Here is a 114,433-nt window from a genome sequence, read left to right as displayed (position 1 = left end):
CCTTGGCGCGGCGCTGGTGGTGTGGTTCACCCCGCGCCGGATCTGGCCGGAACAGGCGCTGGAATGGTTCGACGGGATTGGGCTGGCGGCCTACAGCGTGTTTGGCGCGGCCAAGGCGCTGTCCTTTGGCATACCGCCCTTGCCCGCCGCGATCATGGGGGTGGTGACGGCCTGTATGGGCGGGATTTTCCGCGATATGCTGGCGGGGGTTCCCTCAATCGTGCTGCGGCCAGAGATTTATGTAACGGCGGCCGCGCTGGCGGCCGGGGGCTATGTCACGCTGATCAGTCTGGGGCTGTATGACGGCATGGCCATGGCGGCGGGTTTTATGGGCGGGTTGATCCTGCGTTTTGCGGCCATTCGCTGGCAATTGGGGCTTCCGGCCTATCGCGATATTTAGACGCTTGCCTGCACGCTCTATTGGGCGCAAACAGTAACCTATGCGGCACAAAGAGCTTCGTCTCGCTCTGGTCTGTTACGGCGGGATCAGCCTTGCGGTTTACATGCATGGCGTGACCAAGGAAGTGTGGAAACTGGCCCGCGCCAGCCGGTTTCGCGACAATCCCGACCTGCTCTTGCCCAGTGAAAAGATCTATGCCGACCTGCTCGACCTCTTGGCGCAGCGCAGCGGAACGAGGCTGTCGGTTCTGCCCGATATTGTCGCGGGGGCCAGCGCGGGGGGCCTCAATGGCGTGTTTCTGGCCCAGGCTATTCACAGCGGTCAATCGCTTGAGCCATTGACCCGGTTGTGGCTGGATCGGGCCGATATTGATTGCCTGCTCGATCCCGATGATCGCGGCTGGACCGGATTTGCCAAACAATGGGCGGTGCCGTTGGTGCGCATGTTGTTGACGCGCACATCGCCGGTTTCGGCAACATCAAGCGATATTGACGCCGAAATCCGTGCCAAGCTCAACCGCCTTGTCCGGTCGCGATGGTTCGATGCGCCCTTTTCCGGCATCGGCTTTTCCCGCCTGATCGCCGAGGCGCTGGATGCCATGGCGCAGGGAGCATCTGGTACACCGCTCTTGCCCAAGGGCCACCCGCTCGACCTGTTCACCACGGCCACCGATTATGCGGGCCACCCCGAAAAGGTCGCATTGCACAGCCCGCCTTGGGTCGAAGAACGCGAACATCGCGTCGATATCAGCTTTCGCGCACACGCGGGTGAAGGCCATCTTGCCGCCCTGCCCGAACTGGTCTTTGCCGCACGCGCATCGGCCAGCTTTCCCGGTGCTTTCCCGCCTCTGCTGCCCGTGGAAATCGACCGCCTGATGGTGGAACGGCAAGAGGAATGGACCGGGCGCAGCGCCTTTCTCGCCCGCGTCCTGCCCGCGCATTTTACCGCCGGGACGGTGAATGAGGCCGCGTTGATGGATGGCTCAATTCTGGTCAACGCCCCCTTTGCACAGGCGATTGCTGCCCTGCCATCCCGCCCGGCAGAGCGCGAAGTGGATCGCCGCCTGCTCTATATCGACCCGACGCAAAATACGCCCGCCACATTGCGCCCGTCGGGCGCGCCGGGTTTTTTCAGCGTCATTTTCCGCGCCATTTCCACCATCCCGCGCGAACAACCGATCCGCGACAATCTGGAAGCTCTGGCCCGGCAGTCCGAGGATATGGCCCGCGTGCGTCAGATCATGGCCGCGATCCAGCCAGAGGTTGAGGATTCGGTGCGCATGGCGCTGGGGGCAGATGTTCTCAACACCTGTCCCGACGGGATGCAGATGGCCGCGTGGCGCCATGCATCCCATCATGCCGCCATGGATCAGGCCGGATTTGCCTATCAGGCCTATGCGCGGATGAAGCTGGAAATCACGCTGGATGCTCTGGCCGATGTTCTGGCGCACGATGGCACGGGACGTGATGATACAAGGCGTGACGCGATCCGCGCGGCGCTGGGCCGCTGGGCACAGGCCAATTTGCGGCCAAGGGGCACCGATGGTCAGGCGATATCGAGCGAGATGCTGGCGTTTTTGCGCAGCCATGATGCCGGATTTCGCCTGCGCCGGATGCGCCACCTGATCCGCCGGTTGGAGGAAGCGCGCGAGGAATTGTCCGATGTGCCCGCCCACCACCATGACACCGCCCGCGACGCGGCATGGCAGGGGCTGTCCCTCGCGCTCAGCACCGGGCCGGTGGCGCCCGCGATCCCCGAACGCGTGCTGTCCTATCCGGGCGAAGTGCTGCGCGATATGGCGGCGCCGGGGACATTGCCGCATATGGACGGGCGCATCGACGCCATTCTGGTCGAGGCGATCCGCCATGTTCCGGCCTCGCTGGGGCGGGTGATGCTGCTGGCCTATCTGGGCTTTGCCTTTTACGATGTGGCGACATTGACCCTGACGCGCGGCATGGGCGAGGCGGAGATGAACCCGGTCAAGATCGACCGCATATCCCCCCGCGACGTGCCCGGCGGCACGCCCGACATCGGCCTGTCACGCCGGTTAAAGGGCGAGGAGTTCCACCATTTCGCCGCCTTTTTCAGCCGCGCCTATCGTGAACATGATTACCTGATGGGGCGGTTGCATGGCGCATCGCGCATGGTCGATCTGTTGACATCCACCGCGCCGGGCGTGTTGACGCCCGATGATTGCAATCGATTCGTCCAGAATATGCTGCACACCATTCTGGACGAAGAATCGGACAAACTGATGGCCGATTCGCAGTTAATCGTTAATCTGCGCCATGAGATCGGGAATCGCCATCATTAAGGAATTGAGAGCCCAAAAAGCCCGTTTTCCTAAGAATCTGCGCCCTGAAACAAACGAAACTTAGTGTTTGTTAACCATTTGCATGCAGGATTATAGGTGAACAAACCTAGGGGTCTATGCATGCGTAAGGACGTCGCCAATCTGCTGGCCAAATTGGGCAAGCGGGAATTCCATTATCAGGAATTTGCCGATCGCTTCAGCGACGTGGAACTGTGGCCCCTGTTTGAAACGCTGATCAATGATCCGCGCATTCTGACCGCGCCTCTGGCCGAAGACAATGGCGAAGCTCTGGTAACGGCCAATGCGCCCGCCCCGGTTGCCGTTGCCGCGCCCAAGCCGGTCGCCCCCGTTGAACCGGCCGCCGAACAGGTGCCCGCGCCCGCGCCCTCCACGGCCAAGGACTTGAGCAATCTGTTTGCCCGTTACGGCGGCCAGAATGCCGATGAAGCCCCCGGTGATGTCCACGCCTTGCTGCAAAAGCTGGCCCAGCAAATCGAACAAGGAAAGCTCTGATGCCGCTGATCCTCTGTCATTCGCCCAAGGGCGGCGTCGGCACGACCTTTGTGGCCGCCCACCTTGCCATGGCTCTGGCCGATATGGGCCTGCGTACCAAGGCGGTCGACATGACCCGCCAGGACAGCCTCAAGCTGTATTTCGGGATCAAGCCGATCAACGCCATTCCCGACCTGCATGCATCGGACAGTGAACGCCTGCTGATCGGCGGCGTTTCGCTGCGTCAGGGCTATCGTGCGGCGCATGACCCTTCGTTTGCCGATGCGCTGGACAATGGCGACCTGCCTTTTAACAGTGAAACCTATGTGGTGGCCGATATTGCCAGCGACGACAGCGCGCTGCGTGACCAGCTGCTGCCCCATGCCGCGCTGATGGTGGTGCCGGTTTCGCCCACGGGCCTCGGCCTTGCCTCGTTGACGCAGGTGATGCCCGGTACGCCGCTGATCGATCTGGATTACACCGCCTTTGTCATCAACCGGCTGGATGAAACCCGCCGCTTTGCCCGCAACGCGCACAGCTTCCTGCGCGAACTGCTGGGCGGCAAGTTGATCGGGTCGATCCTTGAGGACGAATCGGTCAACGAGGCCGTCGCCATGGGCAAGCTGCTGCCCGCCCAATCGGCCGCCAGCGGCGCGATGGCCGACATGCGCAAACTGGCCAAGACCATCGTCAGCGTCTGCGCCCCCCCTCAGGCAGAGGAAGAAGCTGCGTGATCGACATCGCCCCTAAATTGACCCGTTGGGCCGGATGGGCGGTGTTGGCGATGATCGCCATGGCCGTCATCACCGTGCCTCTGGATGCCAAGTCGCAGTGGCAATTTGCCGGCGCCACGATCGTTGGGGCGTTGGTCATCAACCGTTGGAAATCGCAAAAGGGCATGCTGGCTATCGGCCTGCTCTCGCTGATCGTTTCGACGCGTTATCTGTTCTGGCGCACGACCCAGACGCTGTCCTTTGGCGGCCCGCTCGAAGCGGCGCTGGGCACGGGTCTGTATCTGGCCGAAGCCTATGCATGGGTCATTCTGGTGCTGGGCTTTGTCCAGACCAGCTGGCCGCTCTATCGCCCGGTGGTCGAACCCGAAGGCGATCCTTCGCAATGGCCGACGGTGGATGTGTACATCCCCACCTATAACGAGAGCCTCTCGATCGTGCGCAACACGGTCTATGCCGCGATGGACATGGATTACCCGGCCGATCGCTTCAACGTCTATATTCTGGACGATGGCAAGCGCCCGGAATTCAAGGCTTTCGCCCGCAAGGCCGGATGCGGTTACATCACCCGCGACAACAATCTGCACGCCAAGGCGGGCAATATGAACGCGGCGATGAAAAAGACCGACGGCAAGCTGATCGCGATTTTTGACTGCGACCACGTGCCGACGCGTTCGTTCCTGCAACTCTCGGTGGGCTGGTTCGACAAAGACCCCAAGCTGGCGCTGATGCAGACGCCGCACCACATGTATTCGCCCGATCCGGTCCAGCGCAATCTGGGCGGCGTCCTGGGCGACATGCCGGGCGAAGGCGACCTGTTCTATGGCCCGGTGCAGGGCGGCAACGACCTGTGGAACGCGGCCTTCTTCTGCGGTTCGTGCGCCATCATCCGTCGCGAGGCGCTGGAAATCACCAACGGCTTTGCCGGTGAAACCGTGACCGAGGACGCCCATACCGCGCTCAAGCTTCAGCGCATGGGCTGGAACACCGGCTATCTCGAAGCCCGCCTGTCGGCGGGTCTGGCCACCGAACGTTTCGTTCTGCACGTAGGCCAGCGTATCCGCTGGGCGCGCGGCATGACGCAGATCCTGCGCATCGACTGCCCGCTGCTGGGCAAGGGCCTGAGCCTGACTCAGCGCCTGTGCTATCTCAACGCGATGATGCACTTTCAGTTTCCGCTGCCGCGCATCGTGTTCCTGACCAGCCCGCTGGCCTATCTGATCTTTGGCCAGAACATCATTCAGGCATCAGCCTCGCTGATCTTCGCCTTCTCGATGCCGCATCTGGTCTGTTCACAAATGTTCAGCGGCCGTTCGCAACTGGGCTGGCGCCGTCCGTTCTGGGGCGAAGTCTATGAAACCATGCTGGCTTTCCATCTGGTCAAGCCCACGGTGATGACCTGGTTCCAGCCGCGCAAGGGCAAGTTCAACGTGACCGACAAGGGCGACCTTCTCGATCAGACCTTCTTTGACTGGGCCATTGTCAAGCCGCATCTGGTGGCCATCGCGCTGCTGGCGGGGGCTGTGTCGATGGGCTGGATCAAGCTGCTGTTCTTTCAGTCCAGCTTCAACATCCAGATCGACACGCTGCTGCTCAATACCGCATGGGCCAGCTTCTCGCTGATCATCCTGCTGGCCGCCGTATCGGTGGCGCGTGAAACCCGTCAGGCGCGCAAGGATATCCGTATCCATGCCGAATTGCCCGTCACGCTCTATCTGAAATCGGGCCATGCCATTTCGGGCGTGACTCGCGACATTTCGATGGGCGGCGCGGCCATCGTCCTGCCCGCCGATCTGCCGGTGCGCGACCCTGAATTGACCCACATTGCGTTGGACATGGATGCCGACCGTTTGGTTATTCCTGTGGATACTATTCGCACCGCACGCGGATACGCATTTGTACGGTTCCACACGCTGGACATGGCCATGGGCCGCAAGCTAGTGCGTGCCGTTATGGGACGGGCGGATGCATGGCAAATGTCGGCGCCTGAGCAGGTTGGGGAATTGCGCTCGGTGAAAGATATCCTTTCGGTTGATCTGATGACGCTTAAGCGCATTCTGGGTCTGAACGTGGCGGAACGCCGCCGCATGCGCGCCCAGCGTGAACAGGCCGCCGCCGCCAAGGCCGAATTGCCCACCGTCGCCGTCGCCAAGGAAGAGGTTAAGGCCAAGCCCGAAGCCGTCGATGTGGCCCCCGCCGCGCCGGTGCGCCCGTCGCTGATGGCGCGCCCGACTGTGAAGGCCGCCGCCTGCGCCTTTGCCGTGATGGCCGCCTCGATCCTGGCCCCGCATCAGGAAGCGCGCGCGCAAACACCGACGGTGGCCACCGCCGCCGTCGCCGCGCCGCAAACCGATACGACCACCGGCACCACGCCGCTGATCATTTCGGGCACCACCGGCACGCGCCGCGAACACATGACGTTCAAGGATCTGCGCATCAAGATGCCGATCCGTCTGGCGGGCACGCGCGGCGAAATCGGCATTCCCTTTGGCATGCGCCCCAATGACATCGTCACCGAGGCCATGGTCACGCTGCGCGCGGCATGGAGCCCGGCGCTGTTGGCCGATGTGTCGCAGATGGTCGTGCTGCTCAACGGCGAAGTGGTGCAGACCATTCCCCTGACCCGCGAAAACGCGGGCGGCGTCACGCTCAAGGTGCCGGTTAATCCCGCGCTGTTCCTGCCCGGTGATAATCAGCTCAACATTCGCCTGATCGCCCATTATGCGCGCGATTGCGAAGATCCGTTCCATTCCTCGCTCTGGGCCAATGTCAGCAATGTTCAGTCGGGCTTTGACCTGACCGTGCAATCGCTGCCCAAGGCGCCGGATCTTTCCAGCCTGCCCGGCCCGTTTTTTGACCGCCACGACAATGGCGCGCTGCGCCTGCCCTTCGTCTTTGCCTCGGCCCCCAGCCATGGCGATCTGGAAGCGGCGGCCAGCATTTCCTCGTGGATGGGCAGCCTTGCCTCGTATCGCGGTTTCGCCTTCAAGCCGATGATCGGCCGTCTGCCTGCGGGCAATGCCATCGTCTTCATGAAGACGCCCGCCTTTGGACTGGCCGTGCCGATCAATGGCGCGACCGCCACGATGGTGCGCAATCCGGCCGACCCCAGCGGCATGCTGTTGGTGATTGCCGGTCGCAATGATGCCGAAATCCGCCTTGCCGCCGCCGCTCTGGCCAGCGCGAAAGGCATTCCGGGCGGCGCATTGATGAGCTTTGACAGCGCCCGCATTCCCACCTGGCCGCGCTATTCCGCGCCGCGCTGGCTGACCACCGACCGTGAGGTCAAGCTGGGCGAGATCATGGCGCCTTATGCGCTGCAGGGCATGGGCCTGCCGCCGGGTCCGCTGGCCGCGCGTTTCCGCCTTGCGCCCGACCTGTTCTTCTGGCCGCGTCAGGGTGGTTCGCTCAGCCTTGGCTATCGCTATCCCGACGCCAAGTGGCTGGACCGCGAAGGTTCGCGCATGGACGTGTCGATCAACGGCCAGTTCCTCAAGACCCTGCCCCTGACCGGCATGAGCTGGTGGCAGCGCCTGTGGTATGGTTCGGGCGCCAACAGCGTCAATGGGCGCGGCAGCGTGGGCCTGCCCCGCTATAACCTGTTCGGATCGAATGAAGTCGTCTTCGACTATAACCTGATCATGGCCGACAAGCAGAAGTGCACCGGCACGTTGCCCGACAATGTCCGCGTCAGCCTTGATCCCAATTCGACCATCGACCTGACCGGCGCGTGGCACGGTCTGGAAATGCCCGATCTGGCCAGCTTTGCCGGTGCGGGCTATCCCTTCACCGTGCGCCCCGACCTGTCGGAAACGATCGTGATGATGGACGATCACCCGACCGAGGCCGCCATCGAGGCTTTCCTTGATGTCATGGGCCGTCTGGGCGATTCGACGGGCGTTGCCACCACCGGCGTCACCGTGACGCTGGGCGGCAATGCGGACCAACTGTCCGATCACGACATTCTGGTCATCGGCAGCGCCAATCTGGCCGGAAGCTCACTGTTCGCCAATGCGCCGCTGCGTAACGAAGGCGGCACGCTCAAGGTCATCGAACGCTCTGCGCTGCAATATGTCGAATCGCTGTTGGGCGGTTGGGGCAAGAACAGCAAGGAAGATGTCGAGAACACCGTCTATGCCTCCAAGGGGTTTAACGGCATCACCGCCTTTGAATCGCCCCTGACTTCGGGCCGCAGCGTGGTGGCGATGATCGCCGATGACACCGCCACCCTGCCCCAGTTGGTCGAAGGCATGAATGATGACAAGATCAATGCCCAGATCCAGGGCGACCTTGCCGTCACCACCGGCGATGGCATGACCAGCTTTGCCGTGGGCCCGCGTTATTGGGCGGGCAGCCTGCCCTTCTGGATGAAGCTGGCCTATTGGTTCAGCCAGCGCCCGCTGTTGATGGCACTGAGCGGGGTGATGCTGGCCCTGCTGCTGACCGGCCCCGTCTATCTGGTCTTTGCCCGTCAGGCCAAGAAGCGCCTGCAAGGTGAGGCACCCGCAGATCTGAGCCAAAAAAACAATAAGGGAGACAAGAAGTGAGCCCCGTCTTTAATCGCCGCTCGCTGCGCCGCAATTCGGGCGTGGCTCTGGTCGCGGCCCTGATGGCCACCGGGCTCACTTCGGCACCGGCCCATGCGCAGGCATCGGGGGTCAAGGCCCTGCTGGATCAGGCGCAATATTGGGAAGGCAAGGGGCGCCACGATCTGGCCCAGCAGGCATGGCGTCGCGCGTTGCAGATCGACCCGGCCAATGCGGTGGCCAAGAAGGCGCTCTCGCCTGCTGCTCCCGCTCCGGCCCCCGCCCCGGTGGCCGCGCCCGCGCCCCAGCCGATGCGTGCACCCGCGCCGCGCACCGTTGCCGCCCGTCCGGCACCGGCCCCGGTTGCGGAAAAGCCAGCCCCCGCGCCGCGCACTGCGGCGCCTGCCGGGCCTTCGGCCGCCGACCGTGCGGGCCAGTCGCGAGTGGTGGGTTTCCGCGCCTTGCAGGACAATGACCTTGAAGGCGCCGAGCGTCAGTTCCAGTCGGCCCTGAACCGCAACAAGCGCGATGCCGATGCGCTGGGCGGTCTGGGCCTTGTCGATCTCAAGCGTGGCCGCTTTGCGCAGGCCCGCGACGCTCTGGCCCAGGCCAGCCAGTTGGGCGATGCGTCCAAGTGGAAGGAAGCGCTGGAATCGGCCCGCTATTTCGCCTCGCTGCAGGAAGCGCAGGCGATGGTCACACGCGGCGCTCTGGACGATGCGCGCAAGGCCGCCGAGGCGCTGATCCGTTCGGGCTATAGCCAGAATGGCGGGGCCTATGAATTGCTGGCCGACATTTACGAACGTCAGGGCCGCTATGCCGACGCTGCCGACCTCTATCGTCAGGCCGGCGGCGAGGAAACGCCCAATGGCCAGCGCCTGCAAAGCCGCGCCGCACGCGGGGCCGCCCTGTCGGCGGCGGCACGCGGCGACGATTTCGGCGCGGAACAGGCGTTTCAACAGGGCATCATGCTGGATCAGGACGACCCGTGGATCCGTTATGAATTTGCCCGTTTCATGATCCGTCGCGGTCGCGTGTCGGAAAGCGAAAGCCTGCTCGGCTCGCTGGCCGCATCGACCAATCCCGATGCGCTTTATGCCGCCGCGATGCTGAATGCCGAACTGGGCCGCACCGCCATGGCGCAGGGCCTGATCGACCGCATTCCCGACGAGGCCCGTTCGGCCCCGATCCGCAATTTCGCCATCGGGCTGAAGATCGACACCGCCATCATCCGCGCCAAGCAGATTGCCGCCACCGGCCAGAAGGGTGAAGCGGTCGGCGTGCTTAAGCAATTGAGCAACACGCAGGGCCTTTCGCCGCTCAAACAGGCGGCCATTGCCGAAGCGCTGATCGATATGGGCGACAATTTCGACGCCGCCGCTCTGGCTCAACGTGCAATCAACGGACAAATCTCGGAAATTGCCGGGTTTGAATCGATCCTGCGCGTCGCCGTGCGTACGGGCCGCGATGATCTGGCCCGCACCGCCATGGCCAAGGCCACCGCGCTGGCCGCAGGCGACCCCAATGGCCAGCGCGCCGTGGCCCGCATGGCCGCCAGCGCCGCCGCCCAGCAGGCCGACCGCCTGCGTCAGGCAGGCCAGTTTGCGCAGGCCTTTGACGTGCTGCAAACCGCGTTCAATGCCGCGCCGGACAATAACGAGATCCTCTCCTCGCTGGCGCGCCTGTATCAATCGGGCCGGATGAACGCCCGCGCGGCCCAGACGTTCCAGATGATCCTGGCCCGTGATCCCAAGAACCGCGATGCTTTGTCCGGTCTGATGGAAACCGCGCAGGCCGCCGGTGACAAGCAATTGAGCCAGCAGGCCCAGACGCAATTGCTGCGCGAATATGGCAGCAATTACGAAGTCTGGCTGGCCGCGGCCCGCACCGAACAGGCGCGCGGCAATGCTTCGGCCGCCACGCGCTATTTCAAGCAGGCCCGCGACGTCTATCAACAAAGCAGCGGGACCAGCAATGGCGCCAACCCGTTTGCCGCATCGCCCTTTGCCGCCGATGGCACGGCGCAGGTGGCCGCCCAAGCCCCCGACGGCAACCCCTTCCGCGCACAGCAGGCCCAGCCCCAGCAGGCCGCCGCCCCCGCCATGCCCAATCCCTTTGCACTGGGCGGCGGCACGCGTTTGCAAATGACCGCGCCGCGACAGCAGAACGGTTTTGCCCCCCAAGGCGCCATGGCCAATCAGGCCGGTTTTGCCCCCCAAGGCAATTTCAATGGCGCAGCGGCACAGGGCAATTATCAGGCCCCCAACGGTTTCGCCCCGCAATCCGTCCCGGCCCCGGCCACGTGGGGCGGCCTGCCGGGCAATGGCTTTGCCGGAGGAGCGCAGAACAACGCCGCCCCTTTCGCCGCAACCCCGCAAGCGCCGGTCGATCCGGTTCTGGCGGGAATTGAACGCGACATCGCGGGGCTTGCCGCCGACAATGGTCCGCGCGCCGAGGTCAACGCATCGTTCCGTGCGCGCAAGGGTGAAACCGGCCTGTCGCAATTGAGCGAGATGAAGACCACCGCCCAGCTTTCCACCGGGCTTGGCCGTGGCCGCGTATTTGCCCGCGCCGAAGCGGTGATGATCGATGCGGGGCGCCCGACGGGGTCGTCTCTGGCCCGGTTTGGCCGCAATGCCACAATCGAGGCGCAGGCCATCGTCGACAAGACGGCATCGGCGCTGATCAATGCCGAAACCCAGCGCGCATCGGGCGTCGCGCTCAGCGCCGGTTATGCCGACAAGCTGGTTCAGATCGAAGGCGGCACCACGCCGGTCGGTTTTGGCAACACCCGCGCGACATGGCGCGTGGCCGTAACGCCGCAAGTGTCGCAGCATGCCACCGCGCGCGCATGGTTTGAACGCAAGCCCGTCACCGACAGCGTCGTTTCCTATGCCGGGACGCGCGATCCGGTAACCGGCCAGACATGGGGCCAGGTGATGCGCACCGGCGGCGGCGTTGGCTATTCGTATGAAAGCAACGGCAACGGCGCCTATGGCGATGTCAGCTATAACCGCTACAATGGCACCAATGTCGCCTCGAACCGCAATGTCGAGGTCAATGTCGGCGGCTATATGCGGGCGTGGAGCAACGAGCATTCGTCGATCACGGCGGGCATGAACGTCAATTATCAGACCTATGCCAACAGCCAGAACCAGTTCACATGGGGTCAGGGCGGCTATTTCAGCCCGCAAAGCTTCCTCGCGCTCAGCTTCCCGGTCCGTTATTCCTATGAAAAGGGCAATCTGGACCTCAAGGTTTCCGGCACCCCCGGTTTCCAGAGCTTTTCGCAGAACCGCACCGATCTGTATCCCACCGATCCGGCCGCGCAGGCCCGTCTCAACGCGCTCAAAGCCACCAACAGCGATGTGCGCAACTATTACGACAGCCTGAGCAAGACCGGCTTTGGCATGTCGGCGCAGGGTTCGCTCTATTACAAGATCAGCCCGGCCACCCGTGTCGGCGGCGAAGTCAGCTATAATACATTTGGCACCTATGACGAATTCCGCTCTATGCTGGGCATTCGTCAGGCCTTGGGCAGCACCAAATAAGGGAGAGAACCCATGAGGCTTGCATATGACGGGACAACGAACGGGGGGCGCATAATGGAAGACCTGCCTTTCCCACCAGACACTTCGGATCGCGGATTGGCCGTGATTGCGGCGCTGGCGGTTTCGGAAATCTTTGCCAATGCGGATAAATCGCAGGCCAAGGGCTTCTTTCGTGCGGTGGGCAAGCGGCTGGCCGAACAGAACCCGATTCCGGCGATGCGCGACCTGCGCGAACTTCAGGGTGCGGTAAATGCGGTCTGGGGCCGGCTGGGTCTGGGCGAGGCGGACATCACGCTCGATCTTCAGGGCGTGTTGATCAACCATCACGATGCGCCGGCGGCTATTCCCAACGATCCCGAATTCAACTGGGGCGATGCCTTGGCCTCGCTTCTGGTCGGGGCCTATGACGGGTGGATGCGTGCCATGGGCAGCCCCGACGCGCTGGTCACGCGCATCGTGTCCTATTCCGCCAATTCGATTGAAATCCGCCACGGCGCCGAGATCTGATGCAGAACAAGCCCATGTTGTTTGACCGTCGCCATATGTTGATGGCCGCCAGCGCCGCCTTGATGGTGGGTTGTTCGCGCAAGGGGGAAGGCAAATCTGTGACCCCCGACAAACCCAGCGCGAATGCCACGCCCAAGGTTCTGGACGGCATGTGGACCAGTTTCCGCCAGATCTATCTGGACGCATCGGGCCGCATCATCGACACCGGCAATGGCGGGGTCAGCCATACCGAGGGTCAGGGCTATGGCATGCTGCTGGCCGCGGCGGTGGGCGACCGGGCCGCGTTCGAGGCGATGTACAATTGGACCCAGAGCCATCTGGCCCGTGGCGACATGGCGCTTTATTCGTGGCGTTTTGATCCGCGGTCGAACAATCCGGTGGCCGATCCCAACAATGCGACCGATGGCGACATGCTGATCGCGCTGGCTCTGGCGCGCGGGGCGCGCCGGTGGGGCGTGGCCGCGTGGGAGACCCGTTCGCGCCAGATCCGTCAGGCGATCCGCGAAAAGCTGGTGATCGCGCGCGGTGGGCAACATTATCTGATGCCCGGCATCATGGGTTTCGATCTGGGCGACCGGTTGATGATCAACCCATGCTATTTCATCTTTCCGGCGTTGGACGCCTTTGCGCAACTGGACGGCGCAGGCACATGGGGTCCGGTCATCGCCACATGCGAGGATATCCTGCGCAAGGCCCGCTTCGGCGCCTTTGGCCTGCCCACCGACTGGGTCGTGGTGGGCAATGACGGCATGCCGCAGCCCGCGCCCGACAAGGCGCCGCAATTCGGTTTCGATGCGGTGCGCATCCCGCTCTATGCCGTGGCGGGCAAGCGGGCCCATCTGGTCACGCCGATTGCCGATTACTGGCGCAACAAGCAGGCGTCCGGGCAACCAATCCCGGCGTGGGTCGATGTCTATTCCGGGGCAGAGGCCGGTTTTCCGCTGTCGCCGGGGGGCATCAACATCGTCCAGCGCACGCTGAACCAGCCGCTCAAGACCGAGGCACTGGCGCAGGATTATTATGGCTGCGTTCTGCAATTGCTGGCGCGGCAATTGCGCTGAACCCTTGCGGGGCGGGCGTGTCATCCACATCTTTGCGATGAAGGAGACGTATCGATGACCGCCCCCGTAACGCTCAATTCCGCAAAGCAGCGCTTTGAATTGCCCATTGAGGGCGATGCCATGGCCTTTTGCACCTATCGTGTCGATGACGGCGGGGCCTATCACCTGTTGCATGCCGAAGTGCCGCCCGCCTTTGAAGGGCGCGGCATTGGCGGGGCATTGGCGCGCGGGGTGTTTGATCTGGCGCGGGATCAGGGGTTAAAGCTGGTCCCGCGCTGTTCCTTTATGGTGGCCTGGGCCAAAAGGCATCCCGATTATGCCGACGTATTGGCCTGATCGGCATAGGGCATGACCAGACGGCCATCGGGCGCGGCGGTATAGGTCGTCTGCGTGGGATAGGGGATCGAGATCCCTTCGGCGGCAAAGCGGCGCATGATCGAAACCAGCAGGCGATTGCGCAGATCATGCGCCACCGGCCAGTCATTGCCCGGCACATCGACCAGCACGGCAAAGTCGAGCGAGCTTTCGCCGAACTTTTCAAACCCGGCGCGCGCGGCAATCCCGCCTTCCGCCTCGACCAGTTCCTTGAGGATCCCGGGCAGACGTTCCAGCGTGTCGGGCGGCGTTTCATAGGCCACGCCGATCATAAAGGGCAGCCGGATATGGTCGCGCCCGGACACGTTGAGCACTTCCTTGTCCAGCAGGTTGCGGTTGGCGATGATGCGCAATTCGCCGGTATAGGCGCGGATGCGGGTGGATTTCAGACCAATCGCCTCGATCGTACCGCTGGAATCGCCATAGCTGATCGCATCGCCCCGGTTGAATGGCCGGTCAAAGATGATGGCCAGCGCGGCAAAAAGGTCGCCAAAGATACCCTGCGCCGCCAGACCGATGGCGATACCGCCAACGCCCAGACCCGCGACCATGCCCGTGACATTGACCCCGATATTGCCCAGCAAGACCACCGCCGCGATGGCAAAGATGGTAAAGCTGACCATGATGCGGATCAGGCCCATGGCGTTGAGGATCGTCTCGCCCTGAAAATTCTTGGCCGAGGTGCGATGCTCAATCATGCCCAGCACCAGTTCGCGGGTCCAGATCGCGCCCTGAATCACCGCTGCGATGGCAAAGAACACATACATCCAGTGTTCAAGGCTGTCGGGCATCTGGGCATATTTGCTGACCACGCGAATGGCCAGAATGACGATGAAGAAGGTTTTGGTCCGCATCACCACCTGGGCAATAACCGCGCGCATCGAGGCGGGGCCGACCAAAGGATCGTAATTATGCCGCCCCCACCGCCGCAACGCGAACAACACGAAAATGATCGCCGAGGCCGCCGCCGCCGAAATGGCGATTTGCAGCCAGTAATCGGCAACCCAGTTCAGCGTCGTCTGCGTCAGGTCGCGCAACAGGCCCGGCACTTCGGATGGGCGAAGCGGGTGGCTTGTCGGCATGACCGATGGCGCGGCGGTGGGGGTGGTGTTGCTCATATTATCCTGTCCTGTGGCCGATGCGATCAGGGCAAAAGATCACGCAATTCGTCGGCGTGTTCTTCTTCCTGCGCCAGAATGCCTTCGATCAGCGCGCGGGTGGTGGGGTCGCGATCGCCAATGAATTGAACGAGTTCGCGATAGGAATCGACCGCGATACGTTCCGCGATCAGATTTTCGCGGATCATGCTCTCAATCGATGCGCCGGTCGTATATTCGGCATGTGAACGCTTGCTGAGCGTGGCGGGATCAAGGTCGGGTTCTCCGCCCAGTTGCACGATACGTTCGGCCAATTTGTCGGCATGGGCCTGTTCCTCGACGGCATGTTCAAGGAAATGGGCCTTGATCGGGCCAGAGGTCGGGCCGGTCACACAGTAATAATGGCGCATATAGCGCAACACACAGACCCATTCGGTGGCCAGCGCCAGATTGAGCCGCTGGATAATCACTTCACGGTCGTCCGGATAGGTCGACGTGATCGGCCCATCGGCAATCGCGCGCTTGGCCTGAGCGCGCAGCTGGGTGGTCGAGGTGAAAGCGTCTTCTTTCGAGATTTCTTTGGTTGACATCGGATTTCTCCATTAATTTTGAAAGGTTTCCATGGCCCGCCGGTACAGGCCCCATGGTCATGGAATGGTCCTGCGCCGCCATCGTTCCATCGGTGAATCACAACTCGCCGCGCACCTGCGCATGGGCCAACACCGCGAACAGGCCCGTGCCCCCCAGCACATTGCCCAGCAGCGTGGGCACGATAATGTCGAAAACCGCCTGAAACGCGGTGATCCGCCCGTCCAGCATCAACAGCCATGCCTCACCCGATCCGGCCACCACATGGGCAAATCCGCCCAGCGCAATCAGCCATGTCAGCAGGAGGATGACCCAGAATTCCTGTCCGCGCGTGGTGGGCAATGACCAAGGAATTGCCGCGATCAGAAAGCCCGCCGGAATGCCCATGCGCAAGGTTTGCCACCAATCACGGTCCAGCAGACGCGCCGACAATTCGATCATCGCTTCATGCAACGGGGCCGAAACGATCCATTGCCGCTCAAAAGCCAGCGCAACGATGAAAGTGCCCAGCAGATTGCCGCCCAGCACCAGCCCCCAAAAGCGCAGCAGACGCAGCACATTGGCCCGTTCGGGATGGGTCGCCACCGGGATCACCGCCGAGAGCGTGCTTTCGGTAAAGAGTTGCAGATGGCTCAGGATCACCACCAGAAAGCCGGTGGAATAGCCCATACAGGCCACCAGAGGCCGCCACTTTTCATCGGGCAACAGCAATTCCATCTGCGCCTCGGCCAAAATCGAGGTGCAGATGGCAATGCCGCCCGCCAGCGCCGAGATCAGCAGGGAAAAGGCCGGGCGCTCCATTTCCTCGTCGCCGTGACGGCGCACGACCTCGTGGATCACCTTGGTATTGGCCCCCTGCGCCGATGCGACAGAGGCGCGCTCGCTCTCGGTCAGGGCGATGTCACGCTCGCGCGCTTCAAGCCCCTCGGCAGGCAGTTTGGCTTCGACTGTTTCCATGCTCACCTCCGATCAAATGGCGGGGGCAACCATTGTGCGCGCGGTTTCCACGTCCAGAGCGGCCTGCTCGGCCACGGTGCGGACGGGCGCCATGCGATGCCGCAGGAAAGTGATCAGATCATTGGCCAGATCATCCTGTCGCGTGGCGAACAGGCCATGCGGCGCCCCGGCATATTCGACCAATCCCGCCATGCCCACCGCGTCGGCCACGCGATAGGATGTCGCCCGGATCGGCACGATGTCATCCGCCGTGCCATGGATCAGCAACGTGGGCACATTGATCGCCGCCAGATCGCCGGTGAAATCCGTGTGCGAAAAGGCGCGCATCGCGGCCAGCGTCGGCAACAATCCCGCCTGCATCGCCATGGCGCGGGCGTGGTCCAGCACTTCCTGACTGACCGGGCGGTCGATCAGGCCGACGCCATAGAATTGCTTGAAAAATCGGGTGAAGAAATGGGCGCGGTCATCGACCAGTTGCTTTTCCATTTCGACAAATGTTTCGGGCGCGACGCCGTCAAGATTGTCGTCCGTCTGCATCAAACCGGGCGCGACCGAGCTGATCAGCGCGATTTGCGAAACCGCGCCGCGATTGTGGCGCGACATGTAGCGGACCACCTCGCCCCCGCCCATGGAAAAGCCGATCAGCGCGGCATCATCGTTGACGCCGTGAAAGGCCATCACCTCGGCCAGATCGTCCGACAGCGTGTCATAGTCATAGCCATGCGAGGGTTGATCCGAACGGCCAAAGCCGCGCCGGTCATAGCTGATCACACGGAAACCGGCATTGGCCAGAATCGTCGCAATCGGGTCCCAGCTATCCGCGCTGAGCGGCCAGCCGTGGACAAGGACGACAGGCCGCCCCCATCCCCAGCACTTGGAATAAAGGGCGGTGCCATCACGGGTCAAAACCATAAAGCGCTCCTGTACATGCGGGCCTGTCATCAGGCCGGTGGGGAGGCAGGGCGCAAAGGCCCGGTGCTATACAAAGAGAAGCGCGGGGAAGGTGAAAGGTTGCACGCCCGCGCCGCAACCGCGTTCATCCGTGATCAAAGCGGGGCGAAGATCACAACAGATCGCGGCGCACCCAGACGCTGACGCTCTCGCCATAGACCGGGAAAACACCCTTGCCGCCTTCGTCCAGCACTACTTCATCCGGGTGATGGCCAAGGAAATCGACAAAAGTGGCCCCGGCATGGTCCTGCCCCAGAACAGCCTCACGCGCGGCGTCGCCGGCATTGGACAGGACGACGACGCAGCCCCCCTGCTCGGCGGTGCCATGGCGGATAAAGCCGATGCAATTGGGTTCCTCGAACAGATCGGTCTGGGGGCCATGGGCAAAGGCCTTGCGCGCCTTCACCAGGTCGGGGAGGCAGGGAATCGCGGGCAGGTCGACGTGATGCATCTGTCCATCCCCGCCCTTATCCTCGTACCCCGCGCCATAGAGATCAGGATAAAAAAGGCAGGGCAAGCCGCCCTCGCGCAGCAGGATCAGCGCATAGGCCAGCGGTTTGAACCAAGGCTCAACCGGGCTTTCCAGATCCTGCAACGGTTGGGTGTCGTGGTTGGCGACAATGGTGACGGCATGTTCGGGAATGGCCGCCACCAGCGATCCGTCGAAAATCTGGCGCAGGTCGTAATCGGCATGGGCGCGCCCGGCGTGGTGGAAATTATGCTGTAACCCCACATCGAACAGCGCAAATTGCCGGTTCACCCGGTCCAGATAGCGCGACAGGGCGTTCAGGTCCGGGTTCCAATATTCCGCCACGACAAAAATGTCGGGCGCCACCGTTTCGCGCAAATGCCCCACCCAATCGCGCAGGAACCATGCCGGGATATGTTTGGCCGCGTCCATACGGAACCCGTCGGCCCCGACCTGTTCGACCATCCACCGGCCCCAGAACTTGACCTCTTCATACACCGCATTGTTGCGGAATTCGACGTCGGCCCCCATCAGATAGTCGAAATTGCCCAGTTCCTCATCGACCTCTTCGTTCCATCCATCGCCATGTTCGTTCAGGATCGAAAAGACGCCGGTGCCATCGGGGTTCTCGACATAATCGACGCCAGAGAAACAGGAGGCGTTCCATTCGAATTGCGAATGCGCCCCGCCCCGCCCCGGAAAGGTGAAGCGCGTATAGGCATCGGCCTCGAAGGGTTCGCCGTCCAGCACGTTGCGGTCTTCCTCTCGCACACGCTGGACACGGACACGCTCGGTTTCATCGGCGCCCATCTTGTGGTTGAGAACGGCGTCATGGATCACGCGCAGTCCCGCCTCGCGCGCGGTGGCAATGGCATGCTGCAATTCCTCGCGCGGGCCATATTTGGTGGCGCGGCTGCCCTTTTGGTCAAATTCGCCAAGGTCGAATAGGTCATAGGTGTCATAGCCAACCGAATGGCCCCCGGACGCACCCTTGGTCGCAGGCGGCAGCCAGATGTCGGTGACGCCCATCTGGGCCAGATCAGAAGCCTTTTCCGCCACCTCGCGCCACAACTGGCCGCCCGCAGGATAGTACCAGTGAAAGAATTGCAGCAAAGTGCGGGCCATAATGCCTCCGAATGTTCGATCATCTGCTGAACTAACTTTCGGGCGGACAAATTGTTGCATGTGCGAGGCGGAGATAACCGGCCCTGTTACTCCATCACTTCTTTACCGGACCGACATCCTTGCGCACCTTGCCCTTGACCGTACGCTGGGCCGAGGCGCGGGCACCGGCCAGCACCGGGCCGCAGGCCGCCGATTGCGCATCGCCCGGATCGACAAAGGCGATCAGCGCCGCAAACGGATTGACCGCCGCGCCCAGCGCCGCGCCCGCGCCCATGCGGGTCAGCAATTGCGGGGTGATGACCTTCAAACCCGGCGCCGCGAAATAGCCCTTGATGCCGACCGGCGATTGCAGGGAAAACAGGCTGAACGTCTTGGCGTCGGCGCGCAGGCCCATGTTGATCGACTCATCGCGGAAACTGAATTGGCCGCGCCCGGTGATCACATTCTTTTTCGTGTCGATCAGGATCGGGTCCGCGCTGGAAATGCCATCCTTGACCGTAAAGCCCAACAGGCCGCAACGGATCTGCACCGGCTCCTTCAGCTTCTTGGCAAACATCTTTTGCAGGAATGTGCCAAGGTCGAGTTCAGCCAATTGAATATTGCGCGCCCACATCGTGCCCGCCGGGATGATAAAGGCCATGCGCCCATCGGCATGGGCCAGACTGTCGCGCAAACTGTTGCCCACCCCGCGCATGGCCAGCCGTGCGCCCAATGTGCCGGTGGTGCCCGATTCCTCTACGCCAAAGCGATAGAGAAGTTTGCCCATGGGGGTGGGCGAAAGGTGCATGGCATAATCGGTGATGACCTGCGGCGCGCGGGCGTCCAGCGTGACCTTGGCGTCAAACTTGCCCGTGGCGACCACCGCCGTCACCGGATCAAGCCGCATCAGGCCATGATCGAGATGCAGCGTGGCATCGATATCGCCCACCGGGAAATCCTGCGCCACGATCCGCGTCACACGATAGCGCACATCGGCATCGAAACGGTTGATCGCATCGGAACGCAGCGGCGCATCGGGCAGGATGCGCGGATGGCCATTTTCCTGCGTCACCAAACCCTTGGTGCCCAGCCGGTCGAGCCGTTCGGGATCATAGCCAAGAAAGGGCGCGGCATCGAGCAGGTTGAGCGCGCGGGTTTGCAGATCGGCCTTGAGATAGAGCCGTTCCCCGCGCAGCCCGACGCGGAGCAGACCGGCAAGATCGCTGTCGCCAAAACGCCCGCGGATGCGTTCAAAGGTCCAATCGGCGCTTGGCCGCGACACATCGGCCTCCACCACATAGGGGCGGGTTTCCACCACCGCCACACCGATCAGGTTGAACAGATCGGCCATGTTGCGGCCATGCGCCTCAAGGTGATAGCGCCCATCATCAAAACTGGTGATGCCCGGCATCGTGCCCGTCAGATCGATACGGGTGCGCGCGCCTTCGCCATGCAGCGTCACGCGCGAGGAACCGCCGCGCAGCAGGGCACGGTCGGCCTGGGCAATATTGCCGGAAAAGCGGATCGGGCGGCCGCGCAATCGGCCCGTGCCATCGAACATCAATCCGCCCTGCAACACCGAATTGGCGGCATAGAGCGGCTTGATCGCAATCTGGGCATTCAGTTGCAGCAACGGATCATCATAGGTGATCGACGAATTGCGCAAGCTGGCCTGAATGATGTCGGGGATGGTCAAAGGCTTGGGCGGGCCGGAGCCAAAGGTCCAGTTGTTGCGCCTGTGCGCCTTGTCCCATTGCGCGGCCACCTGAAAGCCATCGGCCTGCATGGTCGAAATCCGGCGCTTGCCGGTCAGCAAAGGCAGGGTTTCAAGGCTAAGCCCCAGATGGTCGGCGTGCAGGAAAGGCTTTGCCCCCGCCCAATCGGCATTGGCGATGGTCAGGCCATCGGCGCGAAAGGCGATGTCGATGGGGGCGAAATAGAGATTGAATTCGCCCGTTACGCCCACTGGTCGCCCAAGAGAGGAACTGGCGAATTTTTCGAAATAGGGCCGCAGAAAACGCCCTTTGGTAAGGAACAGCACGAGCCAGATGGCCGCAACCAGGGCAACCAGCGTCACAAGGATGCCGATACCCCAATTGCGAAGCCGGGCGAGCGATCTGGGGAGTGCTGTGTCTGTCATACGCTATCTGCGGCCCCGACCTGTAAAGGCAAGCGTTGACCCCGCTCTCGCCAGCGAGGCCAACGCCCTGCCTTGCGGCAGCTTATTCGCCCAGCGCGGCCTTGGCCTTGCCGGTGGCGGTCTGAATCTTGCCCTTGGCGTCCTGGGCCGCGCCTTCAGCAGCCAGCTTGGCGTCGCCGGTTTCCTTGCCGATGGCTTCCTTGGCCTTGCCGACCAGCGAGTTGGTGGCGCCCGAAATACGATCGCTGACAGAACCCATGATATCTCTCCTGTGGTTTCAAAGTTTGGAAACTTGAAGGTCAGCCTTCGGAAGGGGGAATGTCCGGACAGGGGCGTGGGTTCCATGAATGAATTATTTTCAAAATTGACGCGCCGCGATGAAACCTTTTGGATTCTGGCGCGTCTAACCTCATGGTTCATGCGTGACACGCGCGGGGGGGTAACTATGAAATTCTGGCCGAAAGGCGCCTTTTTTGCGCTGGCGGCATGCCTTCTGCTTGGCGGTTGCCTTGATGGCAAAACCGATGATGATGTCTGGTACGGCTATTATTATGACGACCTGAGGCAGAATGCCGAAGGCGCCATGTCCCGCCCCTATAAATCGGCCCAGGAATGCCGCGCCGCGATGCAGGATTATACGCTGGAGGCCAAGGTGACCTCCGGCTTTGCCTGTGCCCGTGGATGCGCACCATCACAGGACGGCGTCATCGCCAATTGTCAGGAAGTTGTGCGCTGATATGCCCCAGATGGTCGAAGCCCAAAGCCAGTTTCGCAGCAAGTTGATCGGCATGATCGTGCTGGGTTTTGTCGCTCTGGCCGGGATTGTCGGTTCGGCGGCGATCCTGATGATCATGAACCAGCGCCAGATGGACGGTGTCGCCCATACCTATCAGGTCGAGCGTCAGGTGGCGCAGATGCGCCTGTCCCTGCTGCGTATCGACAGTTTCCGCCGCAAGAAGGAAGCCGAACGCAATGCCGATGATTTGAAAACCTATCGCATGCGGCTGGACAGCGCGATCGACAATTTTGGCGAACTGACCAAGGACAACCCCCGCCAACAGGCGCGCGTTCCAATGCTCGAAGGGCTGGAGGCGCAGGTGCTTTTAGAGGTCGGCGCGATCACCAAAGCCGAATTTGGCGAGGGTATTCGGTTTGAAAACCCGATCAACATGCTCGACGTCTTGACCAAGACGATGCAGGATGAGGAATTGCGCCTGCAGGGATTTCGGGCCGCGGAAATGCGGCGGATCCAATATGGTTTCTATGTCGTGCTGGGCGCGGCGGGGGTGCTGTTGATCGTCGTGGGTCTGCTGACTTTTGCCAGCCTGCGCCGATTTACCCAGGATCTGATGGATTCGCGTCAGGCGCTGCGCGACGCCAACACCGGGTTGGAGCAAGCCGTTCAGGAACGTACATCCGACCTCAAACGCGCCAATGGCGAATTGCAACGCTTTGCCTATATCGTCAGCCATGACCTGCGTTCGCCGCTGGTCAATGTGATGGGTTTTACATCCGAGCTGGAAATCGCCACCAAACGGCTGGGCGAAATGTTGCAGGAGGCGCGCAAGACCCGCCCCGACACGCTGTTTCCCGGCACGGACGAGTTGATCGAGCAGGATTTGCCCGAAGCGATCCATTTCATCCGCTCCTCGACGCAAAAGATGGACCGGTTGATCAACGCCATCCTGCAATTGTCCCGCCAAGGCAATCGCGCGCTCAACCCGACGTGGCTGGACATGAATCGGGTGATTTCCGACGTCGCCGAAAGCCTGAAGGTGCGCGCCGAACAGGCCGATGCCCAGATCATCGTCGGCCCCAATCAGCCCGAAATCTATGGCGACCGGGTGGCGGTCGAACAGATCCTGTCGAACCTGATCGAAAACGCGATCAAGTATAATCACCCCGACCGCCCCCCGATTGTACGTATCGCCGGGCGCCGGATTGGCGATACCGCCGAATTCCGCGTATCGGACAATGGGCGCGGCATCGACGCGCGCGACTTTGATCGCGTATTTGACCTTTTCCGCCGGTCCGGTACTCAAGACCGTCCGGGTGAAGGCATAGGGCTGGCGCATGTCCGCGCGGTGGTTTACCGTCTGGGCGGTTCTATCCTGCTGGAATCCGAATTGGGCGTGGGCACCACCTTCATCCTTTCGATACCCCTGCATTATTCCGAGGAGCAGAGTCAGGTTTCATGAGCAATCCATTGCCTGTGACGATTATCATGATCGAGGACGATCTGGGCCACGCGCGCCTGATCGAAAAGAACATCCGGCGTGCGGGGATTTCGAACCACATCACCCATTTTGACAATGGCACTGCGGCGGTCGAATATCTGTTCTCGCCCGATCATGATCCGGCCACCCATGGCCCGGTGCTGATCCTGCTTGACCTCAACCTGCCCGATATGAGCGGGACATCGATCCTGTCGCGGATCAAGGAAGACCCCAAGCTGCACCGCACGCCGGTGGTCGTTTTGACCACTACGGACGACCGTGTGGAAATTCAGCGCTGCTATGATCTGGGCTGCAATGTCTATATCACCAAGCCTGTGAATTATGAGAGCTTTGCCGAAGCGATCCGCCAATTGGGTCTGTTCCTGTCGGTGATCCAGATCCCGGAAACGGGGGGCTGATGCCGCTTTCGGGATCCCGCATCCTCTATGTCGACGATGATGAAGGCTTGTGTCATCTGGCCAAGCGTCATCTCGAACGGCTGGGCTGCACGCTGACCTTTGCCCATTCGGGCTGTGCCGGGATTGAACTGGCCCGGGCGCAACCCTTTGATCTGGTTGCGCTGGACCATATCATGCCGGGCATGGGCGGGCTGGAGGCTTTGGGCCATCTGATGGCGCTGCCCTCGCCGCCGGCGGTGATTTATGTGACGGGGTCGGATGAAACGGGCGTGGCGGTGGCCGCGCTCAAGGCAGGGGCGGTTGACTATGTGGTCAAAAGCGGCAGCGGTGATTTCTTCGAACTTTTGACCAGCACGCTGCATCAGGCGCTGGGCACGCTGCGCCTGCGCAAGCAGAAAGAGCAGTTCGAGATGCAATTGCGCGAAACCAACGCGCAATTGGAAGCGCTGCTGCATGAAATGAACCATCGCGTGGCCAACAGCCTGCAAATGGTTTCCTCTCTGGTCAGCCTGCAAACCCGCCGGGCGACGGGGCAGGAAGCGCGCGCCATGTTGCAGGACGTGCGCCACCGCATTCAGGCGATCAGCCGCATCCACCGCCAGCTTTATACCGGCGAGAGTTTTCAGGCGGTCAACATGCGCGAATATCTCGAAGGAATGGCGCGCGACCTGACAGGAACCTTTTCCAGCGAAAACGTGGCCCGCTCGATCAAGGTGGTGGCACAGGATGCCACCTTGCCCGCGGCCACGGCGGTCACGCTGGGCGTGCTGGTCAATGAATTGGTCAGCAACGCCTGCAAATATGCCTATGGCAAGGAAGAATCGGGCGAAGTGCGCATCCGTTTCGAATTGGAAGGAACCGACGGCTATCACCTGCGCGTCGAGGATGACGGCGTGGGGATGCAGGATGATGCCAAGCCCCAGGGGACCGGCCTTGGATCACAAATCATCACCGCCATGACCCGTTCGCTGGGCGCCAAACACAGCTTTTCCACCACGGGCAAAGGGTTGCAGGTCAACATCTATCGCGCGCCTGCGTCTGATCAACCGATTGACTTATCCGGCGCACCTGTCACTTTGCCTGCCGTCTCTGCGGCTCCGACCGGCCTCGGGATGAACACCTGAAGCAAGAATGGTCAGCGCTATCTATGAAATCATCTATGAATACAGCCGGTGAGGATGGCACTGTGCTGTTCGGAGCGACAATGCGCGCGCTATCATCAACCGAGCGTGAGCTGTTTGTCGACAGCCTGTTAGAGGTCGATCGCGATGTCCGTGACAAGCTGGACGGCTTGGCGCGGGTGGCGGCGCGGATATGCGGTACGCCGGTCGCGCTGGTCTCTCTGGTCGGGCGCGATGCCCAAACTTTTTTGGGGCGACAGGGTTTCGATGGGGTCGAGCCGCCGCGCGCCGTCTCCTTTTGCCTGCACGCGATGGTGGGTGAAGATACCATGGTCGTGCCCAACGCCACCCTTGACCCGCGTTTTGCGGAAAACCCCCTTGTCACCGGCGACATGCATATCCGCTTTTACGCCGGCCACCCCTTGCGCAACAAGGAAGGCTTTCCGTTGGGCAGCCTTTGCGTGATTGATACCGCGCCCAAGGATGGGCTGACACAGGAACAGCTCGATCATCTCGCGACGCTGGCCGATGCCGCGACGCTCTATCTGGAAAACTGGGCGGAAAAACGCGCCCATGGCGAACGCACCGCACAGGCGCAGCGCGACATTGACGTGATGACGCGCCGCTTCATCACGCTGGCCGATGCCCTGCCCCAACTGGTCTGGTCGACGCCCCCCGACGGGATGAGCGATTATTTCAGCAGCCAGTGGGTCGAATTCACCGGCAAGGAGGCCAGCGCCAGTTTCGGCACCGGCTGGATGGATTTCCTGCATCCCGACGATGTCGAATTGACCAAAACCGCCTGGCGCCAGTCGGTGGAAACCAGCCAGCCCTATCAGATCGAATATCGGATGCAGCGCCATGATGGCGAATATATCTGGATGCTGGCGCGCGGCCTGCCGGTGCTGGACGCCGATGGCCATGTGGCGCGCTGGATCGGGACATGCACCGACATCAACGACCGGGTGGCGACGTCCGAATCGCTGGAAATCATGTCGCGTGAATTGAGCCACCGGATCAAGAACCTGTTCTCGGTGGTGCAGAGCCTTGTCACGATGGGCCTGCGGCAATTCCCCGAAATGACCGAAGTGAGCCGGGCGCTGCAATCGCGCATGGTGGCTTTGGGCCGGGCGCATGATCTGGTGCGGCCGCGGGTGGTCAATGGGCGGCCATCCTCGTCGCAGACCATGTTGCGCGAATTGGCCGAATATCTGATCGCGCCGTTTCAGCCCGAAGGCGAAACACGAGTCGTGATTTCTGGCGAGGATGTGCTGGTCGGCGATTCCGCAGCGACGCCTATCGCTTTGTTCCTGCACGAAATGCTGACCAATTCGGTCAAATATGGCGCGCTCGGCACCGCCGGTGGCCAGATCGCCCTGTCCATCGGGCGCGATGAAGATGCGGTCATTATCGATTGGCGCGAAAGCGGCGGACCGGCGATTGCGGGCGATCCCGCCCCCGGTTTCGGCACTCGCCTGATCCAGATGACGATCGAGCGTCAGTTGAGCGGGGTGATTTCGCGCCAGTGGCACGCCGACGGCCTGATCATGCAGGCGCGCATTCCGATGATCCAGCTTTGCGCTGACTGATAAAAAAATTCGGCCCCAAACGGGTTGCGCCGACGGCTCCCACTTTGGAGAACCGTCGGCGCATTTGCATTGGCTGGCGGGGGGTTAAGCTGCCAATCGCAAAGTCATGTGCGCGGGCGCAATCTGTCGAAATTGGGTGATGAACGCCTCCAACACCTCGCCTTCCAGAACAAAATTGTGGCGGAAGTCGGGGAGGATGCCGCCTTCGAGCACCGCCGACAGGGCGGCACGGGCGCGGGCGATGCGGCTTTTCACGGTACCCACGGCAACGCCGCAGATTTCCGCGATTTCTTCATAGCTGACCGAGCCGACGGCCATCAGGATCAACACTTCACGCTGTGCATCGGGCAGGGTCTGGAGCGCGCGCAGAACGTCGGTGGCTTCCATCTGGCCTTCCTGATCGCCCGGCGTGTTCAGAATGGTTTCGGCCACGCCTTCGTCATATTCGCCGACAAAGCGCTCGCGGCGCAGCTGGCCAAAATAGTGGTGGCGCAGGATCGTGAAGGTCCATGCGCGAAAGCTGGTGCCGGCAACATAACGGTCGCGCGCGGCCCAGGCCTTCATCAAGGTTTCCTGCGCCAGATCGTCCGCCCGGTCGCGGTTGCCGCAAAGCGTGCGGGCAAAAGCGCGAAGATGCGGGATGGCGGCGGTCAGCTCCTTGTGGAAGTCGGCATCACAAAGTGGTGCGCCAGACAGAGTGCCGTGCTTGCTGGATTTGTCGGAACGCTCGGTCATGGGATTTTCCTTTTAAGGTCCTCACTCAGCCTAACGCCCCGCCGCAATGAAGGTTCCATTGGGGGTTGGATTTTCTTCATTATTTATTATTATTATAAATCAATATATTGGCCAATCATCCGGACTCAATCAAAAAAATCTTCGCAATTTGCGTACGCCATGGAACCCTGCGCCGGATAATCTGTTTGGAACGCATGCGGGATTCGTCCCGCGTGCCCGTTTTTCCCAAGTGTATGGTACTCGCCTACACATACTCGCTTCGAGGAATATATGACTTTGACAACTGAGCGTGCCGGTTCTGCCCGGAAGTCCGGCGATCTTGCCTCGTCGCTTCCCTTTTTGCGCCGCTATGCGCGCTCGGTCACCGGGCGTCAGTCCAGTGGCGATGCCATTGTCCGCGCCACGCTGGAGGCTTCGCTCAACGATCCTGCGCTGCTTGCCGAAATTAACGGCGGGGCGGTGGGATTGTTCCGCGCCTTTACCAAGGTATGGACGACATCGGACGCCGGATTTGCCCGCGATGCCGGCGCCTTTGCCGCCGAGACATCATCGCAAATCGCCCGCGTCCCCAGCTTTCCGCGTCAGGCGCTGTTGCTGAACCAGCTTGAGGATTTTTCCATTGCCCAGACCGGCGAAATCCTTGGTGTCAGCGAAGAAGAAGCAGGGCAACTGGTCAAGCAGGCCATTGCCGATCTGGCGCTGGACCGTCCGGCCGATGTTCTGATCATCGAGGATGAGACGATGATCGCCAGCCATCTGGAAGATATCGTCACCGAGGCGGGCCACCGCGTGATCGGCAACGCCACCACCGCCACCGAGGCCCGCGCCATCTTTGCCGACAAACGCCCCGGCCTTGTGCTGAGCGACATGCAATTGGCCGATGGCAGTTCGGGCGCCGATGCGGTGGATGAAATCCTGCGGTTGAGCGACGTGCCGGTGATCTTCATCACCGCTTTTCCCGAATTGCTGTTGACGGGCGAACGCCCCGAACCGGCCTTTCTGATCGGCAAACCGTTCCGCGACGAAACGGTACGCACCGCCATCAGCCAGGCGCTGTTCTTTGGGTCACATGTTGAAAAGTAACAGGAAATAGGTTTTATCGTCGCGGCAGGACATAATTGCCCTTTGGTGCATGGAACCTCGCCGCGAACCGACCATTACACAAATATGCAGCAGGTTGCTGACTTCAACCTGAACAGATGCCTCGATGAATGGATTGGGACAAACCCGTGAAAGAAGTTCCTCCCTCCAGTCCCCCTCTTTCCAGCGTCAATGGGAGCGGGCCGCAATCTGAACTCCCACAGGCGGGAAAGCCTGCGTGGAGCGAGGACATCCGCGCCTATTACCACGCCGCCGCAGAAGAGCCCGTGCCGCCCGATTTCATGGATTTGATGGCCCAGATTGCCAAGCAGATCAAAAAATAAGATCAACCAAAATGTTGGCCACAAGGAAAGATAATGGCGAGAGAAAGATCGGTTGGGAATCATGCGGGGCGGTGACTTGCGCTTATGGTTGCGTCAGGAAACCGGCGCGCTGCATGACAGGTTGGATCATGGAATGTCTGGGCTTGACCTTACGAGCCGCCATGGTCTTGAAGCTTTCCTGATCAGCCATGTTTACGGATTACGCGCTGTGCTGGGCACGGCGCGTCAATTTGCGTTGGGCGACTTGATGGTGGACATGCCGGATTATCTGGCCATGGCGCAGGCGGATCTGCGCGCCATGGGCGTCCATGCTCCGCAATCCAGCCTTGCCGTCGAAACCCGCCCCACCGATGGCCCCGGCGCGTGCTATGTCATCCTCGGCTCCCGCCTTGGCATGAGCGTTCTGCGCCAGCGCGGATATTGGCGCGGGGGCGATTTTCGGCACAGCGCCTATATGGACGACGGCTCGGAAAAGCAGGCGTGGGCGGCGCTGCTCGACTGGCTGGGGGCGCAATCCGATGATCAGGCGGTGCGAGAGGCCGTCCTGACCGGCGCGCAAAACGCCTTTACCGCGTTTGAAGCGGGCCTTCGCCAATCCCTTTATGAAGTACAACAAGGAAGCGTCACCCCATGACCGGACGTTACCCCGATCAAGGCGTCGACCTGACCAGTTGCGACGTTGAACCGATCCACATCATCGGCAGCGTGCAGAGCTTTGGCCATCTTCTGGCATTTTCCAGCGATTGGATGTTGCAGCGCGCATCGATGAATTGCGCGGATTTGCTGGGCATGGCCGAACAATCGGCCATCGGGCGCCATGCCCGGGATTTCCTGACCGTCGCGACGATGGACATGTTGCGCGCACGCATGATGGAATTGGACGCCAGCAAGGTTGAGCGGATCTTTGAGGTCGAATTGCTGCGATCGGGTGGTTTGTTCGATCTGGCGATCTATCGCTCTGGCCGTGCGCTGGTGCTGGAATTTGAACCCTGCCCGCGTGATCAGGGCCGCGATTACCTGTCCATGGTCCGCCCGATGTTCCATGCGGCCCGCACATCCGTCTCGGTCGAGGGCCTGTGTGAAACGGCGGCGCGGCAATTGCGGGCGCTGACCGGCTATGACCGGGTGATGGTCTATCGCTTTGACGAAACCGGCGCGGGCGAAGTGGTGGCCGAAGCGCGTGCCGATGGAATCGACAGCTTTCTGGGCCTGCATTTCCCGGCCTCGGACATTCCGCAACAGGCCCGGCGGCTCTATACCCAGAATTTGCTGCGCATCATTGCCGATGTCGATGCGGTGCCGGCGGCGATCTATCCGCAAATCAATCTGCATGGCGAAGCGCTGGACCTGAGCCAGAGCGGCATTCGATCGGTTTCGCCCATCCATCTGGAATATTTGCGCAACATGGGCGTGGGCGCGTCCATGTCGGTGTCGATCCTGCGCGATGGCAAATTATGGGGCCTGTTTGCCTGCCACCATTATTCGCCCCGTGCGCTGCCCTATTCGACGCGGACGGCGGCGGAACTGTTTGGCGAATTTTTCTCCAGCACGCTCAGCGATATGGAGACGCGGCGCGCGCTCAGCCTGCGCGACACGTCGGTGCGTTTGCATGACAGTTTGATCGGGCAAGTGGCCAGCGGGACCCGCTTCCTCGACAATTTCGACGCCTTTGCCGCGGTCATTCGTGAAGCGATCCCCTGTGACGGCGTGGTGGCCTATGTCGGGGGTGAATTCCGCACACAGGGCCTGACGCCCGATTACGAGGATTTCGTCGAAATCGCCCGCTTCCTGAACACGGCGGGCAATGGCGCCTGTTGGTACACCCAACATATGGCGGGCACATTCCCCCAGGCCGCATCCTATAGCGAGCGCTGTTCGGGCCTGCTGGCCGTACCGGTTTCGCGTGTGCCGCGTGACTATATCGTGCTGTTCCGGCGTGAATTTTCGCGGGTGGTGCAATGGGCCGGCGATCCCGACGCGCCCAAGGCGGTCGGGCCGCTGGGTGACCGACTGACCCCTCGCAAGAGCTTTGCCATCTGGAAAGAAGAGCGCCGCGCCCAAAGCCGCCCTTGGAGCCTTGAAGACCGTTCAATGGCCGAAGGGCTACGCGTATCCTTGCTGGAGGTGATCCTGCAACTGGTGGATTCGGCGGCCAATGAACGGGCGGCCCTGACCCGGACCCAGCAGGATCTGATTGCCGAATTGAACCACCGCGTGCGAAATTCGCTCAACCTGATTGCCGCGCTGGTCAATCAGGCGCGTGATGAAGCGATGGATCAGCAGGAGTTCCGCCGTTCGCTGTCCTCGCGCATCAAGGTTTTGTCGCGCGCCCATGATCTGGTCAATGCCAGCAGTTGGGCGCCCTATCCCTTGGTGCCGCTGATCCATGAATTGATCGAGGGGGCCGATTGCCACCCTTCGGCCCAAGTCATTATCGAAGGCTCCTGCGCACAGATCCGGCCTTCTGCCTTCACCACGATGGTCATCGTGCTGCATGAATTGATCAGCAACAGCAAGGCGCTACGCAGCCCCGATGGCATTGTGAAAATCAGCCTGTCGCGCGATGCCCATAACGATCTGGCGCTGTCATGGCGCGAAGAAGGCGAGGCTTCGTCCCAGCCGTGGCGCGACCCCTTTGCCGTGGCGATTGTGGAACGCACCATCCCGCATGAATTGAGCGGCAAATCATACCTCGATTTCGGCGATGGGTTTATGGAGGCCAAGCTGGTCATTCCGGGCAATTGCATCGTGTTCAATAATGAAACCGTCCATGTGGTGAAGCCGGTTCTGGACGAGGCCGCCAAGGATGCGCCCAAAGCCTTTGGTGATGACGTGCTGCTCGATGGCCGCGTGCTGTTGGTCGAGGACAATGTCCTGATCGGGATGGAGGCGGAATATCAGCTTCAGGATCTGGGCGCGCAGGAAATCGATATGGCGGGCAATGTGGCCGCCGCGCTCGATCTGATTGCCGCGCATGATTACAGCTTTGCCGTGCTGGACATCAATCTGGGCAATGAAACCAGCCAGAAAGTGGCCGAAGCGCTGAGCCAACGCGCCATACCCTATGTCTTTACCACCGGATATGGCGAAGTGCCATGGACCCAGGCGGACGCCTATGGCGCCCCGGTGGTGACCAAGCCGCTGGACCCGGTGGCGTTGGAACGCGCCATTCTGGAAACCCGCCGCAAGGGTTAAATCGCGCAAATCCAAGTCAAAAAGCCCCATTGGCCAAGGCGCCAGTGGGGCTTTTTCTTGTGCCCTTCATACATCCATCACCAATCAATATCGCGATGGAACCTCTTTGCCCGGCAACCATTTCTGTAATGTAACCGCCTTGTGGCGACTACCTCGACATAAAAACAAAGGAGGAAAGCCATGCTTCTTTTTCTTGCCATCCTTCTGGTCGTCGCATGGGTTGGCGGCTTTGCCGTCTTTCATGTCGCGGGCGGATTGATCCATCTGCTTTTGCTCTTCGCGATTGCGTCTTTCGTTTTCCATCTGATTACAGGCCGTTCGTCGGCAACGTAAATCACCGGCGCTGAAACAGCGCTCCATCGTAATGAACATGGCCGCCACCACATGATCGCGGCCCCATAACAGGAGAGTGACATGGGCATTATTCTTTGGCTTATCGCCGGTGCTTTCGTGGGTTGGCTGGCCAGCCTGATCATGCGCCGTGATGGTTCGCAGGGCCTTTTGGGCGACATTCTGGTCGGTATCGTGGGTGCCTTTATCGGCGGCATCCTGTTTACCGGCGGCACGATCAATGATGGCGTGATTTCGATCAACACCATCCTTGTTTCGCTGGTCGGCTCGGTAATCCTGCTGGCCATCGTCAATCTGGCGCGTCGCGGTTCGCTGCGTTAATATACGCTCTGCGCGACCCAAAAGGGCGGCACCCACCGGGCGCCGCCCTTTTCGTTTATGCCCCGTTCCTTTATCCCGGCGTAAGGCGTTGGATGAAATCCAGCTTGGCCACGATCCGATCGGTCAGGTGAAAGGGATAGCAATCGGGTTGCCCCATCGCGCGGTTGATCGTGTTCATTGCAAAGGACAGGGGCGCCATGGCACCGGCCAATTGCCCGGCCCCGGCGCGATAGGGGTCGAAATCCAGCCGCACATCCAGATCGCTCTCCACGCTTAACCCAATGCCCGCCCCCGTGGCCAGAACATCGACGATGTGCAGATAATGGGCAAAAGTTTCGGCAAAATCCTCCCACGGATGGGATGTGGCGTAAAAGCTGATGAAATCATCGCTCCACACCTGCGCAGGATCGGCACTGTAATGCGCGGCCAGCGCCTGCTCATAATCGGCCCGCTCGTCGCCGAACAGCGCGCGAAACTCCTCCAGCCTTTGCGGGTCATGTTCGACCAGGCGGTTCCAGTAATGGTGCCCGATCTCATGCCGGAAATGGCCCAGCAGTGTGCGATAGGGCTCGCCCATATTCTCGCGGATACGCTGGCGCATCGCATCATCGGCCTCGACCAGATTGAGCGTGATGGTGCCGCCATCGTGGCCGGTCATCACCTGTGCATCGGCACCATTTTCGGCCGCCGGATCATACAGAAAGTGAAAGACGAAGCCCTGCTCGCCATCGGGCGCCTCGGCCGGGGTTTCCACCGGCAGGCCCAGTAGCAACAGCGAATGGATCATCCGCCGCTTGGCCGCCTCGATCCTGGCCCAGCGCTGGGCGACGCCTTGGACGTTAAGATCGGGGATCACCTCATTATGGCGGCAGGCCCGGCATAGCGCCTGCGCCTCATCCACCCGCACCAGCCAGTTGCAGATGGCATGATCGGTGTTGTTGGCGCAGACCACCGCGTCAACGGCATCGCCCGCACCATTGCGCCAGCGCGTCGCGTCATCGGCCAGAAAGAGAAAGGCGTTTTCACCGGGATCATAACCCAGCGTGGCCCGGCATTCGGGACAGATCCGCGCCTCGAAATGCACAAGGCGCCGACAATTCGGACATGCAAAGGGTGCCATGATGAATCCTGCCATTTTGCGGATAATCCGGGCCACGACGGCCCGCTCCTGTCACCTGTTGCAATGCCGCGGAGCATCAAGGGTTTCTTCCGCATCCTAATTCATTGGCCCGCGCCGGGATCCAATCACCGCCTTTGCGCGTTGCCTCATGGTGAGATATAAGCAAGTCCTGTCGCCCCTAGCAGCATACACGCTGCATGATCGCATTGTTTCTCGCCCATGACCTATGCACAGGGCCTGTCCTTTGCGCTTTTGTTCGGCGCCATCGCGATGTTTATCTGGGGGCGGTTTCGCTATGATCTGGTTGCGCTGGTCGTGCTGGTCATTGCGATGGCGACGGGCGATGTCCCGGTCAAACACGCCTTTTCCGGTTTTACCAGCGATGTGGTGATCATCGTCGGCTCCGCGCTGGTGGTCAGCGCGGCGATTGCCCGGTCGGGCGTGATCGAATGGGCGATTGGATCATGGCTGGAACGGCTGCGGACGGCCCGCGTGCAGGTTCCGGTGCTGGCGGGCACGACGGCCATCCTTTCGATGTTGACCAAGAATGTCGGGGCCTTGGCGATCCTGATGCCCGTGGCGCTGCGCATTGGCCGCAAGACGGGCACCTCGCCATCCAGCCTGTTGATGCCCATGGCGTTCCTCTCGCTGCTGGGCGGGTTGGTGACATTGGTGGGTACGTCCACCAACATCATCGTCAGCCAGATCCGCGAGCAGGAATTGGGCAGGCCCTTTGCCCTGTTCGATTTTGCGCCTGTGGGCCTGATCCTGACGGGTCTGGGCCTGTTGACGGTCAGCATCGCTTGGCGACTTCTGCCCATCAGCCGTCAGGGCGCGGCCAGTCTGGAGACGGCTTCGGCCCAAACCACCTATTCCACCGAGGCGCGCGTCACCGCCGAATTGGAACAGGCCGGGATCACCATCGCATCCATGCGGTTGCAGGATGATGGCGTGACGTTGCGTCGCCTGATCGGGCCGGATGGGGCACCGCGCCCCGCCCTGCCCGACGCGCCGTTACAGGCCGATTCCAGTCTTATCCTTGAAGGCAATGACGAAGCGCTCGACCGTCTGTTCGCGCGGGTCCATCTGGTCCACGTCCGCGATGATCATAGACCAATAAAACAGGAACCTTCCGAGGAAACCCGCAGCATCGAGGCCGTGGTGCAGGACCACTCGCTGCTGGTCGGGCAAAGCGCGCAGGAGGCGGGCCTTCAGGACCGCTTTGGCGTGCAATTGATGGGCATTGGCCGCAGCCAGGAACGGATCACCGAAAGGCTGCGCGACACCACCTTGCGCGCGGGCGATGTGCTGGTGCTGCGCGGCGGCGAAAGGGCCTTGCCCGCAATCCTGACCGATCTCGATCTGCTGCCCTTGTTCGAACGCAGTGTGAAACTGGGCGACCGGCGGCAAAGGTTCCTGCCGGTCATGGTGCTGGCCGGGGCGATGGCCTTGGTCGTGATGGGCATTGCCCCGGTGGCGGGTGCCTTTTTCGGCGCGGCGGTAATGATGATGGTGGTGGGGGCGCTATCCCCGCGTGAGGCTTATGGCGCGCTGGAGCCTGAAGTGCTGGTTTTGCTGGGCGCGCTGACCCCGATCAGCGAGGCGGTGCACAGCAGCGGCGGATCGGAAATCATCGCCCATATGATGACCGGATTACTGGACAATGTGGCGCCCGTTTTGGCGCTGGGGCTGATGATGTGCGCGGCAATGATCTGTTCGCCCTTTTTGCACAATGCGCCCACGGTTCTGTTGCTGGGTCCGGTGGCGGTCGGGGTGGCGCGGGGGCTGCATCTTAATCCCGATGCGTTTCTGATGGCGGTGGCGACGGGCGCGGGTTCGGATTTCCTGACGCCGGTGGGCCATCAATGCAATACGCTGGTAATGGGGCCGGGGGGCTATCGCTTTGGCGATTACTGGCGTCTGGGCCTGCCTTTGTCGGCCATCGTCATTGTCGCGGGCACGCTCAGCATCGCCTATTTCTGGCCGCTGTAATAAAAAAGGGTGCGCCGCGATACGGACGCACCCTTTTTTAGGTTGAATGTTCCGGCCCGCGCCGCGTCAGCGCAAAGAGCCGCGTCGGAACAAATTGACGATACCCAACAGGACAATCGCCCCGACCAGCGACACCGAAAACGTGCCGATCGTCAGCGGGCTGTTGTTGATATCCCCATGCGAAAACAGCAGGCCGCCCAAAAAGGCGCCCACAACGCCGATCACTATGTTGCCGAAAAGGCCCAGACTTTCGCCCATGATCATGCCGGCCACCGCACCGACCAGCGCGCCGATCACGAGCCACAAAAGGATGCTCATGGAAGGTCTCCTTGGTTGATTCTATAATGAAACAACAAATGCCGCCCGCACAGGTTCCATTTGGCACAAAGCGCCGGGTCCGCGATGCCCAAAAATGCTGCAATCGCAAAAAGAAGTGATTTCGCGTAAATTTCATGCAACCTTCCCCGCTCTCATGACTTTCATGGTCAGAACGCAGGCACGGCTCGCCAACGACAAGGCCCGCGGTTTGAGAAGGAAGGAAAACCATGAGAAAGCTTATTTTGATGGCCGCGCTGGCCACCTCTGCAATGGCGTCCTCTGCCTATGCGGCATCCGGCCCCTATGTGATGATCGAAGGCGGCGCTGTAAAGCAGGAGCGTTCCGACAAGAACGGTCCGACCGGCTTTGAAGGCAGCAACCGTTTCAAGGCCGGCTGGGAAGCGGGCGGCGCTCTGGGCTATGATTTCGGCAATTTCCGTTTGGAAGCGGAAGGCTTCTACACCGAATCGAAAATGGCCAGTTCGGTCCGTGAAACCCGCGCGTATGGCCCGGTCGGCTACTATACCCGCGACGGCGGCACGCTTGCCGGCCATACCTCGACGCTGGCCGTGATGGGCAACGCCCTGTTCAGCGTAGGCCACTGGGGCGGCGCCAAGATGTACGCTGGTGGCGGCGTTGGCTATGCTGACGTTTATCTGTCCGAAGGTCTGCCCGGCGTCAACGCTCCCTATATCGCCGATCACTCGCGTGGTTTTGCCTGGCAGGCATTGGCCGGTTTGACCATGCCGCTCAGCAAGAACGTCGATTTTGGCGTTCGTTATCGCTACTTCCGCCCCGATGGTGCCGACAAGTTCGCGGTATCGACCGGCGGTTTCCGCGAAGCCTCGCTGCGCAGCCACTCGGTTTTGGCCACGCTGACCTATAACTTTGGCCGCGCGGCGGAACCGGTTGCCGAACCCGCCCCGCCGCCGCCCCCGCCGCCGGTTGTCGAAGCTGCTCCCCCGCCGCCCCCGCCGCCGCCCCCGCCGCCCGCCCCGGTTTGCAACAAGGGTCCCTACATCGTGTTCTTCGACTTTGATAAGTCGGACGTCACGAGCGAAGCGGCCGGTATCCTCGACAGCGCCATTCAGGCCTATGGCAATTGCGCCTCGGTGCCGGTGATGGTGGCTGGTTATACCGACAGCTCGGGTTCGCCCAAGTATAACCAGGCTCTGTCGGTCCGCCGTGCAGACTCGGTCAAGGCCTATCTGACCAGCCACGGTATCGGCAGCGGTTCGATCACCACGCAGGGTCTGGGTGAAACCAACCAGCGTGTCCCCACCGCCGACGGCGTCCGCGAATTGCAGAACCGTCGCGTGGAAATCACTTACGGGCCGGGCTCGGGCAACTAAGCCCACCTTCCTTCCCCGCAACGGAAAGGGCCGGAGAAATCCGGCCCTTTTTGCGTGCGTCAATCCATCGGCGTTGAACGGGTCATGGGTTCAACCAATCGGCTGTGATTTGGCCCCGATGCCCTTCGGGCGCCAACGTGGCGCGCAGAGCCTCAAGCAAAGGCGGCAACGCCTGCGTGAAGGCATAGGGCGGATTGACGATAAACAGGCCCGCACCATTATAGATACCGGGCTGGTCGCTGTCGTAGAGCCAATGTTCCACATTCAGAAATTTCGGGATGCCCAGTTTGCGCAACTGGTGCTTCCACTGGGCATGGGTGGGCCGCTCTTTCAACGGATACCAGATTACCGTCACGCCATGCGCCCATTTGCGATGGGCCGCGGCAAGGGTCGCGGTAATGCGCGCGCGTTCGTCCGTCTGCTCATAGGGCGGATCCACCACCACCACGCCGCGCGGCGTTCGCGTCGGCACCATCGCCAGCCACAGTTCATAGGCGTCACGCTGATGCACGGCGGCGGGCGTGGCATGCATCGCAACGCGCAACGTGTGGACATCTTCGGGATGTTTTTCGTTCAGGATCAAGAGGTCCTGTGGGCGCAAAAGCTGCGCCAGAAACGTGGGCGAGCCGGGATAGAGTTGCGGCCCATCCTCCGCATTCACACCGGCATTCACGGCCTGTACGGCGGCGCGATAGTCGTCGAGCAAAGGGTCCGTGTCGGCCAAGGCCCGCACCACGCCCTGCGCGGCTTCGCCGGTACGCTGGGCGTCATTGCCGTAAAGGTCATACAGACCGCAACCGGCATGGGTGTCGATCAGGGTCAGCGCGCTTTGTTTTTGCTGCAACGCCCGCACGAGAGCGATCAGCAGGCTGTGTTTTACGACATCGGCGCTGTTACCGGCATGGAAGGAATGACGATAATTCATTGTGATGCAAAATCCTGACGTTCTGCCTTTATACGAGCTTCGGGGCGCGGAGGCCGAGCGCGAGTCGGTTGAAGCAGCAAATCGGGTGCTCGTATAGAATTGGGCGAAAACCTTCAAAACACTTCTGTGCATGGCCATGGGGTGGCGGGCTGATTGAGGCCCGACGGCATCGCGATGTGCCAAGGCCATGGCGCCGCAGAACAAGCCGCCCTTATGCAGATGGGTATGTTTTTGAAACCTATCAAGAAACGCTCTTAAGCGTCCCGATGGAAATTCCCCCCGCCATCGGATAGTCACCGAACTTGATGAGCGACGCCACCTGCATGTCTGTGAGTTTGTTTCGCGCGCGACCACCATTTCGGCCGCAGCCGCCCCGAAACAGCGCGACCTCCGGCGAACGCAAAATCCGCCTAAAGCCGAGCCTTCGGTGGCCTTTCCAACCTTCGACTTGGTTCGTGATAATCCGTGAAAATTCGGGATCTGGCGGAGCGGGAGGGATTCGAACCCTCGATACGCTTTTGGCGTATACTCACTTTCCAGGCGAGCGCCTTCGACCACTCGGCCACCGCTCCGCATTGCTCTGGAAGGCAGGCCCCTAGCGACGAAACGCGGCTTGCGCAAGAGAGGGCGCGCAGGCAGATTGCATTGATGCGCAAAAAGCTTGTTTTATCCGCCCTGACATTCTTTTCCCTTGGCCTTTCGCTGGGGATAACGGGCGCAATCGCCGCGCCAGACAACGCCGTTCGCCCGAAAACGCGTCCCCATACCCGGCCAAGCGCCGATATCATCAAGGCCGCCCCGGCCAGCGACTGGACCGCGATTGATCCGGGCGATGTGCTGGTCATGACACTCTCGCCCGATGCGGCGGGCAAGGCGCGGCAGGTTATTATCCAGCTTCTGCCGCCGCCTTTCTCGCAAGGGTGGATCGGCAATATGCGCAAGTTGGCCGCCGCCCATTGGTGGGACAATGGCGCGGTCTATCGGGTACAGGACAATTGGGTGGCGCAATTTGGCGATCCCGATGAGGATACGCCGCAGGCCAAACCCCTGCCGCCGGGTTTGGCAAATGTCCCCGAATCCGAATATCTTAAACGCGCCTTTGCGGCGCCCGAATTCATCAATCCGGGGCGTGACGCCTATGCGCCGCGCACCGGGATCGACATGGGCTTTCCCTTTGGCTTTGACGATAATCACGTCTGGCCGACCCATTGCTATGGCTCGGTGGGTGTTGGCCGCAACAATTCGCCCGACACCGGCATGGGCGCCGAACTCTATGCCGTGATCGGCACGCCCCCGCGCCAGCTTGACCGCAACATCGCGGTGGTGGGCCGCGTGATCGAGGGGATTGAATATCTCTCCTCGCTCCCCCGCGCGCCGGGCAATGGCATGTATAATGACAAGGCCAAAAACACGCCGATCCTCTCGATCCGGCTGGGCAATGAATTACCGCCCGAACAACAGCCCCGCTTTGAATATCTCTCCAGCCACAGCGCATCATTCCGCGACTATGTGAATGCGCGGGTCAACCGGCATGATGATTTCATCATCTATGCCCCCGGCAGCGCCGATATCTGCAACATCCCGATTCCCATCCGGCGGAAAGGGTAAAGGCCGGTGATGACGCCTGCGCCGCCCTTGCATGGGCGCAGGCGAAAACCTATTCATAGCGCAAATTCGTATTCAAACCCTAGGAATTCCGCGCCATTCCCGGGCGACGAACTGGCGCAAACCCCATCATCGCGCTAGATCACCCGGGCAAACAGGCCACCCATAAGGGAGCCTGAAGAACCATGGCGCGGAATGCTCCAACCCAAGGAGAAGGCCGTGACAGACGTGACACCCGAGGGGACTCCATCGATGAGCTTTACCGCCGACAAGCTGCTGCTGTTTGGCGCCACCGGCGATCTTTCGCAGCGTATGTTGCTGCCCTCGCTGTGCGCGCTGCATGCCGATGCTCTGGTTCCGGAAAAGCTCAACATCATCGGCACGGCCCGTTCGGACCTGGATGACGATGGCTTTCGCAATTTCGCCGCCGATGCGCTGAACAAGTTCCTGCCGGAATACCGCAAGGACGCGATCCCCAGCTTTCTTCAGCGCCTGACCTATCAGTCGCTGGACGCCAACCAGACCGCGCAATTTGCCGATCTGGCCGCCAAGGTCGGGCCGCGTCAGGATGGTCTGGCGATCTTCCTCTCGACCGCGCCGGGGCTGTTTGAACCCACCATCGCGGGGCTTCAGGCCAGCGGTCTGGCCGACGCCACCAGCCGCATCGGCCTTGAAAAGCCGCTGGGCACGGATCTGGACACCAGCCGTCATATCAATGACGCGGTGGCCTCGGCCTTTCCCGAAGACCGCATTTTCCGCATCGACCACTATCTGGGCAAGGAAACGGTCCAGAACCTTTTGGCGCTGCGCTTTGCCAATATTCTGTTCGAGCCGATCTGGAATTCGCACTATATCGAGCATGTCCAGATCACCGTGGCCGAAACCGTGGGCCTCGAAGGGCGCGTGGGCTTTTACGACGGCGCGGGCGCGCTGCGCGATATGGTGCAGAACCATATGCTGCAACTCCTCGCCCTTGTCGCGATGGAGCCGCCCAGCCGTTTCGATCCGGCCGCCATTCGCGGTGAAAAGACCAAGGTTCTGCGCAGCCTGCGCACCGTGGCCGCGGGCGACACCGTGACCGGTCAGTACCGCGCGGGCGCGATCAACGGCGCTTCGGTCCCCGGTTATGCCGACGAACTGGAAAAGCCTTCGGCCACCGAAACCTTTGTTGCGATCAAGGCGCATATCGACAACTGGCGCTGGAAGGGCGTGCCGTTCTATCTGCGCACCGGCAAGCGTTTGCCCAAGCGCACGACCGAAATCGTCGTCCAGTTCCGCCCCGTGCCCCATTCGATGTTTGCCCAGCGCGGCGCGATCACCCAGCCCAACCGGCTGATCATCGGCATTCAGCCGGAGGAAAACATCACCTTCACCATGAATGCCAAGGTGCCGGGTCTGGATCGCGGCGGCGTGCGCCTGCGCGAGGTGCCGCTCGACATCCGCATGGAAGACGCCTTTGCCGGGCCGACCAAGCGCATTGCCTATGAACGCCTGCTGCTCGACCTGATCGAGGGCGACCAGACGCTCTTCGTCCGCCGTGACGAGGTGGAGGCGCAATGGGCATGGATCGACGGCGTCCGCAAGGTGTGGACCGACAATGGCATCACGCCCAATCCCTATGGCGCAGGCAGCTGGGGGCCGACGGCGGCCATCGCTCTTGCCGCCAAGGATGGCGTGGCCTGGCACGAATAAGATAGGACAAGAACCATGGCCGAACTGCACCCCACTATCGCCCGCGTGACGCAGCGCGTAATCGAGCGATCCAAGGCGACCCGCAGCGCCTATCTCGACCTGATGGCGCGCGAAACCGACCGCCATGGGGACCGTTCGGCCTATGGCTGTTCCAACCTTGCCCATGCCTATGCCGGCGCGGTCGAGGACCAGAAGACGCTGGCCTTCACCCGTGCCCAGAACATCGGCATCGTCACGGCCTATAATGACATGCTTTCCGCGCATCAGCCCTATGCGCGTTTCCCCGATGCGATGAAGATCTATGCCCGCGAAGTGGGCGCCACCGCACAGGTCGCGGGCGGCGTTCCGGCCATGTGCGACGGCGTGACGCAGGGCATGGACGGGATGGAACTCTCGCTCTTTTCCCGCGACACGATTGCGCTTTCGACCGCCGTTTCGCTTTCGCATGCGGTGTTTGACAGCACCGCTCTTCTGGGCATCTGTGACAAGATCGTGCCGGGTCTGGTGATCGGCGCGTTGCGCTTTGGCCATCTGCCCTCGATCTTCATTCCCAGCGGCCCGATGCCCAGCGGCATCGCCAACAAGGACAAGCAGAAGACCCGCCAGCTTTACGCCGAGGGCAAGGTTGGCCGCGAGGAATTGCTGAAGAGCGAGATGGGGTCCTACCACTCGCCGGGCACCTGCACCTTTTATGGCACGGCCAATTCCAATCAGATGATGATGGAAATGATGGGCCTGCAATTGCCCGGCTCCAGCTTTGTGCCGCCCAACACCCCGCTGCGCAGCCAGTTGACCCGCGCCGCCGTCCATCGCCTGACGCAAATCAGCCGCAAGGGCGCCGATCCGCGCCCGATGGGCGAAGTGGTCGATGAAAAGGCGATCCTGAACGCCTGCATCGGCCTGCTGGCCACCGGGGGCAGCACCAATCACGCGATCCACCTGCCCGCGATGGCGCGGGCGGCGGGCGTGCTGATCGACTGGGCGGATCTGGATGAACTCTCCAGCGTCGTTCCGCTGATCGCGCGCGTCTATCCTAACGGATCGGGCGACGTGAACCATTTCCACGCGGCGGGCGGCATGGGCTATGTCATCGGCGAATTGCTGGGCGCTGGCCTGTGCCATGGCGACATCCTGACCGTGGCCGAGGGCGGTTTTACCGCCTATGCCACCGAGCCTTATCTGGACGGCGATGCGCTGTCTTTCCGCCCCGCGCCCACCGTCAGCCATGATCCGGCGATGCTGTCCACCGTGGCGCAGCCGTTCCAGCCCGATGGCGGGATGCGTCTGGTTCAGGGCAATCTGGGCCGTGCGACGTTCAAGTCCTCGTCGGTGGAAAAGGAACGCTGGACCATCGAGGCCCCCGCGCTGGTGTTCAACAGCCAGGAAGAAGTGCAGGCCGCGTTTAAGGCGGGCGAACTGGAACGCGACTGTGTTGTCGTCGTGCGTTTCCAGGGGCCGCGCGCCAATGGCATGCCCGAATTGCACAAGCTGACCCCGCCGCTCGGCGTGCTTCAGGACAAGGGCTTCAAGGTGGCGCTGGTCACCGACGGCCGCATGTCGGGCGCGAGCGGCAAGGTGCCCGCCGCCATCCACGTCACACCCGAAGCTCTGGCCGATGCGTCGGGTCAGTCCGGCCCGCTGGCCTATGTGCAGAATGGCGATGTCATTCGCGTCTGTGCGGAAAGCGGCACGCTGGAAATCAAGGCGGACCTTTCGGGCCGCACGCCTGCCGCCGCGCCGCCTGCGGCCATGGGTGTGGGCCGCGAATTGTTCGCGATGTTCCGCGCCGGAGCCGATGGTGCCGAAAAGGGTGGATCGGCCATGCTGGCGCTCGCCGGCCTTTAACGCTAAAGGCTTGGCGACGGAGGGGATTATGGAATTAGTTTCGGTAGATATTGGTGGCACCCACGCGCGCTTTACCATCGCCACGATCGGCGATGATGGCGCGATCACACTGGGCGAACCGGCCACGCTGAAAACCATCGAACATGCCAGTTTCGAAACGGCATGGGAACATTTCGCCCAGATTTCGGGCCGGAATCTGCCGCGTGCGGTGGCTCTGGCGGTGGCGGGGCCGGTGGGCGGTGAACTGATCCGTTTCACCAACAACCCGTGGGTTATCCGCCCGGACCAGTTGCCCGAACGGCTGGGCGTGGACAAGGTCACCATCGTCAATGACTTTGGCGCAGTGGGTCATGCAGTGGCGCGTGCAGACGAAGAGCATTTCCAGCATCTGACCGGCCCTGACGTCCCCCTGCCTGCCAGCGGGACGATCACCATTGTGGGTCCGGGCACCGGGCTTGGCGTGGCGCATGTGTGGCGCGACGGCAACGGCTTCTATCACGTTCAGGCAACCGAAGGCGGCCATCTCGACTTTCCGCCGCTTGACGCGGTGGAGGACGCCATTCTGGCCCGCCTGCGCCAGCGTCACCGCCGCGTTTCGGTGGAGCGTGTGGTGTCGGGCCCGGCGATTGTCGATATTTACGAAACGCTGGCCGCGCTGGAACAGCGGCCCATCGTGCATACCGACGACCGCACCATCTGGACCAAGGGCGCCGCAGGCGAAGACACGCTGATGGCGGCCGCGATTGACCGTTTCTGTCTGTCGCTGGGTTCGGCGGCGGGCGATCTGGCGCTGGCGCAGGGCGGTTCCTCGGTCGTGATTGCGGGCGGGCTTGGCCTGCGCATCAAGGACACGATCCTCTCCTCCGGCTTTGCCGAAAGATTCCGCGCCAAGGGCCGCTTTGAAAGCCTGATGGCCAGCCTGCCGGTCAAGCTGATTACCCATCCCCAGCCGGGCCTGCTTGGCGCGGCCGCCGCCTTTCAAAAGGAACATGCATGATGAGCGATGCCCCTACCCCCGCCTCCGCCAAGATCGATGCCATCATGCGCACCGCGCCGGTCATCCCGGTGCTGGTGATCGACAATCTGGACGATGCGGTGCCGCTTGCCGAAGCGTTGGTGGCCGGTGGCCTCAAAGTGCTGGAAGTCACGCTGCGCACGCCCTGCGCGCTGGACGCGATCCGCGCGATGAAGCAGGTCCCCGGCGCGATTGTCGGCGCGGGCACGGTGCTGAACCCCGACGATCTGGCCGCCGCGATGGACGCAGGGTCGGAATTCATCGTTTCGCCGGGCCTGACCCCGCGTCTGGGTGAAGCTGCGGTTGCGGCCGGCATCCCCTTCCTTCCCGGCACGGCGAATGCTGCCGACATCATGCTGGGCATGGATCTGGGCCTCAACCGCTTCAAGTTCTTCCCCGCCGAAGCCAGCGGCGGCGTGAGCGCGCTCAAGGCCATTGCCGGTCCCTTTGGTTCGGCCCGTTTCTGCCCCACGGGCGGCATCACGTTGGCCACGGCGCCCAACTATCTGGCCCTGCCGCAAGTGCTGTGCGTGGGCGGCAGTTGGATGGTGTCCAAGGGCGCCGATGCCGCCGCGATTACGGCGGCGGCCAGCGCGGCTGCGGCGCTTAAGGCCTGAATATGATACCCTGCCCGCGCAAGCCATCGGCGCGGGCAGACATTTCCCCATTGCCCATAATCAAACCAAATTCGTCTGCGCCTTTTTGCAGCCCCCTTCCCCTGCCCGCCAATCATGGCATAGTCATGGGCAAAACATAAAAGGGAGTGGCGGCAAAGGCCGGGACAGACGCCTTACTGGGAGTGTCGAGTAAAGATGAGCGAGATTGCCGCCCTTTCGCAGCGTTTGCAGGATCTGCACGCCACCACCGAAGAAACGCCGCTGTTCAATCCGGTGTTCCAGCTCTCGCTGGAACTGTCGCGCCAGATTGAAAATGGCGAGCTTGGCCTGGACAAGGTCGAGACGATGGTGGCCGAACTGGAATGCGAAGGGCTTCAGGCCCGCGCGCGCCGCCTGCACCGCTTGATCGAACCGGTCGAACCGGAAGCCAATATCGCCCGCGTCAAAGGTCACGCCGAAACCGGCGATTTTGCCAGTTTCGCCACGCGCTGGGGCCGTCCGGCGGCGCATATCGTCTTTACCGCCCACCCCACTTTCCTGTTGAACAAGGCCCAGACCGGCACCGTCGCCCAAGCGGCCAGCGCGGGCGATTTCGGCCCGGCCACCTGCGCCGCCAATGCCACGCGCGACACGATCACGCTGGACACCGAACATGACGCCGCGCTGGCCGCCATTGCGCGCGGGCATAGCGCAAGGGCGAAGATCACCCAGACGCTGTTCAACACCGCCCGCGCCCGTTGGCCCCAGCAATGGCGGGCGTTGCGCCCGATGCCGATCCGCTTTGCCTCGTGGGTCGGTTACGACATGGACGGGCGGACCGACATCGGCTGGAACACCTGCATCCGCTATCGCCTGATGGAAAAGGCCCAGCGCCTGTCGGCCTATGCCGCCGATCTGGCCGAGGCCGCGCCCGACATCGCCACGCGCCTGCTGGCCGGGGCCGAGCGGGCCGAGGAAATGGCCGCGTTGTTCGGGCGCGACATGAAAGACCCGGCGACCCTGTCCGAGGCCGCCAACACGCTGACCGCCGATCATCCGGCCAAGATGACCAGCCTGTCGGGCATCATTGCCGAGTTGGAGGCAATGGCCGCCACCGCCGATGATGATGTGGCCGAAGTGCTGCTGACCACCGTGGCCGCGATGCAGGCCGATGGGCTGGGCATGGGCTGGGTGCATTTCCGCGTGAATTCCAGCCAGTTGCAAAACGCCATCCGCCGCCGCATCGATCCTGATGGCCGCCTCGATCTGGCCAGCCAGGCCGCGCTGGTCAAGATGCGCGAGCTGCTGGCCACGGCCAAGGTTTTGCGCACCAATTTTGCCGCACTGGCGATTGAAAACAGCACCGCGATCCGCCTGTTCCTGACCATGGCGCAGATCCTGCACCATGTGGACGCCGACACGCCGATCCGCATGCTGGTCGCCGAATGCGAACAGCCCACCACGATGCTGGCCGCGCTCTATTTCGCCAAGCTGTTCGGGATTGAGGACAAGGTGGACGTGTCCCCCCTGTTCGAGACGGAAACCGCGCTGGAACATGGTGGGCGCTTCCTTGATGCGCTGCTGGCCGAACCGGCGTACCGGGCCTATGCGCGCGGACGTGGCCGTGTGTCGATCCAGACCGGCTTTTCCGATGCCGGGCGCTTTGTGGGGCAAATCCCTGCGGCGCTGGCCATCGAACGCCTTCAGGGGCGCCTGGCCGAGGCGATGACCGCCAACCAGTTGTCGGACGTTTCCGCGCTGATCTTTAACACACACGGCGAAAGCATGGGCCGCGGCGCTCATCCCGCCAGCATGGCGGACCGTCTGGCATGGCCTTTGTCGCCATGGGCACGCCGCCGTTTCGTGCGGGCGGGCATCCGGCTTGAACCCGAAGTCAGCTTTCAGGGCGGCGACGGCTATCTGTTCTTCGGCAGCGAGGAACTGGCGCTGGCCACGCTCACGCGCTTTATCGAACTGGCCCCTGCCGAAACCGATCCCTATGCGCCGACCGACCCGTTCTATCGCCGCACGGACCTGTCCCTCGACTTCTATCGCGCGATCCGCCGGGTCCAGCAGCAGCACCTGTCGAGCAGCACCTACAGCCGTGCGCTGACCGCTTTCGGGCTTGGCCTGCTCAACGACACCGGCAGCCGCAAGAGCCGCCGCCAGAGCGACGTTTCCTCCGACCGCACCATGTCGCTGCGCCAAATCCGCGCGATCCCGCATAATGCGGTACTGCAACAGCTGGGCTATCCGGTGAACATCATCGCCGGGGCGGGCAGCGCGGCCGAGGGCAATTATGAGGAACTGGCCAGCCTCCTTCGCTCCTCGGCACGCGGGCGTCAGATCGTGCGGCTTGTCCGCGCCGCCAATGCTTTGGCCAGCATCAAGACGCTGACCGCCTTTGGCGAACTGTTCAACAGCGCCTATTGGGCCAGCCGCCCCTATCGCGGGCATGAGGATCATATTTCCGAGGGCTGCCTCGCGCTGGCCGAATATCTGACGGGCGATGATCGGGCGGGCGTGTTCCGCCGCCTCTCGACGCGGCTGCGGGTCGATGCGCTGAAATTACACCGTCTTCTGGCGCTGATCCCGGACGAGGCGCCTTTGCCCGACCGCGAACATACCCGCCGGATGATCGGCGTACTTCAGGCGCTGCGCCTGGCGCTGTTCCAGCATATGTTCCTGCGCGTGGTCATGGTGCCGCAATTCAGCCGCGCCAATGACATTGCGCGTGAGGACGTGCTGGAAATGGTGTTCACGCTGCGCATCGACGATGCGCTGGCGCAACTGCGCCGCGCCTTCCCGACCAGCTTCCCCAGCCTGGACGATTTCCGGGTGGATGAACCGGCCGATTACCCCGATGACGCCGCCCATGGTTATGGCGTCATCCGCCGCGACTATATCGAACCGATCGAGCGCGCCTATGGCCTTGCCCTGCGCATCGGCACGGCGATTGCCAATGAATTTGGCGCCCACGGCTGATCTCTGAACAGGATGGGGCGGGTTTGCTGCCTGTCCCATCCTGACACAGGGGCACTCACCCCCCTAGCATTCACGGCCAAGGTAACGCATTTTTAACCATAGCGTTTAACCTTGCTCGTGAGTCTGTCCCCATGCCTGTCGGCGCCCATCCTGAATCTATGCGCGATCCCTATGGGGCGCCGCGTGCGCTGATCGTGGTGGGGGGGCTGGGCCTGGCCGTACTGGCCGGATTGGCGCTGATCGAGGCGGATGAACGCCGCGGCACCGCCCATTTGCCCCGTGATGTCGTCATCGCGGCGCGGCCCCATCTGGCGCATCAATTGCCCGGCCTACCCGATCCCTATGCCTCGGCCAGCGGGGTCAGCTTCGACACGCCCGCCACCACCATCGGCATGCGCAGCCCCGGCAAGGGCGGCGGCGTCATGCCCGCATCAACCCCATCGCCCACCGACCGCCGCTTTGTCATCCGGCGCATACTGCCCATTTCCGGGCCGATCAAATATGGCCAATGGATATGGGACGAGGATGGCGTGCCCCCCGGCGCCTTGGTCATCACCGTCGATCTGGAGGCGCGGGTGCTGTCGGTATTCCGCAACGGGTTTGAAATCGGCGCCACCGCCGTCCTTTTGGGCACGCAGGAAAAGCCGACACCCACCGGCGTGTTTCCGATCAGCCAGAAGGACAGGAACCACGTCTCGAACCTGTATGACGCGCCCATGCCCTATATGATGCGTCTGACCAATGACGGCATCACGATCCACGCCACCAATGTGCGCAACGGTTTTGCCAGCCATGGCTGTATCGGCGTCCCGCTGGAATTCGCGAAAAAGGTATTTGGCGAGGTCCATATCGGCGACAAGGTCTATATCACGCGGGGCAAACAGGTCGGGCTTGGGGACTCGCTTGTTGATTAAGCGCGGCGTTTGGGGGCCTTCATAAAGCTCCACACGCCGGGTCCGGGGCGGGCAATGACATCGCCGATCGACACCGGTTGCCGCGCCAGAAGGCTTTCAAACGCCCGTGCCACCGTGGTCCCGCGTGGAGGGCTGCCGTCGATCTCTTCGACAATCCGGGCGATGACGCGCATGGCAATCGCGCGCGGGGCGGCGGGGCGATAGTTGACGCCCAGCCCTTCGCGCACCACCCGCGCGCCATATTCACGATCCGCCGCCCAATCGAGCGCAGCATCCGCATCGGCCAGATTTTCCGCACTGCGCGCCCACGCGCCAACGTCGATCCAATCCGCCCCCGCCAAGGCCTGACGCACGCGAACACGGTCAAAGGCGGTGTTGCGGTTCGACGGATCATCGGCCGCGCTCCGCCCCGCCTGCGCCACCACAGCCGCCAGATCGGCCCGCCGCCAGCCCAGAACAGGCCGGATCAGCAAATGTTCGCCCCCCGGCACCCAGCCGCGTTCACGCACCCCGGCAAGGCCCGCCACACCGCTGGCCCGGTTAAGGCGCATCACCAGCGTTTCGGCCTGATCGTCGGCATGATGCGCCGTGGCCAGCGCGGCAATCCCCTCCCGCTCCATCCAGCCGGACAGAGCGGCATAGCGGGCGGCGCGGGCCTCGGACTGGACATTGCCGGGTTCAACCGTGACGGAAAGCGTTTGATGCGGCACGTTCAGATCGCGACAGATCGCGGCCACCTGCGCCGCCTCACCCGCGCTTTCCACGCGCAAACCATGGTCGACCGTCGCGGCCAAAACCCCACCGGGCCGTGCCGCCGCAGCCAAGAGCAAAAGCCCCAGCGAATCCGGCCCGCCGGACACCGCGATCCCCAGTTTCAAGTGGGGGTCACGCGCGCCCTCGGGCCAGACTTGCGCCAGGTCTTTTGTGAAACGATCCGCGATCAGTTGCACTTTACCTTGGCACGAATGCCGTCATAGACCGATTTCAAACGCCCCCCCGCATCGGCGGGATAACCATCGGCAAATTCGCCCAGAGCGATACAGGCGCGGTTGATATCCTTCAGCTCAATCATCGCAGCCGACAGATAGAGCAGGCTGTCAGACGCACGGGCGCCCTTCTTGTCGGCCTGATAGTTCTGAAGGAACCAGGGCGCTGCTTCACGCGGCTTGCCATCGTCCAGATAGGCGCGGCCAAGCAGGTTGCGCGCATAGCTCACGCGCTTGTGCTTGGGATACTGGTCCAGATAGAGCTTCAGCTGCTGCTGCGCCTCGGGATAGAATTTGGCTTCCCACAGCTTATAGCCATAGGAATATTCATCCTCGCCCGCGTCACCCGTTGAAGGCTTGGCAATCGCCTTGACCGCCGCAACCCGGCTGGCCGGAGCGGCGGCAGGTGCCGGGGTCGGCGCCGGGCGTGTTGCCGCCGGGCGCGGCGCGGGCGCGGGTTCAGAGGCCACAGGCGGCGCCGGTTCGGGCGCATTGGTGGCCGCGGCCTGTTCCACCGGCGCATTGGCGGCCGCGCGGGCGGCGTCCAATTGACGCACATGGTTCGACAATTCCTCGACCTGCGCGGTCAGGCGGGCGTTCTGCGCCTCCACCGCCGAAAGTCGGGCCAGAATGTCGGTCAGCGCCGTATTGGCCGCCGGGGCCACCGGGCCGGTCGCTTCGGCGGGGCCGGGGGCCGGGTTTACCGGCGTGTTGGCGGCCTGCTGTCCAAACAGCTTGGTATCGCCGCCGGGGAACACCTGCCGCTGAAGCGCCCGTACTTCGGCCTCCAGTTTGCGGATGCGGATTTCGCCCACGGTGCCTTCCTGCGCCTGCGCCGGAATGGCGCTGCCGGTCCAGAGCAAGGCCGCCAGCGCAACGCCGGCCAGCCTGATCCGCTGCTTGTACATCATCTTTCTTCAACTCCCATGGCGCGCCCGATCACAGGCGGCCTAGATCATCGGTTGTTCCATGCCCCGTTCGCACAGTGCCGCAAGCAGCCCCCTGATGTCGAGAGGGGGTCAGGGCGTAACGGTGGATGGCGTGGTTGCGGCCACGGGCGCGGCCTCGGCATTGGCAGAGGGGCGCGGGCGGGGATAGCGGCGAACCGGGCGCGGCGTTGCGGCGACAGGCGTGGCGGTCGCGCCGGGAATCGGGCTGGCCGCCGGGGTTGCGGCGGGCGTTGCACTCGCCTCCACCTTGCCGCGGGCCAGCAGGGCGGCGGCGGAAATCGGCACATTCTTGACGATTTCGGGCACCTTGCTGATCGGAGGCACTTCCTGACCGCCGATGGTGATGGCCAGCTTGTCCGGGCGGCCGGTCCACACGCGAGGCTCGGCGGCATCTTCGGGCAGGGTGTAGGTTTCCCCCATGGCCAGCTGCTTCTGGATCAACTGCTTGCCATTGGCGTCGGACACCTTGATCCACAGCTTGTCCATCTGCGCGGTCAGGACGACCGGGCCGGTGGGCGCGGCGGATGCGGCTTCGCTGGGCGCGGCGCTGGCGGCGGCCGAGGCGGCCTCGCTCGGCACGGCGCTGGGCACTTCATCGGGGATCAGCGAGGGCAGGTTGTCGGTGGGCGTCGAATTGTTCTGCCACCAGATGAAGCCAGCGACCGCCGCCACCAGCAGCACAAAACCGGCCATCCATGCAAAGCGCGACGACGGCACGCGCGCCGGATCGCCCGGTGCAAAGGCCACCGAGGCCGACAGATCAGGTTCGGGCGCCGAGCGCGAATAATCGCGCCCCATCGCGGCGGCCAATTCCGCCGGGTCCAGCCCGACGCTCTTGGCAAAGGTGCGGGTAAAGCCGAAAACATAGGTGCGCCCCGGCAGGGCCGCGAAATCGCCCGACTCCAGCGCGCCCAGATGGCGTTCGCTGATTTTGGTCCGCGCAGACAGTTCCGCCAGGCTCAGCCCGGCCGCGTTGCGTGCGGCCGCCAACCGCTGTCCCGCGGTGACGGGCAAGCTGCTGGTTGGGGTGGTGAAATCTGACTCGTCTGCACTCATGACAATCGTGATATCCTATGCGTCCCGCGCCGGACAGAACGCTGGAAGTTTTGGAAAGTCAACAGGCATGGACACCATGTGCGTCGGTTAACAGGCATATTGCGCCCGATTACGCAGTCCCGCCATGGTGCCGCCCCATTCCGTCAATCGCCGATCAACCCTCGCTGGGCCGCCCATGCGGTCATTTCCTCACGCAGGTTGGCGGGCGGCTGGGCCAGCCAGCCGGCCATGGCGGTCTGGATTTCGGACAAATTGACCCGGCGCACCATGTCCTTGATCGGCGCGACGCCCGCAGGCGTGATCGACAAACGGCGGATACCCACGCCCAGCAAAGCCAGCGCCTCCAGTTGCCGCCCGCCCATTTCGCCGCAAACGGTCATGGGCACATTATGCGCGTGCCCCTGGGCCACGATACGACGCAGGAAACGCAGGATCGCGGGCGAAAGCCAGTCGTAACGCTCGGCCAGTTTGGGGTTCGAACGGTCGGCGGCAAACAGGAACTGCGTCAGGTCATTTGTTCCGATCGACAGGAACGACAGTTTGGGCAGCAAAATATCCAGCACCTCGGCCAGTGCGGGCACTTCAAGCATCGCGCCATATTTGACCGCTTCGGGCAGCGTCTTGCCCAGCTTGCGCAAATGGGCGAGCTGTCCCTCGAACACGGCCTTGGCGGCGTCAAATTCCCATGGTTCGGAAATCATCGGGAACATGACCTGTAACACACGTCCCGCCGAAGCCTCGAGCAAGGCGCGGGCCTGAACCTTGAGCAGGCTGTCGCGTTCGAGAGCAAGGCGCAGCGCGCGCCAACCCATCGCCGGGTTTTCCTCCTCGCCATCCTCGTCATGGCGCAGATAGGGCAGGCTCTTGTCCCCACCGATGTCGACGGTGCGGAACACCACAGGCTTGCCCGCCGCCGATTCCAGCACTTCGCGATAGAGCCGCGTCTGGCGCTCACGATTGGGCAGGGTCGCGGAAACCAGGAACTGAAACTCGGTGCGGTAAAGGCCCACGCCATCCGCGCCCGTCAATTGCAGGTTGGGCATATCCTCGCGCAGGCCCGCGTTGATGTTGACCGCAATGCGTTCGCCATCCAGCGTGATCGGCACAACATCGCGCAAAGCGGCATATTTGGCCTGCTTTTCGCGATTCTTTGCATAGCGTTCGTCAAAGGCGATCGCCATGTCGCGGGTGGGCCGCGCAAAGGCCAGCGCCTGATCCGCGTCGAGCAGGATCTGATCGCCTTCGCGCACCTTGCCCCGCAAAGATTTGACACGGCCCAGCACCGGAATGCCCATCGCCCGCGCCACGATCACCACATGCGCGGTCAACGAACCTTCTTCCAGCACCACACCCTTCAGGCGACGCTTGTCATATTCGAGCAGTTCGGCAGGGCCAAGGTTGCGCGCAATCAGGATGGCGTCCTGACGCAGGCCCATGCTGGCCGCCGTACCCAATTGGCCCGACACGATGCGCAGCAGGCGGTTGGAGAGATCCTCCAGATCGTGCATCCGGTCGGCCAGCAGCGGGTCGTCGATCTGGCGCATCCGCATACGGGTGCGCTGCTGCACGCGCTCGATCGCGGCCTCTGCGGTCAGGCCGGAATCGATCGCCTCGTTGATGCGGCGGCTCCAGCCTTCGTCATAGGCGAACATCTTATAGGTATCGAGCACCTCATCATGCTCACCCCCGCTGCCGAACTCGGCCTGCGACGCCATGCGGTCGATCTGTTCGCGCATCTTGTCAAAGGCGAGGTAAACGCGCTGACGCTCGGCCTCGGTATCCTCGGCGACGATATGTTCGATGTTGATGCGCGGCTGGTGATAGACGGCCACTCCGCTGGCCAGCCCCTTGACCAGCGTCAGCCCGCGCATCTGCTCCGGCCCGGTCAATGCTGCGGCAAGACCGGCGGCCTCTTCCTCGTCCACCAGATCAGCATTGGCGATCAGTTCGGACAGGACCATGGCGACGGTTTGCAACGCCTCGATCTCGACCTCTTCATAGCGGCGCGGATCGACATGCTGGACACAGACCACGCCGACACAACGTTCGCGGCGCACAATCGGAACGCCGGCAAAGGAGTGGAACTTGTCCTCGCCCGTTTCGGGGCGGTATGAAAAGTCCGGGTGCGCGGTCGCCTCGGCCAGATTGAGCGTTTCCGCGCGCGAGGCGATGGTGCCGACAAGCCCTTCGCCAATCGCCATGCGGGTGACGTGGACCGCTTCCTGCGCCAAGCCGCGCGTTGCGAAAAGTTCGAGCATCCCTTCGCGCAGCAGATAGATCGAGCAGACCTCGCTGTGCAGGCTTTCGCCGATCACTTCGACCACGGTGTTCAATTTGGCCTGTGCATGACTGCGTGACGCCATCACTTCGTGCAGACGCGTCAGAATGGTGCGCGCGGCCGCCACCGCGCTGGAATTCGAAGTCGGGCCAAGGGGTGCAGTGGTCATGTATTGGGGTTAGACCAAATGCAGGTTTTTGCAAATGCACCGCGCCTTATTTTTGCGCCGGTTGGTGCAAAATCAGGTCCATCGCCACAGCGCAAAGACCCGACCCGGCGCAAAGGACCGGATCGGGTCGATTGTTGTTTGGGTTGGTTGGGTTTCAGGCGTCAGCCGGGGCCTTCCCGCCCATCGATGCTGCGCCGAAATGCTGCGTCAATGATGCGCGATCTGGTCGCGGATCCGCAGCTTGTGGCGCTTGAGCGCCTGAAGCATGGCTGGGTCGGGATGGGGACTTTTCAGTTCTTCGGCAATCCGGCGTTCCAGACCGGCGTGCTTGTTGTGCAGGGCGTTGATATGGGATGCTTCCATTTTGGACTCTCCTCCATAGGCTGTTAAGCCATTGAAAGTGGTTCAAAACCATCGCGACCTTTTAATCCGGCCCATGTGCGCGGGCCGCAGGAAAAGACCGTGTGGCACGAACCACAGGCTACCCCCTTTTTAACCGGACGCTGCAGACGCCCGCCTGATCGCGGCGACATTGGTCGGTCCAGGCTGTCCATGCCTCCTGCGGTCATGGACGAATCGCTGTCATCGCCGTGATCAGGACGTAAGGGAAACACACTTTTCCCCGCTTGCGAAGGGGCGATTGTGACAATTTTAGGTAAGCCGTTTATGAGCACGGCAAATTGTTTTTCAGCATCGACGACCCGACCCTTGCACTCATTTCATCGCGGATTGATCCGGCCCCTTGCCCCGTGGCCCGCGCGCGATTAGAGCAAGGCACCAAGCGGCTAGATACCCTTGGCGGGAGCGAGTTTTGGTGACCGAAGAGGAAATGCGCAAAAAGCTTGAGGCGCTGCGGATCGAACATCGCGATCTGGACGCCGCCATCGATGCGCTCACCCTTTCGGGCGCAGGCGACCAGATGCAACTGGCGCGACTCAAGAAGCGCAAACTCAAGCTCAAGGATCAGATTTCGTTGATCGAGGATTATCTGATCCCGGACATCATCGCGTAATCGCTATCTTTTTCGACAATTTGGGCCGGATTGTTGTGCCGATTCTGGAATGTCCCAAAACGGGATAGGCGTTACCCCCAAGATGCATTGCGGCCACGTGTAACATTTGATTAACCAAAATCACCATGAAGCACACGAGCAACATAAACCCCCGAATCGTCGAAGGGCTTTATTGCGAGGCCCTTGTCCTGTCGGACGAGGTGCGCGCCGCCTTTGACCTGTCGGGCCGCATCGAGGAAACCGGAACGCAGGAAGATGCGCCCCGGATCGCCCTCTCTTGCGAGGCCTTGCGCACCACGACGCGCATGATGCACGCGGTGGCGTGGCTTTTGAACCATCGGGCCTATTTCATGGGCGAACTGTCCGAATTTCAATTGCGCCGTTATGGCCGACTGGCGCCCGATTTTCCCGCCGCTGATCCCGATCGGATGGCGCTGCTCTCGCCCAAGATCCGCACGTTGATCGCCGCGACCGAGGAATTCTATGCACGCCTGCTGCGCATCGATCGCAGCTGGCGCGAAACCGCGCCCGGCGCGCCGCGCGCCCTTGACCAATTGCGCGCCCGTCTGGCCAGCGCAGTGGCCTGATCCTCCCTCTTGCCGCCACTCTCGACAGGGGGGCGGCAAAACGGCATAGGCTGCGCCATGAATATGCCCCCGCGCCCATGGCCCACCGGCGAAACCGAGCGACTCGAACCGCTGGTGGTGCGCCTTTTGGCCAATAATCCCAGCCCGTTTACCTATACCGGCACGCAGACCTATCTGGTGGGTGATGCACGCGGGATGGCGGTGATCGATCCGGGGCCGGATGATGCCGATCATTTGGACGCCTTGCTGAACGCGATTGGCGATGCGCCGGTTCTGGCCATCATGTGCACGCATACGCATCGCGACCATTCGCCCGGAGCAGCACCTTTGTCCGCCGCCACCGGCGCGCCCATCATGGGGTGCGCCCCACTGACCATGGAGGATGACGGGCCACGCGCCGATGCGGCCTTTGACACGTCCTATCGCCCCGACACGATTATGGCGGATGGCGATATCGTGCGCCTGCCATCTGCAACTTTGATGGCCGTGGCGACGCCGGGGCATACCAGCAATCACTTGTGCTTTTCCCTGCTGGAAAGCGGGGCGCTGTTTACCGGCGATCATGTGATGGGCTGGTCCACCACCGTCGTTTCGCCGCCCGATGGCGACATGACCGATTATATGATCAGTCTGGAAAAGCTGCACGAGCGCGAGGACCGGGTCTATTACCCCGCCCATGGCGCGCAAATTGACAAGCCCAAACAGATGGTGCGCGGAATGATCGGTCACCGCCGATTGCGCGAACGCCAGATCCTTAAACATCTGGAATCAGGCACCAGCTCGATCGAAATCATGGTGACGCAAATGTACCCCGGTCTGGACGTTCGGCTGCACCGCGCGGCGGGGCGGTCGGTACTGGCCCATTTGCTCGACCTGCAAAAGCGCGGCCTTGTATCGCAGGGCGCCTCAGAGGACCTCTGGATTCTGGCTGGCTGAACAGCGCGCCCCTCATCGGTCATGGCGGGTTAAATCCGCCGCCCATTGCAGATTTTCCTTGGGGTCCGGTGCAAGGATCCCTATCTGGACGGCGAGACAATGAACCCCAAGGGGATGTGATGATGACTGCCCTGAGCGCCAGCCTTGCCGGCCTTGACCTGCGCGCCGAAATCGACCGCCTTCGCAAGGAAAAGAATGCGGTCATTCTTGCGCATTATTACCAGAAGCCGGAATTGCAGGATCTGGCTGATTTTGTGGGCGATTCGCTGGAACTGTCGCGCAAGGCGGCCGAAACGGACGCCGATGTCATCGCCTTTTGCGGCGTGAAATTCATGGCCGAAGTGGCCAAGATCCTCTCGCCCGAAAAGACCGTGGTGCTGCCCGACCTCAACGCCGGTTGCAGCCTTGAGGACGCCTGCCCGCCCGAAAAGTTCAAGGCTTTCCGCGCGGCGCACCCCGATCACATCGCGCTCACCTATATCAACTGCTCGACCGAGGTGAAGGCGCTGTCCGACATCATCGTGACCAGTTCCAGCGCGGAAAAGATCCTGGCCCAGATCCCGCGTGACCAGAAGATCATCTTTGGCCCGGACCGTCACCTTGGCGGCTATCTCTCGCGCAAGTTCGACCGCGAGATGCTGCTCTGGCCGGGCGTGTGCATCGTGCATGAGGCCTTCAGCGAAACCGAATTGCTGAAACTGAAAGCCCAGCACCCCGGCGCGCCCATCGCGGCCCACCCGGAATGCCCGCCCACCATCGTCGATCATGCCGATTACGTGGGGTCCACCAGCGGCATCCTGAACTATGCCAAGGACATGGCCGCCGACACGCTGATCGTCGCAACCGAGCCTCACATCATCCACCAGATGCAACTGGCCATCCCGAACAAGACCTTCATCGGCGCGCCGGGCGCGGACGGCAACTGCAACTGCAACATCTGCCCCTATATGGCTTTGAATACGATGGAGAAGCTGTACATCTCGCTGCGCGACCTCTCGCCCCGGATCGAGATCGAGGAAGGGCTGCGTCTGAAGGCCAAGGAAAGCCTTGATCGCATGCTGGGGATGGCGGCCGGTACGGTTGGTATGGGGGATTTGGGGGCAAGGTAATTTTGCCTCCGGCGGGCAAAGGGACCAAAGCATCGCGCCAAAAAGTGGGAACCGGTTTTTGGCATCAGCGATGCGACCACAAAGCCCCCCCCCCCCTTTGCAATCCCGTTACTGGGGTGGCGTGAAATTCGCCATCTCGGGTTTGGACGATGATTTTATAGCCTGCGGCGCGGCGAGGTTACGCCATAAGCGCCGCAGGCTTAATCATTTCAACGCCGCGTCCGACACCCCTTGGCCGAACCCGACATGCAACGCAGACAGTAATGGGAGCGCGAGGGTCTAGACCCTCGCATTTCTCTTTCCTGAAAACACAAAAAAGGCGGAGGAAAATCCCCCGCCCTTTTCAATCGCCAAAACTGGAAGAAGCCTTACTTCACCAGTTCGACATGCTCGAAATCCAGTTCGACGGGCGTCGCGCGGCCGAAGATCGACACCGAAACCTTGACGCGGTTCTTGTCGAAATCCAGCTCTTCGACGATGCCGGTAAAGCTGTTGAAGGGGCCGTCGAGCACCTTGACCGAATCGCCGATTTCGAAATCGACCGAAACGTGCTTCTTGACGGTGGTGGCGACGATTTCGCGGTGGCCGAAATAGCGGGCCGCATCGCGTTCGGAAATCGCCTGCGGCTTGCCATTGTGGCCAAGAAAGCCGGTGACCTTGGCGGTGTTCTTGACGAGGTGGTACACGTCATCATTCATGGTCAGCTTGGCCAGAACGTAGCCGGGCATGGTCTTGCGTTCGACCGAGACCTTCTTGCCGCGCTTGACTTCGGTGACCTGTTCAGAGGGCACTTCGATCTGCTCGACCAATTGGGCCAGACCAAGGCGTTCGGCTTCGGCCTGAATGGCTTCCTTGACCTTGTTTTCAAAGCCGGAATAGGCGTGGATGATATACCAGCGGGCCATACTTACACTTCCTATGCGTTTTTAGGCGAGCGACAGCAGCGTGCGCACGATGTAGCCGAACAGCGAATCGACACCGAGGAAGAAGATCGCAAGGATCAGCATCAGGATGCCGACGAAGATGCCGGTCTGAATGGTTTCCTGGCGGCTGGGCCACACGACCTTGCGCGCTTCAACCTTGACCTGGTTGAAGAACTCTCCGGGAGAGACCTTGGCTTTCTTTTCTTCCATCGAACCGATCCTCGAACAAAGCCCGAAACCTCTTTCACCATTGCCGCCGCGCCGCCCCGGATCAGGTCCGGGAGGGGCTTTGCAAGGCTCCGATGTCGGGAGATAGCGGTGATCTAGTCCCAGTTGCCTTATTTTGCAAGGGGGGCCGGTTTCAGCTTGGCCAGCAAAGTGCCCTCGCCCCGCCAGACGACCACCGCGCCTTCGGGCATGGTGTCGGGTTCGCGGTCGCCGACATACCACAACCAGTCGGCCTTTTGCGCCGGAGCGAAATTGGCCAGATCGATCTTTTGCGTGTGATGCAGCAGCAGGCGCTGTGACGGATCGTCGAAATCACGCCCGCCCTGCTTCAATTGCAGCATATGGACATGGGGCACCGCGAAATTGGCGTTCACCAACGCATGGCGGCGCACCACCGCATAGGCGCCGATATGTTCGAAATGGTTGAGCGGCCATTGCTCGCGCGTCACCAGCACGGCGCTGGCCACGCGGGCGCCTTGCGGCACATGGTCGAGCGCCGCCATGATCTTTTCCATCCGGGCCGAATCATCGTGCCAATCCTGCGTCGTGATCAACAGCCGCGTCAGGTACAGCATCACCACCGGCACATAGACCCAGCGCGGCGCCGAAGGCCAGCGAATCGCCAGACAGCACACCATCAACCCCGTCGTGACCAGCCGGTAATCGGCATAATCCCCGCCGGAAATATGGCGCGGCACGGCAATCGTCATGATCAACAGCATGACCGCCGCCCAGCCCAGCCGCGCATCCAGCCTGCGCATGGCCGCGGCCAGCAGAAAGGCCAGCCCCACGACCACCAGCGACAGATAATCCAGCGCATAGACCGTATCACGCATGGCCTTGAGCCAGATCGCCTGCTTATAGATCCACCAGAACGGGCCATAGGAGAACGTGCCCGCCGTCCCCGGCACCAGCACCATCACCACCAAAGGCGCCAGCAGCGGCCATGGGCGGACAAAGGCCCACCAGCGACTGCGCCCGAAACTCTTGGCCGCGCCCACTTCATAGCCGAACAGCAGAACGCCCAGCACGCCCCACGCCGACAAATGGCACAGCCAGACCACCAGACCGATCGGCACAAACAAAGCCGCCCGCAGCCACCAGATCGTCCGATGCCGATCCAGCATCACCCAAAGCGCAAAGGCCCACAGCGCCAGCGCCTGACCCAGTGCGTAATTGAGCAGGCCGATCAGCATCATCGGCGACCATGCAAAAGGCATGGCCAGCAGCGAGGCAATCGTCACGCGCCCGTGCAATTGCCGATCCACTGCGATCAGCCCCAGCGCGGTCAGCGGCGGAATCAGCCCCGTGATGATTCGCCCGCCCAGTTCCAGACCAAAGATCGCGGCGAAGGGGCGGATCAGGATGTCCACACCCAGATTGCCTGTCCACGCCCAGTGGAACGAGTAATATTGCGAAAGATCCGCGCTGCGTCCGCCGTCCAGCATGACCGCATAACGCGCCAGATGGGCCGGATAATCGCTCATTTGCGGATAATGGGCGACCAGCACCGGCAAGCAGGAAGCCAGCGCCAGCAGAACCGAGAACCAGTAAACCCGCTTCTCACCCGCGCGCGCCGCCGGTGATGAATCCATCACACCCATGTTGAAAAGATGCCCCAAAAGCGACCCTTGCCCACTCCCCTAGCCAACCGGGGGTGATTGGCAAGTCCCCGATGGACGGGACGACAAAATCGGCGGCGATTATTGGGGGATATGGATTTGCCGATGCGGCTAAAATTCCATGAATACCCTGGCAGGAGCGGGGGGACTCGAACCCACGGCCCTCGGTTTTGGAGACCGATGCTCTACCAACTGAGCTACACTCCTGCAGGGTGCAGCGCCTCTAGGGGAGCATGACGCCTTTGGCAAGCGGTCAATGCATGATGATGTTCGATTTTTTCCATGGTGTCCGACCAACGCCGGGGATTGCGCAATTTCTCCCTCTTTCCGCCAAGATGAACAGGATGCTAGACTGTTCATGTGACCACGCAAAATCTTGACCTTATTGATCCGGCCCTGCTGCTGCTTGCCTATCGCGGCGGGGTGTTTCCCATGGCGGATTCGCGTGATGACCCGGAAATTTTCTGGGTAGAGCCCAAGCGAAGGGGGATTCTGCCGCTGGGCGGGTTTCGCGTCTCGCATTCTTTGGCGCGGACATTGCGGCGGGGGCGGTTTACCGTCACCTGCAACGCGGCCTTTGGCGACGTGCTGGAGGCATGCGCCGCGCCGCGCCGCGCCGAATCGGATGATGGCGGCGAAACATGGATCAGCGCGCGAATCGCGGCCTCCTATCGCGAATTGCACCGGCTGGGACATGCCCATTCGATCGAGTGCTGGATCGATGGCGCGCTGGTGGGCGGACTTTACGGCGTTGGCTTTGAACGGGTATTTTGCGGCGAAAGCATGTTCAGCCGCGTGCCCGACGCATCCAAAGTGGCGCTGGCATGGCTGGTGTCGGCGATGCGCCTTGGCGGGGCCGAATTGCTCGATTGCCAGTTCATAACCAGCCACCTTGCCTCACTGGGCGCGGTGGAGATCCCGCAAAAGCGTTATCTGGCGCTGCTGCGCGATGCGATGCGGCCCAAGGAACCGGGGATCCGCGATCTGCGCCCTCAATCAGGAATGGCGGGTTCGACCGGAGCGGGCGTCGGCTCGGCCGCAGGCGGCGCGCTTTCGCTGCCCGATGCCTTTGGCGCGCTCTTGGGCGCGGCGAAATCGGCCGGATTCTCTTCCTCGCCGGGGAAGTTCATCGCGCAATCCTTGACCCAGACGTCATAGACCGGGTGTTGCACCACGTTCAAACCGGGCGAATTGCGGAATAGCCAGCCCGAAAACACCTTTTGCCAGCGCAAGGGTTCGGACACCTGTGCGCGCTGTTCGACAAAGACCTGAACAAAGGCGCCGGTTTCCTGCGGGCGTTCCCAAGGCTGGGTCTTTTCACAGGTGGAGAGTTTCACCACCACATTGCCCACGCGCTTGGCCTCGCCCACTTTCAGGACGATATCCTGCTGCTCATTGTTCCGCTTGTTGAGCAGGCCCAGCGTCGCCACGCGATCCTTGACCGGGGTGCCGAACTGGTTTTCGACGGCCTGCGCCGCGCTGTTGCCGGCAACGGCCTTGGGCACGTCGGTGGCCTGCGCCTCCGGCTCGGACGATCCGCCACAAGCCGAAAGCGCCATGCATGCGCCAGCAACCAACAAAGTCCGGCGCATGATTTCAATCAGCCTTCAGGCGTCCAGGCTTCATAGCCAGCCGCCTTCGCCTTGCCCGCACCGCGCAGTTCGGGGTGCGGCTGGTGGGCCTTGGCCGTGCCGGTGGCGTTGGGCGTATATTCCGTTTCCCAGATGCGGGCGGGCGGCAGATGGCTCTGCGGCACGGCGTCATAGGAATGGTGCAGCCAGCCATGCCATTCGGCCGGAACGCGGCTGGAATCATTGGCGCCGTTATAGATCACCCAGCGGCGTTCCATGCCCGCAAAGGGGCTGTTGGTGCCGGCGGGCACAACCTTCTTCGAGCGGTAATATTTGTTACCCTGAAAATCGGTGCCAACCTGTTCGCCGCCAAACTTGGTGTTGAGCCAGGTGCCGAAAGTGGAGCCGTTCCACCAGGTGAAGAGCATTGCGCAAGTTTCCCTATTCAGGTCTGCCCGCGGACAGAATCCGCCAAGCGAAGGACAGGTTTGCGCCTAGCCCAAGGCAATAGGGCAACGCAAGAGCAAAGGGCGCAACCCAAATCCGCTTTGCCACCGCGATTTTGCGCAGGGCCTACACTTCGTCGCCATCATCCGGGCGCGCTTCATCGACCCAGCTTTGCGCCCCGTCCATATCGCCCGATTCCAGAATGGCCCGCGCCGCGCCCATGCCATGGCCCGCACGCATCATCGCGGCGATTTCCTTTTCCCGCCGCGCGCGGCGCTCGGCCGGATCGTCCGAGGGCGCGCGGCGGGCAAAAGGCCCCAGCCCGCGCCGTCTTGCATAGGCCAAAGCGGCCTCACGCGCGGCAAATTCGCCCGGCATGACTTCGGTGCGTATATCCTCATCAATTCCCGCCTGCCCCAAAGCCTGCGCAATGCGTCGCCCGCCCAGGCCACGGCGCAACAGGCTGCCCGCCTTCATCCGGGCATAGGCTTCGTCCTGAATATAGCCCAGATCGACGAAACGGGCGATGATCGCCTCGATTCGCGCCTCTGCCGGATCCTCGCCCGCCCACCCGCGTTCGCGCAATTTGCGTTTCAGGTAATCCCCCAGTCGCCCCGCGCTGGTGGCGAATTTGGCGACATAGGCCAGCGCCATCTCCTCCATCCGCGCCGAATCGAGCGGTTTGGGGGCCGGTTTGCGGCGATTGGGGCGTTCCATCTCATCCATCGGCCATATTCGTGCCACAGTCCGGCCCCAAAGGGGACCCCCCGCGTCACCCGACTTGCGGGCCAGTTTCTGATGCCCTTTTACCGGGGCGTAGCCCTAGACGGATAAGACCATGACCGACGCCGCCGTGATCGAAGCGACCATTGCCGCCCCGATCCCCACGCCCAACACTTGCGATCTGCCGCGCCGCCTTGCCGATTTCGGCACTTTTGGCGAAGCGCTTGATTATGCGGCGCAGGGCACCCGTGGGCTGAACTTTCATGATCCGCGCGGCAATCTGATCCGCCCCTATCCGTTCCGCGAATTGCGCGAAGACGCCATCGCCATGGCCCAGCGCCTGATCGCGCGCGGCGTCAAAAAGGGCGACCGCATTGCTCTGGTGGCCGAAACGGGGGCTGAATTTGCCGCATTGTTCTGCGGCGTCATCTATGCCGGCGCATGGCCGGTGCCGCTGCCCCTGCCCACCAGCTTTGGCGGCAAGGACAATTATATCGAGCAATTGGCCGTCCAATTGGCCAGCAGCGATCCGCTCTATTTCTTCTATCCACCCGAAATCGCCCATATGGGCCTTGCCGCCGCACAGGCGCATAATGCCAAGGGCGGTGCGTGCGAGGGGTTGAGCTGGGACGTTCTGGCCGCCGATGCTGTGGTGCCGGTCGAATTGCCGCAGGCGTCGGGCGATGACATCTGTTATCTGCAATATTCCTCTGGTTCGACCCGTTTTCCCCACGGCGTCGCGGTCACCCATGCTTCGCTGCTGAACAATCTGCGCGGTCATGGCGTGGCCATGGAATTTTCCACCCACCCCAATGACCGCTGCGTTTCGTGGCTGCCGTGGTATCACGACATGGGTCTGGTGGGCTGCTTCCTGTCGGTCATCGCCAATCAGGTTTCGACCGATTACCTCAAAACCGAAGATTTTGCCCGCCGCCCCCTGGCATGGCTGGACATGATCTCGCGCAATCCGGGCAATTCGGTCAGCTATTCGCCCACATTTGGCTATGACATCTGCGCCCGCCGCATTTCCAGCCAGACCAATGTGGCGCAGCGTTTCGACCTGTCGCGCTGGCGCCTTGCGGGCAATGGCGCGGACATGATCCGCCCCGATGTGATGCAAAGCTTTGTCAACGCCTTTGCCCCCGCCGGGTTCAAGGCCAGCGCCTTCCTGCCTTCGTATGGCCTTGCCGAAGCCACGCTGTCGGTGACGATCATGCCGCCGGGCGAAGGCATCCGCGTCGAGCTGGTCGAGGAAGAACGCCTGTCGGGCCAGCCGCGCGATCTGTCGCGCCCGGCCCGTTATCGCGCCATCGTCAATTGCGGCAAGCCGGTGCTGGATATGGCCATCGAGGTCCGTGACGGTTCGGGCCGCGTTCTGCCCCATCATCAAATCGGCAAAGTTTGGTGCAAGGGGCCGTCGGTCATGCACTCCTATTTCCGCGATCCCGAAGCGACGGCGGCCTGCCTTGTCGATGGCTGGCTGGACACGGGCGACATGGGTTATCAGAACGCCGAGGGCTATCTGTTCATCGTGGGCCGTGCCAAGGACATGATCATCATCAACGGCAAGAACCACTGGCCCCAGGATATCGAATGGGCGGTGGAACAATTGCCCGGTTTCCATCAGGGCGACATTGCCGCTTTCAGCCTTGAAACCGACACGGGCGAGGAAACCGCCGCTGTTCTGGTCCATTGCCGCGTGTCCGACCCGGCGGAACGCCTGAAGCTGAAGAATGCCGTGGCCGAAAAGGTGCGCGCGATTCTGGGCCATCCGGCAATTGTCGAACTGGTGCCGCCGCGCACCCTGCCGCGCACGTCCTCGGGCAAGCTTTCGCGCGCCAAGGCCAAGAAGCTGTACCTGTCGGGCGAAATCGCGCCGTTTGATCTGGCCGCGTAATGCTGTTGGCGTGACACATCCGTGTCACGCCCCGGCACCGGCCCACTCCCCCGGCCCTGCCACCCACAGGGTACACTTAATGGGTGGCAGGGCCGGGGGAGTGGGCCGGTGCCGGACAAAATCCGCCTCTTTTGGCGGATTTTCAGACAATGCGCCCCGCAAATGATTCTTGGGTCTGCAAAAGAACTGCTTGCACTGGAAATTGTCATGCCGCGCCACAACATCAGCCGCATGACAAACCCCCTGCTTTCCCCCATCGCCCTTGGCGACATCGCCGCCCCCAATCGCATCCTGATGGCCCCGCTGACCCGTGGCCGATCGGACCGCGAAGGTTTGGCCAATCCTCTGATCGCGGAATATTACGCCCAGCGCGCCGGCGCGGGCCTGATCATTTCCGAAGCCACCGCCATCAGCCCCGAAGGGCGCGGTTGGCCCAATGCCCCCGGCATCTGGAATCAGGCACAGGCGCAAAGCTGGAAACAGGTGACGCAGGCCGTCCATGATGCGGGCGGGCGTATCGTCCTGCAACTCTGGCACATGGGTCGCGTGTCGCACCCGCAGCTCCACGGCATCCAACCCGTATCGGCCAGCGCCACCACCGCGCCGGGCGAGGCCCATACCTATCAGGGCAAGCAGCCCTATGTGCAGGCGCGCGCGCTGGAAACGCATGAGATCCCCCGTCTGATCGCCGATTATGAAAATGCCGCGCGCCTGGCCAAGGAAGCCGGTTTCGATGGCGTCCAGCTTCACGCCGCCAATGGCTATCTGATCGACCAGTTCCTGCGCGATGGCACGAACCAGCGCACTGACGATTACGGCGGCTCAATCGAAAACCGCACTCGTTTGCTGAAAGAAGTGACAGAGGCGCTGATCCGCGTCTGGGGCGCCGGGCGCGTCTCGGTCCGTCTTTCGCCCAATGACGGCATTCAGGGCGTCGAGGACAGCGACACCTATGCCCTGTTCGACCATGCGGCCAAGGTGCTGGACGATCTCAAGATCGGTTTTCTTGAAATGCGTGACCCGCTGCCCAATGGAACATTCGGGTCGGGCATCGGTCCGCGCCGCGCCGCGCATTTGAAGACGATCTTTTCCGGCCCCATCGTCGATAATGCTGATTATACGCTGGAAAGCGGCGCGCAGGCTCTTGAAAAGGGCGAGGCGGACGCCATCTCTTTCGGGCGGCCATTCATTACCAATCCGGATCTGGTCGACCGTATCGCCCATGGGCACCCATGGACCGAAGGAGGCGATCCTTCGGCATGGTACGGGAATAGCGCAGAAGGCTATACCAGCTTTCCGCCCTATTCGGCCTGATCGCTGGCGGCTCCAAGCCTGGCCAGCACGAGCGCGGCGCTGACCAAGAGGATACCCACTCCGTCCCATATGGTCAGCGTCTCGCCAAATGCCGCCCAGCCCGCCGCAACAGCGACGGCGGGCTGGGTCAGCAGCGCCATGCCGATCATGATCGGGCTGAAATGGCGCAGGGCATAGACCAGCAAACCCTGCCCCACGACCTGACTGCCCATGGCCAGCACGATCAGAGGCCACCAATGCCCCCCATGCGTGCCGGGCCAGAAAGGCTCACCCATGGCCAGAGCGCAGGGCAGGATCACCGGCAGCCCCGCCAGAGAGGCCCAGAACAGCAGCGACCAATTGCCCAGACTGGCCCGCGCATGTTGCAAAAGCAGCAGATAGGCGACGTAGAACAGCCCCGCCGCGACGCTGAACAAATCGCCCGCCAAGGTGCGCGACCCCAGTTCCAGACTGCGCCCCATCAACAAAACCGCCCCGGCCAGAGCCGCCCCCATCGCCACCCATTCGCCGCGAAACGGGCGCCGGTTCATCGCGATCACACCCCACACCATCAGGATCAAACTGCCCGAATTGCCGAACAACGTGGCATTGGCCATTTTCGTGCGCTCGATCCCCAGATGCCAACTGGCCAGATCCAGCCCGAAAAAGGCCCCCGCCCCCAGCATGGCCAGCAAGGCCTTGCGGTTGAGCACCAGACTTTGCCCCGTCGCGGGCGCCAGAATGGCCAGCACCGGCACCGCCAGCGCCAGACGCCAAAACCCCGCCGACACCGGCCCGGTATCGGCCAGACGTACGCTCCACGGCCCCAGTGCAAGAATGAGATTGCCACCCACCAGCGCAAGGAGGTGCCGCCATTGCCATGAAGTTTGCGTGTTCATAGACATGGCCTAGCGCAGAACGCGGCGCGATGCGCCCCGGTATTCGGCGTAGGGCTTATTCCTCGGCGCTGCTCGCATCGTCTGCGGCGGGGGTTTCGGGCGCGGCGCTGCTGGCCTGCACCGGCGCGGCGCGCGGGGCCAAGGGCGCGCGCGAGGTCAGCGCGTCATAGGCAATCATCGCATCGCTGGTCGATCCGGGCAGGATCTGGCCCGTCGCGGTGCGCTGATCCTCGGCTTTGTTGGCCTTCTTGCCCCAACATCCGCCAAGCGCCAGCGTGAGGGCAAGGATCGTAACGGCGCGCTTCATGCCTGTTCCCCTTCGGGCTTGGTGGGTGCGGCCTCAACCGGGCATGCCTGCTCCAGCTTGGCCAGAAATTGTCCGGCCCGTGCCAGCAATGCGTCATCCCATTGCTGTGCCGTCACCGAAATGCCCAGACGTTCCAGCGAGGTCACGCCCTTTTCCGCAATGCCGCAAGGAACGATGCCGGTGAAATGCGACAGATCCGGGTTCAGATTGACCGAAAACCCATGCATCGTCACCCAGCGGCGAATGCGCACGCCAATGGCGCCGATCTTGGCCTCGGTCCCGTCAATGTCGCGGGTCCAGATGCCCACGCCCGCATCGCTGCGCCAGCTTTCTACGCCGAAATCGGACAATGTGTCGATCACCCATCCTTCCAACGCATGGACAAAGCCGCGCACATCACGCGCCCTCTGTTTCAGGTCGATCAGGACATAGCCGATCCGCTGTCCCGGCCCGTGATAGGTATATTTGCCGCCGCGCCCCGCCTCGACCACTTCGAACCGGGGGTCCAGCATGTCGGCCTGCTGCGCGCTGGTGCCCGCGGTATAGACCGGGGGATGTTCGAGCAGCCAGATCAGGTCCGGCGCAAGCCCTTCATAAATGGCGCTATTGCGCGCGGTCTGAAACTCCAGAGCATCGCGATAGGACACCTGGGCGTAATCACGGCGCACGGCAACGCCATTATCCAGCGAAATCTCGGCTTTGATTGCATCTTGCATGACCATGATTCTTGCGTGGGGCAATCCGCTCCGCTTATCAAGGGGGCAGATGCGCCGCATTCGGCGCAAGAGGAGTACCCCATGCGTTTTGACAGCAATCTGGCCTGGCGGACGGCCCATGCGGCGATTCGGGCCAATCGGGATGTTCTGCTGGCGATGGCGGGGGTGTTCTTTCTGCTGCCCCGTCTGGCCTTTACCCTGTTGATGCCCGATCCGCCCGCCGCACAGGGCATGTCGCCCGCCCAATCGATGCAGGCAATCGAGGAATTCTACAGCAAAGCCATGCCCTTCATGATCCCCATGCTGGTGGTTCAGGCGGCGGGCATTCTGGGCATATTGACCCTGTTCACCGACCGCACCCGCCCCACCGTGGGCCAAGCGCTCTCGCTGGGGGCCAAGGGCGTGTTTCCCTATATTGGCGCGCAATTGCTGCTGGCGATGGCGGTGGTGGTGCTGGGCGGCGGTTTGGTCGGCGTGCTGGGGCTGGCGAATCAGCCCGCAGTGGCCGCGCTGGGCATGGTGATCGTCGGGGTGCTGGCGCTGGGCGCCTATGTCCGCATGTCGCTGGTCGCGCCGGTGGTGGCGGTCGAACGGGTCTATAATCCGATCAAGGCGCTGCAACGGTCATGGGCGATCACGCGGGGCAATTTCTGGCGCCTGATCGGTTTTGCCGTTCTGGTGGGCGTGGTCGTGCTGGTGATCAGCCTGGCGGCGGTTTCCATCGGCGGTTCGATTGGCGCTTTGGCGGGCGGGCCGGATACCAGCCGAATTGTTTCGGCCATCGTTTCATCGCTGCTGGCCGCGATATTCACGCTTTACATTGCGGCGCTGATGGCGGCGATCCACCGCCAATTGGCCGGGCCTACGGTTGAGGATATTCGCGCGACGTTTGAATAATCGTGAGGATGCGAGGGGCACGCCCCTCGCGCCCGCATCAGCGCCGGATCAATCCTCGTCCTTCCAGCCCCAGAACAGGAAACAGGGCGGGACGTTGATCCATTCCAGCCCCTTGTCGATGCGATTGAAGAACTGGGCCATGAAATCGCCCGCGCGCGGGGTAAACTGATAAACAAGGAAAGCCCCGCCCTTGCGCAGCACGCGATAGGTCGCGCTGGCAATCGCCGGACCGACGCCGGGCGGCAGAGTCGAAAAGGGCAGGCCCGAAATCACATAATCGGCCTTTTCATGGCCATGGGCGCGCACGATTTCCTCGACATCGGCGGCCGAACCGTGAACCGCGACAAAGCGGCTGTCGGTGATCGTGTGCTGCAAATATTCGATGAAATCGGGGTTGAGGTCGATCACCAGCAACGTGCCGTCACGGCGCAGGCGATCCAGAACTGGCTGGCAAAAAGTGCCCACGCCCGGACCATATTCCACGAAAAGCTTGGTATTGTCCCAATCGACCGCGGACAGAACGCGATTGATGGTAAATCGCGAGGAAGGCACGATCGAGCCGACCATCACCGGATTTTTCAGAAAGCCTTCGAAGAAAACTCCCCACGGCCCCAAGGCTCGCTTCAGCCTGCTTTTCACTTTGGCAAGCGGCGCCTGTCCGGCCATTTCGGTTGTCATGCTCGTGTCAAATCCCTACCCTAGACATCCGCGTCTGATGGATGGTTTGCAAAAGTGCAAGCGCTTGGCAAGCCGCCTTGCGCAAGATTTGCCGCAAACTGCGTCGGGACGGGACAGTAATCCACCGTCACGGCGCGTTCACGGATGCGGTTCAAAGGATCTGATGGACCAGATCCTGTGGGCGGCATAGGCGGACACCCTTGTCGGTTTCGACCAAAGGCCGCTCGATCAACTTGGGTTCGGCCTCCATCGCGGCCAGAACGGCGGCGTCCTCGGCATCGGGCAAGCCTCGTTCCACCGCGTCCGTCCCGCGCAGGCGCAGGCCCTGTTGCGGCGTCATGCCCGCGTCGCGATAGAGCTGGGCCAGCTTGGCGGCGCCGGGCGGGGTTTTGAGATATTCAACCACGGTGACATCGACACCGGGCGTTTCCATCAGGATCGCCAATGTTTTGCGCGATGTGCCGCAGGCCGGATTGTGCCAGATCGTGGCTTTCATGGGTTCTTCCTTTGTTGCGCGCCGCCCGGAGGAGGCACCGCGGCGATGGTTTCCATGCCCCGCATCACCCGCCCGGCGCGCTGGATCGCGCGGACCAGCCGGGGATAGATGCCGCAACGGCACAGGTTGGTCATCGCCTTGGCAATGTCATCGGCGCTGGGGTCGGCATTGGCGGCCAGAAGCGCCGCCCCCGCCATCACGATACCGGGCGTACAGAAACCGCATTGGATCGCGCCTTCGGCCACCAGCGCCTGTTGCACCGCATGGGATCGGTCGCGGCCGAGGCCCTCAATCGTGGTGATGGCGCGCCCCTCGGCCTGCGCCAAGGTCATCTGGCATGAGGGCAAGGCCTGACCATCGACCATGACCATACAGGCCCCGCATTCGCCGGTCCCGCAGCCATATTTCGCCCCCGTCAGATTGGCCCCGCAACGCAAGGCCCAGAGCAAGGGCGTCTGAACATCCATGCGCAGATCGACCGGATGGCCATTAAGGGTGAAGGCGGACATGGAACCTCCCATGCCCGCCATCCCGCCTTACTTCAACCCAATTACTTCAGCCCGAAACGCAGGCCCGCCCAGACGGTGCGCGGCGCGCCAATATCCATGCTGCCCGCCTGATTGCGGGTGATGACGGTGACATTGGCCAGATTTTCCCCGCGCAGGACAAAGCTGACGCCGCGACCCAAGGGGGCCTGAACAAAAGCGCCGATGGTGGTGGCCGATGGCATCAGATAGGTTTGCAGGTCATCCTCATATTGCGACCCGAAATGGCGCAGGACCAAGGCCCCCTGCCACCCGTCGCGCGGTTTCCATGTCACGGTCGCGCTGGCGGCGATCTTGGGGGTTTGCGCGGGGCGCATACCATTCAGGCCCGCCTGCGCCCCGCTGGCCCGCACCACCGCATCGGTCAGGGCTAGGCTGCCATCCAGGCTGATCCGCCCCAGATCGAGGGCAGCGGCAAATTCAAGCCCCCGCGCGCGGATCGCATCGACATTCTGGCGCACGCGGGTGATCGTCGTGGCGGTCTGGGCCGTGGTGACATTGGCGATGGCATGGGCCACGCGGTTGTAAAAGGCGGTCGCCGATAGTTTCAGCGCCGGAACGGGCGTGAAATCGACGCCCGCCTCATAGCCTTCCATCATTTCATTGCCCAGCGCCGCATTGGCATTGGTCACGGTCGACACGCCCGAAGCCACCAGTGTAAAGCTGCGATAGAGTTCGTTGATCGTGGGCTGACGCAGGCCGGTATAGGCCGATCCGCGCAGTTCCAGCCCCGGCGCGACCTTGAGCAAAGCCCCGCCGCGCCCGGTCACCGCCCAATCGCTGCGCGGGGCATAGGCGTTGTTGATGGTGATGGTGCCGGTCGCATTGGCCTGACGGAAATAGCCCGCATTCACGCTCCATCGGTCCGCACGCACCCCGCCGGTCAGCGTCAGCGGCCCCAGTTTCCAGTCATCCTCGGCATAGAATCCCAGATCATCATTGCGCCCGCCCGCCCAGCGATAGGCCGTGACCGCCCCCGTGGCCGCGTTATAGGCGATTTCATTCAAATCACCCTTGGCGCTGCGCCAATCGCTGCCGATGCGCAGCAGGTGGTCCGGCCCGACCGGCGGGCGGATTTCCACCTTGGCGCCAAGGCCGGTGGCCGGGGTGCGGCGTTGATCCAGACTGGGGCGGAAGGTGGTGGCCGACACGGTCACATTGGAAAAACCACGATCCTGAATATAGGCCAGCGCATCAAACTGCCACTTGCCCCGGCCCACCAGACGCAGAGAGAAATCCTCGCCGCTGCTATGGCTGACCGCGCCGGCAAAGCGCAGGGTGCGGTGATCGTCAAAGGCCATCACGCGGGCCTGAAGCTCGACATTATTGGCAATCGGCGCCACGCCGCGCGCGCCCACGGACCAGCTGTCGTAGCGCGATTTGACGCTGGCGCCCGCGCGCTGGCTTTCCGGCGTGGTCCAGAAACCGTCGCCCCGATCCCACCGGCCATAAACCTGTGCAAAACCCGCGCCCAGTTTCGGGGCCAACGCGCCCGACACCGTCGTTTCACCGCGATCATTGGCCAAAGCCTCGCCCGAAAACAGGCCCATCGCGTCGCGGCCCGCGCTGTTGAGTTCGATGGTCCCGGCCACCGCGCCCGAACCGAAAGCCCCCGAACCGCCGCCCCGCGTCACCCGGATCGAACCCAGACGTTCAGGCGTGATCGCATTCCACGGCACCGACCCGAACATCGGATCGGCCATCGGCACACCGTCGAGCAACACCTGGGTCCGCGCCGCCGCATTGCCGCCCAGCGCGCGCAGCGTCACGCCCTGTGCCGAAGGATTGGAATAACGGCTGTCGCTGCGACGAAACTGTTGAAAACCCGCCACATTGGCCAAAACATCCTCGATCCGCCCCGACGCCGAGGATGTGATCGTTTCCCGGTCGATCTCTCGCGAGGAATAGGCGGGCACAGCAGGGGCGGCGCCCAAACCGGTTCCGGTCACGATAATAGGCGAATTGGCTTCTTCATCAGAAGCCTGCGCCACCGATGGCAGCAAAAGTGCCGGTATCAGGGCGGCTTTGGCCAACAACATGGCTCGCGATACCGGCGCGCGCATTTTCATCCTCGATCCCCTTACGAATATTCTTGTGCTTTTGCCCAATGCCTAACGGCACAATGCCCCCATTGCATAGCTGGCCGAAGGGATGAGGCACCTTTATCCGCCATGTCCTTGACCAAAACAGGAAAAACAAGTGCATCAAGGGGACAGACGCATTTTTTCCTGTACCTGTGTTTCCCATATCCCACTTGCAACAATCGCCCGCCGCAAATGCGATGCGGTCAATCGACAGGGCGCTTGAACCTGTGTAAGGCTGGGGCATGGAAGCTGAACTGAAGACGCCGATCCTCGATCGAGTGAAGGTGCCCGCGGATATGCGTGGCCTGTCCATGGGTGAATTGCGCCAACTGGCCGATGACGTGCGCCAGGAAATGATCCATACCGTTGGCCAGACCGGTGGCCATCTGGGATCAGGTCTGGGCGTGGTCGAATTGACCGTGGCGCTGCATTACGTGTTCGACACGCCGCGTGACAAGGTGATCTGGGACGTGGGCCATCAGGCCTATCCGCACAAGATTGTCACCGGTCGCCGCGACCGCATCCGCACTTTGCGCCAACCGGGCGGCCTGTCGGGCTTTACCAAGCGCAGCGAATCCGAATACGACCCCTTTGGCGCGGCCCATTCCAGCACCTCGATTTCAGCCGCCATCGGCTTTGCCATGGCCAACAAGATGTCCGATCAGCCCGGCAAGGCGATTGCCGTCATCGGCGATGGTTCGATGAGCGCGGGCATGGCCTATGAGGCGATGAACAACGCGCAGGCCGCAGGCAACCGTCTGGTCGTAATCCTGAACGACAATGATATGTCGATCGCGCCGCCCGTCGGCGGGCTTTCGGCCTATTTGGCGCGTCTGGTGTCCTCGCGTCCGTTCCTTGAACTGCGCGAAATTGCCAAGAAGGTTTCGCGCCACCTGCCCGCCCCGCTCTCGCGCGCGGCCAGCAAGACCGACGAATTCGCCCGCGGCATGGTCATGGGCGGGACGCTGTTCGAGGAATTGGGCTTTTATTATGTCGGCCCGATTGACGGACACAATCTGGAACAGTTGATCCCGGTTCTGGAAAATGTCCGCGATGCCGCCGCCGGCCCGTGCCTGATCCATGTCGTCACGCAAAAGGGCAAGGGCTATGGCCCGGCCGAAGCGGCGGCGGACAAATATCACGGCGTCCAGAAATTCAACGTCATCACCGGCGAACAGGTCAAGGCCCCGGCCAAGGCCCCCGCCTATCAGAACGTCTTTGGCGAAACGCTGGCCAAAATCGCTGATACCGATGACAAGATTGTGGCGATCACCGCCGCCATGCCGTCGGGCACCGGCGTCGACAAATTCGCCAAGGCGCACCCGGACCGCAGCTTTGACGTCGGCATTGCCGAACAGCATGCCGTGACCTTTGCCGCAGGTCTTGCCGCACAGGGGATGCGTCCGTTCTGTGCGATTTACTCCACCTTCCTGCAACGCGCCTATGATCAGGTCGTGCATGACGTGGCGATTCAGAATTTGCCGGTGCGTTTCGCGATTGACCGCGCGGGCCTTGTCGGCGCCGATGGCGCGACCCATGCGGGCACGTTTGACATCACTTATCTGGCCTCGCTGCCCAATTTCGTGGTGATGGCGGCGGCTGATGAGGCCGAACTGGTCCATATGACCTATACGGCGGCCCAACATGACAGCGGGCCGATTGCCTTCCGCTATCCGCGCGGCAATGGCGTGGGCGTGGAAATGCCCGCGGTTCCGCAAAAGCTGGAGATCGGCAAGGGGCGTATCGTGCGGGGCGGAGCAGGCAAGATCGCCATCCTCAGCCTCGGCACGCGCTTGGCCGAGGCGGTCAAGGCGGCTGAAGTGCTGGAGGCCAAGGGCCTGCCCACCACCGTTGCCGACCTGCGCTTTGCCAAGCCGCTGGACGAAGAACTGATCCGCCGTCTGGCCAAGACGCATGAAGTGGTCGTCACCATCGAGGAAGGCGCCATCGGCGGCCTTGGTTCGCATGTGCTGACGTTGGCCAGCGACGAAGGGTTGACCGATGGCGGGCTGAAAATCCGCACGATGCGTCTGCCCGATGTGTTTCAGGACCACGATGCGCCCGACAAGCAATACGATACGGCGGGCCTCAACGCGCCGCATATTGTGGAAACGGTGCTGAAAGCTTTGCGCTGGAACGATGCCGATGTGATCGGCGCCGACATCGTGGGCGAGGTTCGCGCTTGAGCCTTGCCGCGATAGTTCTGACGCTGGCGGCAGCGGCCGCGGAGCCTGCCGCCAACGGCGCGCCTTTGACGGTGGTCGTGGACAATGTGCGGTCCAATGTGGGCCGGGTGCATGTTGCGCTCTGCCCGCAAAAGACGTTCCTGAAGGATGACTGCCTGCTGGAAAGCTCGGCCCCGTCGCAAAAGGGTTCGACCAGCGTGACCTTTGCCAATGTGCCCCCCGGCGAATGGGCGGCACAGGCGTTTCAGGACGAGAATGGCAACAAGAAGGTCGATCAGAACTTCATCGGCATCCCCAAGGAAGGCGTAGGTTTTTCCCGCGATGCCAAGATCGTGTTCGGCCCGCCCAAATGGCGCGACGCGGTCATCACGCATGAGGCAAAGCCCCAGACGATCCACTTTGCCCTGCGCTATTTCATGGGGCCGTCGGGGCCGAAATGAACAACCCCGGCGCGCCGATGGGCATGCCGAGGTCCATTCACTCTATACCGCCGCCCTTACTTCGGATTGGCGGCCAATCGGTTAAGGTGACCGACCAGAGCGGCCGCGCCGCCCTTGGAAATCACACTGGCAAAATCGGAACGGCGCGTGGCGATCTGGCTGATCGCATTGCGATAGAACACGTCGATCACTCGCCACTGGCCCCCGCTTTCCCGCAGGCGATAGTTGAGCGATTCATTCGTGCCCGCGCCGGTCAATTGCGTGCGCACCAGTTTGTCCGTGCCGCGCGTCTCCACGCCGCCGACCATGGTGATCTTCTGGCCCGAATAGCTGTCGAAATTGGCGGCATATTGAGCCACCGTCATCGCGCGAAAGGCCGCAATCACATTGGCCTGTTCCAGCGGCGAAAAGGTTGTCCAGGGCGGGCCGACCGACAGGCGCGCCATGGCGGGAATATCAAACGCACGGTCAACAACCGGACCGATCACGCGGGCGCGCCCGGCCTGACCGCCGCCCGCCTTCATCGTCGCGATCAGGCCTGCGTTGAGAGCCTCAACCGTCTGTGCCGCCGGATCACCGGCCTGTGCGAAAGCCACGCCCGGTACCGCCAAAACCGAAACCGGCGCCAGAACGCCCAGCGCCAAAGCCGCCTTGATCGATGCGAATCCCGATTTACGCGTCATGTTCAATCCAACCGTCATGCCAACTCCAGACCGAATATATCGGCATTTTCCCATATACGCCCCATGTGCCGCGCGCCATGACGCGTCCTTGCGCATGAGCAATACGTAAAACAAGTGGGATGAGCGCGCAATGAAGCCCCGGTTCAGGCTACTGCAAGCTTTTCTCTGTCAACGGAATTGGTTACAATGACCCTATGATACAGGGTGCGATATCCAAGGTTACAAAGGGGTTAACCGTTTGACGCCGACTGAGAGTTCCCCCGCTCTGCTGCTTGCAGCTCCTCTTTCCATCAAATTGGCATCGCCGCGCGGATTTTGCGCAGGGGTTGTCCGCGCGATTCGCATTGTGGAACGCGCTCTCGAAATGCATGGCGCGCCGGTTTATGTCCGCCATGAGATTGTTCATAACGCGCATGTCGTGAACAGGTTGCGTGCCATGGGCGCTATTTTTGTCGAAGAGCTCGATGAAGTGCCCGCCGGCGCCGTCACCGTGTTTTCCGCCCATGGCGTGCCGCAAAGCGTCGAGCAGGAAGCGCAAAGCCGCAGCCTGCCGGTTTATGACGCGACATGCCCCTTGGTGACCAAGGTGCATTTGCACGGCGGGCGATTTGCCCGCGACGGACGCCATGTGGTTCTGATCGGCCATGAAGGCCATCCCGAAGTCGTCGGCACGCTGGGTCAGATTCCCGCGCCGGTCCATCTGGTGGCAACGCCAGAGGATGTGGCGTTCCTGCCGCTCGATGATGATGCGCCGATTGCCTATGTGACGCAGACCACCCTGTCAGTGGACGATACGCGCGGGGTGATTGCCGCCCTGCACGAACGTTTTTCCGATGTGGCCGGGCCCGACGTATCCGACATCTGTTACGCCACGCAAAACCGCCAGAATGCCGTGCGCGCGCTGGTCGAGGAATGCGATGCGCTGATCGTTGTCGGCGCGGCCAATTCCAGCAATTCGAACCGGCTGCGCGATGTGGCGCTGGCTCTGGGCAAACCGGCATGGCTGGTGGGCGATGGCAGCGAAGTGTCGATGGACTGGCTGGACGGGGTGGAACGCCTTGGCATCACCGCCGGGGCCAGCGCGCCCGAGGAACTGGTCGAAGATGTGATTGCCGCAATCGCCCTTACGCGAAAAATAACCGTCTCAGAGCTTGACGGCACCCGCGAAAACGTGTCGTTCAGCCTGCCTGCGGCCCTGCGCCGGGCGGGTGATGCCGCCCGCGCCCGCGCGTAATGCCCTGTTTGGAGTAAGCCCCCTTGTCCCTTCCCCTTGGCCCCGCCCTTCGCATTGCTGGTCACGCCATTTCCAGCCAGATCAAGGGCGGCAAATATCCGCTCGTGCTGATGCTCGAGCCGCTGCTGCGCTGCAATCTGGCCTGTCCGGGCTGTGGCAAGATCGATTATCCCGACGCGATCCTTAACCGCCGCCTGTCGGTGGAAGAATGTATGGCCGCGATCGAGGAATCGGGCGCGCCCGCCGTGTCGATCGCGGGCGGCGAACCGCTGCTGCACCGGGATATGCCCAAGATTGTCGAAGGCTATATCGCGCGCAAGAAATTCGTGATCCTTTGCACCAACGCGCTGTTGTTGAAAAAGAAGATCAACGATTACAAGCCCTCGTCCTATTTCACCTGGTCGATCCATCTGGACGGCGACAAGGCCATGCACGACAAGGCCGTCGATCAGGAAGGCACCTATGACGTCGCTCTCGAAGCGATCCAACTGGCCAAGTCGAAGGGTTTCCGCGTTCAGGTCAATTGCACCGTGTTCAACGATGCCAAGCCGGATCAGCTGGCCAAGTTCCTTGACCTGATGGCTTCGCTCGATGTCGAAGTGACGATTTCGCCCGGCTATGCCTATGAACGCGCCGCCGATCAGGAACACTTCCTGAACCGCGAAAAGACCAAGAACCTGTTCCGCGACCTGCTGCGCAAGGGCAATGGTGGGAAATCGTGGAAGTTCACCAACTCGCCGCTGTTTCTCGACTTTCTTGCGGGCAACCGTTCGTATGAATGCACGCCTTGGTCGATGCCGCTGCGCACGGTGTTTGGCTGGCAAAAGCCCTGCTATCTGGTGGGCGAAGGCTATGTCGACACCTTTGCCGAGCTGATGGAAGGCACCGATTGGGACCAATATGGCGTCGGCAAATACGAGAAATGCTCGAACTGCATGGTCCATTGCGGCTTTGAAGGCACGGCGGCCAAGGAAGGGCTGACGCGTCCGTGGGAATTCATCAAGGTGGGCATGCAGGGCATCCGCACCGATGGCCCAATGGCGCCCGACATCGACATTTCCAACGCCCGCAAGGCCGTGGACGTTCACGCCACGCAGGTTGAGGCGGAATTGGAAAAGATCAAGATCGCCGATCCCGAAGGATATGCCCGCGCCACTCGCGCGGCCTGAAAATGAAAAAGGCGGGGACCAAAATCCCCGCCTTTTTCGTATTATCGCAAGTCAAAACCCAATTGCGGCCCGGCCTGTTTTGATCCCTTGATCAACGCCCGATAGGCTTTGGAAAAACCCACAAGCGTCTTGGTCAACGCGCCAAGTTGCCCCGGATTTTGCCGGATCGAATTGAACACCGCGCCCAGCGCCAGATCGCCATCAGGCCCCATCATGACATTGACCGCAGGCGGCAATTCCACCTCGGCAATATCGGAAATGCACCGCAACACGACAAAGGGCAGGTTCATATGCGCCGCCACTTCGGCAACGATATGGCTTTCCATATCGGCGGCCACGGCGGCGCTGGCCCATGCGCGCTCGGCCTTGTCATGCGAATCGGTCAACAGATGGCCGTCTGCGTGGATCGTGCCGACGCGCGCGCCGGGCAACAACTGGCGTAACACCTCGACCCAGCGTTCATCGCATTTGGCGTGAAACGTGCCGGTCAATCGCTTGCCGATCACCATCGTGCCCAATTTCAGCGTGTGGTCGATGGCGCCTGCCATGCCATAACTGATCAAGGCGCTGGCGCTCTGGGCGCGCACCATCAATTCTTCGCGCAAACGTTCGGGATCATTGCCCCCGGCCATCACCACGACGTCATGTTTGTTCAGCACCGCTGCTTCACGCAACGTGCCTGTCACCGCGATCACCGGCTTGCCGTTCACATTCCCCACTGGGCTTGCTCCACATTGGCCTGCGCCATGTTGCGATACCGTGCCAGAGCCCAAAGCGGGAAATAGCGCGGATAGCCATGATAACGCAGGTAAAAGACTCGCGGGAAGCCCCCGCCCGTATAATGCTCCTGCCCCCAGAGACCGTCATCGGCCTGATTTTCGACCAGCCACGCGATCCCGCGCGCAACCGCATCACTCTTTGCCTCACCCACCGCCATCAGGCCCAGACACGCCCATGCGGTCTGGCTGGCGTTGGATTGGAATGTTTCATGCCCTTTGCGGTCCAGCGCATAGGAATCGCAGCTTTCCCCCCAGCCACCATCCTCATTCTGCACTGTTTTCAGCCATGCCACCGCGCGGGCCACCATCGGATGGTCACGCCCAATCCCTACCCGACCCAACGCGCAAAGCACAGACCATGTTCCATAGACATGGTTGACACCCCAACGGCCAAACCAGCTGCCTTCCTTTTCCTGTTCCTTTTCCAGCCAACCCAGCGCGGCCTTCATGCGCGGGCTGTCGATCGGCTCGCCCATCTGGGCCAGCATCGAGACGACCCGCGCCGAAACATCGGCCGTCGGCGGGTCCAGCAAGGCACCATGATCGGCAAAGGGCAGGTTGTTCAGGTAAAGCTTGTCATTGTCCGCATCGAATGCGGCAAACCCGCCATCCTTCGATTGCAGCCCCACGGTCCATTCGACGCCGCGCGCGATGGCCTGCTCGTCCTTGTCACCGCGAAAGCCCGATGCGCGGTCCATCGCCATCACCACAACCGCGGTGTCGTCCAGATCGGGATAATGGTCATTGTTATACTGAAACGCCCAGCCGCCGGGGCGGACGTCGCGCTGTTCGGCCCAATCGCCCGCCGTATCCAGAATCTGGCGCGGCCCCAACCAGTCGAGCGCGCGATTGGCCGCCGCAATGCTCTGCTCGCTGCCGACCTCCAGCATGGCATGGGCGGCAAGCGCCGTGTCCCACACCGGCGAAACGCAGGGCTGGCAATAGGCCTCGTCATCCTTGATCACCAACAGCCGTTCGACCGATTCCCGCGCAATGGCGCGATGCGGGTGATCCGGGGCATAGCCCAGAACGTCGAACATCATCACGCTGTTGGCCATGGCCGGATAGATCGCGCCAAGGCCATCGACGCCGTTCAGCCGCTCAATCACCCATTCTTCGCACAATTTGATGGCGCGGGCGCGCATCGACTTGGGCCAATGGCCCTCAAACTTCTTCAGCCCCCAATCCAGTGCCTCGAATCCGTTTTTCCACACGGGATGAACATGGTCGGCCTGGCTGGTCAGCTTGCGCGCGACGCCGGTGAAGAGTTCATCAACGAACACCTGCCGGGGATTGCGCGCCACAGGCTTCAACGCGCACAGCACCAGCAAGGGCACCACCACCGTACGCGCCCAATAGGACATTTTCAGCAGATGGACCGGGAACCAGCGCGGCGCGAGGATCAGTTCGGGCGGAATGGTGGGCACCACGTCCCAAGACCCCGCGCCAAACAGCGCCAATTGGATACGGGTGAAGACATTGGCGGCTTCGGCCCCGCCCGCCTTGTGGATCGCGGCGCGGGCGCGGACCATATGGGGCGCGTCCACATCATCGCCGATCATTTTCAGCGCGTAATAGGCCTTCACACTGGCCGAAACATCAAACCCGCCTTCGTGATAAAGCGGCCAGCCATCATGAGTGTCCGATTGAATCCGGCGCAGATAGCGGCCGATCTTGGCCTCAAGCCCATCATCCACCGGCTCGCCAAGGAAATGGCGCAACAGGACATATTCCGACGGAATGGTGGCGTCGGCCTCCAGTTCATAGACCCAGTGGCCATCCTCGCGCTGTTCACCCAACAGCGATTGCGAGGCGCGCGCGATGGTGGCGTCCAACAGGGCGCGTTCAGGTGCTGCTTGGCTCATCGTCCTTTTCCATATGTCACAGGCTGGCCCAGAACCAGCCGCGCCGCGCTGTCGCCAGAGCGGATTGCGCCCTCGATCGTCGCGGGCAAACCATTTTGCACCCAGTCGCCCGCCAGAAACAGATTGCGCCAGCGGGTGCGCGTTGGGGGCCGCTTGGCGTCCTGCTGCGGCGTGGCGGCGAATGTGGCGCGCTTTTCCTTGACGATCTGCCACGATGGCATGGGGTGCGTGATGCCCAAAGCCTGCGCCACTTCGGCCCAGATCATTGTGGCCAGCGCCTCGCGGTCATCGTCGATCAGGCGATCCGCGCCCGAAATCGTCACCGAAATCCGGTCCGGATGGGTAAAAATCCATTCGCTGGTCGCATTCGTCAGGCCCAGCATGTCGGGTGCCCCCTCCGGCGGGGTACAGGCGAAATGGGCGTTGAGGATCGAGCGGTGATCATCCGGCACCACCAGATCCGGCACCAGCGAGGCCGCCACCCATGCGGGCACGGCCAGAACGACCGCCTCATCGGGCGCCATCGCCTGTTCCCCGTCGGCCCATTCCAGCGCCGAAACGACATCGCCCGCAAACCGGATGGCACGCAATCGCCGCCCGGTCCGAAACGCAACGCCCTTTTCCCCCAACCACGTCACAGCCGGGTCGATAAAGGCGGCGGCCAAATTGGGGACGGCCACACGCGGCGCGCTGGCCCGCCCGCCTTTGGCCAGCGTTTCGGCCAGAACATTGGCGCAAAGCCCCGCGCTCGACACCGCAGGATCGGTGTTGAGCGCGGCCAACAGGACGGGATGCAGCATCCGTTCCCACACCGGCCCTTCTGGTTTCACCAGATCGCCGATGGTCTGATCCGCCCGCCCCTTGAGCAAGCGGCCCAGCGGCAGATAATCGGCCAGACGCGACCCCGGCACCCGGCGTGATGGCACAAAGACCCACCACGGCACCGGCCCGTCATTGATCCGCAGCGTCCAGCGTTCACCGGTGGCCAGATCGGCAAAGGCGAAATCGGCATGATCCGGCCCGGCCAGAGGCTCGCCCGCGCCGATCAGGTTGCGGAACCGCGCCACCGCCGGATTACCCGCCAGAACCAGGTGGTTGCCATTATCGATGGTCAGGCCCAGCGACGGGTCGAAATAGGACCGGCAACGCCCGCCTGCCCTTGGCCCCGCCTCGGACAGCGCAACGGGCACACCGGCCACGGTCAATTCCACCGCGGCGGCCAGACCGGCCATACCCGCGCCCACCACTTCGGCCCGGACAAATCCCATGCTCAACCCATCACCAGATGGCGGATCAGCGAGAAGATCAGGCGCGGCTTGGACGTGCTGATCCGGCGGCGCGGGGCCTGCCAGCCTTGGGCCAGCATTTTGCGCAGGACCAGCGCATAGGCTTCCTCCATCAGGCGCGGGGCGATCAGGCGGCCCTTGGGCCTTGCGGCAAGACAGGCGCCCGCCTCGATGAAATGCGCCTCGGCCCGCGCGGCCAGCCAGCGCGCGGCGCTGTCCATGCCGGGGTCCTGCATCAGGGCTTCGGGCGTTGTCGGGCGGATGCCCGCATGGGTCAGCGCCTCGATCGGCAGATAGACGCGGGCAATTTCCGCATCCTCGTCCAGATCGCGCAGGATATTGGTGAATTGCAGCGCCCGGCCAAGGTGATGCGCCAGATGGACGCCCTCGTCCCGGTTCATGCCAAAGATATTGACCGACAGGCGCCCGACCGCGCTGGCCACGCAATCGCAATAATGGTCGAGCCTGGCAAAGGTCGGCCATTGGATATCGGCGTCGACATCCATCTGCATCCCTTCGATCACGGCCAGGAAGTCGGCTTCCTCCAGCGCGAAATCGCGGATCGCCTGGGCCAGAAAGCCCGCCTGTCCGGTATCGCCGCCGCGATAGAGCGCGCCGATCCAGCGCCGCCAGTCGGCCAGCATCGCGCCGCGTTGGTCGCGCGGGGCCTGTTGATCATCGGCAATGTCATCGACAATCCGGCAAAAGCCATAAATGGCGAACATCGCCTCACGCTCGGCACGCGGCAGGATGCGCATGCCGGCATAAAAGCTGCTGCCGGCCACCTTGGCGCGAAGGCCATCGGGCAGTGTTTCGGGCGATAGGGTCATAGTATTCATAATCTCAGCCCGGCAGGATCCGCCGCCCCGCCTGCCGCAATGCAGCACGAAGCGCAAGGGTCAGGGCGCGCAGCTTGGTGTGGTGGACCTTTTCGCTCAAAGGATCGCGAGCCAGCAAGACTTCGCACAAATCCTCGGCAAGGCGGTGGATCACGGCGACTTCGGTGGCCAGCCGCCAGTCGCGGATCGCCTTGGCAAAGGGCGCGCTGGCGCGCAAAAGCCCTTGCGTGCGCAGAGTCAGGTCGGTGATGATGTCGCGCAGGGCCGGATTGGAACGCGGCTCGCCCAAGGCCTCCACCCCGATCCCTGCGGCGCGCAGCGAATCGAGCGGGATATAGACCCGGTTGATCGTTCGATAATCCTTGGCGCAATCCTGAAGGTGGTTGATCACCTGCAACGCGGCGCAAAGCGCGTCATTCATCGGCCACAGCGCGCGATCCTCGCCATGGCAATCAAGGACGAAGCGCCCGACCGGCATGGCCGAATAGCGGCAATAGTCGATCAGCCCGGCCCAATCCTCATAGCGATCAATCGTGCAGTCGCGTTCAAACGCGGTCAACAGGTCATGGGCATGGGCCAGACTGATCCCCCGTTCGCGGCAAACCGTGCCCAGCGCCTGTGCCAGAGGATCGCCAACGCCCGCCTCGCCGCCTTCAAGGCCGGCACGCATCAGGCCCAGCAGGCGCAGCTTTTCCGCAGGCGGCGCGGTGGGGTGATCGGCAATATCGTCCGCCGCACGGGCGAAACGGTAATAGGCCATCACCGGCGCGCGGCAATCGGGGCGCACCAGAAAACTGGCCACGGGGAAATTCTCACCCGTGTGATCCTTGCCGCTTTGCAGATCGGCGGTGGTCAGGATGGAGTCTGTCATGCCCCCGAAATGCCCCCAGAAACGTCTAATGCCTGTGCGCGGCCTTTCCACATGCCGCCCTTGCCCCGGTAATAGGCCCAAGCTGAATAGATTGTGCATGAAACATAGAACAGCGCGACCAAAGGCAGGGCCAGAGCGCGCATCGGCGCCCGACCGTAAAAGCCCAAAATCGGCTGATAGGAACCCAGCATCAGCCCCAACGCGATCAGGCCCATCACCTGAACCGAGCCACGCGCCATCAACGCCAGCCACACCGGCGCCCCGAACATCAAGGCCAGCCCCAGCACCGTGCCCACCAGCATCAGCGGATTATAGCGCAATTGCGCGTAAGCGCTGCGCGCGATCATCATGCCGATCTCGCGCCAATTGCTGTAGGGCCGGATCGATACGCTGCGCCGCGTCAGGCCCAGCCAGATCGGGCCTTGCTTTTTAATCAGCGCGCCCAAGGTGCAATCATCGATCAGCGCCCCGCGCATCGCGCCAATGCCGCCTGCGGCCTCCAACGCGTCGCGCTCGACCAAAACGCATCCGCCCGCAGCCCCCGCGACCGGCCCCCGGCGATTGATCCAGTTGAACGGATAGAGCATCATGAAAAACCAGATGAAGGCGGGCACCAGCCACTTTTCCGCCCATGTCCGGCATGACAGCAACGCCATGAAGGACACCAGACGCCGATTGCCGCCATGGGCAATGCCGACCAATCGCGTCAACGTATCGGGCGCATGTTCGATATCGGCATCGGTCAGCCACAGATAATGCGGCGCCCCGGCCTGCGCGATGCCTTGATGCACGGCCCAGAGCTTTCCGGTCCAGCCTGCGCCCAGCGGCGCGCCCTGAACCACGGTCAGCCGATCAGAACCCAAGGCGCGGGCCAGATCGCCGGTGCCATCCTCGGAATTGTCATCCACCAGCACGACCCGGAACGATCCGGCATAATCCTGACGCAGAAGGCTGCCGATGGAGCGGGTGATCACATCGGCTTCATTGCGCGCCGGGACGACAGCGACCACATAAGGCCAGACGTCGGGCGCGGCAAAGGGGGCGTTGTCATCCGCCTCTCGGCATGTCCAGAAGCCCGTGGCCACCAGCCCCAGCCAGATCGCCAGCACCAGCGCGGAGAGCCAGATCATGGGGGGCCAGATCATGGGATCATCCCTTCCTGCGCAAACCAGTTCAGCGCATCGCGCACCGCTTCCTGCCACGGGCGGGCGGTATAGCCGAGTTCAGCCTGCGCCCGCGCGCTGGAAAAATACATGTGGTGGCGCGCCATTTTCAGCGCGTCCACGGTGACAAAGGGTTCCACCCCCGTCATCCGCCCCCACAATTCCGCGCCCACCGCCAAGGGGAACAGTGGCGCGACCGGCAATTTCACCCGCGGTGGTTTCCGCCCCACAGCCGCGCAGATTTCCGCCAGCATCGCGCCCAGCTTCACATCCTGACCGCCCAGAATATAGCGCCGCCCGATCTGCCCCCGCTCCGCCGCCAGCAAGTGCCCGCGCGCCACATCCTCGACATGGACAAGGTTGAGGCCGGTTTCGACATAGGCGGGCATCCGCCCATGCGCGCATTCGACAAGGATGCGGCCCGTAGGCGTCGGTTTGACATCGCGCGGGCCGATGGGGGTCGATGGCTGGACAATAATCGCGGGCAATCCCTCGCGCGCCACCATATCCTCGACCAAGCGTTCGGCCACGACCTTGGATTGTTTGTAAATGCCCACCGCCTCGGCCACGCTGGCCGGGCGGGTTTCATCGGCCACGCCATTGTCCAGCGGCTTCAAGGTCGCCACGGACGAGGTGTAAACCACCCGCCCCACCCCCTCGGCCAGAGCGGCGCGCATGACCGCGCGGGTCATCACCTCATTGTTGCGCAGGATTTCGCCGGGATCGCGCGCCCACAGGCGATAGTCGGCCGCGACGTGGTACAATTCGGCCCCGCCGCGCATCGCCTCGCGCACCGCACCCTCGTCGCGCAGGTCGGCCTCGACAATCTCTCCGGGAAAATCGAGCAGATTCACCCGCGAGGAGGAACCGCGCACCACCCCGCGCACCGCCCGCCCCTGCGCCGCCAGCACCCGCGCCACCGCGCTGCCCAGAAAACCGGCCACGCCGGTAACGATCGTGATGGGTCCGCTCATGGCCGATGCCCCTAAACCCTTTTGCTGCGACTGCAAAGCGGTGTAGGGCTCGCACCATGGGATATATCTGGTTGTCATATGGCGTGGTGGGATTGGCGGGCGTTGCCTTGCTCTATCAACTCTTTGCCATGGCCGCCGTGGGCCGTTTTTTCGCCGGGGCGCCAGCGCCGGACGCGCCTGTCCGGCCGATCACCATTCTCAAACCCCTGCATGGCGCCGAACCACGTCTGGCGGAAAATCTGGCCGGGTTTACGCGGCAGGATTATGACGCCCCCGTCCAGATCGTCATGGGCACCAATGCCCCCGATGACGGCGCCGCGCCGGTGGCCCGCGCCATGGTCGCCGCGCATGACAATATCGCCTTTTACCCCGGACCGCGAGCGCCTGCCGCCAATGGCAAGGTCGGCTCTCTGATCGCGATGATGCCCTTGGCCGAACATGATGTGCTGGTCCTGTCGGACAGCGATATGGTGGTCGAACCCGATTACCTGTCCCGCATCAACAATGCCTTGGACCAGCCGGGCGTGGGGGCGGTTTCCTGCCTCTATGTCGGGCGGGGCGATGAGGGATTGTGGAGCCGAATCGGCGCGGTAATGATTTCGGCCCAGACCTTGCCCAATATGGTCGTCAGCCTGATCACCGGCATGGCCCAGCCATGCATGGGGTCCACCATTGCCCTGCGCCGCGAAACGTTGAATGCGATGGGCGGGTTTGAAGCTCTGGCCGATGTTTTGGCCGATGATCATGCCATCGGCGCTGGCGTTCGCGCGCAAGGGCTGCGAGTCGATATTCCGCCGATGATCCTTGTCCATGCCGGGGTGGAGCGCTCCTTTGGCGCGCTGTGGCGGCAACATTTGCGCTGGGCCGTGACGGTGCGCGATCTGGCCGGGGTGGGCCATTACGGCTCGATTGTCACCCATGGCCTGCCTTTGGCCATGCTGGCCGCGCTGTTGATGCCGGGAATTGGCGGCGCGCTTTTGCTCGCCATGATCCTCGCCCGCCTTGCGCTTGCAGCAAAGGTTCATAAATATGCGCCTATTGCCCCCCCGCTATGGCTTATCCCTGCCGCCGACCTCATCAGCTTTTGCATTTTTTGCGCCAGCCTGTTCGCAACTGCGATTGATTGGCGCGGCGCAAGCCTTACAATGACCGCCAAGGGCCGGATCGCCGCCCACACCAAGAGAGACCGATGAAGCGCACCATTTTTCTCCAAGCCCCCTCCTTCCACGGTTTCGACGGGGGCGCCGGCGCCCGCTATCAGGCCAAGCGTGAGATCAAGAGCTTCTGGTATCCGACGTGGCTGGCCCAGCCCGCCGCGATGGTGCCGGGATCAAAACTGATCGACGCGCCCGCTCATGATCTGAGCTGGGAAGACATCGCCCACGAATTTGACACGGCCGAACTGGTCATCCTCCACACCTCGACGCCCAGCTTTATGCAGGACATCAAGACGGCGGAACTGATCAAGGCCCGCAACCCCAATTGCCTCGTCGGCTTTGTCGGCGCCAAGGTAATGATCGAGACGCAGCAAAGCCTTGAGGCCAGCACCGCGATCGATTTCGTCGCGCGTGAGGAATATGATTACACCTGCGTCGAACTGGCCGAGGGGCGCCCCTTTGCCGAGATCGACGGCATTTCCTATCGCGGGCCGGACGGCACGATCATCAACAATAAAAACCGCGCCATCATCGAGGATATGGACGCGCTGCCCATGGTTTCGCCCATGTACAAGCGCGACCTGAAGATCGACAATTACTTTATCGGTTATCTCAAGGCGCCCTATGTGTCCTTCTACACGGGCCGCGGGTGCAAGAGCCGCTGCACCTTCTGTCTGTGGCCCCAGACGATTTCGGGCCACCGCTATCGCTCGCGCTCGGTCGGCAAGGTGATCGAGGAAATCCAGTACATCATCAACGAAATCCCCGAAACCAAGGAGATCTTCTTTGACGATGACACGCTGACCGATGACATCGACCGCGTCGAAAAGCTGGCCATCGCCATGGGCGAACTGGGCTTTGGCAAGCCGGGCTTCCCGCTGACGTGGAGCTGCAACGCCAAGGCCAATGTGCCCCGCAAGACGCTGGAAATCATGAAGGCCAATGGCTGCCGCCTGCTGCTCGTCGGCTATGAAAGCGGCAACCAGCAGATCCTGCACAACATCAAGAAGGGCCTGCGCGTCGAAGTGGCGCGCGAGTTCACCAAGAATTGCCACGAACTTGGCATCGCCATCCACGGCACCTTCATCCTCGGTCTGCCCGGCGAAACGCTGGAAACGATCGAGGAAACCATCCGCTATGCCCAGGAAATCAACCCGCACACGATTCAGGTGTCGCTGGCCGCGCCCTATCCCGGCACGTTCCTGTATAATCAGGCGGTGGAAAACGGCTGGTTCGCCGGCGGCAAGCCGATGACCGACGATGGCGGCCACCAGATCGCGCAATTGTCCTATCCCCACCTGCCCGCGTCGGTGATCCACGCCAAGGTCGAGGAATTCTACAAGCGCTTCTATTTCCGCCCGCGCAAGATCGGCGCCATCGTCAATGAAATGGTGCGCGATTGGGACATGATGAAGCGCCGCCTGCGCGAAGGTGTGGAATTCTTCCAGTTCCTGCGTCAGCGCAAGGAAGCCGCATAAGCCGATGAGCATTCGCCGTCTCGTGGTGACAGCCGATGATTTCGGCGCCGCGCAGGCGGTGAATGAAGCGGTCGAGCGGGCGCATACGACCGGCATCCTGACCGCCGCCAGCCTGATGGTTTCGGGCGAGGCGGTGGAGGATGCGGTGGAACGTGCGCGCCGCCTGCCGGACCTTGGCGTGGGCCTGCATGTGGTGCTGGCCGATGGCGTTCCGGTTTTGCCGCCCGAACAGGTGCCCGCACTGGTGGGGCCGGACGGGCGGTTTCACGATTCGATGGTGCGCACGGCCTTTGCCATTGCCCTGTCCCCCGCCGCCCATGCCCAGATGCGGGCCGAAGTGGCCGCGCAATTTGCCGCCTTTGCCGCAACGGGCCTGAAACTCGACCATGTGAATGCACACAAGCATTTCCACCTTCACCCGATGATCGCCTCGGTCATTCTGGCCGAAGGGCGGCGGCATGGCTTGCGCTCGATCCGTATGCCTGCCCAAGCCGGGACCGGGTTGATGGAAGGCTGGGCGCGCTTTCTGGGGCGGCGCTGGCGCAAGGCGGGGCTGGCCACCAATGACAATGTCGCGGGCCTGATCCAGACCGGGGCCTTTACCGCCGACCGCATGGCGCAGGCGTTGCAGGCATTGCCCGTAGGTTTGACCGAGCTTTACACCCATCCCGCCACGGTGGATGCCTATCCCGGTTCGGCGCCGGGCTATCTCTATCGCGCCGAACTGGCCGCGCTGACCGATCCGGGCGTGATCGCGGCCTTGCGGGACAGCGGGGTGGAAATCGGCCCCTTCGCCCGTTTTGCCGGCTCACAGGTCGCCTGATGGCGCTGCCTCTTATCCTTCCGCTGGCGCTGGCGCCTATCGCCGCCGTGGTCAGCGCGCCCGAACCGGCAACCGTCGAACCAGACAACAGTGATGCCGCCGCAGAAGTCGCCGCGATGGCGGGCGAGAGCGCGGAGGAAAACGCCCCCATCATCGTGATGGGCATGGCGCAATCCGCCACCCGCGACGGCAAGAATTTTGAAGAGGCCGACGAAGGCCCCGACAAGATCGCCAATCCCGACAATCCCGATCCGCTGGAAGGCATGAACCGCGTGTTCTTTGCCATCACCCAGCCGATCGACCGCTTCATCCTGCGCCCGGTGGCGATGGTCTATCGCGCCGTCATGCCCGAACCGGTGCGCGATGGGGTGCATAATGCGCTGGCCAACATCTTCATGCCATCGACGCTGGTCAATGACATGATCCAGTTGAAGCCCATGCGCGCATGGCAAACCGCCAAACGCTTTGCCATCAATTCGACGATTGGCATTGGCGGGCTGGTCGATGTGGCCAAGCGTAAACCCTTCAACACGCCCGCGCACAGCAACGGCTTTTCCAATACGCTGGGCGTGGCGGGCGCGGGGCCGGGGGCCTATCTCTATCTGCCGATCCTTGGCCCCACCTCGATCCGCGATCTGATCGGCCTTGGGGGGGATGCGTTCACCCAGCCGTTGCTGCTGGATTATGTATCGCGTCCGCAAGTGTCGGTCGCGCCCAACCGTCGGACGCGCTCTTTTGTGACGGCGGCCATCTCGGTGTCCACCCCCGGCATGGTCGCGCTGGTGACCAGCGGTATCGACGCGCGCGCGCGGGCCGAACCCGATCTCAAAGCGCTCAAAGGTCAATCGGTCGATTTCTATGCCGCGCTGCGTTCAACCTACCTGCAGAACCGCGCCGGCCAGATCGCCGCGCTCAAAGTTCCGCCGGGGCAGGCGCCCGATGTGCCCGAATTCGACGATGCGCTGGAGGATCCGGCGGTGAAACCGGCAGCGGGTGGGGTTCGGCCTTAGGGAATTAAAAGGTGCCTCCGGCGGGCAAAGGGACTTGTCCCTTTGCAATCCCGATATTGTGTCGGTGGGCGCAACCGTTCCGCATAAAGGCTTAATTTTAAAGCCTGCGGCGCTGCAGCCACTGCCCTATCCGCGCCGCAGGCTTTGATTAGACCGCCCACGCACAAGGCTGCCCACCTCCCACGACCCCATAACGGGATTGCAAAGGGCACCCGCCCTTTGCCCGCCGGAGGCAAATCCTGCGCTACTCCCCCCGCCGCCGCGCCCGATATTCCAGCACCGGCCACATCAACAACGCCGACCCGAAGGCCAGTTCGCGCAAACGCAGGATCAGGCTGAGCGCCAGAGCCTGGGGCGCGGCAACGCCCATGGCCGCGCCGGCCAGAACCGCGCCCGCCTCCTGCATGACAAGGCCGCCCGGCACGAAAAACAGGATCATGCGCGCCGCCGTCGCCGCGCTTTCGATGGCAAAGGCGGCATAGAGCGAGAGGTTCATGCCAAAGATATGGGCGGCGATATAGACCTGAAGCCCGGCCATGCTCCACGCAAAGAAATGGAGGATGATGGCCAGCGGCATGCCGGTACGCTGCCGCGCCAATTCGCGGCGCATCAGGTGGATTTCGGCGCGCAGGCGGCGCCCGGTGCGGGTCTGGATAAAGCGCCGATGATGCGCGCTTTTGCGCCACAACCGCCACCCGACATAGGCCAGCACCGGCACGGCCAGCAGGCCCCACCAATCATGCCCGCCACCCGATGCCGTGGGCACCGCCCCGCCCTCGCGCCGCCAGTTCCACAGGACATAGCCCGCCAGCGCCATATAGGGCAGTTCGGCAATACATTCGGCAATGATATCCAGCGCGCGCAAGGCCACCGCCGCGCGCCCTCGCCCGCCCAGCAGCACCACGGCCCGCGCCCCCACCACATCGCCAAGGCCGGGTGGAAACAGCAGCAGGGTATGGGCCGCATCGCGCACCAGTCGCGCAATCAGGCTGGAACGGAACGGAATGCCGACCTTCAACGCCTGTTGCGCCGCCGTACACAGCAGGATCGCGACGAATTGCACCGGCAAAACCGCCACCACCGCCCATGGGTCGATGGTCTGCACCGCCTGCGCAAACATCTGGCGCAGGCCCTTGTTGGCCGCCACCATGCCCAGCAATCCGGCAAGCAGCAATACGGAGGGCAACATGGCGCCCCAACGGCGGCCGGATTTGGTCCCGGTCTGGGTCTTGGTCTGCGTCATGCCATATATCTCATGGCCGCGCGCGATAGGCGCATGCGCCGCATTGGGCAAGGTTGTGCCTTGTTTGCGCCCCAGTTTTCGGTCAGAGCAACCCGCGATGATCACCGCCCGTCTGACCCCCGCCATTCTGCGCGCCATTCGCGCGGCATCCCGTCGCCCTGCGGCCACGCTGGCCGTGGCTTTGGCCTTTGTGGTGGGGGCTTTGTTCTATGTGGCGGGGCATTTTGCCATGACCACCGACACGGGCGAATTGATCAGCGCGAAAACGCCATGGCGTCAGGACGGCGCGGCCATCGAAGCGGCCTTTCCGCAATTGAAGGATTCGATCCTGGTCGTGGTTGACGGGCAAACGCCCGAACTGGCCGAGGATGGGGCGATCCGGCTGAGCGATGCGCTGGGCAAGCTGGGGCCAAAAGGGCCGGTGATTTCGGTGCGGCGCCCCGATGGCGGCGCGTTTTTTGACCGCTCCGGGCTGCTCTTTGCCGATTTGCCCGAGGTGCAGCAGACCACGCAGCGCCTGATCGATGCGCAGCCCCTGCTGGGCGGGCTTGCGGGTGATCCCAGCCTGCATGGCATTGCCACGACCATCGACACGGTGGCCGATGGCGCATCGCGCGGGACGCAGGATGCCTCGCGCCTGGCCGAACCTTTGGCCAAATTGTCCGCCGCGATTGACGCGAAACTGGCGGGCAAGGTGCAGTATTTCTCGTGGCAACGCCTGTTTTCGACCGACAAGGGTTCGCTCGCGCCGCCCACGCGCCGTTTGCTGATCGTGATGCCGCAAATGGATTATGGCGATCTGGAACCGGGCGATGCGGCGGTAAAGGCCATCCATGCACAGGCCGCCCAATTGGGGCTGGATGCCGCCCATGGCGTGCGGGTCGGGATCACCGGCGAAGTGCCGCTGGCCGATGAGGAATTCGCATCGATCCGTGAAGGGATGGGGCTGATCGGGCTGGGCATGTTGGCCGCGATGCTGGCCTGCCTGTGGCTGGCCACGCGTTCGGCCAAGACGGTGGCGGCGATCATGGTGACGATCATCGCGGGTCTGGTCATCACGCTGGCGCTGGGCCTGTTGACGGTCGGGCGGCTCAATCTGATCTCGGTGGCGTTTATTCCGCTCTTTGTCGGCCTTGGCGTCGATTTCGGGATACAGGTGGCGGTGCGTTTCAACCATGAACGCCGCGCGGGCGCCGCCCCGATCGAGGCGCTCGAACGCATGGCCGCCGCGATTGGTGAGCCTTTGAGCCTTGCGGCGGCGGCGATTTTTCTGGCGCTGGGCGCGTTTTTGCCGACCGATTATATCGGCATTGCCGAATTGGGCGTGATTGCGGGCATGGGCATGGTCATAGCCTTTGCGCTCAACATCACGCTGCTGCCCGCGCTGCTCATCCTGCTGCGCCCCGCCGTGCCCGCCAAGGAAGTGGGTTGGTCCGGGGCCGCGCCGCTCGATGCTTTCCTGCACCGTCACCGCCGCGATATTCTGATCGCCTTTGTCGGGGCTATGCTGCTCTCGGTCGTCACGCTGGTCTGGGTCAAGTTCGACTTTAACCCGCTGCATCTGCGCAACCCCAACAGCCCGGCGATGCGTGAATTGTCGATCCTGATGAAGGATGCCGACCGCACACCCAACACGATCACCATCCTGACCCCCAATGTCGAGGCGGCAGATGAGCTGGAAAACCGCCTTTCCCGCCGCAAGGAAGTGGCCCGCGCCATCACCATCGACAGTTTCGTGCCCGAAGCGCAGGGGGTGAAGCTGGCGCTGATTTCGGACGCTTCGCTGTTGCTGGACGCGACGATCAACCCGTTCGATTTCCCGCCCGCCAGCGATGATGCGACAACGGTGGCCGCGCTGACGAAAGCGGCTGCTTCGCTCAAGGCTTTGTCGGCCCGGCCCGGCGCAACCGCCGTGCCCGCAGCGCAATTGGCCAAAAGCTTTACCGCTCTGGCCGCCGCCACGCCGGCGCAGCGCGAGGCGGTGAGCGCGATGCTGGTGCCCCCGCTGGGCCTGACGCTGGACAAGATCCGCGCCTCGCTGACCGCCAGCGAGGTGACGCGCGAAAATCTGCCCGAAGATATCCGCCGCGACTGGCTCGCCGCTGATGGCCGCGCCCTGGTTCAGGTCACGCCCTCTGGCAATGGCACCGACAATGCCACCATCGAGCGCTTTTCCGCCGCCGTCCGCGCCGAAGCGCCCCGCGCCACCGGCCTGCCCATTGCCACGCAGGAGGCGGCCAGGACCGTCAGCCATGCGTTCATCGTCGCGGGCCTGCTGGCGCTGGCGCTGGTGTCGGGGCTGTTGTGGCTGGTGCTGCGTTCGGTGCGTGAGGTGGCCTTTACGCTGGCCCCGGTGGTGCTGTCGGGGTTCCTGACGCTGGGGACATGCGTGGCGATTGGGCAACCGCTCAATTTCGCCAATATCATCGCCTTTCCGTTGCTGTTCGGGGTGGGCGTGGCGTTTCACATCTATTTCGTCATGGCGTGGCGTTCGGGCGTGGGTGATTTGCTGCAAACCTCGCTGGCCCGCGCGGTTTTGTGCAGCGCGCTGGCCACCGGCTCGGCCTTTGGCGCCCTGTGGTTCAGCGCCCATCCCGGCACGGCCAGCATGGGGCTGATCCTGATGCTCTCGCTGGTCTGGACGTTGATCTGCGCTTTGATTTTCGAACCGGCGCTGCTTGGCCCGATCCCGAAGAAGGTGAAACCATGAGCCGCGAAAAGATCCTTTTAGCCTCGATCCACGATGTTGGCCCGCGGGCCGAGGCACAGGTCGATCAACTGGCCGATCTGCTGACCGACCTGCTCCATGGGTTGAATTTTGCCATGCTGGTCGTGCCCGATCACTGGAGCGAGGCGCCGCTGGCCACCAATACCGCCTATCAGGCCAAATTGCGCCGGTGGTCGGAACTGGGGGTGGAAATGTTCGTCCATGGCTGGTTCCACAAGGATCTGGCCCAGCACAGCGGCGTCGCGGCCTTCAAGGCCAAGCATATGACGGCCAGCGAAGGCGAGTTTCTGGGCCTGAGCCAGGCCGAAGCCACGCGCCGGATGGCCGATGGGCGCAAGCTGATCGAGGATATTATCGGGCGCGAGACGGCAGGCTTTATCGCCCCGGCATGGCTTTATGGGCCGGGCGCAATGGCCGCTCTGGCCGAATCGGGCTTCCCTCTGGCCGAGGATCATATGCGCGTTTGGCGGCCGCAAACCGGCGAAACGCTGGCCCGCGGCCCGGTTGTGACATGGGCCAGCCGGAGCAAGGGGCGACAGCTTTCCTCGCGCTTCTTCGCCAACCTCGCGCGGGTGGGGCTGCATGGGCTGGACGTGGCGCGCATTGCCGTCCATCCGGGCGATACCACTGTTCCTGAACTGATTTCTTCAATCCGAGAGACCTATACCAGCTTTGCCGCGCGTCGCCGTCCGGCCCGCTATGGCGAATTGCTGCAAAACTGAACGCCAGCCCCATCGCGTGTTCAGCCACGGTTACAACCCAATGGCCTAGGACAATGCCCTAAGTTGCCCACTGGCAATATGGGGCAAAGCCTGCCAAGGCGGCGCCACTATGAATGAAACGAACCCGACAGGCACGGATTCTTCCGTGGCAAAGCAGGATGCACCAGAGATGTTGACCCAAGGCTTTGCCCATGGCGAAGCATCCGAACCAGCACCGGTTCGCGACATCGCGCTGGAGGAAGCAGGCAAACAGCGCCTTTCGCGCATTGCCGGTTTTGCCAGCTCGCTGATCTCTCTGGCCATTCTGGTCGTGGTGGCGGTGCGCCTGCTCGATCTCAACCCCAAGGGATTGATCGAGATGGTGCCCCGGTCGGCCCCGTTCTGGATCGTGTTTGCGATCAATTACATGATGCCGCCGCTGTCGGAATGGGTGATCTATCGCCGTTTGTGGCGCATTCCGGCCTCGGGCATCCCGGCGCTGTTGCGCAAACAGGTGTCGAATGAATTGCTGATGTCCTATCTGGGCGAGGTGCAATTCTATGCTTGGGCGCGGGCGCGTTTGGGCATGGTGACGGCCCCGTTTGGCGCGATCAAGGATATGGCGATCCTGTCGGCTTTGACAGGCAATATCGCCACGTTGATCATGTTGGGCGCAGCCTGGAAGATCATCCAGTCGGGCGTGATGGGCAAGGATACCACCACGGTCTTCACCTCGCTGGGCGTGGTTTTGGTGACGTCCTTTGTCATTCTGCTGTTCCGGCAAAAGCTGTTCTCGCTGCCCCGGCGGGAATTGTGGATCATCACCGGCGTCCATTTTCTGCGCATCATCGGCTATGTCGGCCTGACCGCGCTGATGTGGCATCTGGTGCTGCCCGAGGTGGCCTATGGCATCTGGCTGGTGCTGGCCACATTGCGCATGCTGATTTCGCGCCTGCCGCTTGTCCCTTATAAAGACGCGGCTTTTTCGGGGCTTGCCATCTTCCTGATGGGACATGATGATCAGATTTCTTACCTGCTGGCGATGATGGCGGTCCTTTACCCGATTGCCCACATCATCATCGGCACGGTGTTTGCAACCGTCGACCTTATCACCTCGCGCAAAGAAGGATAAAGCATGGCCTTGTTGTTGCCCCTGATCCTTGCCGCCGAAGCGCCGGCCAAGCCGGTGGTGCCGCTGGCCTCTACGCCCGAATTGGGCAAGGCCGAGGGCAAATGCCGCCCCGGCGAGAGCGGCCCGGCGTTCCTTGTCGATGTGGTCGGATTAAAGGACCGCACCGGCAAGCTGAAGCTGGAAGTCTATCCCAACAATGACACCGACTTTCTGATGGATGACAATGTGCTTGTCTATCAGGGCAAGGCGTTCCGCCGGTTCGAGGAAGAAACTCCGGCCAGCGGCAATGTCCAGATCTGTATCCGCGTGCCTTCGGCCGGGCCTTACTCGATCATGCTGCTGCACGACCGGGACAATAACCGCAAATTCGGCTGGTGGGTCGATGGCATCGGCTTTGCGTCCAACCCGCGTCTGGGCTGGCACAAGCCCAAGGCCGCCGCGACCAAGGCCGTTGCCGGCAATGGCCCGACGCATGTCAGCATCACGTTGAATTACCGCAACGGTCTGGGCATGTCGCCGATCAAGTAATACCTGTCGGCGGCGTAAACCTGTTGACGGCAAGGCCTTGCGCTTTGCCGCCACAAACGCCACATGCCGCCCATCGGGAATACGGACCTGTCACGGACAGGAGGGGCCAGTTGCGGATCGTTGATGTTTGCGCGTTTTACACGCCCCATGGCGGCGGGGTAAAAACCTATGTCGAGCAAAAGATGCGTATTGGTCCCGATCTGGGCCATGAGATCATCATCCTGGCCCCTGGTGACCGGCATGAGGTGATCGAGCGCGGCCCTATGGCCCGGATCGTGACGATCCCGGCGCCGCGCTTTCCTCTCGACCGCAAATATTGGTATTTCAAGGATGAGGATGCGCTGCACGCGGCGATCACCGCCCTCAACCCCGATTTCCTCGAAGTCTCCTCGCCATGGCGCAGCGCCAGCATGGTCGCGCGATGGCCCGGCGATGCGCCGCGTTCGCTGGTCATGCATGCCGATCCGCTCTCGGCCTATGCCTATCGCTGGTTCGAACCGATCATGAGCCGCGAGGCGATCGACCGCAGCTTTGAGCCTTTCTGGAAGCACCTGCGCGAACTTGGCCATCAGTTCGAGCGCGTGGTCTGCGCCAGCGGCGAATTGCGCGACCGTCTGGCCGCAGGGGGCGTGGCCCATACCGTGCTGCACCCGATGGGGATCGAGGCGGGATTGTTCAGCCCCAAGCGCCGCAGCACCACCTTGCGCCGCCGTTTGCTGGAAATGTGCGGATTGCCGGAAAGCGCGAAATTGCTGATCGGCGTCGGGCGGCTCAGCCCCGAAAAGCGCTGGCCGATGATCGTGGATGCCGTCGCGGCGGCCAGCCAGTCTATGCCAATCGGCCTGGTCCTGTTGGGCGCGGGCAATCAAAAGACGCGGATTTTGAAGCAGATCGCGGGCAATCCGCATATCAAGCTGCTGAAACCCGAAAAGGACCGCGCCAAATTCGCCACCATTCTGGCCAGCGCCGACGCGCTGATCCATGGGTGCGAGGCCGAAACCTTCTGTATGGCCGCCGCCGAGGCGCGGGCCAGCGGCGTTCCGGTGATTGTGCCCGACCGTGGCGGCGCGGCCGACCATGCACGCGGGGGGGCAGGCGTCACCTATAGCGCGGGCAGCGCCATGGCCGCCGCGCGCGCCACGCTGCGGCTGCTGCGCAATCTGCCCAAGGCCCCGCCAGAAGTGAAGATCGTGTCCACGCAGGGCCATTTCGAAGCGCTTTTCGCCGATTACGCCACCGCAAGGCGCGGCGAAGGGCCGGAAAACATGGCGGTCGCCTAAAACTCCCTTACACTGATGTTGATACGCGCTTTGCCCCTCTTGCGCCGCGCGGGGGGATGGCCTTTGGTGCGCGCCAAACATTTCTCATGCGGAGCTTTCATGCGACACGCGATTACCGGCGCCCTTGCCCTCCTGCTCTCCACCGCTCTTTCGACCTCTGGCGTTCTGGCCGCCCCGGCCCAGACGCCCGAACAGATCGCGGCCGCCGCTCTGAAGGAAGCGCCCGTGTGGGACGGCCATATCGACGTGCCCGAACAATTGCGCGACCGTCGGCACAATGTGCTCAAAGGGTTCGATTTCCACGACACCACCCAGGAATTGGGCGATGAGCGCTGGAGCACCGATGGCAAGCGCAAGGTCATGCCGATGCAGACCGACCTGACCCGCATGAAGCAGGGGCATCTTCAGGCCGTGTTCTGGTCGGTCTATGTCTCGGCCAATCTCAATGACCAGCAGGCGGTGCAGGCCACGCTGGAACAGGTCGATGTGATGAAGCGCGTCATCGCCGCCAACCCGGCTGAAATGCAGTTCTGCACCGATGCCGCCTGCGTGGAAAAGGCATGGAAAGCCGGCAAGGTCGCCAGCCTGCTGGGCGCGGAAGGTGGCCATTCGATCGGCGGTTCGCTGGCCGCGCTGCGCACGTTGCATGAAATCGGCGTGCGTTACATGACGCTGACGCATTTCAAGACGATTGCATGGGCCGACAGCGGCACCGACGCGCCCCAGCACAATGGCCTGACCGACTTTGGCAAGGATGTCGTGCGCGAGATGAACCGGTTGGGCATTCTGGTCGACCTGTCGCATGTCAGCCAGAAGACGATGATGGACGCGCTGGACGTTTCGGGCGCGCCGGTGATCTTCTCCCACTCCAACGCGCAGGCCATTTCCGGCCACCCGCGCAACGTGTCCGACGCCGTGCTGGACAAGGTCAAGCTGAACGGCGGCGTGGTCGCGGTCAACTTCTTCCCCGGCTATATCAGCCCCGGCCAATACACCTGGAATGCACAGCGCGCAGGCGTGATGGCCACGCAAAAGGCGCTGCACCCCGACCGGCCCGACGTGGCCGCCGCCGCCCTTGCCGATTGGGAAAAGGCCAACCCCAAGCCCGTCGCCACGCTGGCCGATGTGGTGGCCCATATCGACCATATCAAACAGCGCATCGGCATCGACCATATCGCGCTCGGCTCGGACTTTGACGGCGGTTCGGTGGGGCTGCAAGGGTTGCCCGATACCTCCGCCTATCCCGCGCTCTTTGTCGAACTGGCCCGCAAGGGGTACACCAAGGAAGACCTGAAAAAGATCGCCAGCGGGAATTTCCTGCGCGTGCTGAAGGCGGCAGAGGCCTATGCTCTGGTGCATAAGTCGGATCCGGTGATCGAGAATCCGACGACGTTTTAAGGTTTAAGGGAAGTTTGCCTCCGGCGGGCCAAGGGACTCGGTCCCTTGGCAATCCCATGATTGGGGTGGCGCGTGATGGCGGGGTTATCTTTGGTTGGAATTTTTAAAGCCTGCGGCGCGGCATCCTCTGGGATAAAATCGCCGCAGGCTTTCAACCCCATGCGCCAAAAACCATCCATCCAACCACACACCACCCCATATCGGGATTGTTAAGGGCCCCCGCCCTTAACCCGCCGGCTGCACACTCCCTAAAACCCCTTCCTCCACGTCATACTGACCCCGCCATCATCGGGCAGCGCCGCATAATGCCCCGGATCGCGGCGCCAGAACAGGTTCAGCCCCGCCGATCCACCCTTTAACGGAAATTGCCACGCCAGTTCGGCATCCACTTCGCGCCCGGTCGGGGCCAGAGACAATCGCCGCACGCCCCACACCGCGCCCGCGTCATAGTCATAGGCCACGGGCAGCTGGAAATTCATACCGCCCCCGGCCACACGCAAGGGCTGCGACACGCGCAGGGCCAGCACGTCGCCATATTTGAAGAAATTGGCGATGGAACCATCCACCACCCAGCCATTGGACACCAACGCCGAACCCGCACCAATAAAGCCCGATCCGCGCACTTGGGTAAACCCCTGCCGCCATGCCGCGCCGAAATGGAAATCGGGATAGGGCCGCCAGCCCAACGCCGCATCGACAAACACAGTATCCGCCCCATGCGCGCCCAGCGCCGGATTGAACCGCGCGCCCAGAATGCCGCGCTGCTCGCTCATCCAACTGGCGCCGAGGCTGGCCTCGATGTCTCCGCGCCGCCGGTCGAGGGCGAAACCGAAACGCTGCACCAGATCGCGATTGTCGGCGCGCCTTGCCGCACCAACCATCTGCCATGGCGCGCCGGTCCATGCGTAGCCCTGCTGGCCCATCATGGTCAGGCCCCATTGGCCCAAACCGCGCCGAATCGCCAGCGAGGTTTCCCCGCTGCGAAAGAATCCTGTATCCTCCAGCGGATTGCCCGCCACCATGAACGCGGGGCGGTCCTGCCCCTGCAACGAGGCCACCAATCCATCGGCGCCTTGCGACATGGCAAAACCCATCGACAGGCCCGGCGCCACCCGCGCAATCACCCGCCCGGCCAGAACGCGCGCGGCCGCCGCATCCTCCTGAGAGAGCCGCAGCGCCCCCGACCATGGCAGGGCCAACGTCCGCCCCGTCGCATCCACGCTGAAGGCCATGGCCACCGCGCCGCCGCCGACCGAAAAACTGCGGTTCTGATTGACCAGCGCCGGGGCCAGTTTAGGCACCAGCGACGCCCCGCGCAGCCCATTGGCCAGATTGACCCCAAAGGCCCGCCCGTAACCATCCAGCACAACCGAGGCGAGCGAGGCCCCCTGCGCCGCATCCCCCATGGCGGGCGATGTCACCGCATTGGTATCGCCCAGCACCACTTGCGTCGTCGTTCCGGCCAGCGACGTCGTCCCTTGCGCATTAAACGCCGCGGCAATGTTCAACATGCCCCGCCCATAGGTCGTATCCTGACCGCTGCTGCCCAGATCGGTGGCGGTCGAGAGCAGGATCGAGACCGCCTGTGTCGCGGTCAGATTGGGAAAGGCTTGCCGCAAAAGCGCCACCGCCCCCGCGATCTGGGGCGCGGAAAAACTGGTGCCATTATAGACGGTTGTATAGGTGGCCCCGCCCGACACCGTGGTTTTGATCACACCATTTTCGTAAAGGCAGCACACCTGCTCGCCCCGCGCGGTCAGATACCATTCCGCCTCGGTCCCGGCGCGGTTGGAAAAGCTGGAGATCGTGTTGGTCGATCCGACCGACCCGGCGATGATGACATTGCCATTGCCCGCCGCGCGCAACCCTGCGGCAAAGGCGTCGACCTGGGCGCTGGAATCATTGCCCGCCGACACGACGATGACCACCCCGGCGCTGGCCGCGCTGGCGATGGCATTGGTGACATTGGTGTTGGGGGTCGATCCGCCCAGTGAAATATTGACGACCTTGGCCCCGGCGGCCAAGGCCGAGGTGATGCCGCGCGCAATCGCATTGTCGGAAAAGCTGCAACCGTCGGTGGTGGCGCAACTGCCCACCGAATCGGCGCGCATGGCGGCAATGGTGGCGTTAAAGGCCATGCCCATCACCCCCACGCCATTGCGCGCGCCCGCCGCGACCAGCGCCGCGATCGTGCCATGGTCGCTGTCCGCATTGGCCAGCCCCCGGCTGCCCACCAGATCGGTTGAGGCGCTGGAGATGCGTCCGGCAAATTCGGGGTTTGTGGTGTCGATGCCGGAATCGACAATGCCGATGGTCACGCCCTGTCCGCTGGCGCCGGCGGCCCATGCGGTGATCGCGCCATGTTGCGACGGGCCGGTCGAGCGGTTGTATTCTGCGGTCTGGAAACTGGCCGATGGGGTGGGCGTGATGATGGGGGCCGGTGTCGCGGTGGGTGTGGCCGTGGCCGTCGCGGTGGGCGATGCAGTGGGCGTGGCGCTTGCGCTGGTGGTGCCGCTGGGGGTGGAATTGACCGAGCCGCCGCCTCCACCACCACAGGCCGCCAGTCCGGCCAGCCCCACCCCCACCACCGCCGTCAATGGCAGGCGGCGGATCAATGCCAACCCGTTTTGCAACCCATGCCTTTTCATCTGTGCCCCCCGACCGCGCCCCCCGCGCCATACTGATATATTGCACCCCTTGCGGTAAACACCGGGTAACGATCCGCCTTCTGACTTGTTCTATGGCGCATCAGGCGATAGGCGCTGTGGGTAAATATGGCTTTCGCCAGTCCCCTTCGCAAAGAGGCCCTGCACATGACCGACTTTACCAACCTTGCCGCCGCCATCGAGGCCGCATGGGAAGCCCGCGACACCGTCACCCCCGCCAGCGCCGACGTTCGCGCCCATGTCGAAGAAGCCTTTGGCCTGCTGGAATCGGGCGCGGCACGCGTGGCGGAAAAGATCGACGGCGAATGGGTCGTCAATCAGTGGCTGAAGAAGGCCGTGCTGCTGTCGTTCCGTCTGAATGACAATGCCGTCGTCCCCGGCGGCGCAGCGGGCGCCCCGGCCTTTGACAAGGTGGCCAGCAAGTTCGACGGCTATGACGATGCCAAGTTCCGCGAAGGCGGTTTCCGTGTCGTCCCCGGCGCCGTTGCCCGCGCGGGTTCGTTCATCGGCAAGAATGTTGTGCTGATGCCCTCGTTCGTCAACATCGGCGCCTATGTCGGCGAAGGTTCGATGGTCGACACATGGGCCACCGTCGGTTCATGCGCACAGATCGGCAAGGGCGTGCACCTGTCGGGCGGCGTGGGCATCGGCGGCGTGCTTGAACCGCTTCAGGCCGGGCCTGTCATCATCGAAGACGGCGCCTTTATCGGCGCGCGCAGCGAAGTCGTCGAAGGCGTCATCATCGGCGAAGGCGCTGTGCTCTCGATGGGCGTGTTCATCGGCGCCAGCACCAAGATCGTCGACCGCGCCACGGGTGAAGTCCACATCGGTCGCGTGCCGCCCTATTCGGTGGTCGTCCCCGGCTCGATGCCCGGCAAGCCGCTGCCCGATGGCACGCCGGGGCCGAGCCTCTATTGCGCCGTGATCGTCAAGACCGTCGACGCGCAGACCCGCGCCAAGACCGGCATCAACGACCTGCTGCGCGACTAAGCCCATGCGCTGGGCGTCGCTTTTACTCGCCGTGCTGGCCCCGCTGGGGCTGGCGTCCTGCGCGGTGGCCGACGCCCAGACAGAGCGCGCGACCAAGGTTCCGGTGGCGGCGGCGCAGGTTTTGCGCCGCCTGCCCCATGACCGCAAAGCCTATACCGAAGGGCTGTTCATCCATGGCGGCGCGATGTTCGAAAGCACCGGGATGGAAGGGCGATCAAGCCTGCGCAAGGTCGATCTGAACACCGGACGGGTGCTGGAACAGACCGACCTTCCCCGCCCGCTGTTTGGCGAAGGGATTGCGCCGTGGCGTGATCAGATCCTGATGCTGACATGGCGCAATGGTGTGGGTTTCCGCTTTTCGCGCTCCGGCTTCAAACCGCTGGGCCGCTTTACCTATATGGGCGAAGGCTGGGGCATGACCACGCGCCCCGATGGCGGCGAAATCATCATGTCCGATGGCAGCAACACGTTGCGATTCATCGACCCCGCCACATTCCGCACCAACCGCCTGTTGACGGTCACCGCCGATGGCATGGGCGTGGATATGCTCAACGAACTGGAATGGGTGAACGGCGAAATCCTGGCCAATGTGTGGATGACCAGCCGGATCGCCCGGATCGACCCTGCAACGGGACGGATCAAAGGCTGGATCGAACTGGCCGCCCTTGCTCGCGAAGCAGGCGCCACCGGGCCGGATCAGGTGGCCAATGGCATCGCGTGGGACGCGGTTGGCAAGCATCTCTATGTCACGGGCAAGGAATGGCCGGTGATGTTCGAAATCGCCATTCCGGGGGCATCGGCCAAGCCCCATTGACGCATCCGATGGACAAGGCGCACGCAAACCGTCATGTCACCATCCGTGATGGGCAACAATCTGTTCGCGCAATTTGCGGTATCCTCGGTCATGGTCGTGCTGTGCGTGATCGTGCATGGGTTTGGTCTGTTCGGCCTGACCCGCGCCTTGCGCAGCGAGGCGAATGTCGAGCGTCTGCGCCATATCCGCCCTCTGTCGCCACGCGGGGCGATGTTCACCCTGTCGATTGTCATGGCCATCATTGCGCTGCATGGCGTTGAAATATGGGCCTTTGCCGTTGTTTATGTGGCCGTTGGCGCGGTTCAGGGGCTGGAGCCTTCGCTCTATTTCTCGACCATCTCCTATTCGACGGTGGGATACAGCGACATTCACATCACTAACCAATGGCGTCTGATCGGCGCGTTTGAGAGCATTTTGGGGATGCTGCTGCTGGGTTGGTCCACATCGTTCTTTTTCCGCATGCTGGGGCGGATCGACGCGCATTGATATGGGCTGTGGATCGCGCGCTTGCGGCGCGGCGCACCGTGCTTTACCGATGAGAGGCAAGCGCCAAAACGGGAAACGCCTCTTTCATGCCGATTATTCATAGCCTGCTGGGAATGTTGCTCATTCTGGGGATCGCTTTTGCGCTCTCTTCCAACCGGCGCGCGGTGCAGCCCAGAGTGGTTCTGGCCGCTTTCGGGCTTCAGGCGGGTCTGGCGGCGCTGGTGCTGTATGTTCCGGCGGGCAATGCCGCATTGCAGGTCGTGGCGGGCGGCGTTTCCTCGCTGTTGGCCTATGCGCATTCGGGGGTGGATTTCCTGTTCGGCCCTCTGGCCAAGCCTGAAATCGGCGGGGCCAGCTTTGCCATTTCGGCGCTGCCGGTGATCATCTTCTTCGCCTCGCTGATTTCGATCCTCTATTATCTGCGCATCATGCCGCTGGTGATCCGCTGGATCGGGGGCGGCCTTGAAAAGATCACCGGGATCAGCCGCATCGAATCGCTCTGCGCGGCCAGCAACATCTTTGTCGGCCAGTCCGAAGCGCCTCTGGTGATCCGGCCCTATCTGGCAGCATTATCGCCGGCGCAATTGTTCTGCGTGATGACCGTGGGCATGGCGGGCGTGGCGGGCACGATTCTGGCCGCCTATGCCAGCATGGGTATCCGCATCGACTATCTGGTGGCGGCCGCATTTATGTCGGCGCCGGGCGGCATCTGCATGGCCAAGATCATGATGCCCGATCCGCGCACCCCGCCGCCGGTCGATGGCGATCTGCCGGAAAACATGGTGCCGCCTGCGGGCCTTGCCGCCGCAGCGCTCAACCGCGCCGATGTGACGCATCAGCCCGGCGTCCATGTGGACGAGCCCGTGCCCCTGCCCCATGACGAAGAACGCCCCGCCAACATCATCATGGCCGCCAGCGAAGGCGCACAGACCGGCGTGAAGCTGGCCGTGGCGGTGGGCGCGATGGTTCTGGCCTTTGTGGCGCTGGTGGCGCTGGCCAATGGCATGGTGGCGGGCATCGGCCATTGGTTCGGCATTCCCGACCTCTCGTTCCAAAAGGTGCTGGGCTATCTCTTCGCGCCGATTTTCAGCCTGCTGGGCGCGCCGACATGGGCCGAGGCCATGCGGGCGGGCGGGATGTTCGGGACCAAGATCGTGCTCAACGAATTCGTCTCCTTCATCGATCTGGGTCAGGCCAAGGAATTGTCGGCCAAGACCGTGGCCATCGTCACCTTTGCGCTTTGCGGCTTCGCCAATTTCTCGTCCATCGCGATCCAGATGGCCGTGACCGGCAGCCTTGCCCCCAACCAGCGGCCGCTGATCGCCAAGCTGGGGCTGAAAGCTCTGGTCGCAGGCGCGCTGTCCAATCTGATGAGCGCGGCATTGGCCGGCATGTTCCTGTCGCTGTAACGCCCCATGTCGAAAAAATGGGATGAAGAATGGGCCGCGTCCATGCCCACGCGCGCGCGGCCAAAGCGCAAAGCGGGCATCGGCACGGTGTTCATCAGCGTCGCCGTCCTGATGGGTATCAGCGTGGTCAGCACGCGGTGGAAGCAATGGACCACGCCCGCGCCCACCGGCATCACCGCATCCGACCTGAAACCCGGCAGCGGTGACACAGAAACCGCCCATTTCGCCCTATGCAAGGGCAAGGTCCGCGTCACCTGCGTCGTGGATGGCGACACGATCTGGTACAAGGGCGACAAGATCCGCATCGCCGACATCAACGCCCCGGAAATCAGCCACCCGCAATGCGACTATGAAGAAGAACTGGGCGACAAGGCGCGCGACCGGTTGATGGGCCTGCTCAATGCCGGCTCCTTCTCCGTGGTGACAGAAGGCAGCCGCGACACCGACAAATATGGCCGCAAATTACGCGACATCACCCGGGGCGGAAAAAGCCTTGGCGATGTGTTGGTCAGTGAAGGTCTGGCCGAAAAATGGACGGGGCATCGGCGGGATTGGTGTCATTGAAGGTTTGAGGCGTTTAGGGTGCCTCCGGCGGGTTAAGGGCGGGGGCCCTTAACAATCCCGGTATTGTCGGTGTTGCGCCATGCCTTGGCCAAGGCTGATGGGGGCAATGTTCAAATGATAAAGCCTGCGGCGCTTGAAGGTATGACCTATCCGCGCCGCAGGCTTTCAAATCATGGCATTGGAAACAACTTCGCCATCCAGCCACCACCCCAAAAAATGGGATTGCAAAGGGACCAAGTCCCTTTGCCCGCCGGAGGCAAACCTTACCTGAGAATCACAAAGTCCAATCCGCCGCATCCCCCAGTTCACCCTTGAGGTCAGCCAGCGTACCGCCCGCGTTCAAAAGCCCGCGCAGAGCATCCCCACCCATCTGGTAATATTCACGATGCGGCACGGCCAGAACGACCATGTCATAGGTCCGCTCCAACGCGTCATGGACCAGCGGGATGCCATATTCATGCATCGCCTCGTCGCCATCGGCATGGGGGTCGTGGACGGCCACGCCATGGCCAAGACGGCCCAGCGCCGACACCAGATCGGCCACCTTGGAATTGCGCAGATCGGGGATGTTTTCCTTGAAGGTCAGGCCCAGCATCAGCACGCTGCCGGTCTTGCCGCCGCGCGCCTTGTGCAATTCCTTGGCCACCCAACCAGCCATGCCGTCATTGATGCCGCGCCCCGACAGGATCACGCGCGGATCGAGGCCAAGCTGTTCGGCCCGATGCGACAGATAGTATGGATCGACCCCGATACAGTGCCCGCCCACAAGGCCCGGCGAAAAGGGCAGGAAGTTCCACTTCGTCCGCGCCGCCGCCAGCACATCCCAGATCGAGATGTCGAGCTTGTTAAAGATCTGGGCGATCTCGTTCATAAAGGCGATGTTGATGTCGCGCTGGGCGTTTTCGATCACCTTGGCGGCTTCGGCGGCCTTGATGCTGGCCGCGCGGAACGTGCCGCCGCTGGTGACGGAACCATAAAGGTGCGCCACACGGTCGAGGATTTCGGGGGTCTGGCCCGAAACGACCTTGGTGATCTTGTCGATCGTATGTTCCCGGTCGCCCGGATTGATGCGTTCGGGGCTGTAACCCAGAAAGAAGTCCTTGCCGCACAAAAGGCCCGAATGCGCCTCAAGGATGGGGGCGCAAATATCCTCGGTCACGCCGGGATAGACGGTGCTTTCGAACACCACCACCGGCACGCGCCCTTCGGCAACCGCGGCGGGCAGCATCGCGCCCACGGTCCGGCTTGCCGCCTCGACCATGCGCAGGTCGGGGCGATTCGCGCCGTCGATGGGGGTGGGCACGGTCACGATGTAATAATCGGCCGGCGGACACACATGCGGATCGGCGGCCAAGGCCAGCGTGCTGGCCGTTAACCGGTCGCGGTCGATTTCGCCGGTGCGGTCATGGCCGGTGTTCAATTCATCGATGCGGCGCTGGTCAATATCCAGCCCGATCGTGTCAAATTTACCCGCCAATGCCACGGCCAGAGGCAGGCCGACATAGCCAAGCCCGACCACCACCACGCGGGTTGCGCGCTGCGCTGCGTCCACAGCGCCAAGCGATACTGGCGCGGCATCACCCACCGCAACCTTGGAATACATATACGTCAAAGCGAACCCCCTCTGGCGGCTCGGCATGGAATTTGCCGCCAGGAGGCTTAAACCCAAGGCTCTTATAACACAGTTAACACCTGCGAAGCTAAAACAAGCCAAGCAATCCGGGGCCCTGCGCCGCCATTACAGCAGAGTATTTGCATGACCGATTCGCCTGCACAGAATTCAGCGGCCAAGATTCTTGTCATATTCGGCACAAGGCCCGAAGCGATCAAACTGTTCACCGTGGTCGAGGCGCTGAAACAGGATCCGCGATTCGAACCCATCGTATGCGTTTCGGCGCAACATCGCGCGATGCTGGATCAGGTGCTGGACATTGCAGGTATTACGCCGGATTACGACCTTAACCTGATGCGCCCGAACCAGACGCTGGACGGGCTGACCGCCGCGTTGCTGACCGAACTGGGCGCGGTGATGGATCGGGTACAGCCCGCGCGCGTCATTGTTCAGGGCGATACGGCCACGGCCATGGCGGGGGCCTTGGCGGCCTATTACCGCAAATTGCCGGTCGATCATGTCGAAGCGGGGCTGCGTTCGGGCAATATCTATCACCCATGGCCCGAAGAGGTGAATCGCAAGATTATCGGCGGCATCGCCTCTTTGCATTTTGCACCGACCACGACCAGCGAGGCGGCGCTGCTGCGTGAAAACGTCAGCGCGGATCGGGTCCATGTCACCGGCAACACGGTGATCGACGCGCTGCATTGGGTGCTGGCGCGAATCGAAACCCAGCCGGAATTGGCCAGCGGACTGGATGAATTGGCGCAGCGTTTCAAAGGCAAGCGCATCATCGGCGTCACCAGCCACCGCCGCGAAAACTTTGGCGAAGGCATGGAAAACATCGCCAGCGCCATCCGCCAGATTGCCGAGCGCCCCGATACGGCGATCATCTTCCCGGTACATTTGAACCCCAATGTGCGCGCGGTGATGAATGAGCGGCTGGTGGGCCTTGATAATGTCGCGATGATCGAGCCGCTCGATTATCCGCATTTTGCGCGTTTGCTGTCCATGGCCGAAATCATGTTGACCGATTCGGGCGGGGTGCAGGAAGAAGCGCCCGCTCTTGGCAAACCTGTATTGGTCATGCGCGAAACCACCGAGCGGCCAGAAGGCGTTGTTGCAGGTACTGCGAAACTGGTCGGCACCGATTCTTCGCGCATTGTTTCCGAAATCTTCAGCCTTCTTGACGATAAGGCGGCCTACGAAGCCATGGCGCGCGCCCACAATCCCTTTGGAGATGGGCAGTCCTCGCGCCGCATCGTCGAAGCATTGGCGCAGGAGGTATGGGGCGCATGAAATCGGACAAGAAGCCTGACGTTTGTGTAGTCGGGTTGGGGTATATCGGCCTTCCTACCGCCGCCATTGTCGCCCGTTCGGGGTGCCGTGTGCGCGGCATCGATGTCAGCCAGAAGGTCGTGGACACGATCAACCGCGGCGAAATCCATATTGAGGAAGTCGATCTGGACGGTCTGGTCCATGCGGTCGTCGGTCGCGGGCTGCTGACCGCCTCGTTGGAGGTGGCGCCGGCCGATGTGTTTGTCATCGCCGTGCCGACGCCCTTTGGGCCGAACCACGAACCGGACGTGTCCTATGTGCTGACGGCGGCGCGCTCGATCGCGCCGGTGTTGAAGCAGGGCGACATCGTGATCCTGGAATCGACATCGCCCGTTGGCACCACCGAACAGATCCGCGATCTGTTTGCCGAGGCGCGGCCCGATCTGAAGATCCCCGGCCTGACCCGCGATACGCCCGATGTGTCGATCGCCTATTGCCCGGAACGCGTGTTGCCGGGGCGCATCCTGCACGAGCTGACCGAGAATGACCGCTCGATTGGCGGCATTACCCCGCGTTGTGCGCGCAAGGCGGTCGGCTTCTACAAGATCTTCGTGCGTGGTCAGTGCATCGCCACGGACGCGCGGAGCGCGGAAATGACCAAGCTGGTCGAAAACGCCTATCGCGACGTCAACATCGCCTTTGCCAACGAACTCTCCATCGTCGCCGACCGCATGGGTCTGGACGTGTGGGAGGTCATCAAGCTGGCCAATCGCCACCCTCGCGTCAACATCCTGTCGCCCGGCCCTGGCGTTGGCGGCCATTGCATCGCGGTCGATCCGTGGTTCATCGTGGCCAGCGCCCCCACCGAAACCCCGCTGATCCGCACCGCGCGCGGCGTGAATGACGGCAAGATCCACCACGTCATCGCCAAGGCGGACGAGTTGATCGCCCGCTATCCCAATGCCCGCGTTGCGGCGCTGGGTCTGGCGTTCAAGGCGAATATCGACGATTTCCGCGAAAGCCCGGCGCGCCTTGTCGCCGCCACCCTCGCCCGCAAATATCGCGAGCGGATGAGCATCGTGGAACCCTATGCCACCGCCCTGCCCCGCGAATTCGAAGGCACCGGCGCAACCCAGATCGACCTCGACGAGGCGCTGGAGGAATGCGACATCCTTTTGGTGCTGGTGGATCACGACGCCTTCCGTCAGGTCCCTCTGGCCGAGCGCGCGGGCAAGATCGTCTATGACACACGCGGCATCTGGCCGGATCAGCCCAAGGGTGGGGCCGAGGTCAGTGAAGGATTGCGGTTGGTGGGGTGAGTTTGCCTCCGGCGGGCAAAGGGACTCGTCCCTTTGCAATCCCATTAATGGGGTGGCGCTGGATTTGCAGATTTGGGCCTGACTAATGAATTTTAAAGCCTGCGACGCGGCACCCTTTGGGACCAATGCGCCGCAGGCTTTATCATTTCAACATGGCGTCCGACACAAAAGGCCAAAGCCATGGCGCAACATAGACAGTACCGGGATTGTTAAGGGCCCCCGCCCTTAACCCGCCGGAGGCCCCCCCCCAGAAATCCAAAAAACTCAAATCCCCCCATACCACTGATACCCCGCCACATCCTCCCAATACCCCCCCTTGCCGCCATACAGCCCGGCCAGTGTATCGCGCACCTCGATCCGCATCACATATTTGGCCTGTTTGTACCCCAACTGCCGCTCGACGCGCAGACGGACCGGGGCGCCATGTTCCAGCGGCAATTCGCGCCCGTTCATCGCCCAGGCCAGGATCGTCTGCGGGTGGAACGCGTCGATCAGGTCGATGCTTTCGTAATAGGGATCTTCGTCGGTTTTGTCGGCGCAATGGAACACAACAAAGCGCGCCGACGGCATCAGCCCCGCCATGGCCAAAATCTGACCCAGTTGCGGGCCTTGCCATTGGCCGATGGCGGACCATCCTTCGACGCAATCATGGCGGGTGATCTGGCGGCGCTGGGTCATGGCTTTGATCGCGGTCAGCGGCAGATCGAGCGGGCGTTTGACCAACCCATCGACCCGCAGCGACCATCGCGCAAACCCTTGCGCCGCATGGGCGGCCCAATCCGCGTCACCCTGTGTATTGCCGTTGGAGCGGAAGGTTGGCGACAAATCCGCCTCACGAAATTCACGCGCCAAGGCGTCACGGCCCAGCAGCAGGCGCTGTGCCGGCATGTGCAGTCCAGCCGCACCTTCGACCCAGCCTTCTATCGCAGGCTGACGTACGATTCGGTCACAACCGGATAACAGCAAGCCCCCGCCGGCAATCAGGCTCCGTCTGGAAATCATGACGCCTTCTCCTGCCGCCAGCCGGTGATCATCCCTCGCATCTGATTGATCGGCCCGGAGGCCAGCACCATTGCGACATGCACAACAACAAAGGCCACTATCCCGCAAAGCCCCAGAAAATGCAGCGAACGCGCCGATTGTCGCCCGCCCAAAACATCGACCAGCCAAGGCGCCGCCGCATCCATCCCCGGCGACAGGGCCAAACCCGACGCGATCATCAACGGCAACAGGCCAAACAACACGCCCGCATAGGCCAGCTTTTGCAACACACCATAGGCGCCATCGTGAAAGCGAAAGCGCAAATGATCGACCACATCGCGCCCAATCACCCGCGGCGACCACTCCGAAATCGTGATGTGCAAATCCCGCCTGATATGCCCATTGATCAACGACCAGAGCAAATAGGCCGCCAACCCAAAGGCCAGCACCAGCCCAAAGGCCAGATGCCAGCCGCGCGCCATGGCCAGATCATAGGTCGAGGGCAGCGTCATCCACCCCGGAAAGGCCAGCGCCAGCTCCGCCCCATCGGCCCCGCGCGACAGGCCGAACACGCCGGTTGTTTCCACCGTATGGTTCAAAAAGGTGATTCCCCCATGATTCACCCCCGCATCATCGGTCCATGCGCCCAATTCCAACCATGCCGGATCGTCATTGGCTCCATAGGCGCCCCAATAAAGTCGCGGGTGGGCATTAAAGATCATCAGCCCGCTCATCCCCATCACCAGAATGACCAGCGCATTGATCCAGTGCCAAATTCGCGTCGAGAATCGGTGACGACGAACCAGATCGCGTCGCAGGTGACTGCTCTCACGCCGGATTCGGCCGCGAAATGGGGTGAAATTCTTGTCCTCATCCATCGCGCAAACCTATGTCAGCGCCCCGTTTCCGACAAGATAGGACCAAATCCGTAGCGTCGATATGTGCGCACGCCATGGCGTTTGCGTAAACTTGCCCGATGTTCAGCCGCCCATTCCCCCGCAATTTGGCAAATTACGCCCCACATCGGGGCGAATTTGTCGCGGCGCGTTCGGCGGCAAAGCATGCGTTCAATCGTGGTTTTATGAGCATGCCGCACGCTGTGGCCAACCGCCATGGCGCGCCCGCATCCGGGCCAACGCTTGATTTCGCAACCGCACAAAAATTCATGCCCCGAGATAAGGGCAAAGCGCGAAAAACCGCGCCAAACCTTGGTTGTAATCGTCTGTTGTCCGCGCCTCACGCCGCGCTGAAAATTTTCGCGATCTGGCGAAATTTCGAGCCGCACAGGCAAGCAAATTCATAAAAATTTTGAATATTTTTTATCCGGAACGCTGAAAATGCAGAACTGGCAATAAAACCACAATCAACACTTGCCCTGCTTCTATCCAGCATTTCGTACCATTTCGGATGCGTCACCGTTTAACTGAACACGTCACAAATACTACGCTGCACTGCACACAAGGGGAGTCATTCTATGGTTGCAATGCCTGCGCAATCCATCGCTTCGACCAGAGCACACGCTGTCAAAGTCGAAGATCGCCCGGTCAACACCCAATTGCTCTTCGACCGCAATGACTGTTCGGCGGAGCAGGAATGGGACGATTCTCTGGATGATGCCAAAGGTCTCGATTGGTTTCGTGTCCTTGATATCGTCCTCTCGCTGGCGGCGCTTATCGTCTTTGCGCCCTTGCTGGTGCTGGTGGGCCTGGCGGTCAAATTGACCAGCAAGGGACCGGCCGTTTTCCGCCACCGCCGAATCGGGCGCGATGGCAAGGAATTCTATTGCTTCAAATTCCGCACCATGGTCTGCGACGCCGACAAAAGGCTGGCGGAACTGTTGCGCGACAGCCCGGCGGCGCGCGCGGAATGGGAACGGGACCACAAATTGCGCAATGATCCGCGCATCACCCCGATCGGCGGTTTTCTGCGCAAGGCCAGCCTTGAT

General features: G+C 62.5%; 102 protein-coding genes, 2 tRNA genes and 1 pseudogene (2 of these 105 only partly in view). 59 read left to right on the top strand and 46 right to left on the bottom strand.

Annotation, left to right across the window (positions count from 1 at the left end; genetic code table 11):
- From ACZ9HU_RS00760 to ACZ9HU_RS00720, 9 genes are all read left to right on the top strand, one after another.
- Positions 1–400: the 3' portion of a trimeric intracellular cation channel family protein gene (locus ACZ9HU_RS00760; protein WP_476101177.1), read on the top strand. Its footprint begins 260 nt before the window's first position; 400 of the gene's 660 nt are visible here — the last part of the coding sequence; its start codon lies beyond the left edge, outside the window; the stop codon is at positions 398–400.
- 40 nt (positions 401–440) lie between these two features.
- Positions 441–2,714 carry a patatin-like protein gene (locus ACZ9HU_RS00755; protein ID WP_476101174.1) on the top strand — a complete coding sequence of 758 codons (2,274 nt, stop codon included), beginning with the start codon at positions 441–443 and terminating at the stop codon, positions 2,712–2,714.
- Between the two features lie 120 nt (positions 2,715–2,834).
- Positions 2,835–3,227, top strand: coding sequence for a hypothetical protein (locus ACZ9HU_RS00750; protein ID WP_476101172.1), 393 nt, complete (start codon positions 2,835–2,837; stop codon positions 3,225–3,227).
- Positions 3,227–3,940, top strand: a complete 714-nt coding sequence (locus tag ACZ9HU_RS00745; protein WP_476101170.1) for a ParA family protein — start codon at positions 3,227–3,229, stop codon at positions 3,938–3,940. Before ACZ9HU_RS00750 ends, ACZ9HU_RS00745 begins: the two co-directional genes overlap by 1 nt.
- A complete protein-coding gene (gene bcsA / locus ACZ9HU_RS00740) occupies positions 3,937–8,484 on the top strand; it encodes a UDP-forming cellulose synthase catalytic subunit (RefSeq protein WP_476101168.1) in 4,548 nt (1,515 codons plus the stop codon). The genes ACZ9HU_RS00745 and bcsA overlap by 4 nt, the downstream gene beginning before the upstream one ends.
- Positions 8,481–12,014, top strand: coding sequence for a cellulose biosynthesis protein BcsC (locus ACZ9HU_RS00735; protein ID WP_476101167.1), 3,534 nt, complete (start codon positions 8,481–8,483; stop codon positions 12,012–12,014). Before bcsA ends, ACZ9HU_RS00735 begins: the two co-directional genes overlap by 4 nt.
- A gap of 54 nt (positions 12,015–12,068) precedes the next feature.
- Positions 12,069–12,521 carry a cellulose biosynthesis protein BcsD gene (bcsD, locus tag ACZ9HU_RS00730; protein ID WP_476101165.1) on the top strand — a complete coding sequence of 151 codons (453 nt, stop codon included), beginning with the start codon at positions 12,069–12,071 and terminating at the stop codon, positions 12,519–12,521.
- Positions 12,521–13,582, top strand: coding sequence for a family 8 glycosyl hydrolase (locus tag ACZ9HU_RS00725; protein ID WP_476101162.1), 1,062 nt, complete (start codon positions 12,521–12,523; stop codon positions 13,580–13,582). Before bcsD ends, ACZ9HU_RS00725 begins: the two co-directional genes overlap by 1 nt.
- A gap of 54 nt (positions 13,583–13,636) precedes the next feature.
- On the top strand, positions 13,637–13,918 hold the full coding sequence (locus ACZ9HU_RS00720; RefSeq protein ID WP_476101160.1) for a GNAT family N-acetyltransferase: 282 nt from the start codon (positions 13,637–13,639) through the stop codon (positions 13,916–13,918).
- Here ACZ9HU_RS00720 and ACZ9HU_RS00715 read toward each other — a convergent pair.
- The 7 genes from ACZ9HU_RS00715 to ACZ9HU_RS00685 all read right to left on the bottom strand — a co-directional run bounded on the left by ACZ9HU_RS00715 (position 13,897) and on the right by ACZ9HU_RS00685 (position 21,522).
- Positions 13,897–15,075: a mechanosensitive ion channel family protein gene (locus ACZ9HU_RS00715; protein ID WP_476101159.1), complete on the bottom strand. Its 1,179-nt coding sequence runs from the start codon at positions 15,073–15,075 to the stop codon at positions 13,897–13,899. The two genes, ACZ9HU_RS00720 and ACZ9HU_RS00715, sit on opposite strands and share 22 nt — an antisense overlap.
- A gap of 26 nt (positions 15,076–15,101) precedes the next feature.
- Positions 15,102–15,644, bottom strand: coding sequence for a ferritin-like domain-containing protein (locus ACZ9HU_RS00710; RefSeq protein ID WP_476101158.1), 543 nt, complete (start codon positions 15,642–15,644; stop codon positions 15,102–15,104).
- A gap of 97 nt (positions 15,645–15,741) precedes the next feature.
- A complete protein-coding gene (locus tag ACZ9HU_RS00705) occupies positions 15,742–16,599 on the bottom strand; it encodes a formate/nitrite transporter family protein (protein ID WP_476101156.1) in 858 nt (285 codons plus the stop codon).
- Between the two features lie 12 nt (positions 16,600–16,611).
- Complete coding sequence (locus ACZ9HU_RS00700) at positions 16,612–17,511, bottom strand: alpha/beta fold hydrolase (protein ID WP_476101154.1); 900 nt, start codon at positions 17,509–17,511, stop codon at positions 16,612–16,614.
- A 151-nt stretch (positions 17,512–17,662) separates the two neighbouring features.
- Complete coding sequence (amyA, locus tag ACZ9HU_RS00695) at positions 17,663–19,144, bottom strand: alpha-amylase (RefSeq protein ID WP_476101152.1); 1,482 nt, start codon at positions 19,142–19,144, stop codon at positions 17,663–17,665.
- Between the two features lie 94 nt (positions 19,145–19,238).
- The gene (locus ACZ9HU_RS00690) at positions 19,239–21,263 is read right to left on the bottom strand and encodes an AsmA family protein (protein ID WP_476101150.1); all 2,025 of its coding nucleotides are present in this window, start codon (positions 21,261–21,263) and stop codon (positions 19,239–19,241) included.
- An 82-nt stretch (positions 21,264–21,345) separates the two neighbouring features.
- Positions 21,346–21,522: a CsbD family protein gene (locus tag ACZ9HU_RS00685; protein ID WP_476101148.1), complete on the bottom strand. Its 177-nt coding sequence runs from the start codon at positions 21,520–21,522 to the stop codon at positions 21,346–21,348.
- Between the two features lie 186 nt (positions 21,523–21,708).
- Between ACZ9HU_RS00685 and ACZ9HU_RS00680 the strand changes: the two genes are divergently transcribed.
- Genes ACZ9HU_RS00680 through ACZ9HU_RS00660 form a run of 5 tightly spaced genes read left to right on the top strand, consistent with a single transcriptional unit; the run spans position 21,709 to position 26,608 of the window.
- Positions 21,709–21,999 (top strand): hypothetical protein, encoded by a 291-nt coding sequence (locus ACZ9HU_RS00680; RefSeq protein ID WP_476101147.1) that lies wholly within the window; start codon positions 21,709–21,711, stop codon positions 21,997–21,999.
- 10 nt (positions 22,000–22,009) lie between these two features.
- Complete coding sequence (locus tag ACZ9HU_RS00675) at positions 22,010–23,461, top strand: sensor histidine kinase (protein WP_476101144.1); 1,452 nt, start codon at positions 22,010–22,012, stop codon at positions 23,459–23,461.
- Positions 23,458–23,898, top strand: a complete 441-nt coding sequence (locus ACZ9HU_RS00670) for a response regulator (protein WP_476101142.1) — start codon at positions 23,458–23,460, stop codon at positions 23,896–23,898. The genes ACZ9HU_RS00675 and ACZ9HU_RS00670 overlap by 4 nt, the downstream gene beginning before the upstream one ends.
- On the top strand, positions 23,898–25,022 hold the full coding sequence (locus ACZ9HU_RS00665; protein ID WP_476101140.1) for a histidine kinase dimerization/phosphoacceptor domain -containing protein: 1,125 nt from the start codon (positions 23,898–23,900) through the stop codon (positions 25,020–25,022). Before ACZ9HU_RS00670 ends, ACZ9HU_RS00665 begins: the two co-directional genes overlap by 1 nt.
- Positions 25,023–25,045: 23 nt before the next feature.
- Positions 25,046–26,608: a PAS domain-containing protein gene (locus ACZ9HU_RS00660; protein WP_476101138.1), complete on the top strand. Its 1,563-nt coding sequence runs from the start codon at positions 25,046–25,048 to the stop codon at positions 26,606–26,608.
- An 84-nt stretch (positions 26,609–26,692) separates the two neighbouring features.
- On the opposite strand, the gene ACZ9HU_RS00655 is transcribed toward ACZ9HU_RS00660, so the two are convergent.
- On the bottom strand, positions 26,693–27,343 hold the full coding sequence (locus tag ACZ9HU_RS00655) for a sigma-70 family RNA polymerase sigma factor (protein WP_476101136.1): 651 nt from the start codon (positions 27,341–27,343) through the stop codon (positions 26,693–26,695).
- Positions 27,344–27,613: 270 nt separating this feature from the next.
- Here ACZ9HU_RS00655 and ACZ9HU_RS00650 point away from each other — a divergent pair, with 270 nt between their 5' ends.
- The 4 genes from ACZ9HU_RS00650 to ACZ9HU_RS00635 all read left to right on the top strand — a co-directional run bounded on the left by ACZ9HU_RS00650 (position 27,614) and on the right by ACZ9HU_RS00635 (position 31,962).
- Positions 27,614–28,426, top strand: coding sequence for a response regulator (locus ACZ9HU_RS00650; protein WP_476101134.1), 813 nt, complete (start codon positions 27,614–27,616; stop codon positions 28,424–28,426).
- A 128-nt stretch (positions 28,427–28,554) separates the two neighbouring features.
- Positions 28,555–28,767, top strand: coding sequence for a NepR family anti-sigma factor (locus ACZ9HU_RS00645; RefSeq protein WP_476101132.1), 213 nt, complete (start codon positions 28,555–28,557; stop codon positions 28,765–28,767).
- Between the two features lie 133 nt (positions 28,768–28,900).
- Positions 28,901–29,401, top strand: coding sequence for a heme oxygenase-like domain-containing protein (locus tag ACZ9HU_RS00640; protein ID WP_476101130.1), 501 nt, complete (start codon positions 28,901–28,903; stop codon positions 29,399–29,401).
- Entirely contained in the window at positions 29,398–31,962 is a 2,565-nt protein-coding gene (locus tag ACZ9HU_RS00635) for a GAF domain-containing protein (RefSeq protein ID WP_476101128.1), read from the top strand. Before ACZ9HU_RS00640 ends, ACZ9HU_RS00635 begins: the two co-directional genes overlap by 4 nt.
- A gap of 84 nt (positions 31,963–32,046) precedes the next feature.
- Here the strand turns inward: ACZ9HU_RS00635 and ACZ9HU_RS00630 are convergent, their stop codons facing one another.
- Entirely contained in the window at positions 32,047–32,334 is a 288-nt protein-coding gene (locus tag ACZ9HU_RS00630) for a hypothetical protein (RefSeq protein ID WP_476101126.1), read from the bottom strand.
- Positions 32,335–32,376: 42 nt separating this feature from the next.
- Between ACZ9HU_RS00630 and ACZ9HU_RS00625 the strand changes: the two genes are divergently transcribed.
- Entirely contained in the window at positions 32,377–32,634 is a 258-nt protein-coding gene (locus ACZ9HU_RS00625; protein WP_476101124.1) for a GlsB/YeaQ/YmgE family stress response membrane protein, read from the top strand.
- Positions 32,635–32,704: 70 nt separating this feature from the next.
- Here ACZ9HU_RS00625 and ACZ9HU_RS00620 read toward each other — a convergent pair whose 3' ends face one another.
- On the bottom strand, positions 32,705–33,754 hold the full coding sequence (locus tag ACZ9HU_RS00620; RefSeq protein WP_476101122.1) for a zinc-binding metallopeptidase family protein: 1,050 nt from the start codon (positions 33,752–33,754) through the stop codon (positions 32,705–32,707).
- A 219-nt stretch (positions 33,755–33,973) separates the two neighbouring features.
- On the opposite strand from ACZ9HU_RS00620, the gene ACZ9HU_RS00615 reads away from it, so the two are divergent.
- A complete protein-coding gene (locus tag ACZ9HU_RS00615; RefSeq protein ID WP_476101119.1) occupies positions 33,974–35,746 on the top strand; it encodes an SLC13 family permease in 1,773 nt (590 codons plus the stop codon).
- Between the two features lie 66 nt (positions 35,747–35,812).
- On the opposite strand, the gene ACZ9HU_RS00610 is transcribed toward ACZ9HU_RS00615, so the two are convergent.
- The gene (locus ACZ9HU_RS00610; RefSeq protein ID WP_476101117.1) at positions 35,813–36,064 is read right to left on the bottom strand and encodes a GlsB/YeaQ/YmgE family stress response membrane protein; all 252 of its coding nucleotides are present in this window, start codon (positions 36,062–36,064) and stop codon (positions 35,813–35,815) included.
- Between the two features lie 227 nt (positions 36,065–36,291).
- Between ACZ9HU_RS00610 and ACZ9HU_RS00605 the strand changes: the two genes are divergently transcribed.
- Entirely contained in the window at positions 36,292–37,416 is a 1,125-nt protein-coding gene (locus ACZ9HU_RS00605) for an OmpA family protein (protein WP_476101115.1), read from the top strand.
- Between the two features lie 82 nt (positions 37,417–37,498).
- Here the strand turns inward: ACZ9HU_RS00605 and ACZ9HU_RS00600 are convergent, their stop codons facing one another.
- Complete coding sequence (locus ACZ9HU_RS00600; RefSeq protein WP_476101113.1) at positions 37,499–38,341, bottom strand: 23S rRNA (adenine(2030)-N(6))-methyltransferase RlmJ; 843 nt, start codon at positions 38,339–38,341, stop codon at positions 37,499–37,501.
- 481 nt (positions 38,342–38,822) lie between these two features.
- Positions 38,823–38,913 (bottom strand) — tRNA-Ser (locus ACZ9HU_RS00595).
- A gap of 76 nt (positions 38,914–38,989) precedes the next feature.
- Between ACZ9HU_RS00595 and ACZ9HU_RS00590 the strand changes: the two genes are divergently transcribed.
- The 7 genes from ACZ9HU_RS00590 (at position 38,990) to ACZ9HU_RS00560 (ending at position 48,993) form a co-directional block, all read left to right on the top strand.
- Complete coding sequence (locus ACZ9HU_RS00590; RefSeq protein WP_476101111.1) at positions 38,990–39,949, top strand: peptidylprolyl isomerase; 960 nt, start codon at positions 38,990–38,992, stop codon at positions 39,947–39,949.
- Between the two features lie 249 nt (positions 39,950–40,198).
- Positions 40,199–41,638: a glucose-6-phosphate dehydrogenase gene (zwf, locus tag ACZ9HU_RS00585; protein ID WP_476101761.1), complete on the top strand. Its 1,440-nt coding sequence runs from the start codon at positions 40,199–40,201 to the stop codon at positions 41,636–41,638.
- A gap of 15 nt (positions 41,639–41,653) precedes the next feature.
- On the top strand, positions 41,654–43,483 hold the full coding sequence (edd, locus tag ACZ9HU_RS00580) for a phosphogluconate dehydratase (RefSeq protein WP_476101109.1): 1,830 nt from the start codon (positions 41,654–41,656) through the stop codon (positions 43,481–43,483).
- 28 nt (positions 43,484–43,511) lie between these two features.
- On the top strand, positions 43,512–44,480 hold the full coding sequence (locus ACZ9HU_RS00575) for a glucokinase (RefSeq protein WP_476101107.1): 969 nt from the start codon (positions 43,512–43,514) through the stop codon (positions 44,478–44,480).
- Complete coding sequence (locus tag ACZ9HU_RS00570) at positions 44,477–45,115, top strand: bifunctional 4-hydroxy-2-oxoglutarate aldolase/2-dehydro-3-deoxy-phosphogluconate aldolase (RefSeq protein ID WP_476101104.1); 639 nt, start codon at positions 44,477–44,479, stop codon at positions 45,113–45,115. Before ACZ9HU_RS00575 ends, ACZ9HU_RS00570 begins: the two co-directional genes overlap by 4 nt.
- A 195-nt stretch (positions 45,116–45,310) precedes the next feature.
- Positions 45,311–48,079 carry a phosphoenolpyruvate carboxylase gene (locus ACZ9HU_RS00565; protein ID WP_476101102.1) on the top strand — a complete coding sequence of 923 codons (2,769 nt, stop codon included), beginning with the start codon at positions 45,311–45,313 and terminating at the stop codon, positions 48,077–48,079.
- Positions 48,080–48,237: 158 nt separating this feature from the next.
- Positions 48,238–48,993 (top strand): L,D-transpeptidase family protein, encoded by a 756-nt coding sequence (locus ACZ9HU_RS00560; RefSeq protein WP_476101100.1) that lies wholly within the window; start codon positions 48,238–48,240, stop codon positions 48,991–48,993.
- Here the strand turns inward: ACZ9HU_RS00560 and tilS are convergent.
- The 5 genes from tilS to ACZ9HU_RS00535 form a co-directional block, all read right to left on the bottom strand.
- The gene (tilS, locus tag ACZ9HU_RS00555; RefSeq protein ID WP_476101098.1) at positions 48,990–49,871 is read right to left on the bottom strand and encodes a tRNA lysidine(34) synthetase TilS; all 882 of its coding nucleotides are present in this window, start codon (positions 49,869–49,871) and stop codon (positions 48,990–48,992) included. The two genes, ACZ9HU_RS00560 and tilS, sit on opposite strands and share 4 nt — an antisense overlap.
- Before the next feature lie 62 nt (positions 49,872–49,933).
- Positions 49,934–50,890, bottom strand: coding sequence for a tetratricopeptide repeat protein (locus tag ACZ9HU_RS00550; RefSeq protein WP_476101096.1), 957 nt, complete (start codon positions 50,888–50,890; stop codon positions 49,934–49,936).
- Between the two features lie 108 nt (positions 50,891–50,998).
- Positions 50,999–51,985, bottom strand: coding sequence for a helix-turn-helix domain-containing protein (locus ACZ9HU_RS00545; RefSeq protein ID WP_476101093.1), 987 nt, complete (start codon positions 51,983–51,985; stop codon positions 50,999–51,001).
- A gap of 143 nt (positions 51,986–52,128) precedes the next feature.
- Positions 52,129–54,432 carry a phosphoenolpyruvate--protein phosphotransferase gene (gene ptsP / locus ACZ9HU_RS00540; RefSeq protein ID WP_476101091.1) on the bottom strand — a complete coding sequence of 768 codons (2,304 nt, stop codon included), beginning with the start codon at positions 54,430–54,432 and terminating at the stop codon, positions 52,129–52,131.
- Between the two features lie 207 nt (positions 54,433–54,639).
- Positions 54,640–54,795: a YdcH family protein gene (locus tag ACZ9HU_RS00535; protein ID WP_168605653.1), complete on the bottom strand. Its 156-nt coding sequence runs from the start codon at positions 54,793–54,795 to the stop codon at positions 54,640–54,642.
- Between the two features lie 451 nt (positions 54,796–55,246).
- On the opposite strand from ACZ9HU_RS00535, the gene ACZ9HU_RS00530 reads away from it, so the two are divergent.
- From ACZ9HU_RS00530 to nadA, 4 genes are all read left to right on the top strand, one after another.
- Entirely contained in the window at positions 55,247–55,444 is a 198-nt protein-coding gene (locus ACZ9HU_RS00530; RefSeq protein WP_476101089.1) for a YdcH family protein, read from the top strand.
- 125 nt (positions 55,445–55,569) lie between these two features.
- The gene (locus tag ACZ9HU_RS00525; protein ID WP_476101086.1) at positions 55,570–56,031 is read left to right on the top strand and encodes a DUF1465 family protein; all 462 of its coding nucleotides are present in this window, start codon (positions 55,570–55,572) and stop codon (positions 56,029–56,031) included.
- A 57-nt stretch (positions 56,032–56,088) separates the two neighbouring features.
- Positions 56,089–56,967 (top strand): MBL fold metallo-hydrolase, encoded by an 879-nt coding sequence (locus tag ACZ9HU_RS00520; RefSeq protein ID WP_476101084.1) that lies wholly within the window; start codon positions 56,089–56,091, stop codon positions 56,965–56,967.
- A 122-nt stretch (positions 56,968–57,089) separates the two neighbouring features.
- Positions 57,090–58,076 carry a quinolinate synthase NadA gene (nadA, locus tag ACZ9HU_RS00515; protein WP_476101758.1) on the top strand — a complete coding sequence of 329 codons (987 nt, stop codon included), beginning with the start codon at positions 57,090–57,092 and terminating at the stop codon, positions 58,074–58,076.
- Positions 58,077–58,444: 368 nt separating this feature from the next.
- Here the strand turns inward: nadA and nusG are convergent, their stop codons facing one another.
- The 4 genes from nusG to ACZ9HU_RS00495 form a co-directional block, all read right to left on the bottom strand.
- Entirely contained in the window at positions 58,445–58,981 is a 537-nt protein-coding gene (gene nusG, locus ACZ9HU_RS00510; protein WP_476101081.1) for a transcription termination/antitermination protein NusG, read from the bottom strand.
- A gap of 21 nt (positions 58,982–59,002) precedes the next feature.
- Entirely contained in the window at positions 59,003–59,209 is a 207-nt protein-coding gene (gene secE / locus ACZ9HU_RS00505; protein WP_476101078.1) for a preprotein translocase subunit SecE, read from the bottom strand.
- A 128-nt stretch (positions 59,210–59,337) separates the two neighbouring features.
- Positions 59,338–60,822 carry a hypothetical protein gene (locus ACZ9HU_RS00500; protein WP_476101076.1) on the bottom strand — a complete coding sequence of 495 codons (1,485 nt, stop codon included), beginning with the start codon at positions 60,820–60,822 and terminating at the stop codon, positions 59,338–59,340.
- Positions 60,823–60,980: 158 nt separating this feature from the next.
- A tRNA-Trp gene (locus ACZ9HU_RS00495) sits at positions 60,981–61,056 on the bottom strand.
- A 225-nt stretch (positions 61,057–61,281) separates the two neighbouring features.
- Here ACZ9HU_RS00495 and aat point away from each other — a divergent pair.
- Positions 61,282–62,007 (top strand): leucyl/phenylalanyl-tRNA--protein transferase, encoded by a 726-nt coding sequence (gene aat, locus ACZ9HU_RS00490; protein WP_476101755.1) that lies wholly within the window; start codon positions 61,282–61,284, stop codon positions 62,005–62,007.
- A 35-nt stretch (positions 62,008–62,042) separates the two neighbouring features.
- On the opposite strand, the pseudogene ACZ9HU_RS00485 reads toward aat, so the two are convergent.
- From ACZ9HU_RS00485 to ACZ9HU_RS00475, 3 genes and pseudogenes are all read right to left on the bottom strand, one after another.
- Positions 62,043–62,408 (bottom strand): annotated as a pseudogene (locus ACZ9HU_RS00485) (DUF2155 domain-containing protein); the annotation flags it as partial.
- Positions 62,409–62,449: 41 nt separating this feature from the next.
- The gene (locus ACZ9HU_RS00480; RefSeq protein ID WP_476101073.1) at positions 62,450–62,848 is read right to left on the bottom strand and encodes an NADH:ubiquinone oxidoreductase subunit NDUFA12; all 399 of its coding nucleotides are present in this window, start codon (positions 62,846–62,848) and stop codon (positions 62,450–62,452) included.
- Positions 62,849–62,993: 145 nt separating this feature from the next.
- Positions 62,994–63,584: a regulatory protein RecX gene (locus tag ACZ9HU_RS00475; protein WP_476101070.1), complete on the bottom strand. Its 591-nt coding sequence runs from the start codon at positions 63,582–63,584 to the stop codon at positions 62,994–62,996.
- A 121-nt stretch (positions 63,585–63,705) separates the two neighbouring features.
- Between ACZ9HU_RS00475 and ACZ9HU_RS00470 the strand changes: the two genes are divergently transcribed.
- Together ACZ9HU_RS00470 and ACZ9HU_RS00465 are read left to right on the top strand one after the other, a co-directional pair.
- A complete protein-coding gene (locus ACZ9HU_RS00470) occupies positions 63,706–65,487 on the top strand; it encodes a fatty acyl-AMP ligase (protein WP_476101068.1) in 1,782 nt (593 codons plus the stop codon).
- 231 nt (positions 65,488–65,718) lie between these two features.
- Positions 65,719–66,801 carry an alkene reductase gene (locus tag ACZ9HU_RS00465; RefSeq protein WP_476101066.1) on the top strand — a complete coding sequence of 361 codons (1,083 nt, stop codon included), beginning with the start codon at positions 65,719–65,721 and terminating at the stop codon, positions 66,799–66,801.
- On the opposite strand, the gene ACZ9HU_RS00460 is transcribed toward ACZ9HU_RS00465, so the two are convergent.
- The 3 genes from ACZ9HU_RS00460 to lipB are packed head-to-tail and all read right to left on the bottom strand — an operon-like array spanning position 66,789 to position 68,708.
- On the bottom strand, positions 66,789–67,679 hold the full coding sequence (locus ACZ9HU_RS00460; protein WP_476101064.1) for a DMT family transporter: 891 nt from the start codon (positions 67,677–67,679) through the stop codon (positions 66,789–66,791). The two genes, ACZ9HU_RS00465 and ACZ9HU_RS00460, sit on opposite strands and share 13 nt — an antisense overlap.
- Positions 67,680–67,734: 55 nt before the next feature.
- Positions 67,735–67,986, bottom strand: coding sequence for a hypothetical protein (locus ACZ9HU_RS00455; protein WP_476101062.1), 252 nt, complete (start codon positions 67,984–67,986; stop codon positions 67,735–67,737).
- Complete coding sequence (gene lipB, locus ACZ9HU_RS00450) at positions 67,983–68,708, bottom strand: lipoyl(octanoyl) transferase LipB (RefSeq protein WP_476101060.1); 726 nt, start codon at positions 68,706–68,708, stop codon at positions 67,983–67,985. The genes ACZ9HU_RS00455 and lipB overlap by 4 nt, the downstream gene beginning before the upstream one ends.
- 75 nt (positions 68,709–68,783) lie before the next feature.
- Here lipB and ACZ9HU_RS00445 point away from each other — a divergent pair, with 75 nt between their 5' ends.
- Positions 68,784–69,599 carry a DUF7847 domain-containing protein gene (locus ACZ9HU_RS00445; RefSeq protein WP_476101057.1) on the top strand — a complete coding sequence of 272 codons (816 nt, stop codon included), beginning with the start codon at positions 68,784–68,786 and terminating at the stop codon, positions 69,597–69,599.
- A gap of 48 nt (positions 69,600–69,647) precedes the next feature.
- Here ACZ9HU_RS00445 and ACZ9HU_RS00440 read toward each other — a convergent pair whose 3' ends face one another.
- From ACZ9HU_RS00440 to ACZ9HU_RS00420, 5 genes are all read right to left on the bottom strand, one after another.
- Entirely contained in the window at positions 69,648–70,277 is a 630-nt protein-coding gene (locus ACZ9HU_RS00440) for a class I SAM-dependent methyltransferase (protein WP_476101055.1), read from the bottom strand.
- 151 nt (positions 70,278–70,428) lie between these two features.
- Positions 70,429–70,773 carry an arsenate reductase family protein gene (locus tag ACZ9HU_RS00435; protein ID WP_476101053.1) on the bottom strand — a complete coding sequence of 115 codons (345 nt, stop codon included), beginning with the start codon at positions 70,771–70,773 and terminating at the stop codon, positions 70,429–70,431.
- Positions 70,770–71,282 (bottom strand): (2Fe-2S)-binding protein, encoded by a 513-nt coding sequence (locus tag ACZ9HU_RS00430; protein WP_476101052.1) that lies wholly within the window; start codon positions 71,280–71,282, stop codon positions 70,770–70,772. Before ACZ9HU_RS00430 ends, ACZ9HU_RS00435 begins: the two co-directional genes overlap by 4 nt.
- Positions 71,283–71,323: 41 nt before the next feature.
- Positions 71,324–73,357 (bottom strand): TonB-dependent receptor plug domain-containing protein, encoded by a 2,034-nt coding sequence (locus tag ACZ9HU_RS00425; RefSeq protein ID WP_476101753.1) that lies wholly within the window; start codon positions 73,355–73,357, stop codon positions 71,324–71,326.
- Positions 73,293–73,646 (bottom strand): hypothetical protein, encoded by a 354-nt coding sequence (locus ACZ9HU_RS00420; protein WP_476101050.1) that lies wholly within the window; start codon positions 73,644–73,646, stop codon positions 73,293–73,295. The genes ACZ9HU_RS00425 and ACZ9HU_RS00420 overlap by 65 nt, the downstream gene beginning before the upstream one ends.
- On the opposite strand from ACZ9HU_RS00420, the gene dxs reads away from it, so the two are divergent.
- Positions 73,645–75,588, top strand: coding sequence for a 1-deoxy-D-xylulose-5-phosphate synthase (dxs, locus tag ACZ9HU_RS00415; protein WP_476101048.1), 1,944 nt, complete (start codon positions 73,645–73,647; stop codon positions 75,586–75,588). The genes ACZ9HU_RS00420 and dxs overlap by 2 nt on opposite strands.
- Entirely contained in the window at positions 75,585–76,028 is a 444-nt protein-coding gene (locus ACZ9HU_RS00410; protein WP_476101046.1) for a DUF2141 domain-containing protein, read from the top strand. Before dxs ends, ACZ9HU_RS00410 begins: the two co-directional genes overlap by 4 nt.
- Positions 76,029–76,084: 56 nt before the next feature.
- On the opposite strand, the gene ACZ9HU_RS00405 is transcribed toward ACZ9HU_RS00410, so the two are convergent.
- Positions 76,085–76,729, bottom strand: coding sequence for an ABC transporter substrate-binding protein (locus ACZ9HU_RS00405; RefSeq protein WP_476101044.1), 645 nt, complete (start codon positions 76,727–76,729; stop codon positions 76,085–76,087).
- Between the two features lie 250 nt (positions 76,730–76,979).
- Between ACZ9HU_RS00405 and ispH the strand changes: the two genes are divergently transcribed.
- Together ispH and hpnH are read left to right on the top strand one after the other, a co-directional pair.
- Positions 76,980–77,945, top strand: a complete 966-nt coding sequence (gene ispH, locus ACZ9HU_RS00400) for a 4-hydroxy-3-methylbut-2-enyl diphosphate reductase (protein ID WP_476101751.1) — start codon at positions 76,980–76,982, stop codon at positions 77,943–77,945.
- Between the two features lie 23 nt (positions 77,946–77,968).
- A complete protein-coding gene (hpnH, locus tag ACZ9HU_RS00395) occupies positions 77,969–79,114 on the top strand; it encodes an adenosyl-hopene transferase HpnH (protein WP_476101042.1) in 1,146 nt (381 codons plus the stop codon).
- Between the two features lie 41 nt (positions 79,115–79,155).
- On the opposite strand, the gene ACZ9HU_RS00390 is transcribed toward hpnH, so the two are convergent.
- From ACZ9HU_RS00390 to hpnA, 7 genes are read right to left on the bottom strand one after another with little or no spacing between them, the layout of a single operon-like run.
- On the bottom strand, positions 79,156–79,833 hold the full coding sequence (locus ACZ9HU_RS00390; protein ID WP_476101040.1) for a phosphorylase family protein: 678 nt from the start codon (positions 79,831–79,833) through the stop codon (positions 79,156–79,158).
- Positions 79,821–81,758, bottom strand: coding sequence for a squalene--hopene cyclase (shc, locus tag ACZ9HU_RS00385; RefSeq protein ID WP_476101037.1), 1,938 nt, complete (start codon positions 81,756–81,758; stop codon positions 79,821–79,823). Before shc ends, ACZ9HU_RS00390 begins: the two co-directional genes overlap by 13 nt.
- Complete coding sequence (gene hpnE, locus ACZ9HU_RS00380; protein WP_476101035.1) at positions 81,755–83,026, bottom strand: hydroxysqualene dehydroxylase HpnE; 1,272 nt, start codon at positions 83,024–83,026, stop codon at positions 81,755–81,757. Before hpnE ends, shc begins: the two co-directional genes overlap by 4 nt.
- Before the next feature lie 2 nt (positions 83,027–83,028).
- A complete protein-coding gene (hpnD, locus tag ACZ9HU_RS00375) occupies positions 83,029–83,883 on the bottom strand; it encodes a presqualene diphosphate synthase HpnD (protein ID WP_476101033.1) in 855 nt (284 codons plus the stop codon).
- Positions 83,884–83,887: 4 nt separating this feature from the next.
- Entirely contained in the window at positions 83,888–84,754 is an 867-nt protein-coding gene (hpnC, locus tag ACZ9HU_RS00370) for a squalene synthase HpnC (RefSeq protein WP_476101031.1), read from the bottom strand.
- Positions 84,751–85,899, bottom strand: a complete 1,149-nt coding sequence (locus ACZ9HU_RS00365; RefSeq protein ID WP_476101029.1) for a glycosyltransferase — start codon at positions 85,897–85,899, stop codon at positions 84,751–84,753. The genes hpnC and ACZ9HU_RS00365 overlap by 4 nt, the downstream gene beginning before the upstream one ends.
- Positions 85,896–86,891 carry a hopanoid-associated sugar epimerase gene (gene hpnA, locus ACZ9HU_RS00360; RefSeq protein WP_476101028.1) on the bottom strand — a complete coding sequence of 332 codons (996 nt, stop codon included), beginning with the start codon at positions 86,889–86,891 and terminating at the stop codon, positions 85,896–85,898. The genes ACZ9HU_RS00365 and hpnA overlap by 4 nt, the downstream gene beginning before the upstream one ends.
- A 56-nt stretch (positions 86,892–86,947) precedes the next feature.
- On the opposite strand from hpnA, the gene hpnI reads away from it, so the two are divergent.
- From hpnI to ACZ9HU_RS00340, 4 genes are read left to right on the top strand one after another with little or no spacing between them, the layout of a single operon-like run.
- Positions 86,948–88,084, top strand: coding sequence for a bacteriohopanetetrol glucosamine biosynthesis glycosyltransferase HpnI (hpnI, locus tag ACZ9HU_RS00355; RefSeq protein WP_476101027.1), 1,137 nt, complete (start codon positions 86,948–86,950; stop codon positions 88,082–88,084).
- The gene (hpnJ, locus tag ACZ9HU_RS00350) at positions 88,081–89,526 is read left to right on the top strand and encodes a hopanoid biosynthesis associated radical SAM protein HpnJ (protein WP_476101025.1); all 1,446 of its coding nucleotides are present in this window, start codon (positions 88,081–88,083) and stop codon (positions 89,524–89,526) included. Before hpnI ends, hpnJ begins: the two co-directional genes overlap by 4 nt.
- 4 nt (positions 89,527–89,530) lie before the next feature.
- The gene (gene hpnK / locus ACZ9HU_RS00345; protein WP_476101023.1) at positions 89,531–90,349 is read left to right on the top strand and encodes a hopanoid biosynthesis-associated protein HpnK; all 819 of its coding nucleotides are present in this window, start codon (positions 89,531–89,533) and stop codon (positions 90,347–90,349) included.
- On the top strand, positions 90,349–91,359 hold the full coding sequence (locus ACZ9HU_RS00340; protein WP_476101021.1) for an MlaA family lipoprotein: 1,011 nt from the start codon (positions 90,349–90,351) through the stop codon (positions 91,357–91,359). The genes hpnK and ACZ9HU_RS00340 overlap by 1 nt, the downstream gene beginning before the upstream one ends.
- Positions 91,360–91,603: 244 nt before the next feature.
- Here ACZ9HU_RS00340 and ACZ9HU_RS00335 read toward each other — a convergent pair whose 3' ends face one another.
- Complete coding sequence (locus ACZ9HU_RS00335) at positions 91,604–92,602, bottom strand: lysylphosphatidylglycerol synthase domain-containing protein (RefSeq protein ID WP_476101019.1); 999 nt, start codon at positions 92,600–92,602, stop codon at positions 91,604–91,606.
- Between the two features lie 97 nt (positions 92,603–92,699).
- On the opposite strand from ACZ9HU_RS00335, the gene ACZ9HU_RS00330 reads away from it, so the two are divergent.
- The 6 genes from ACZ9HU_RS00330 to ACZ9HU_RS00305 all read left to right on the top strand — a co-directional run bounded on the left by ACZ9HU_RS00330 (position 92,700) and on the right by ACZ9HU_RS00305 (position 100,369).
- Positions 92,700–95,312 (top strand): MMPL family transporter, encoded by a 2,613-nt coding sequence (locus ACZ9HU_RS00330; RefSeq protein ID WP_476101017.1) that lies wholly within the window; start codon positions 92,700–92,702, stop codon positions 95,310–95,312.
- Complete coding sequence (locus ACZ9HU_RS00325; RefSeq protein ID WP_476101015.1) at positions 95,309–96,052, top strand: DUF2334 domain-containing protein; 744 nt, start codon at positions 95,309–95,311, stop codon at positions 96,050–96,052. Before ACZ9HU_RS00330 ends, ACZ9HU_RS00325 begins: the two co-directional genes overlap by 4 nt.
- A gap of 109 nt (positions 96,053–96,161) precedes the next feature.
- A complete protein-coding gene (locus ACZ9HU_RS00320) occupies positions 96,162–97,163 on the top strand; it encodes a hypothetical protein (protein ID WP_476101013.1) in 1,002 nt (333 codons plus the stop codon).
- A gap of 3 nt (positions 97,164–97,166) precedes the next feature.
- Positions 97,167–97,691 (top strand): DUF2141 domain-containing protein, encoded by a 525-nt coding sequence (locus tag ACZ9HU_RS00315; protein WP_476101011.1) that lies wholly within the window; start codon positions 97,167–97,169, stop codon positions 97,689–97,691.
- 110 nt (positions 97,692–97,801) lie between these two features.
- Positions 97,802–98,971, top strand: coding sequence for a glycosyltransferase (locus ACZ9HU_RS00310; protein WP_476101008.1), 1,170 nt, complete (start codon positions 97,802–97,804; stop codon positions 98,969–98,971).
- Positions 98,972–99,070: 99 nt separating this feature from the next.
- Positions 99,071–100,369, top strand: a complete 1,299-nt coding sequence (locus tag ACZ9HU_RS00305; protein WP_476101006.1) for a dipeptidase — start codon at positions 99,071–99,073, stop codon at positions 100,367–100,369.
- A gap of 248 nt (positions 100,370–100,617) precedes the next feature.
- Here the strand turns inward: ACZ9HU_RS00305 and ACZ9HU_RS00300 are convergent, their stop codons facing one another.
- Entirely contained in the window at positions 100,618–103,017 is a 2,400-nt protein-coding gene (locus ACZ9HU_RS00300) for a S8 family peptidase (protein ID WP_476101004.1), read from the bottom strand.
- Between the two features lie 165 nt (positions 103,018–103,182).
- On the opposite strand from ACZ9HU_RS00300, the gene dapD reads away from it, so the two are divergent.
- From dapD to ACZ9HU_RS00275, 5 genes are all read left to right on the top strand, one after another.
- Entirely contained in the window at positions 103,183–104,025 is an 843-nt protein-coding gene (gene dapD, locus ACZ9HU_RS00295; protein WP_476101002.1) for a 2,3,4,5-tetrahydropyridine-2,6-dicarboxylate N-succinyltransferase, read from the top strand.
- Positions 104,026–104,029: 4 nt separating this feature from the next.
- The gene (locus ACZ9HU_RS00290; RefSeq protein WP_476101000.1) at positions 104,030–104,839 is read left to right on the top strand and encodes a glutaminyl-peptide cyclotransferase; all 810 of its coding nucleotides are present in this window, start codon (positions 104,030–104,032) and stop codon (positions 104,837–104,839) included.
- Between the two features lie 33 nt (positions 104,840–104,872).
- A complete protein-coding gene (locus ACZ9HU_RS00285; RefSeq protein WP_476100998.1) occupies positions 104,873–105,325 on the top strand; it encodes an ion channel in 453 nt (150 codons plus the stop codon).
- Between the two features lie 86 nt (positions 105,326–105,411).
- Positions 105,412–106,734 carry a NupC/NupG family nucleoside CNT transporter gene (locus tag ACZ9HU_RS00280; RefSeq protein ID WP_476100996.1) on the top strand — a complete coding sequence of 441 codons (1,323 nt, stop codon included), beginning with the start codon at positions 105,412–105,414 and terminating at the stop codon, positions 106,732–106,734.
- Positions 106,735–106,740: 6 nt separating this feature from the next.
- Positions 106,741–107,298: a thermonuclease family protein gene (locus ACZ9HU_RS00275; protein ID WP_476100994.1), complete on the top strand. Its 558-nt coding sequence runs from the start codon at positions 106,741–106,743 to the stop codon at positions 107,296–107,298.
- Between the two features lie 274 nt (positions 107,299–107,572).
- Here ACZ9HU_RS00275 and ACZ9HU_RS00270 read toward each other — a convergent pair whose 3' ends face one another.
- Positions 107,573–108,901 carry a nucleotide sugar dehydrogenase gene (locus ACZ9HU_RS00270; RefSeq protein ID WP_476100992.1) on the bottom strand — a complete coding sequence of 443 codons (1,329 nt, stop codon included), beginning with the start codon at positions 108,899–108,901 and terminating at the stop codon, positions 107,573–107,575.
- A gap of 153 nt (positions 108,902–109,054) precedes the next feature.
- Here ACZ9HU_RS00270 and wecB point away from each other — a divergent pair, with 153 nt between their 5' ends.
- Positions 109,055–110,209: a non-hydrolyzing UDP-N-acetylglucosamine 2-epimerase gene (gene wecB, locus ACZ9HU_RS00265; RefSeq protein ID WP_476100990.1), complete on the top strand. Its 1,155-nt coding sequence runs from the start codon at positions 109,055–109,057 to the stop codon at positions 110,207–110,209.
- Positions 110,206–111,507 carry a UDP-N-acetyl-D-mannosamine dehydrogenase gene (wecC, locus tag ACZ9HU_RS00260; RefSeq protein ID WP_476100988.1) on the top strand — a complete coding sequence of 434 codons (1,302 nt, stop codon included), beginning with the start codon at positions 110,206–110,208 and terminating at the stop codon, positions 111,505–111,507. Before wecB ends, wecC begins: the two co-directional genes overlap by 4 nt.
- A 264-nt stretch (positions 111,508–111,771) precedes the next feature.
- On the opposite strand, the gene ACZ9HU_RS00255 is transcribed toward wecC, so the two are convergent.
- Positions 111,772–112,509 carry a molybdopterin-dependent oxidoreductase gene (locus tag ACZ9HU_RS00255; RefSeq protein ID WP_476100986.1) on the bottom strand — a complete coding sequence of 246 codons (738 nt, stop codon included), beginning with the start codon at positions 112,507–112,509 and terminating at the stop codon, positions 111,772–111,774.
- Positions 112,506–113,366, bottom strand: a complete 861-nt coding sequence (locus tag ACZ9HU_RS00250) for a cytochrome b/b6 domain-containing protein (RefSeq protein WP_476100984.1) — start codon at positions 113,364–113,366, stop codon at positions 112,506–112,508. Before ACZ9HU_RS00250 ends, ACZ9HU_RS00255 begins: the two co-directional genes overlap by 4 nt.
- A 98-nt stretch (positions 113,367–113,464) precedes the next feature.
- Between ACZ9HU_RS00250 and ACZ9HU_RS00245 the strand changes: the two genes are divergently transcribed.
- Positions 113,465–113,791 (top strand): hypothetical protein, encoded by a 327-nt coding sequence (locus tag ACZ9HU_RS00245; protein WP_476100982.1) that lies wholly within the window; start codon positions 113,465–113,467, stop codon positions 113,789–113,791.
- A gap of 171 nt (positions 113,792–113,962) precedes the next feature.
- Positions 113,963–114,433, top strand: the 5' portion of a protein-coding gene (locus ACZ9HU_RS00240; RefSeq protein ID WP_476100980.1) for a sugar transferase. The gene runs 285 nt beyond the window's last position; the window shows 471 of its 756 coding nt (coding positions 1–471); the start codon lies at positions 113,963–113,965; its stop codon lies beyond the right edge, outside the window.

The organism is Novosphingobium sp. Sphag1I (assembly GCF_056279125.1).
Note: the sequence above shows the minus strand (reverse complement) of the source record. Positions and strands in the feature narration are given on the sequence as shown.

Excerpts from the sequence above, each read along its gene's own strand:
- hpnC (WP_476101031.1), bottom strand. The coding sequence starts at position 84,754 with ATGACAGACTCCATCCTGACCACCGCCGATCTGCAAAGCGGCAAGGAT.
- ACZ9HU_RS00335 (WP_476101019.1), bottom strand. The coding sequence starts at position 92,602 with ATGACGCAGACCAAGACCCAGACCGGGACCAAATCCGGCCGCCGTTGG.
- hpnA (WP_476101028.1), bottom strand. The coding sequence starts at position 86,891 with ATGAGCGGACCCATCACGATCGTTACCGGCGTGGCCGGTTTTCTGGGC.
- hpnI (WP_476101027.1), top strand. The coding sequence starts at position 86,948 with ATGGGATATATCTGGTTGTCATATGGCGTGGTGGGATTGGCGGGCGTT.
- nadA (WP_476101758.1), top strand. The coding sequence starts at position 57,090 with ATGACTGCCCTGAGCGCCAGCCTTGCCGGCCTTGACCTGCGCGCCGAA.
- ACZ9HU_RS00670 (WP_476101142.1), top strand. The coding sequence starts at position 23,458 with ATGAGCAATCCATTGCCTGTGACGATTATCATGATCGAGGACGATCTG.
- shc (WP_476101037.1), bottom strand. The coding sequence starts at position 81,758 with ATGAGCCAAGCAGCACCTGAACGCGCCCTGTTGGACGCCACCATCGCG.
- ACZ9HU_RS00625 (WP_476101124.1), top strand. The coding sequence starts at position 32,377 with ATGGGCATTATTCTTTGGCTTATCGCCGGTGCTTTCGTGGGTTGGCTG.
- ACZ9HU_RS00660 (WP_476101138.1), top strand. The coding sequence starts at position 25,046 with ATGAAATCATCTATGAATACAGCCGGTGAGGATGGCACTGTGCTGTTC.
- ACZ9HU_RS00315 (WP_476101011.1), top strand. The coding sequence starts at position 97,167 with ATGGCCTTGTTGTTGCCCCTGATCCTTGCCGCCGAAGCGCCGGCCAAG.
- ACZ9HU_RS00520 (WP_476101084.1), top strand. The coding sequence starts at position 56,089 with ATGAATATGCCCCCGCGCCCATGGCCCACCGGCGAAACCGAGCGACTC.
- ACZ9HU_RS00280 (WP_476100996.1), top strand. The coding sequence starts at position 105,412 with ATGCCGATTATTCATAGCCTGCTGGGAATGTTGCTCATTCTGGGGATC.
- bcsD (WP_476101165.1), top strand. The coding sequence starts at position 12,069 with ATGGAAGACCTGCCTTTCCCACCAGACACTTCGGATCGCGGATTGGCC.
- ACZ9HU_RS00635 (WP_476101128.1), top strand. The coding sequence starts at position 29,398 with ATGACCGGACGTTACCCCGATCAAGGCGTCGACCTGACCAGTTGCGAC.
- ACZ9HU_RS00720 (WP_476101160.1), top strand. The coding sequence starts at position 13,637 with ATGACCGCCCCCGTAACGCTCAATTCCGCAAAGCAGCGCTTTGAATTG.
- ACZ9HU_RS00300 (WP_476101004.1), bottom strand. The coding sequence starts at position 103,017 with ATGAAAAGGCATGGGTTGCAAAACGGGTTGGCATTGATCCGCCGCCTG.
- ACZ9HU_RS00325 (WP_476101015.1), top strand. The coding sequence starts at position 95,309 with ATGAGCCGCGAAAAGATCCTTTTAGCCTCGATCCACGATGTTGGCCCG.
- ACZ9HU_RS00650 (WP_476101134.1), top strand. The coding sequence starts at position 27,614 with ATGACTTTGACAACTGAGCGTGCCGGTTCTGCCCGGAAGTCCGGCGAT.
- wecC (WP_476100988.1), top strand. The coding sequence starts at position 110,206 with ATGAAATCGGACAAGAAGCCTGACGTTTGTGTAGTCGGGTTGGGGTAT.
- ACZ9HU_RS00590 (WP_476101111.1), top strand. The coding sequence starts at position 38,990 with ATGCGCAAAAAGCTTGTTTTATCCGCCCTGACATTCTTTTCCCTTGGC.
- dxs (WP_476101048.1), top strand. The coding sequence starts at position 73,645 with ATGGAAGCTGAACTGAAGACGCCGATCCTCGATCGAGTGAAGGTGCCC.
- ACZ9HU_RS00710 (WP_476101158.1), bottom strand. The coding sequence starts at position 15,644 with ATGTCAACCAAAGAAATCTCGAAAGAAGACGCTTTCACCTCGACCACC.
- hpnJ (WP_476101025.1), top strand. The coding sequence starts at position 88,081 with ATGAAGCGCACCATTTTTCTCCAAGCCCCCTCCTTCCACGGTTTCGAC.
- ACZ9HU_RS00615 (WP_476101119.1), top strand. The coding sequence starts at position 33,974 with ATGACCTATGCACAGGGCCTGTCCTTTGCGCTTTTGTTCGGCGCCATC.
- ACZ9HU_RS00405 (WP_476101044.1), bottom strand. The coding sequence starts at position 76,729 with ATGACGGTTGGATTGAACATGACGCGTAAATCGGGATTCGCATCGATC.
- ACZ9HU_RS00330 (WP_476101017.1), top strand. The coding sequence starts at position 92,700 with ATGATCACCGCCCGTCTGACCCCCGCCATTCTGCGCGCCATTCGCGCG.
- ACZ9HU_RS00745 (WP_476101170.1), top strand. The coding sequence starts at position 3,227 with ATGCCGCTGATCCTCTGTCATTCGCCCAAGGGCGGCGTCGGCACGACC.
- ACZ9HU_RS00725 (WP_476101162.1), top strand. The coding sequence starts at position 12,521 with ATGCAGAACAAGCCCATGTTGTTTGACCGTCGCCATATGTTGATGGCC.
- ACZ9HU_RS00470 (WP_476101068.1), top strand. The coding sequence starts at position 63,706 with ATGACCGACGCCGCCGTGATCGAAGCGACCATTGCCGCCCCGATCCCC.
- amyA (WP_476101152.1), bottom strand. The coding sequence starts at position 19,144 with ATGGCCCGCACTTTGCTGCAATTCTTTCACTGGTACTATCCTGCGGGC.
- ACZ9HU_RS00535 (WP_168605653.1), bottom strand. The coding sequence starts at position 54,795 with ATGGAAGCATCCCATATCAACGCCCTGCACAACAAGCACGCCGGTCTG.
- ACZ9HU_RS00640 (WP_476101130.1), top strand. The coding sequence starts at position 28,901 with ATGTCTGGGCTTGACCTTACGAGCCGCCATGGTCTTGAAGCTTTCCTG.
- ACZ9HU_RS00655 (WP_476101136.1), bottom strand. The coding sequence starts at position 27,343 with ATGACCGAGCGTTCCGACAAATCCAGCAAGCACGGCACTCTGTCTGGC.
- ACZ9HU_RS00675 (WP_476101144.1), top strand. The coding sequence starts at position 22,010 with ATGGTCGAAGCCCAAAGCCAGTTTCGCAGCAAGTTGATCGGCATGATC.
- wecB (WP_476100990.1), top strand. The coding sequence starts at position 109,055 with ATGACCGATTCGCCTGCACAGAATTCAGCGGCCAAGATTCTTGTCATA.
- ACZ9HU_RS00545 (WP_476101093.1), bottom strand. The coding sequence starts at position 51,985 with ATGAGTGCAGACGAGTCAGATTTCACCACCCCAACCAGCAGCTTGCCC.
- ACZ9HU_RS00435 (WP_476101053.1), bottom strand. The coding sequence starts at position 70,773 with ATGAAAGCCACGATCTGGCACAATCCGGCCTGCGGCACATCGCGCAAA.
- ACZ9HU_RS00445 (WP_476101057.1), top strand. The coding sequence starts at position 68,784 with ATGCGTTTTGACAGCAATCTGGCCTGGCGGACGGCCCATGCGGCGATT.
- ACZ9HU_RS00440 (WP_476101055.1), bottom strand. The coding sequence starts at position 70,277 with ATGACAACCGAAATGGCCGGACAGGCGCCGCTTGCCAAAGTGAAAAGC.
- ACZ9HU_RS00270 (WP_476100992.1), bottom strand. The coding sequence starts at position 108,901 with ATGTATTCCAAGGTTGCGGTGGGTGATGCCGCGCCAGTATCGCTTGGC.
- ptsP (WP_476101091.1), bottom strand. The coding sequence starts at position 54,432 with ATGACCACTGCACCCCTTGGCCCGACTTCGAATTCCAGCGCGGTGGCG.
- ACZ9HU_RS00560 (WP_476101100.1), top strand. The coding sequence starts at position 48,238 with ATGCGCGATCCCTATGGGGCGCCGCGTGCGCTGATCGTGGTGGGGGGG.
- ACZ9HU_RS00680 (WP_476101147.1), top strand. The coding sequence starts at position 21,709 with ATGAAATTCTGGCCGAAAGGCGCCTTTTTTGCGCTGGCGGCATGCCTT.
- ACZ9HU_RS00320 (WP_476101013.1), top strand. The coding sequence starts at position 96,162 with ATGAATGAAACGAACCCGACAGGCACGGATTCTTCCGTGGCAAAGCAG.
- ACZ9HU_RS00550 (WP_476101096.1), bottom strand. The coding sequence starts at position 50,890 with ATGATGTACAAGCAGCGGATCAGGCTGGCCGGCGTTGCGCTGGCGGCC.
- ACZ9HU_RS00630 (WP_476101126.1), bottom strand. The coding sequence starts at position 32,334 with ATGTTCATTACGATGGAGCGCTGTTTCAGCGCCGGTGATTTACGTTGC.
- ACZ9HU_RS00475 (WP_476101070.1), bottom strand. The coding sequence starts at position 63,584 with ATGGAACGCCCCAATCGCCGCAAACCGGCCCCCAAACCGCTCGATTCG.
- zwf (WP_476101761.1), top strand. The coding sequence starts at position 40,199 with ATGAGCTTTACCGCCGACAAGCTGCTGCTGTTTGGCGCCACCGGCGAT.
- ACZ9HU_RS00425 (WP_476101753.1), bottom strand. The coding sequence starts at position 73,357 with ATGTTGTTGGCCAAAGCCGCCCTGATACCGGCACTTTTGCTGCCATCG.
- ACZ9HU_RS00340 (WP_476101021.1), top strand. The coding sequence starts at position 90,349 with ATGGCGCTGCCTCTTATCCTTCCGCTGGCGCTGGCGCCTATCGCCGCC.
- dapD (WP_476101002.1), top strand. The coding sequence starts at position 103,183 with ATGACCGACTTTACCAACCTTGCCGCCGCCATCGAGGCCGCATGGGAA.
- ACZ9HU_RS00290 (WP_476101000.1), top strand. The coding sequence starts at position 104,030 with ATGCGCTGGGCGTCGCTTTTACTCGCCGTGCTGGCCCCGCTGGGGCTG.
- ACZ9HU_RS00645 (WP_476101132.1), top strand. The coding sequence starts at position 28,555 with ATGGATTGGGACAAACCCGTGAAAGAAGTTCCTCCCTCCAGTCCCCCT.
- ACZ9HU_RS00610 (WP_476101117.1), bottom strand. The coding sequence starts at position 36,064 with ATGAGCATCCTTTTGTGGCTCGTGATCGGCGCGCTGGTCGGTGCGGTG.
- ACZ9HU_RS00690 (WP_476101150.1), bottom strand. The coding sequence starts at position 21,263 with ATGACAGACACAGCACTCCCCAGATCGCTCGCCCGGCTTCGCAATTGG.
- ACZ9HU_RS00255 (WP_476100986.1), bottom strand. The coding sequence starts at position 112,509 with ATGATTTCCAGACGGAGCCTGATTGCCGGCGGGGGCTTGCTGTTATCC.
- ACZ9HU_RS00275 (WP_476100994.1), top strand. The coding sequence starts at position 106,741 with ATGTCGAAAAAATGGGATGAAGAATGGGCCGCGTCCATGCCCACGCGC.
- hpnD (WP_476101033.1), bottom strand. The coding sequence starts at position 83,883 with ATGAATACTATGACCCTATCGCCCGAAACACTGCCCGATGGCCTTCGC.
- hpnK (WP_476101023.1), top strand. The coding sequence starts at position 89,531 with ATGAGCATTCGCCGTCTCGTGGTGACAGCCGATGATTTCGGCGCCGCG.
- ACZ9HU_RS00575 (WP_476101107.1), top strand. The coding sequence starts at position 43,512 with ATGGAATTAGTTTCGGTAGATATTGGTGGCACCCACGCGCGCTTTACC.
- lipB (WP_476101060.1), bottom strand. The coding sequence starts at position 68,708 with ATGGTCATGCAAGATGCAATCAAAGCCGAGATTTCGCTGGATAATGGC.
- ACZ9HU_RS00285 (WP_476100998.1), top strand. The coding sequence starts at position 104,873 with ATGTCACCATCCGTGATGGGCAACAATCTGTTCGCGCAATTTGCGGTA.
- ACZ9HU_RS00465 (WP_476101066.1), top strand. The coding sequence starts at position 65,719 with ATGACAAACCCCCTGCTTTCCCCCATCGCCCTTGGCGACATCGCCGCC.
- ACZ9HU_RS00620 (WP_476101122.1), bottom strand. The coding sequence starts at position 33,754 with ATGGCACCCTTTGCATGTCCGAATTGTCGGCGCCTTGTGCATTTCGAG.
- ACZ9HU_RS00430 (WP_476101052.1), bottom strand. The coding sequence starts at position 71,282 with ATGTCCGCCTTCACCCTTAATGGCCATCCGGTCGATCTGCGCATGGAT.
- ACZ9HU_RS00665 (WP_476101140.1), top strand. The coding sequence starts at position 23,898 with ATGCCGCTTTCGGGATCCCGCATCCTCTATGTCGACGATGATGAAGGC.
- ACZ9HU_RS00750 (WP_476101172.1), top strand. The coding sequence starts at position 2,835 with ATGCGTAAGGACGTCGCCAATCTGCTGGCCAAATTGGGCAAGCGGGAA.
- ACZ9HU_RS00365 (WP_476101029.1), bottom strand. The coding sequence starts at position 85,899 with ATGATCTGGCCCCCCATGATCTGGCTCTCCGCGCTGGTGCTGGCGATC.
- ACZ9HU_RS00525 (WP_476101086.1), top strand. The coding sequence starts at position 55,570 with ATGAAGCACACGAGCAACATAAACCCCCGAATCGTCGAAGGGCTTTAT.
- ACZ9HU_RS00455 (WP_476101062.1), bottom strand. The coding sequence starts at position 67,986 with ATGAAGCGCGCCGTTACGATCCTTGCCCTCACGCTGGCGCTTGGCGGA.
- nusG (WP_476101081.1), bottom strand. The coding sequence starts at position 58,981 with ATGGCCCGCTGGTATATCATCCACGCCTATTCCGGCTTTGAAAACAAG.
- ACZ9HU_RS00685 (WP_476101148.1), bottom strand. The coding sequence starts at position 21,522 with ATGGGTTCTGTCAGCGATCGTATTTCGGGCGCCACCAACTCGCTGGTC.
- ACZ9HU_RS00460 (WP_476101064.1), bottom strand. The coding sequence starts at position 67,679 with ATGAACACGCAAACTTCATGGCAATGGCGGCACCTCCTTGCGCTGGTG.
- ACZ9HU_RS00250 (WP_476100984.1), bottom strand. The coding sequence starts at position 113,366 with ATGGATGAGGACAAGAATTTCACCCCATTTCGCGGCCGAATCCGGCGT.
- ACZ9HU_RS00500 (WP_476101076.1), bottom strand. The coding sequence starts at position 60,822 with ATGGATTCATCACCGGCGGCGCGCGCGGGTGAGAAGCGGGTTTACTGG.
- ACZ9HU_RS00700 (WP_476101154.1), bottom strand. The coding sequence starts at position 17,511 with ATGGTTTTGACCCGTGATGGCACCGCCCTTTATTCCAAGTGCTGGGGA.
- ACZ9HU_RS00715 (WP_476101159.1), bottom strand. The coding sequence starts at position 15,075 with ATGAGCAACACCACCCCCACCGCCGCGCCATCGGTCATGCCGACAAGC.
- edd (WP_476101109.1), top strand. The coding sequence starts at position 41,654 with ATGGCCGAACTGCACCCCACTATCGCCCGCGTGACGCAGCGCGTAATC.
- ACZ9HU_RS00420 (WP_476101050.1), bottom strand. The coding sequence starts at position 73,646 with ATGCCCCAGCCTTACACAGGTTCAAGCGCCCTGTCGATTGACCGCATC.
- ACZ9HU_RS00600 (WP_476101113.1), bottom strand. The coding sequence starts at position 38,341 with ATGAATTATCGTCATTCCTTCCATGCCGGTAACAGCGCCGATGTCGTA.
- ACZ9HU_RS00305 (WP_476101006.1), top strand. The coding sequence starts at position 99,071 with ATGCGACACGCGATTACCGGCGCCCTTGCCCTCCTGCTCTCCACCGCT.
- secE (WP_476101078.1), bottom strand. The coding sequence starts at position 59,209 with ATGGAAGAAAAGAAAGCCAAGGTCTCTCCCGGAGAGTTCTTCAACCAG.
- ACZ9HU_RS00570 (WP_476101104.1), top strand. The coding sequence starts at position 44,477 with ATGATGAGCGATGCCCCTACCCCCGCCTCCGCCAAGATCGATGCCATC.
- hpnE (WP_476101035.1), bottom strand. The coding sequence starts at position 83,026 with ATGGGATTTGTCCGGGCCGAAGTGGTGGGCGCGGGTATGGCCGGTCTG.
- aat (WP_476101755.1), top strand. The coding sequence starts at position 61,282 with ATGGCGGATTCGCGTGATGACCCGGAAATTTTCTGGGTAGAGCCCAAG.
- ACZ9HU_RS00755 (WP_476101174.1), top strand. The coding sequence starts at position 441 with ATGCGGCACAAAGAGCTTCGTCTCGCTCTGGTCTGTTACGGCGGGATC.
- ACZ9HU_RS00245 (WP_476100982.1), top strand. The coding sequence starts at position 113,465 with ATGTTCAGCCGCCCATTCCCCCGCAATTTGGCAAATTACGCCCCACAT.
- ACZ9HU_RS00565 (WP_476101102.1), top strand. The coding sequence starts at position 45,311 with ATGAGCGAGATTGCCGCCCTTTCGCAGCGTTTGCAGGATCTGCACGCC.
- ACZ9HU_RS00480 (WP_476101073.1), bottom strand. The coding sequence starts at position 62,848 with ATGCTCTTCACCTGGTGGAACGGCTCCACTTTCGGCACCTGGCTCAAC.
- ACZ9HU_RS00705 (WP_476101156.1), bottom strand. The coding sequence starts at position 16,599 with ATGGAAACAGTCGAAGCCAAACTGCCTGCCGAGGGGCTTGAAGCGCGC.
- ACZ9HU_RS00605 (WP_476101115.1), top strand. The coding sequence starts at position 36,292 with ATGAGAAAGCTTATTTTGATGGCCGCGCTGGCCACCTCTGCAATGGCG.